The sequence below is a fragment of the Floridaenema fluviatile BLCC-F154 genome (genome assembly GCF_041929135.1).
Taxonomy (GTDB): Bacteria; Cyanobacteriota; Cyanobacteriia; order Cyanobacteriales; family Aerosakkonemataceae; genus Floridanema; species Floridanema fluviatile.
Window position 1 is genome coordinate 57,672 of record NZ_JBHFNS010000087.1, and the last position, 115,343, is coordinate 173,014.

Annotated in this window: 93 protein-coding genes, 1 tRNA gene and 1 pseudogene (1 of these 95 only partly in view); 58 read left to right on the forward strand and 37 right to left on the reverse strand. The window is 39.9% G+C overall.

Features of this window, described 5'->3' with window-relative positions; translation table 11 throughout:
- Nucleotides 1-62: 62 nt before the first annotated feature.
- Nucleotides 63-911 (reverse strand): photosystem I biogenesis protein BtpA, encoded by an 849-nt coding sequence (btpA, locus tag ACE1B6_RS23830; RefSeq protein ID WP_413259767.1) that lies wholly within the window; start codon nucleotides 909-911, stop codon nucleotides 63-65.
- Nucleotides 912-1,120: 209 nt separating this feature from the next.
- A complete protein-coding gene (locus ACE1B6_RS23835) occupies nucleotides 1,121-2,731 on the reverse strand; it encodes an NB-ARC domain-containing protein (RefSeq protein ID WP_413259768.1) in 1,611 nt (536 codons plus the stop codon).
- A gap of 428 nt (nucleotides 2,732-3,159) precedes the next feature.
- Here ACE1B6_RS23835 and ACE1B6_RS23840 point away from each other — a divergent pair, with 428 nt between their 5' ends.
- Nucleotides 3,160-3,714, forward strand: a complete 555-nt coding sequence (locus ACE1B6_RS23840; RefSeq protein WP_413259769.1) for a glycine-rich domain-containing protein — start codon at nucleotides 3,160-3,162, stop codon at nucleotides 3,712-3,714.
- Between the two features lie 38 nt (nucleotides 3,715-3,752).
- On the opposite strand, the gene ACE1B6_RS23845 is transcribed toward ACE1B6_RS23840, so the two are convergent.
- Complete coding sequence (locus ACE1B6_RS23845; RefSeq protein WP_413259770.1) at nucleotides 3,753-6,053, reverse strand: NB-ARC domain-containing protein; 2,301 nt, start codon at nucleotides 6,051-6,053, stop codon at nucleotides 3,753-3,755.
- Between the two features lie 38 nt (nucleotides 6,054-6,091).
- Here ACE1B6_RS23845 and ACE1B6_RS23850 point away from each other — a divergent pair, with 38 nt between their 5' ends.
- A complete protein-coding gene (locus ACE1B6_RS23850) occupies nucleotides 6,092-6,223 on the forward strand; it encodes a hypothetical protein (protein WP_413259771.1) in 132 nt (43 codons plus the stop codon).
- A gap of 235 nt (nucleotides 6,224-6,458) precedes the next feature.
- Nucleotides 6,459-6,806 carry an NfeD family protein gene (locus ACE1B6_RS23855; protein ID WP_413259772.1) on the forward strand — a complete coding sequence of 116 codons (348 nt, stop codon included), beginning with the start codon at nucleotides 6,459-6,461 and terminating at the stop codon, nucleotides 6,804-6,806.
- Between the two features lie 11 nt (nucleotides 6,807-6,817).
- On the opposite strand, the gene ACE1B6_RS23860 is transcribed toward ACE1B6_RS23855, so the two are convergent.
- A complete protein-coding gene (locus tag ACE1B6_RS23860; protein ID WP_413259773.1) occupies nucleotides 6,818-9,478 on the reverse strand; it encodes a protein kinase domain-containing protein in 2,661 nt (886 codons plus the stop codon).
- A gap of 5 nt (nucleotides 9,479-9,483) precedes the next feature.
- Nucleotides 9,484-10,335, reverse strand: coding sequence for a protein kinase domain-containing protein (locus tag ACE1B6_RS23865; RefSeq protein ID WP_413259774.1), 852 nt, complete (start codon nucleotides 10,333-10,335; stop codon nucleotides 9,484-9,486).
- 916 nt (nucleotides 10,336-11,251) lie between these two features.
- On the opposite strand from ACE1B6_RS23865, the gene rimO reads away from it, so the two are divergent.
- Nucleotides 11,252-12,589, forward strand: a complete 1,338-nt coding sequence (rimO, locus tag ACE1B6_RS23870) for a 30S ribosomal protein S12 methylthiotransferase RimO (protein WP_413259775.1) — start codon at nucleotides 11,252-11,254, stop codon at nucleotides 12,587-12,589.
- A 110-nt stretch (nucleotides 12,590-12,699) separates the two neighbouring features.
- Complete coding sequence (locus ACE1B6_RS23875; RefSeq protein WP_413259776.1) at nucleotides 12,700-14,145, forward strand: DEAD/DEAH box helicase; 1,446 nt, start codon at nucleotides 12,700-12,702, stop codon at nucleotides 14,143-14,145.
- A gap of 187 nt (nucleotides 14,146-14,332) precedes the next feature.
- Here ACE1B6_RS23875 and ACE1B6_RS23880 read toward each other — a convergent pair whose 3' ends face one another.
- A complete protein-coding gene (locus ACE1B6_RS23880; protein WP_413259777.1) occupies nucleotides 14,333-14,605 on the reverse strand; it encodes a hypothetical protein in 273 nt (90 codons plus the stop codon).
- 718 nt (nucleotides 14,606-15,323) lie between these two features.
- On the opposite strand from ACE1B6_RS23880, the gene ACE1B6_RS23885 reads away from it, so the two are divergent.
- The gene (locus tag ACE1B6_RS23885) at nucleotides 15,324-18,608 is read left to right on the forward strand and encodes an EAL domain-containing protein (protein WP_413259778.1); all 3,285 of its coding nucleotides are present in this window, start codon (nucleotides 15,324-15,326) and stop codon (nucleotides 18,606-18,608) included.
- A gap of 80 nt (nucleotides 18,609-18,688) precedes the next feature.
- Here ACE1B6_RS23885 and ACE1B6_RS23890 read toward each other — a convergent pair whose 3' ends face one another.
- From ACE1B6_RS23890 to ACE1B6_RS23910, 5 genes are all read right to left on the reverse strand, one after another.
- Nucleotides 18,689-21,376 carry a tyrosinase family protein gene (locus ACE1B6_RS23890; RefSeq protein WP_413259779.1) on the reverse strand — a complete coding sequence of 896 codons (2,688 nt, stop codon included), beginning with the start codon at nucleotides 21,374-21,376 and terminating at the stop codon, nucleotides 18,689-18,691.
- A gap of 361 nt (nucleotides 21,377-21,737) precedes the next feature.
- Entirely contained in the window at nucleotides 21,738-22,361 is a 624-nt protein-coding gene (locus ACE1B6_RS23895) for a cytochrome c oxidase subunit 3 (protein WP_413259780.1), read from the reverse strand.
- 182 nt (nucleotides 22,362-22,543) lie between these two features.
- Nucleotides 22,544-24,229 carry a cytochrome c oxidase subunit I gene (ctaD, locus tag ACE1B6_RS23900; RefSeq protein WP_413259781.1) on the reverse strand — a complete coding sequence of 562 codons (1,686 nt, stop codon included), beginning with the start codon at nucleotides 24,227-24,229 and terminating at the stop codon, nucleotides 22,544-22,546.
- A gap of 124 nt (nucleotides 24,230-24,353) precedes the next feature.
- Entirely contained in the window at nucleotides 24,354-25,340 is a 987-nt protein-coding gene (gene coxB / locus ACE1B6_RS23905) for a cytochrome c oxidase subunit II (protein WP_413259782.1), read from the reverse strand.
- 252 nt (nucleotides 25,341-25,592) lie between these two features.
- Entirely contained in the window at nucleotides 25,593-36,089 is a 10,497-nt protein-coding gene (locus tag ACE1B6_RS23910; protein WP_413259783.1) for a CHAT domain-containing protein, read from the reverse strand.
- Nucleotides 36,090-36,180: 91 nt separating this feature from the next.
- Between ACE1B6_RS23910 and ACE1B6_RS23915 the strand changes: the two genes are divergently transcribed.
- On the forward strand, nucleotides 36,181-37,002 hold the full coding sequence (locus ACE1B6_RS23915) for a sulfotransferase family protein (protein WP_413259784.1): 822 nt from the start codon (nucleotides 36,181-36,183) through the stop codon (nucleotides 37,000-37,002).
- Here the strand turns inward: ACE1B6_RS23915 and ACE1B6_RS23920 are convergent.
- The gene (locus ACE1B6_RS23920; RefSeq protein WP_413259785.1) at nucleotides 36,999-38,087 is read right to left on the reverse strand and encodes an AI-2E family transporter; all 1,089 of its coding nucleotides are present in this window, start codon (nucleotides 38,085-38,087) and stop codon (nucleotides 36,999-37,001) included. The two genes, ACE1B6_RS23915 and ACE1B6_RS23920, sit on opposite strands and share 4 nt — an antisense overlap.
- Nucleotides 38,088-38,329: 242 nt before the next feature.
- Between ACE1B6_RS23920 and rpsF the strand changes: the two genes are divergently transcribed.
- The 13 genes from rpsF to ACE1B6_RS23985 all read left to right on the forward strand — a co-directional run bounded on the left by rpsF (nucleotide 38,330) and on the right by ACE1B6_RS23985 (nucleotide 54,782).
- Nucleotides 38,330-38,677, forward strand: a complete 348-nt coding sequence (gene rpsF / locus ACE1B6_RS23925; protein WP_413259786.1) for a 30S ribosomal protein S6 — start codon at nucleotides 38,330-38,332, stop codon at nucleotides 38,675-38,677.
- Between the two features lie 186 nt (nucleotides 38,678-38,863).
- Nucleotides 38,864-39,418, forward strand: a complete 555-nt coding sequence (locus tag ACE1B6_RS23930) for an Npun_F5560 family protein (protein WP_459563093.1) — start codon at nucleotides 38,864-38,866, stop codon at nucleotides 39,416-39,418.
- Nucleotides 39,411-40,091 carry a hypothetical protein gene (locus tag ACE1B6_RS23935; RefSeq protein WP_413259787.1) on the forward strand — a complete coding sequence of 227 codons (681 nt, stop codon included), beginning with the start codon at nucleotides 39,411-39,413 and terminating at the stop codon, nucleotides 40,089-40,091. The genes ACE1B6_RS23930 and ACE1B6_RS23935 overlap by 8 nt, the downstream gene beginning before the upstream one ends.
- A gap of 123 nt (nucleotides 40,092-40,214) precedes the next feature.
- Nucleotides 40,215-40,835 carry a DedA family protein gene (locus ACE1B6_RS23940; RefSeq protein WP_413259788.1) on the forward strand — a complete coding sequence of 207 codons (621 nt, stop codon included), beginning with the start codon at nucleotides 40,215-40,217 and terminating at the stop codon, nucleotides 40,833-40,835.
- Between the two features lie 742 nt (nucleotides 40,836-41,577).
- Nucleotides 41,578-42,972: a CmpA/NrtA family ABC transporter substrate-binding protein gene (locus tag ACE1B6_RS23945; RefSeq protein WP_413259789.1), complete on the forward strand. Its 1,395-nt coding sequence runs from the start codon at nucleotides 41,578-41,580 to the stop codon at nucleotides 42,970-42,972.
- A 252-nt stretch (nucleotides 42,973-43,224) separates the two neighbouring features.
- Nucleotides 43,225-44,052, forward strand: a complete 828-nt coding sequence (ntrB, locus tag ACE1B6_RS23950) for a nitrate ABC transporter permease (RefSeq protein ID WP_413259790.1) — start codon at nucleotides 43,225-43,227, stop codon at nucleotides 44,050-44,052.
- Nucleotides 44,053-44,149: 97 nt separating this feature from the next.
- Nucleotides 44,150-46,156, forward strand: coding sequence for an ABC transporter ATP-binding/substrate-binding protein (locus tag ACE1B6_RS23955; protein ID WP_413259791.1), 2,007 nt, complete (start codon nucleotides 44,150-44,152; stop codon nucleotides 46,154-46,156).
- Between the two features lie 189 nt (nucleotides 46,157-46,345).
- Nucleotides 46,346-47,209 (forward strand): nitrate ABC transporter ATP-binding protein, encoded by an 864-nt coding sequence (locus tag ACE1B6_RS23960; RefSeq protein ID WP_459563094.1) that lies wholly within the window; start codon nucleotides 46,346-46,348, stop codon nucleotides 47,207-47,209.
- A gap of 383 nt (nucleotides 47,210-47,592) precedes the next feature.
- Complete coding sequence (locus ACE1B6_RS23965) at nucleotides 47,593-49,452, forward strand: NAD(P)H-quinone oxidoreductase subunit F (RefSeq protein ID WP_413259792.1); 1,860 nt, start codon at nucleotides 47,593-47,595, stop codon at nucleotides 49,450-49,452.
- A 146-nt stretch (nucleotides 49,453-49,598) separates the two neighbouring features.
- Entirely contained in the window at nucleotides 49,599-51,125 is a 1,527-nt protein-coding gene (locus ACE1B6_RS23970; protein WP_413259793.1) for an NADH-quinone oxidoreductase subunit M, read from the forward strand.
- Between the two features lie 97 nt (nucleotides 51,126-51,222).
- Entirely contained in the window at nucleotides 51,223-52,521 is a 1,299-nt protein-coding gene (locus ACE1B6_RS23975) for a CO2 hydration protein (RefSeq protein ID WP_413259794.1), read from the forward strand.
- A 162-nt stretch (nucleotides 52,522-52,683) separates the two neighbouring features.
- The gene (locus ACE1B6_RS23980; protein WP_413259795.1) at nucleotides 52,684-54,033 is read left to right on the forward strand and encodes a hypothetical protein; all 1,350 of its coding nucleotides are present in this window, start codon (nucleotides 52,684-52,686) and stop codon (nucleotides 54,031-54,033) included.
- Between the two features lie 59 nt (nucleotides 54,034-54,092).
- The gene (locus ACE1B6_RS23985) at nucleotides 54,093-54,782 is read left to right on the forward strand and encodes a Uma2 family endonuclease (RefSeq protein ID WP_413259796.1); all 690 of its coding nucleotides are present in this window, start codon (nucleotides 54,093-54,095) and stop codon (nucleotides 54,780-54,782) included.
- A gap of 35 nt (nucleotides 54,783-54,817) precedes the next feature.
- Here ACE1B6_RS23985 and ACE1B6_RS23990 read toward each other — a convergent pair whose 3' ends face one another.
- Together ACE1B6_RS23990 and ACE1B6_RS23995 are read right to left on the reverse strand one after the other, a co-directional pair.
- Nucleotides 54,818-56,947: a sensor histidine kinase gene (locus ACE1B6_RS23990; protein WP_413259797.1), complete on the reverse strand. Its 2,130-nt coding sequence runs from the start codon at nucleotides 56,945-56,947 to the stop codon at nucleotides 54,818-54,820.
- 30 nt (nucleotides 56,948-56,977) lie between these two features.
- The gene (locus ACE1B6_RS23995; protein ID WP_413259798.1) at nucleotides 56,978-57,631 is read right to left on the reverse strand and encodes an SET domain-containing protein; all 654 of its coding nucleotides are present in this window, start codon (nucleotides 57,629-57,631) and stop codon (nucleotides 56,978-56,980) included.
- A 157-nt stretch (nucleotides 57,632-57,788) separates the two neighbouring features.
- On the opposite strand from ACE1B6_RS23995, the gene ACE1B6_RS24000 reads away from it, so the two are divergent.
- The 9 genes from ACE1B6_RS24000 to ACE1B6_RS24040 all read left to right on the forward strand — a co-directional run bounded on the left by ACE1B6_RS24000 (nucleotide 57,789) and on the right by ACE1B6_RS24040 (nucleotide 67,003).
- Entirely contained in the window at nucleotides 57,789-58,706 is a 918-nt protein-coding gene (locus ACE1B6_RS24000) for a histone deacetylase family protein (RefSeq protein ID WP_413259799.1), read from the forward strand.
- Nucleotides 58,707-58,796: 90 nt separating this feature from the next.
- Nucleotides 58,797-59,936 carry a glutamate--cysteine ligase gene (gshA, locus tag ACE1B6_RS24005; protein ID WP_413259800.1) on the forward strand — a complete coding sequence of 380 codons (1,140 nt, stop codon included), beginning with the start codon at nucleotides 58,797-58,799 and terminating at the stop codon, nucleotides 59,934-59,936.
- A gap of 313 nt (nucleotides 59,937-60,249) precedes the next feature.
- Nucleotides 60,250-60,711 (forward strand): tRNA (cytidine(34)-2'-O)-methyltransferase, encoded by a 462-nt coding sequence (locus ACE1B6_RS24010; RefSeq protein WP_413259801.1) that lies wholly within the window; start codon nucleotides 60,250-60,252, stop codon nucleotides 60,709-60,711.
- Between the two features lie 883 nt (nucleotides 60,712-61,594).
- Entirely contained in the window at nucleotides 61,595-63,790 is a 2,196-nt protein-coding gene (locus ACE1B6_RS24015) for a peptidoglycan DD-metalloendopeptidase family protein (protein ID WP_413259802.1), read from the forward strand.
- A 133-nt stretch (nucleotides 63,791-63,923) separates the two neighbouring features.
- Nucleotides 63,924-63,997, forward strand: a tRNA-Met gene (locus ACE1B6_RS24020).
- Nucleotides 63,998-64,234: 237 nt separating this feature from the next.
- Nucleotides 64,235-64,420 (forward strand): hypothetical protein, encoded by a 186-nt coding sequence (locus ACE1B6_RS24025; protein WP_413259803.1) that lies wholly within the window; start codon nucleotides 64,235-64,237, stop codon nucleotides 64,418-64,420.
- Between the two features lie 24 nt (nucleotides 64,421-64,444).
- Nucleotides 64,445-64,828 carry a hypothetical protein gene (locus tag ACE1B6_RS24030; RefSeq protein WP_413259804.1) on the forward strand — a complete coding sequence of 128 codons (384 nt, stop codon included), beginning with the start codon at nucleotides 64,445-64,447 and terminating at the stop codon, nucleotides 64,826-64,828.
- A 47-nt stretch (nucleotides 64,829-64,875) separates the two neighbouring features.
- Nucleotides 64,876-65,694, forward strand: coding sequence for an HNH endonuclease signature motif containing protein (locus ACE1B6_RS24035; RefSeq protein ID WP_413259805.1), 819 nt, complete (start codon nucleotides 64,876-64,878; stop codon nucleotides 65,692-65,694).
- Nucleotides 65,695-66,382: 688 nt separating this feature from the next.
- Nucleotides 66,383-67,003: a hypothetical protein gene (locus tag ACE1B6_RS24040; RefSeq protein ID WP_413259806.1), complete on the forward strand. Its 621-nt coding sequence runs from the start codon at nucleotides 66,383-66,385 to the stop codon at nucleotides 67,001-67,003.
- Nucleotides 67,004-67,145: 142 nt separating this feature from the next.
- Here the strand turns inward: ACE1B6_RS24040 and ACE1B6_RS24045 are convergent, their stop codons facing one another.
- Entirely contained in the window at nucleotides 67,146-67,634 is a 489-nt protein-coding gene (locus ACE1B6_RS24045; protein WP_413259807.1) for an HMG-box domain-containing protein, read from the reverse strand.
- Nucleotides 67,635-67,985: 351 nt separating this feature from the next.
- Here ACE1B6_RS24045 and ACE1B6_RS24050 point away from each other — a divergent pair, with 351 nt between their 5' ends.
- A complete protein-coding gene (locus ACE1B6_RS24050) occupies nucleotides 67,986-69,002 on the forward strand; it encodes a phage major capsid protein (protein ID WP_413259808.1) in 1,017 nt (338 codons plus the stop codon).
- 945 nt (nucleotides 69,003-69,947) lie between these two features.
- Here ACE1B6_RS24050 and ACE1B6_RS24055 read toward each other — a convergent pair.
- The 3 genes from ACE1B6_RS24055 to ACE1B6_RS24065 are packed head-to-tail and all read right to left on the reverse strand — an operon-like array spanning nucleotide 69,948 to nucleotide 71,056.
- The gene (locus ACE1B6_RS24055; protein ID WP_413259809.1) at nucleotides 69,948-70,340 is read right to left on the reverse strand and encodes a hypothetical protein; all 393 of its coding nucleotides are present in this window, start codon (nucleotides 70,338-70,340) and stop codon (nucleotides 69,948-69,950) included.
- A gap of 3 nt (nucleotides 70,341-70,343) precedes the next feature.
- Entirely contained in the window at nucleotides 70,344-70,679 is a 336-nt protein-coding gene (locus ACE1B6_RS24060; protein ID WP_413259810.1) for a hypothetical protein, read from the reverse strand.
- A gap of 5 nt (nucleotides 70,680-70,684) precedes the next feature.
- Complete coding sequence (locus ACE1B6_RS24065; RefSeq protein WP_413259811.1) at nucleotides 70,685-71,056, reverse strand: hypothetical protein; 372 nt, start codon at nucleotides 71,054-71,056, stop codon at nucleotides 70,685-70,687.
- Between the two features lie 118 nt (nucleotides 71,057-71,174).
- Between ACE1B6_RS24065 and ACE1B6_RS24070 the strand changes: the two genes are divergently transcribed.
- From ACE1B6_RS24070 to ACE1B6_RS24125, 12 genes are all read left to right on the forward strand, one after another.
- A complete protein-coding gene (locus ACE1B6_RS24070; RefSeq protein WP_413259812.1) occupies nucleotides 71,175-71,381 on the forward strand; it encodes a hypothetical protein in 207 nt (68 codons plus the stop codon).
- 94 nt (nucleotides 71,382-71,475) lie between these two features.
- Nucleotides 71,476-72,045 (forward strand): hypothetical protein, encoded by a 570-nt coding sequence (locus tag ACE1B6_RS24075; RefSeq protein ID WP_413259813.1) that lies wholly within the window; start codon nucleotides 71,476-71,478, stop codon nucleotides 72,043-72,045.
- Between the two features lie 75 nt (nucleotides 72,046-72,120).
- Entirely contained in the window at nucleotides 72,121-72,690 is a 570-nt protein-coding gene (locus ACE1B6_RS24080) for a hypothetical protein (RefSeq protein WP_413259814.1), read from the forward strand.
- A 60-nt stretch (nucleotides 72,691-72,750) separates the two neighbouring features.
- Nucleotides 72,751-73,305 carry a hypothetical protein gene (locus ACE1B6_RS24085; protein ID WP_413259815.1) on the forward strand — a complete coding sequence of 185 codons (555 nt, stop codon included), beginning with the start codon at nucleotides 72,751-72,753 and terminating at the stop codon, nucleotides 73,303-73,305.
- Between the two features lie 109 nt (nucleotides 73,306-73,414).
- Complete coding sequence (locus tag ACE1B6_RS24090) at nucleotides 73,415-73,840, forward strand: hypothetical protein (protein ID WP_413259816.1); 426 nt, start codon at nucleotides 73,415-73,417, stop codon at nucleotides 73,838-73,840.
- Between the two features lie 334 nt (nucleotides 73,841-74,174).
- The gene (locus ACE1B6_RS24095) at nucleotides 74,175-75,218 is read left to right on the forward strand and encodes a PEP-CTERM sorting domain-containing protein (protein WP_413259817.1); all 1,044 of its coding nucleotides are present in this window, start codon (nucleotides 74,175-74,177) and stop codon (nucleotides 75,216-75,218) included.
- A 155-nt stretch (nucleotides 75,219-75,373) separates the two neighbouring features.
- Nucleotides 75,374-76,951, forward strand: a complete 1,578-nt coding sequence (locus tag ACE1B6_RS24100; protein WP_413259818.1) for a hypothetical protein — start codon at nucleotides 75,374-75,376, stop codon at nucleotides 76,949-76,951.
- 315 nt (nucleotides 76,952-77,266) lie between these two features.
- Nucleotides 77,267-79,738: a pentapeptide repeat-containing protein gene (locus ACE1B6_RS24105; RefSeq protein ID WP_413259819.1), complete on the forward strand. Its 2,472-nt coding sequence runs from the start codon at nucleotides 77,267-77,269 to the stop codon at nucleotides 79,736-79,738.
- 191 nt (nucleotides 79,739-79,929) lie between these two features.
- Nucleotides 79,930-80,352 carry a hypothetical protein gene (locus tag ACE1B6_RS24110; RefSeq protein WP_413259820.1) on the forward strand — a complete coding sequence of 141 codons (423 nt, stop codon included), beginning with the start codon at nucleotides 79,930-79,932 and terminating at the stop codon, nucleotides 80,350-80,352.
- Nucleotides 80,353-80,409: 57 nt separating this feature from the next.
- On the forward strand, nucleotides 80,410-81,261 hold the full coding sequence (locus ACE1B6_RS24115) for a hypothetical protein (RefSeq protein WP_413259821.1): 852 nt from the start codon (nucleotides 80,410-80,412) through the stop codon (nucleotides 81,259-81,261).
- On the forward strand, nucleotides 81,246-81,890 hold the full coding sequence (locus ACE1B6_RS24120; protein ID WP_413259822.1) for a pentapeptide repeat-containing protein: 645 nt from the start codon (nucleotides 81,246-81,248) through the stop codon (nucleotides 81,888-81,890). Before ACE1B6_RS24115 ends, ACE1B6_RS24120 begins: the two co-directional genes overlap by 16 nt.
- Before the next feature lie 118 nt (nucleotides 81,891-82,008).
- Nucleotides 82,009-82,569: a hypothetical protein gene (locus tag ACE1B6_RS24125; RefSeq protein ID WP_413259823.1), complete on the forward strand. Its 561-nt coding sequence runs from the start codon at nucleotides 82,009-82,011 to the stop codon at nucleotides 82,567-82,569.
- A gap of 97 nt (nucleotides 82,570-82,666) precedes the next feature.
- Here ACE1B6_RS24125 and ACE1B6_RS24130 read toward each other — a convergent pair whose 3' ends face one another.
- Nucleotides 82,667-83,062, reverse strand: coding sequence for a hypothetical protein (locus ACE1B6_RS24130; RefSeq protein WP_413259824.1), 396 nt, complete (start codon nucleotides 83,060-83,062; stop codon nucleotides 82,667-82,669).
- Between the two features lie 154 nt (nucleotides 83,063-83,216).
- Between ACE1B6_RS24130 and ACE1B6_RS24135 the strand changes: the two genes are divergently transcribed.
- From ACE1B6_RS24135 to ACE1B6_RS24160, 6 genes are all read left to right on the forward strand, one after another.
- Nucleotides 83,217-83,507 (forward strand): hypothetical protein, encoded by a 291-nt coding sequence (locus ACE1B6_RS24135; protein ID WP_413259825.1) that lies wholly within the window; start codon nucleotides 83,217-83,219, stop codon nucleotides 83,505-83,507.
- A gap of 297 nt (nucleotides 83,508-83,804) precedes the next feature.
- Nucleotides 83,805-84,047, forward strand: a complete 243-nt coding sequence (locus ACE1B6_RS24140; protein WP_413259826.1) for a hypothetical protein — start codon at nucleotides 83,805-83,807, stop codon at nucleotides 84,045-84,047.
- A 156-nt stretch (nucleotides 84,048-84,203) separates the two neighbouring features.
- Nucleotides 84,204-84,464, forward strand: coding sequence for a hypothetical protein (locus ACE1B6_RS24145; protein ID WP_413259827.1), 261 nt, complete (start codon nucleotides 84,204-84,206; stop codon nucleotides 84,462-84,464).
- Nucleotides 84,465-84,537: 73 nt separating this feature from the next.
- Entirely contained in the window at nucleotides 84,538-84,780 is a 243-nt protein-coding gene (locus tag ACE1B6_RS24150; RefSeq protein WP_413259828.1) for a hypothetical protein, read from the forward strand.
- Between the two features lie 75 nt (nucleotides 84,781-84,855).
- Complete coding sequence (locus ACE1B6_RS24155; RefSeq protein ID WP_413259829.1) at nucleotides 84,856-85,263, forward strand: hypothetical protein; 408 nt, start codon at nucleotides 84,856-84,858, stop codon at nucleotides 85,261-85,263.
- 289 nt (nucleotides 85,264-85,552) lie between these two features.
- Nucleotides 85,553-86,578: a hypothetical protein gene (locus tag ACE1B6_RS24160; protein WP_413259830.1), complete on the forward strand. Its 1,026-nt coding sequence runs from the start codon at nucleotides 85,553-85,555 to the stop codon at nucleotides 86,576-86,578.
- 109 nt (nucleotides 86,579-86,687) lie between these two features.
- Here the strand turns inward: ACE1B6_RS24160 and ACE1B6_RS24165 are convergent, their stop codons facing one another.
- From ACE1B6_RS24165 to ACE1B6_RS30185, 3 genes and pseudogenes are all read right to left on the reverse strand, one after another.
- A complete protein-coding gene (locus ACE1B6_RS24165; protein ID WP_413259831.1) occupies nucleotides 86,688-88,364 on the reverse strand; it encodes a peptidoglycan DD-metalloendopeptidase family protein in 1,677 nt (558 codons plus the stop codon).
- A gap of 179 nt (nucleotides 88,365-88,543) precedes the next feature.
- Nucleotides 88,544-89,137, reverse strand: a complete 594-nt coding sequence (locus tag ACE1B6_RS24170) for an HNH endonuclease signature motif containing protein (RefSeq protein ID WP_413259832.1) — start codon at nucleotides 89,135-89,137, stop codon at nucleotides 88,544-88,546.
- A 111-nt stretch (nucleotides 89,138-89,248) separates the two neighbouring features.
- Nucleotides 89,249-89,341: pseudogene (locus ACE1B6_RS30185) on the reverse strand (glycoside hydrolase family 19 protein); the annotation flags it as partial.
- 1,185 nt (nucleotides 89,342-90,526) lie between these two features.
- Between ACE1B6_RS30185 and ACE1B6_RS24180 the strand changes: the two are divergent.
- The 5 genes from ACE1B6_RS24180 to ACE1B6_RS24200 are packed head-to-tail and all read left to right on the forward strand — an operon-like array spanning nucleotide 90,527 to nucleotide 95,141.
- On the forward strand, nucleotides 90,527-91,135 hold the full coding sequence (locus ACE1B6_RS24180; protein ID WP_413259834.1) for a phage tail protein I: 609 nt from the start codon (nucleotides 90,527-90,529) through the stop codon (nucleotides 91,133-91,135).
- A gap of 43 nt (nucleotides 91,136-91,178) precedes the next feature.
- A complete protein-coding gene (locus ACE1B6_RS24185) occupies nucleotides 91,179-92,642 on the forward strand; it encodes a phage tail protein (RefSeq protein WP_413259835.1) in 1,464 nt (487 codons plus the stop codon).
- Between the two features lie 43 nt (nucleotides 92,643-92,685).
- Entirely contained in the window at nucleotides 92,686-94,080 is a 1,395-nt protein-coding gene (locus ACE1B6_RS24190) for a hypothetical protein (RefSeq protein ID WP_413259836.1), read from the forward strand.
- Nucleotides 94,081-94,086: 6 nt separating this feature from the next.
- The gene (locus ACE1B6_RS24195) at nucleotides 94,087-94,605 is read left to right on the forward strand and encodes a hypothetical protein (protein ID WP_413259837.1); all 519 of its coding nucleotides are present in this window, start codon (nucleotides 94,087-94,089) and stop codon (nucleotides 94,603-94,605) included.
- A gap of 26 nt (nucleotides 94,606-94,631) precedes the next feature.
- A complete protein-coding gene (locus tag ACE1B6_RS24200) occupies nucleotides 94,632-95,141 on the forward strand; it encodes a hypothetical protein (RefSeq protein ID WP_413259838.1) in 510 nt (169 codons plus the stop codon).
- 223 nt (nucleotides 95,142-95,364) lie between these two features.
- On the opposite strand, the gene ACE1B6_RS24205 is transcribed toward ACE1B6_RS24200, so the two are convergent.
- Both ACE1B6_RS24205 and ACE1B6_RS24210 read right to left on the reverse strand, forming a co-directional pair.
- Nucleotides 95,365-97,191, reverse strand: a complete 1,827-nt coding sequence (locus tag ACE1B6_RS24205) for an ATP-binding protein (RefSeq protein WP_413259839.1) — start codon at nucleotides 97,189-97,191, stop codon at nucleotides 95,365-95,367.
- 31 nt (nucleotides 97,192-97,222) lie between these two features.
- Nucleotides 97,223-98,419 (reverse strand): hypothetical protein, encoded by a 1,197-nt coding sequence (locus ACE1B6_RS24210; RefSeq protein WP_413259840.1) that lies wholly within the window; start codon nucleotides 98,417-98,419, stop codon nucleotides 97,223-97,225.
- A 210-nt stretch (nucleotides 98,420-98,629) separates the two neighbouring features.
- Here ACE1B6_RS24210 and ACE1B6_RS24215 point away from each other — a divergent pair, with 210 nt between their 5' ends.
- Nucleotides 98,630-100,003, forward strand: a complete 1,374-nt coding sequence (locus ACE1B6_RS24215; protein WP_413259841.1) for a DNA methyltransferase — start codon at nucleotides 98,630-98,632, stop codon at nucleotides 100,001-100,003.
- A 198-nt stretch (nucleotides 100,004-100,201) separates the two neighbouring features.
- Here ACE1B6_RS24215 and ACE1B6_RS24220 read toward each other — a convergent pair whose 3' ends face one another.
- Nucleotides 100,202-100,471, reverse strand: coding sequence for a hypothetical protein (locus tag ACE1B6_RS24220; RefSeq protein WP_413259842.1), 270 nt, complete (start codon nucleotides 100,469-100,471; stop codon nucleotides 100,202-100,204).
- 332 nt (nucleotides 100,472-100,803) lie between these two features.
- Between ACE1B6_RS24220 and ACE1B6_RS24225 the strand changes: the two genes are divergently transcribed.
- Nucleotides 100,804-101,292, forward strand: a complete 489-nt coding sequence (locus tag ACE1B6_RS24225) for a hypothetical protein (RefSeq protein ID WP_413259843.1) — start codon at nucleotides 100,804-100,806, stop codon at nucleotides 101,290-101,292.
- Nucleotides 101,293-101,376: 84 nt separating this feature from the next.
- On the opposite strand, the gene ACE1B6_RS24230 is transcribed toward ACE1B6_RS24225, so the two are convergent.
- The 3 genes from ACE1B6_RS24230 to ACE1B6_RS24240 are packed head-to-tail and all read right to left on the reverse strand — an operon-like array spanning nucleotide 101,377 to nucleotide 103,500.
- Nucleotides 101,377-102,540 carry a baseplate J/gp47 family protein gene (locus ACE1B6_RS24230; RefSeq protein WP_413259844.1) on the reverse strand — a complete coding sequence of 388 codons (1,164 nt, stop codon included), beginning with the start codon at nucleotides 102,538-102,540 and terminating at the stop codon, nucleotides 101,377-101,379.
- A complete protein-coding gene (locus ACE1B6_RS24235; RefSeq protein ID WP_413259845.1) occupies nucleotides 102,537-102,902 on the reverse strand; it encodes a hypothetical protein in 366 nt (121 codons plus the stop codon). The genes ACE1B6_RS24230 and ACE1B6_RS24235 overlap by 4 nt, the downstream gene beginning before the upstream one ends.
- A gap of 4 nt (nucleotides 102,903-102,906) precedes the next feature.
- Entirely contained in the window at nucleotides 102,907-103,500 is a 594-nt protein-coding gene (locus ACE1B6_RS24240) for a phage baseplate assembly protein V (protein WP_413259846.1), read from the reverse strand.
- Nucleotides 103,501-103,595: 95 nt separating this feature from the next.
- Between ACE1B6_RS24240 and ACE1B6_RS24245 the strand changes: the two genes are divergently transcribed.
- Entirely contained in the window at nucleotides 103,596-103,913 is a 318-nt protein-coding gene (locus ACE1B6_RS24245; protein ID WP_413259847.1) for a hypothetical protein, read from the forward strand.
- Here the strand turns inward: ACE1B6_RS24245 and ACE1B6_RS24250 are convergent.
- The 5 genes from ACE1B6_RS24250 to ACE1B6_RS24270 form a co-directional block, all read right to left on the reverse strand.
- Entirely contained in the window at nucleotides 103,908-104,618 is a 711-nt protein-coding gene (locus ACE1B6_RS24250) for a hypothetical protein (RefSeq protein WP_413259848.1), read from the reverse strand. The genes ACE1B6_RS24245 and ACE1B6_RS24250 overlap by 6 nt on opposite strands.
- Before the next feature lies 1 nt (nucleotide 104,619).
- On the reverse strand, nucleotides 104,620-106,911 hold the full coding sequence (locus ACE1B6_RS24255) for a phage tail family protein (protein ID WP_413259849.1): 2,292 nt from the start codon (nucleotides 106,909-106,911) through the stop codon (nucleotides 104,620-104,622).
- Between the two features lie 57 nt (nucleotides 106,912-106,968).
- Nucleotides 106,969-107,172: a hypothetical protein gene (locus ACE1B6_RS24260; protein WP_413259850.1), complete on the reverse strand. Its 204-nt coding sequence runs from the start codon at nucleotides 107,170-107,172 to the stop codon at nucleotides 106,969-106,971.
- A 66-nt stretch (nucleotides 107,173-107,238) separates the two neighbouring features.
- Complete coding sequence (locus ACE1B6_RS24265; protein WP_413259851.1) at nucleotides 107,239-108,522, reverse strand: hypothetical protein; 1,284 nt, start codon at nucleotides 108,520-108,522, stop codon at nucleotides 107,239-107,241.
- A 65-nt stretch (nucleotides 108,523-108,587) separates the two neighbouring features.
- A complete protein-coding gene (locus ACE1B6_RS24270; RefSeq protein WP_413259852.1) occupies nucleotides 108,588-110,219 on the reverse strand; it encodes a hypothetical protein in 1,632 nt (543 codons plus the stop codon).
- Nucleotides 110,220-110,428: 209 nt separating this feature from the next.
- Here ACE1B6_RS24270 and ACE1B6_RS24275 point away from each other — a divergent pair, with 209 nt between their 5' ends.
- A complete protein-coding gene (locus tag ACE1B6_RS24275) occupies nucleotides 110,429-110,665 on the forward strand; it encodes a DUF1816 domain-containing protein (RefSeq protein ID WP_413259853.1) in 237 nt (78 codons plus the stop codon).
- Nucleotides 110,666-110,696: 31 nt separating this feature from the next.
- Nucleotides 110,697-111,107, forward strand: coding sequence for a response regulator (locus ACE1B6_RS24280; protein WP_413259854.1), 411 nt, complete (start codon nucleotides 110,697-110,699; stop codon nucleotides 111,105-111,107).
- A gap of 760 nt (nucleotides 111,108-111,867) precedes the next feature.
- On the opposite strand, the gene ACE1B6_RS24285 is transcribed toward ACE1B6_RS24280, so the two are convergent.
- From ACE1B6_RS24285 to ACE1B6_RS24300, 4 genes are all read right to left on the reverse strand, one after another.
- Nucleotides 111,868-112,488 carry a methyltransferase domain-containing protein gene (locus ACE1B6_RS24285; protein WP_413259855.1) on the reverse strand — a complete coding sequence of 207 codons (621 nt, stop codon included), beginning with the start codon at nucleotides 112,486-112,488 and terminating at the stop codon, nucleotides 111,868-111,870.
- A gap of 75 nt (nucleotides 112,489-112,563) precedes the next feature.
- Entirely contained in the window at nucleotides 112,564-112,908 is a 345-nt protein-coding gene (locus ACE1B6_RS24290; RefSeq protein WP_413259856.1) for a hypothetical protein, read from the reverse strand.
- Complete coding sequence (locus ACE1B6_RS24295) at nucleotides 112,883-113,527, reverse strand: hypothetical protein (protein ID WP_413259857.1); 645 nt, start codon at nucleotides 113,525-113,527, stop codon at nucleotides 112,883-112,885. Before ACE1B6_RS24295 ends, ACE1B6_RS24290 begins: the two co-directional genes overlap by 26 nt.
- A gap of 131 nt (nucleotides 113,528-113,658) precedes the next feature.
- Nucleotides 113,659-115,343: the 3' portion of a DNA polymerase gene (locus tag ACE1B6_RS24300; protein ID WP_413259858.1), read on the reverse strand. It continues 901 nt past the right edge of the window; only the last 1,685 of its 2,586 coding nucleotides appear in the window; its start codon lies off the right edge, out of view — the gene reads right to left on this strand; the stop codon is at nucleotides 113,659-113,661.

Here is a 115,343-nt window from a genome sequence, read left to right on the forward strand (position 1 = left end):
GTCGATTAATTTCCATTGTGAACTATAGACCTTAATTCAACATTCTGAGCTTGGTTAGCTGGTTAAGAATGCAGTTTTACTGACGAGATTGGGTGTGGGTGAGGTTTCCCAGATACACTATGCCGCATGGCTTCCACAAATTGACTCACTCGAATTGGATCGACTGCTTGATCGCGTTTTCCTTGACGTTTTAAGGAACTAGAGACAATTACGCCATCTGCTGCTTGCATCAAGGTAGAAATATTTTCCCAATTAGCACCACTACCGATAAATACGGGGGTGTCGTTGGCGGCGGCTTTGGCTAACTCTAGGTCTTCTAAACTGGGGGGGCTACCGGTGGCCCAACCAGATAAAATTACTGCGTCAGCTAATCCCCGTTCGATCGTATCTTGTACTGCTGTGGTGAGATTAGGTGAACCTAACGGTCTGGCGTGTTTTACTAACACATCTGCCAAAATTTTGATATCGCTGCCTAATTCTCGGCGATATCTGAGTAATTGATGCGCTTGTCCTTCGATTAATCCTTGATCGGTAGCCATTACGCCTGTCAGAACGTTGACGCGGATAAACTGAGCTTTGACACAACTGGCGATCGCTAAAGCACTGTGGGCATCATTCCGCAAGACGTTGATTCCCACTGGCAATGTCACCAAGTTCATTACTCGATCCACTACTAATGTCATGGCGCTGACTACGGCTGGATCTACCTGAGAGTTAGTAAACGGCGCATCGAAGAAATTTTCCACCATAATCCCATCGACACCGCCAGATGCCAAGGCTGTGGCTTCTTGTTCGGCGCGATCGATCACTGCTTTTAGGTTGCCTCCCCAGCGGGGGGAAGTGGGTAGTGGTAATAGATGAACTACTCCAATAATCGGATTTGGTGTCCTAAAAATTTGCTTCAAGTCCACGTTATTTTTCGCTTTTTTTCGGACTCGTCAATGCGTCCTGGTAGTTGGTCACTAGTCACGAGTTTTATAGTGACTACTGACTGTTGATTTATTTAACCTATTTTATCAGGGTTCGGGTATCCCATCGCCAAAAGATAAGTGTCAGTCATTCAAGTTAGTAGTTGAGGTAGATCGGGGCGGGGTAACTGGGAGGCTGAGGCAAAATTTTTCTAGAGTTTTTTCGCTAAATAATTCAGATTTTCGGCTATGCGTTCTACTTCAGGATTAGATTCTGTTGCTAGGATCGACAGAATTCGCTGAAGTTGTTCTCGAAAATCATTTTCATTAATTCCGCTTTTACTAAGTCGCTTTTTCAATGCGGGAATCATCGCAGATGTAACTGTTTTTTCCGGCTGTGGTGAGTGATGATATTTTTCTAGTTTATGGATTTTGAGAATTTTAATCCCTTGTGTAGTTTTGTTCTGTTCTATTTGGCTGATTTCGTCGATAATTTCCGCAATCAAACGTTTATTAACGTATTCCATAACTACTCGCTGAGTGGTTAAGCCGTTGCTGGTAGTTTCAATTAACGATCGTCTTAATAAAGATTCGATCGCATTTTGGATTTGCTCTGGTGATTCTCTCCACCAAGTATGCTCTAATAGCCAGGGAATCGCGATCGGTTCATCGCCAATTGCCAGTTGATAGATTATCGCTGTTTCTAACTCCGATAATCGAGCGAATTGCTCTTCTAAAAACATTTCAAAATCAAGAGTTAATAGGGATAAACCTTGCTTAAAAAATGCTTCTACATCACCCTGAAGTAAATCTTTAATTCGCGTGGCAATCATTTTCAGAGCTAAAGGATTTCCCTGATAGTACTTGATTAGTTGATTCCAGTAATTTTCCCCAGTCAAGCCTTTTTCTCGTAAGATTTCTTTAGCGGCTTCTAGTTGTAATCCTTCTAGGGACAAATCTCTAACTGGGCTATTTTCACCAGAAAGTAAAGCGATTTCTCTGGATTTGTCGCGACTAGTAGTTAATAAGCAGCTTTGATGGGGTTCTGTGCCTAATCTTTGGAAAAATTTACCATAGTTTTGGTAGTTATCTTGATAAAATCCGGCAAATTCTTGATTTTTCAGGATGAATTCTAAACTATCTAAGATGATTAGACAACGGTGTTGTTTGAAAAATTGTATAAGTTGAGAAATTATTTCTTCTTCATCGTTAGCTACATCAGGTTTTGCTTGTCCTGATATAAATTGGATCAGTTCAGTAATCAGTTGTTTGAGCGATCGCGGTTTGTGTAATGATTGCCAAATTAAATACTCAAAATCATCTTGAATTTCTTGAGCTAACTTGGTAGCCAGTGCTGTTTTACCGATTCCTCCGATGCCTAAAATTGCTACCAAACGACACTGATTATCAACAATCCATTGTTTCAAGGTCGCTAGTTCTGCTTGGCGATCGTAGAATACTGACACATCTGGTGCATTTCCCCAATTTTGCTGAACTTGTGGGGTTTGTGAAATTGGTGGTTGTTTGCTGGCTAGGGCGAGTTTATCCCTGCTAGGGGCAATGTTTTGACTGACTAACTCTGGTTTGTGTGAGGCAAACAGCGCCATTAAATCTTCTCGACGGTTGCGTTTAATGCTGTCAATTTCACGGGGAATTTCAAAGCGATCGCATAACATTTGAATATGCTTGCGAATGGTTGGCAGCTTGGCATCTACGCTGTTCGCAATCTCTTCATCGCTTTTCCCTTCTAGCAGAAGCATCAGGACGCTTCGGGGTTTTGCCGTCAAACTCTGCCATTTTTCCGTGAATTCATCTGCACGCATATTTTTGTGAGTTCATGCCCAATGAAATTATTATACCCAAGAAAGATGGCGATTGAAATACGTGCTACAGAAACAAAGTCCGCCTACGCGGACTAAAGAGTATGTTTCTTCTTGTTCCCAGGTTCGACCTGGGAACGAAGTGAAGGAGGTTCTACCTTCATTGCTGCCAGATCTGAGTCAATACTTCTCGGTTAAGCATTTTTTGCCTTTGTAGGGGCGAAGCATTCGGACAGAAAATCTAGGGTTTGAGTCATAAATTGTCGCCCGAATGCTTCGCCCCTACTCTTAACCGAGCAGTATTGAGATCTGAGTTGCCTTCCTTTACTTAAAATTCACAAAATTCATGTTGACGATCTGGGAATTCTGCTTTATTGTGAATTTAATGAAACTTGTGAATTCATAATCTACCAAAACAGAGGAGCAAAACTGTGAAATCTTTATCAGGGGAACACGCTGAGTTTCGTCAAAAGCTGAAACAATTGGATTTGGGGCCAATTGCTTATAAATTAATGCACCGAGAAAAGGGTTTGGGGTGGACGAAGGCAAGAACTAAGCAAGCGATCGCTCGTTACTTAATGTTTCTCAGCTTGATTTATCTTTATCCCAATCAACCAATAGTTCCCACAGCAGAAATTGACCAAGTTTGGCATCACCATATTTTAGATACTGATAAGTATGCGGCTGATTGTCAAATGTTGTTTGGGGAATTTATTCATCATTTCCCTTATTATGGTTTGCGGGGGATTTGCGATCGGAAAAATTGGCAACAAGCTTTTGCTCAAACTCGATTACTTTTCCAAAAACATTTTGCTACTGATATTACACAATTCACAGATGAATTAAACAAAAAGATTGCTAGCGGACAAGCTTGTACTTTGCAAGGTCGCGGTAATTCAGAAAACCCTTCTGCTTGCGTTTTACGTCGAGGTAATTCTGGGCAAAACCGTCCTCATATTAACTTCTCTATTGATGAGATAGTTTAATGTTTCTAGATCCCCGACTTCTTGGAGAAGTCGGGGATCTAGATAATTGATTGCCAAAATTTCTGCATTTCTTCTACTTCTGGTTTCATGCCCAAATTGTCAAAACCATGTAATGCTAATTCTGCCCAATGACGAGATTCTTGTAAGTTTCCGCGCAGTTGTTCTAATTTAGCTAAAGAACGTTGATAGCAAGCGGTACAACGTTGATCTTTGTAGCGTTCTGATACGGGAAGTCCATCTTCTAATAATTTCTGGGCTGTGGTTAAGTTTCCCAGTGCAATTTCTACATCGGCTAACCAATGTTGGCTGTAAATAATCGATCGCAACCACCCAACTGATTCAGCTAAAGAAAGTGCCTGTTCATAAAGGGCTTTTGCCTCTAGATAATTCCCACTTTTGTAACAAATTTCAGCTTGATAATAGAAGATGTGAATCCTAAAGTAACGCTGCTTTTCCTCTGCTAATTCTGCTTGGGTTAAAAGGTTTTTTTGTTGTTCTAACCAGGTTTGGGATTCAGTAAATTTCTGTTGGCGAATTCGCAAGACAGCAAGACTAATTCCTAAATCAAATTTTAGGGAAAAGTTAGCCGCACTTTTTAAATTTCCTTCGGTTTGCTGACTCTTATTAATTAATTCCCAGGCTTTAGTTAACAATAGATCGGCTTCTTGTAACTGTTTGGGTTGACCCATTAAACTGAGAGTTTTACTGCGTTCTAACATGGCTTCAGCAAGAGCGAACCAATCACATCTTTGTTCGGCTTCTTGAATTAGCCAATTACTCCAAGTTAAGCGATCGTCCCAATAACCACGTACATGAATATAGCCTTTTATATGGGGCCAAATTTCCCGAAAATCAGAATATCTATTCTGAGCAATACACCATTCTAAAACCGCTTGGATATTTGACCATTCTCCTTCTAAATTACCATTTCCAATGTGCCATTCTTTCCAATTACAGCTAGATTCTTGGGTGAATTTTTGATACCAATTAATCCAGCGTTCTCTAGCTTCTGATTCAAATTCGGGATAAGCAGCTAATTGAGCGATCGCATATCTTCGAGTCAAGGGAATCATATCATAATACCCTTCTCGCTGAGCGACTAAAGATAATTGTTGCAATCTTGCTAAACCGTCAGATGTAGCAATAGGATCGGCATTAGGTAAAGCGACAAAAGCGATCGCTTCTCTAGTAGCAGCTTGAGAAAACATGGCTAATGCCATTAATATTAAATGAGCAGGTTTTCCAGTTAACGGAGTTACGGAAGATTGGAAACAAAAATGGGCAACGTCGCCTGTTGCTTGGGTGATTTTGGCGATAACATCTTTTAAAATATAACCAGCTGCTAATTGACCAATGGCATAAACGATCGCAGCTGGAATACCGCTAGTTATTTGGTAAAGTTCCTTAGCTTCTGCTGGGGAAAGAATCACTCCTTTTTCTAAACTTTGATTTTCAATTAGTTGTAAACTATCTGTTTCTGGTAAGGAGTTTAAGCGAATAGGGACAAATAAAGCACGATCGCGAGTCGTAATTACAACTTTAACCGTAGCTGGTAAGTCGTACAAAAATGACAATACATTGTCTTTATCTTCTATGCTTTCTAAGTTATCAACTATGAGTAAAGTGCGTTGTCGAGATAAAGATTCTCTAGTGCGCTCTAGTTGATCTTTGGGATCGGCGTGGGTGATATCTCGGCGATCTAAAGTATTAGCGATCGCTCGAAAAATATCCCGCAGTTGACTATCTCTTTTTAACCGTTGCAAAGGGCCAGCAGAAGTTAAATAATTCTGTTTAGCCGAAGTGAAAATTATTGCTTCAAAGGTTGAAATATTGGCAGAAATATCAACACTATTACTAGTACTTAAACATTGATAAGCTGCTTCTAAAACTAAAGTAGTTTTACCCACTCCGCCAATGCCATCCACACTAATTAAATGTGCTGAATGTTGGTAAGAAAGCAGTTCCATTAACCTGTTTAATTCTACTTGCCGACCAACAAAAGTGTTGTACTCTCTAGCGGGTAGATTTTGGTAAATGGTCTTTGCCGACAGCGATTTAGTGAGCAATAACTGAGTAGATTTTGCAACTCTGGGATTATCTGGTTTTTCCTCTATCTCCGATAAATCGGCAATTTCTTGCCAATCCATCCCCACTGCCTGACAAATAGCGATAAAGGTATCTCTTCTAATCAACATTCCCCGCCAAAACCGTTTTAAGCTGGCTGGCGCAGTCTGGGAGACTTGGCACCATTCTCCGTCAGCTTTGGCCCAGCCGCGTTTCCGTCTGGCGCGATCGACCATTTCTAACCCTTCTTTAGAAGCTTTAAGTGTGACTGCCATGCTCAATTTCTCATTAATTATTCAGTTTGTACTCAAAAATGTTGACATTCAAGCTTGATTTACCTTATCCTGTAATTGCTCAGTTTTCACCTGTGTTGTTACCTAACGTTTCTTTGTTTGGCAAAAACCGCACTAAAACCGAGCTAATGATACTTGTTCCCTTATTGTAATGCCTGACGAATATATCAGGTGAATCGAAGCATGAGTCAGTTATTTTGCAGTCTTGTCGTAATGAATATTGGGTAAGCAGTTAAAAGTTAGTCAAGAATAAAAGTTTCAACTGCTTTTTATGCCAACCAGTCTCCTTTGGGATAAACCAAATGAGATAGATGCTAATTTAGCTCTATTTTGTTTGGTTTTTTCTTTAGATATACATCTGCATTTTTTTAGGAGGAAATTTCACCAATGAATAAGTTATTTGGAAAAGCCGATCGCGGAAATAATTCTTTGGAACATGAACCAATTGTTTTTGATGTCAGTCGGTTGCGCGATGATGAACGTTTAGAATTTAAATATGACCATAATCACCAACTAATTGCTGTACAAAAAATTAAACTTTCTCTATTTAAAGAACCTATAGAAGGTTTAGCGGAAACTGATATTCCGGCTGGTGGTTCTGGAAGAATTTTTTATCAAGGAACTTCTTGGAAAGCGCGATCGGAAGCAGAAGTTCCAATTAGTGCTGGACAAATTGTTTTAGTAAAAGCGCGATATGAACTAACTTTGTTTGTCGTTCCCGCATATTCCCTTTAATCTCAAAATACTCAATTTTCATAATCATTTTTGCGTAAAGGGTTGGGAAACTTATTAAAGTATCTCAACCATTTTAGTGTATTTCGGTTTTCCAGACGCTCTAAAGCTTCTATTGCTAAAGTAAAATTTGGTTGAATTTGAACTGCTTTTTTATAAGCACGGATTGCGGTTTCATAATCTGCTAATTGTTCTAACATTTTGCCTCTACCATACCAAGCTTCATGGTGTCTATCTTTCATTTCTGTAGCTTTTTGGTAGGCTTTTAATGCTGCTTCGTAATTAGATAAAGCCTCCAACATTTGTGCTTTGCCGTACCAAGCTTCATGACAACACGCTTTTTTGATGGTAATGGCATCTTCATAAGCGGCTAAAGCTGCTTTGAACTGCTGTAATTTAGCTTTGATATCACCAATTCCACATTTAGCTTCATAATATTCTGGTTGAATATGTAAGGCTGCTTCGTAAGCTGCGATCGCCTTTTCCCAATCTTCTAAAGCCAACCAAGCTTTCCCTTTAGCATACCAAGCTTCGGCAAAATCCATCTTGATTTGTAAAGCTTTTTCATACTTATTAATCGCTGATTCATACTGATGCAATTCTATTAAAACATTGCCGATTTCATAGAAAGAGTTATAATACTTCGGATTAATTTTGATTGCTTCTTGAAAAGATTCGATCGCCTCTTGGTATTTCCCCCACTTCGCTAATGCTTTACCCTTTTGATGCCAAGCTCGATAAAACTCTGGCATTTTTTTGAGGATTTCGTTGTAGGAGGCGATCGCTTCGGCAAACTTTTTCTTAAAACATAAAGTATTTCCAATTCCTAACCAACTATCAGATAACTTTTTCCAAGCTCTCAATGCTTCCGTCGCTGATTGATAGCGTTCTTCCCAATTAGGAGAAATCATTTTATCTAAAATATCTGCCATTTCGGGAATAATTTCTGGAGATTTTTCTTGCCAAGCATTGCGCCAATTAAACTCTTTTTCTCCAGCATTTATACGTTGCTGGATCAATCTCGGAGGTAATCCTGTTAACCCTTGAATCCCCATCATACCTACAGCATAAAGATCGCTGTTTAACTTATGATTACCTTGTTTTTGTTCCGGTGCAACATAACCAGAAGCACTAATTTCCCAAATCGATGCAGCAGAATTAGTAACAGTATTAATTTGTTTAATCATCCCAAAATCAATTAAAACTAACTTCTCATCTGCTTCCCTTCTCAGTAAATGCTGACAGCTAAGATTGCCATGAATTATATTTTGTTTATGCAAAACTGCTAAAACTTCCAAGATTTCGCGCAATAATTCATAAACTCTTCCCATCGATAAAGCTTGTCCAGTTATTAGTTCTTTTGCTAAACTATTACCTGGAATAAATTCTAAAATTAAATAAAACTGTTGGTTAACTTCAAAGTGATTTAAAAGAGTTGGGAACTCAGGATTTTTTGCTAACTCATATAAAACTTTTACTTGGCTTTTAAATATCTCTCTCGCGGCTGGCAATGCCGAAGTTTCAAGATTTTTTAACTGAAATATTTTGACAACACATAATGGTTTATCCTTGGTATCTTCATCTCTCGCTAAATAAGTTTTACCAAACATTCCACTTCCCAAACTTTGAATAATTTCATATCTCCCCATTAACCGCGAATTAGGAGTAATGTTTTTAGTTTGGCGTTGCGGTTTTGCTGGTGGTGGATTGACAGGTTTTTCCCTCAATTCTGGCGGGTTTTCCGGCAAGGGTAGGGTAGCTTTTTTCCCCAATTCTGGCAGCTTTTCCGGTAATTTTGGCAGTTTTTTTGGTAAAAGTAGACGAGGATTTTTTACTAGTGATGGTAATTCTTCTGGTTTGGGAATTGGGACTTTATTTAAAGCTGTTAGTGCTTCTATTGCTGATTGGTAGCGATCGCGAAAATAAGAACGCACCATTTTTTCTAAAACAACTTCTAATGTTTTACTAATTTTTGCTCGATGCTTCCAAACAATTTCCGCTGTGTGAGGATCTTCTTCTAATTGATTAACAGATAGCCCAGTAAGTGCCTGAATTCCCATCATTCCAACAGCATAAATATCGCTGCATAATTTCGGACTACCGCCAGCTTGTTCGTTAGGCATATAACCCGGAGTACCAACTGTCATCGTACTTTTTATGTTTCGCGGGGATGCACCTAAATTATCTTTAACTGCGCCAAAGTCAATTAATACTAATTTGCCATCAGCTTTCCGTCTAATTAAATTTTTTGGATTGACATCTCGATGAATAATTCCTTCTTGATGAACAAATTCTAAAATTTTTAATACTTCTTTTAAAAACTGGATAACTCGATATTCACTCCAAGTCTCACCTTCTTTTATCTCTTTTTTTAAATCATCTCCATTAATATATTCTTGAACTAAATAAAACTCTTCTTCCCTCTCAAAATAAGTGTACAATTTGGGAATTTGAGGATGAATCCCTAACTTTTTCAATGCTTCCGCTTCCCGTTCAAATCGCATCCTTGCTTTCTCTAAAACATCTGGTTCATTGGAAGGAAGCATGATTTTTTTCACTACACAAGGCGAGTTTTGGGGTTCAAATTGATCTTTAGCAAGATAAGTTTCACCAAATCCTCCCCTACCTAATTGCTTATACAAAAAGTAGCGCCCCTGAATAAGTTCCCCTATCATGATTTCTATCCAGAAGTTGCTAAAATTTCAAGATCTTCTAAAGCTTGTATTGCCGAAGGATAGCGTTTACGCCAATCATTATGTACCATTTTGTCTAAAATGTTGGCTAACTCCGGTCTAATTTTGACTTGATTTCGCCAGATTATTTTCCTAGTATCTGGATCTTCTTGAAAATTAATTGGATGTACTCCTGTTAACATTTGAATTCCCATAATTCCCAATGCGTAAATATCACTAGAAAGTCTAGGCTTACCATTAGCTTGTTCGTCAGGTATATATCCCGGAGTACCTACAGCTACGGTTAGCTGAGTTTGTCCTTGAGCATCAACTTGACATACTTCTTTTACTGCTCCAAAATCAATTAAACAAAGATCCCCTTTGACATCCCCGACTTCTTCGAGAAGTTGAGGATCTAAAGTATGGCGACGTATTAAATTTTTAGGATTGATGTCACGATGGATTATTTGATTTTGATGTACAAATACTAAAATTTCGAGGATTTCTCGGAGTAAGGAAATTACTTGGAACTCTGAAAAATTTTTCCCTTCTTCAATTATTTTATTTAGCTCTAATCCATCAATGAATTCCTGCACTAAGTAAAAATATTGTTTTTCTTGGAAATAAGCAAATAGAAAAGGAATTTGGGGATGTTCTCCTAAACGGTAAAGTACTTTTGCTTCCCGTTCAAATAATTCTCTAGCTTTGTCGCAATAACGAAATATGAGTTTTTTGACAACGCATTTAGGATTGTCGGGAAGATGTTGATCTTCAGCTAAATAAGTTTCACCAAATCCGCCTTTACCTATTAGTTTTACGATTTGGTAACGTCCACCGATTATGTCTTCAGCTTCAACCATATAGTTACATAGCAAATCAGTTATCTTAGTTTTTCTTTCTTAATCTTATAAATTTATTGGGTTATTTAACTCAATGAGCGTTAAGTTATTTAGTTTTGCAGTTAAGAAACTTTTCCTCTGAGAGTCGGGAAAAATTAGTCTTTGACGATCGAGGTGGTGATTATTAAGCACATTTCAGACTCAGTTTATGTATGGTACGTAACCAAAGCTCACAAACTGAGTTACATTTGTTCCGGTGACGATCGCCCGAAATACATTGATATACATACCTATAAGAACAGTGTGGCACAGAATTTCTCACAATACCAGCCCCACTGGGGAAGCAGGGAAGCAGGGAAGCAGGGGAGCAGGGGAGCAGGGGAGGAGAAAAACCACAATGGCAAAATTCACCTAACTTAACTCTTTTTACCTGAGTTTGGCAGCTAGTAGTTACAAATTCTCTTGATTTACAAAAAAAGTCAAAATAAATTTACAAAACATTTTTGGGTTAAACAGAGGATTTTAGAGTAAAAATGATTCAAATAAGCAATTTTAAGTTTTGAGCTTTCTCAAAAAAAATATTTAACCGTATTGCTTTTCATAGCTTTAATTTATGAAGATTTACATGAATATTTAAGAAAATCGGCCAAAAATTTTTTGTTTAGATATGTTGAGAATGTTAATTTTGCGCTACGATTCAATTACTCACCTAGATGCGATCGCGCAGGATGCAGGCCACCCCAAAAGGATGCCGAGCGCCTGTGAGTTAAACCAGGTTACTCATTGCAGTAGACTGTGAAAAGGAACGACCTATCGCTCCGTTATCGATCGCATCCCCAGCCGAAAGACCAAGTTTGCCAAAACTAAAGTCTGACAGCTGGAAAGCGACTAACGAACGATTAGAACGAACCTTTTCAATTTGCGAATGCCGCACACAATGGGCCAACAGCCAACGATTGCAATTAATCATCTAGGATGTGAAAAAAACCGCATCGATAGCGAACACATACTGGGACTGCTAGTACAAGCAGGATACCAGGTTGACAGCAACGAAGACTTAGCAGATTACGTGATTGTAAATACGTGCAGCTTTATTCAAGCAGCACGGGAAGAATCCGTGCGTACCATTGCTGAATTGGTGGAGACTGGCAAAAAGGTAGTAATCACCGGGTGCATGGCGCAACACTTCCAAGATGAGCTACTCGAAGGTTTCCAAAAACAAGAAAACCAGACAGGAGAAGCAGTAGCCGTCGTCGGTACTGGTGATTATCACAAGATTGTCAATGTAATTCAGCAAGTACAGCAAGGAGAAAAAGTTACCGAGATTTCCCCAGCGCCGACTTTTATAGCTGACGAGAATATTCCCCGCTACCGGACCACACCAGAAGCAGTAGCTTATTTGCGGGTAGCCGAAGGGTGTGATTACCGCTGCGCGTTTTGTATTATTCCCCATTTGAGAGGAGATCAGCGATCGCGTACAATAGAATCGATCGTTGCCGAAGCCAAGCGACTGGTAACGGAAGGCGTAAAAGAAATTATCCTGATTTCCCAAATTACCACTAACTACGGAGTGGACATTTACGGCGAACCAAAGTTAGCAGAACTACTGCGAGCCTTGGGAGAAGTAGAAGTACCGTGGATTCGCGTACATTACGCCTATCCCACCGGATTAACTCCAAAGGTAATTCAAGCCTTTCAGGAAACAGCAAACCTGTTACCCTACTTAGATCTTCCCTTACAACATTCTCATCCCGAAATTTTGAGAGCCATGAATCGTCCTTGGCAAGGGCGAGTAAATGACTCAATCATTGATAGAATTAAAGAGGCGCTGCCACAGGCCATTTTACGGACAACCTTTATCGTTGGGTTTCCGGGAGAAACAGAGGAGCATTTCCAGCACCTAGTACAATTTGTTCAGCGCCACGAGTTCGATCATGTAGGTGTATTTACCTTCTCTCCAGAAGAAGGAACCCCAGCATACAGTTTGCCGAATCAATTATCCCAATCTGTGATGGATGAGCGTCGGGATATCCTGATGCGAGTTCAACAACCTATTTCCCAGAAAAAGAATCAACAATCAATTGGGAAAATAGTAGATGTCCTAATTGAGCAGGAAAACCCCAGTACTGGGGAATTAATCGGTCGCTCAGCCAGGTTTTCACCAGAAGTCGATGGACTAGTCTACGTCACGGGTAATGCCGCACTGGGTTCAATTGTCAGTGTAAAAATTACCGACGCAGACATATACGACCTCTACGGTCACACAACTAGCTAATAGCTATTTAGCGAATGGCTAAAAAACAAGACTAGTGGTAACTAGCCATTAGTTCTTAGCGAAAAAAAACACCTATCAACTAACAACTTATCAAACGTAAAAGCAAATTCATGACTATAACTTTCAAAAACTTAGGTCTTTCAGAAACTCGCGTTCAACAATTAGAAAAAATGGGTCTGACTACCCCGACTACAATTCAAGCTCAAGCGATTCCCCATTTATTAGCTGGGCGTGATGTAGTCGGACAATCTCAAACCGGAACTGGTAAAACAGCTGCTTTTTCTTTACCAATTCTGGACAGAATTGACCTGAATCAAAAAAGTGTACAAGCGTTAATTCTGACTCCTACCCGTGAATTAGCATTACAAGTAGGTAATGCAATTCGTGACTTCAGCGGTAATAACAAGGAGATGCCGACGAAAGAAGCACGGAATTTATGGGTATTGCCAGTATATGGTGGTCAAGCAATTGAACGCCAAATCCGGCGCTTGCAACAAGGCGTGCAAATCGTAGTCGGAACACCCGGACGGGTAATTGATTTGTTGGAACGCGGAGATTTGAAGCTCGACCAAGTTAGCTGGTTAGTATTGGATGAAGCTGACGAAATGTTGAGTATGGGCTTTATTGATGATGTGGAAAAAATCCTCAAGCAAGTACCTGCTGAACGGCAAACAGCTTTCTTCTCTGCTACCATGCCACCAATGATTCGGGAGTTGATTACTAAGTTTTTGCGATCGCCAATCACTGTTACAGTAGAACAACCAAAAGCGGCACCGAAGCAAATCAACCAAGTAGCTTACATGGTACCCCCAGGATGGACAAAGGCTAAAGCACTTCTGCCAATCTTGGAAATGGAAGATCCCGAATCTGCTTTAATCTTTGTTCGGACTCGGAAAGCGGCTGCCGATTTGACTAATCAGTTACAAGCGGCTGGTCACAGTGTAGATGAATATCACGGCGACCTCAACCAACAAGCAAGGGAACGGTTATTATTCCGCTTCCGTCAGCGTCAAGTTCGTTGGGTAGTAGCTACTGATATTGCTGCTAGAGGTTTAGATGTGGATCATCTAACTCATGTGATTAACTACGACTTACCTGATAGCGTGGAAAGCTACGTTCACCGCATTGGTCGGACAGGTCGTGCAGGTCGTGAAGGAACAGCAATTTCTTTGATTCAATCTTTGGATCGGCGCAAACTGCGGTTAATTGAACGGCACGTCAGACAAAGTTTGAAGATTACTTCCATTCCTACCCGTTCTCAAATTGAATCACGTTACTTGGAAAAATTGCAAGACCGAGTACGGGAAGCATTAGCGGGTGAACGGATGGCTTCTTTCTTACCGATTGTGGCGCAACTTGGCGAAGAATATGAGGTACATACGATCGCTGCTGCGGCGCTACAAATGACTTACGATCAAACTCGTCCCGCTTGGATGCGTTCAGAAAATTACACCGCTGAGGATGAAGCGGCAATTCATGGTAAACCTAAGCCGATTCTGAAGCGGAGCAAATCTTCTGCTGCACCAAAGAAAGTAGAAATCGAAAGCAAGAAATAATCAAGGTAACAGGTAACAGGGGAAAGTTTTGAGTTTTAAGTTTTCATGGCAACTCATAACTTAACTCTCAAAACTAAACTTGTTACCTTGTTTGAGGAAATTATCTTCCAGGCTGAGTTAAGTTTGGCAGAAAATCAGAACCTGTGAAAGCAGGTTCTTTTTGTTTATTCCTTTTGCCTTTTGCCTTTTATTCTCTGCCTTCTGCTTTCTGCTTTCTACTTTCGGCGATAAATTGTTTCATTGATTGGCGGCTATTAATCATAAATTTATGCCAAAAACCGGGGTATAAATCGTCCATTGTTTTAGTTATTGCCCAAATTTCCATGCCAATCAAGTTGTGTAAAGAGCGATCGCTTTTTTGTAATTCTTCCAGGTGTTGAGCAATATTTCCCAAAGTTTGAGTGTCAGGAACCACTTGGTTCTTTGGTTCAGGAGGTTGATGAAGTTTTAACTCTAGCATAGTCAGGAACTCTCAATCAGCGAATTTAGATAAATCTATGCCCAAAAGCCATTGCAGAACACCCCGCCTAAAATGAGCAACAAGCAAACCATCCGCGTCGATCTCTACTTGGGGCTAACATGGCAACACAGATCTACTACTTATCAGTTCTCAGTGCTGACCTTGTTAACCCAGGAAATTGATTCGCAAGGTTTACCTGGACTCTATTTAAACTAATTTTTAGCACTATTTTTACCTATTGCACCTAACGAGGAAAAAATTTTACCATAGCTTGATAAAAGCTCGAGAAAATTAAAATACTCTTGTGAAACAGCAAGATTTTTCGTTAACTGTTTTATATAATACAAATTAAAGTGGTCGGATCGTACTTTATAAAAATTTATAATTTTTGGTAAAAGTAGTTCTTAGCATACATTACTTATACTTAGGCAAGTTCATGCCTAAAATTAAATTTAACTGCTATAACCAGTATATTCAGATATTATTCAGCTAGGAACCATGAAAAACAAATGATAATAATTGTTAATAGGAGCCAGGTGGGTATATGAAGTAAATCTAGGAGGCTTAAAGGAATGAATATTAAAACTTGAGTGAAAAAAGCACCACCAATCATTAAGACTATAAGTAACATAGCTATAGGCATAATATCTACCATTTCAGTAAAGACAAATTCAATTATAGCAAAGCAACCATATTATTCTCTAACGCTGAAATACTTATGTTACTAGGAATTAATTTGAAAGCAAATCCCCGAAAAATTGGTAAATTAATCTTCATTTATTCATTCTTATCAAGCTTGTGGTTTTTATTGACTTCACAAGTGTTTACTTTCTTAGTCAGAAACAATCTGACTTGGAAATATTTACACATAGCTGTAGATTGGGCTTTCGTGCTTTTTACTGCTTGGTTATTGTATCATTCACTTGGTCAGTTACAGCGACAGTTACAACAAAGTAAAGAAGCATACTATAGCTTATTTAATTATACGGTTGAAGGAATTTATCAAGTTTCACCTTCCGGGATTTATATCAATGCTAATCTGGCTTTAGCACATATTTATGGTTATGAACAATCGGAAGATGTCATAGCTAATTGTACTTGGCAAACCTTAGATGTTGACTGCAAAAAACGGACAGATTTCATTAATAAATTGTCTATAAATGGTAGTGTTTCTGGAGAAGTTTTTGAAATTTACCGTCAGGACAAAAGTATTATTTGTGTGGTGGAAAATGCCTGTGCTGTCTACGATCATTTGGGTAAATTACTGTACTATCAAGGAACAGTTCAAGAAATAAGTAATAATTCAAATTCTTTAGAAGGCGAAGAAGAATTAACAGAAGATAGTAATACTATATTGATAGCTGTGATTGAAGGGATGAGTGATGCTGTATTTGTCAAAAACCATCAAGGCAGATATTTGATGATTAATGAACCTGGGGCGAGGTTCTTGGGAAAGTCTGTTAATCAAGTTTTAAATGCTTACGATTGGGAATTGTTTCCTCGGGAGGTAGCACAAAGAGTTAGGGAGAGCGATCGTCAAGTATTAGCCACAGGGGAAACCATCACCTATGAGCAAGATGCTATTATTTTGGACAAAAGTAATTTGCCTGTGTCTCGAAATTTTATAGTTAGTAAAAGTGTTTATCACAATTCTGAAAGTAAAACTTTAGGATTGATTTCTATTGCTAAAGATATTACTGATTATAAACAGGTAGAATCAGAAAAACATCAACTATTAGAGCAACTAAAAAAAGACATTCAGGATTTAGCAGCGTTAGCTGAAGCAACGACAAATGGATCTAATACTATAGACTTAGAAAAATTACTAGATACATTATTACAGCAAATTGTTGAAGTTTTAGAGGCAAATACAGCTGTAATTTTACTAGAAAATAATGGTTTGTTGCATTATAGAACTGGAGTGGGAGTCACGCCTGAAATTAGTAATTATTATGAAATGCCAGTAGGTGAAGGATTTGCAGGTAGTATTGCTAAATGTTTGGAACCACGTTATGTTAGAGATAGTATAAATGAGCCAACTATAGAAGTATTAAATGCAGTTTCTTTGACCTTTATTTTAGAGCAGAGAATTCATACAATGTTGGGTGTACCACTCAAACGCAACGGTAACTGTATTGGTGTAATTCATTTGGGTTGGTGCGAGATTCATCCGTATAATGAACGAGAAGTACATCTTTTAGAAATTACAGCTGAACGCTGTGCAATGGCGATCGTGAACACTGAACTTTACGAACAAACTCAAAGATTGCAGAAATTACGCCAACTACAAATTGAGCGAATGCCGATCGGATTTATTCTTACCGATCCCGACTTTCATTTTTTAGATTGGAATCCCGCTGCGGAAACTATTTTTGGTTTTACGAAAGAAGAAATTCTAGGAAAACATATATTTACCATTGTTCCCGAATCAGCAAAAACTAACTTTGGTATAGTTTTACTGCGGCTAAGTCAAGGAGATATGACGGCTCATAGTATTAATGAGAATATTACCAAATCAGAAAAGACCATTATTTGTGAATGGCGGAATACTCCACTTCAGGAAACCAATGGCACAATTTATGGTCATTTATTCATGGTACAAGATATCACTGAGTTGAAAAAAGCGCAAGAAGAAAGATTGCGTTACGCTTTTTACGATCCGTTGACGGGATTACCAAATCGAGCTTGGTTTTTAGAACATTTAGGTAAAATTTTACAACGAATAACTAAAGCTTCACAGGAAAATAATCAAGCAAATATTTCTCATTTTGCTGTCCTTTTTCTCAATTTAGACCGCTTTGAAATTGTCAAATCTAGCTTGGGACACTTAATTGCAGATCAATTGCTAATTGCGACGGCGCGACAGTTAGAAAATTGTTTGCGCCCCATGGATAAAGTTGCTTATTTAGGTAGAGATGAGTTTGCAATTTTATTAGAAGATATTCCCAATTCTCAGGTAGCGAGGGAAATAGCTAACCGAATTTATCAGCAATTAAGTTTGCCTTTTAATTTGGATGAGCATGAGATATTTTCCACTGCTAGTATTGGGATCGCTATTAGTACAGATTTGTGGAATTCACCTGATTATCAGCGTCCAGAAGACTTTTTGCGAGCAGCAGATACGGCGATGCACGGGGCGAAAGGTGGTAGAACTCCGGTGGTATTTGAGCCAAATATGTATACTCATGCTTTGTATCGTTTGCAGTTGGATCGGGATTTACGAAGGGCGATCGCACTGATAGCTAAATCTAATAATGAAGCCCAAGAATTTGAATTATATTATCAACCAATAATCTGCTTAAAAACTAGTGAAATCAGAGGTTTTGAAGCCTTAATTCGTTGGAATCATCCCACCAGAGGACTAGTTTCCCCAGCTGAGTTTATTCCGGTTGCGGAAGAAAGCAGATTAATTATTGCGATCGGACAATGGGTACTAAGAACAGCTTGCCAACAATTGCGAATTTGGCAACGACAATTTCAGCGCAGTTTAACTATGAGCGTGAATCTTTCCGGGATTCAATTAGAGCAAGCTAATCTGGTTGCCCAAATTGAGGGAGTTCTGGGAGAAATTTGGATCGCTCCTAACACTTTGAAACTGGAAATTACAGAAAGTACTATTATGAGAAATACTGAATCTGTACCAACTTTGCTAGATCAAATTAAACAAAATAAGGTGCTGTTGGCAATTGACGATTTTGGTACTGGTTATTCATCTTTGAGTTATTTACATCGGTTTCCGATCGATACTTTAAAGATCGATCGCTCTTTCGTCAGTCGCATGAGTTCCGATGGCGAAAATTTAGAAATTGTCCGCTTAATTGTTACTTTAGCTCATACTTTGGGCATGGATGTCACCGCCGAAGGAGTAGAAAACCCGGAGCAAATAACTTTATTAAAAAATTTAGGTTGCGAGTATGGACAAGGTTATTTTTTCGCTAAACCATTAGATAAAAAAGCCGCTACCGCATTGTTAGAAAAAAAATTTGGTAACTCAAAAATTTAAAAGTTTATCAGTAAAAAAATTACGTTGTGAGGCTTCAGCGCCTTTCTTTGGCGCTGAAGCCCCACAACATACCTTTGCTCTTAAAGGTAAGTGAAATAACTACTTTGCAGATTTAATTCAGTGACATTTTCGACGATCGCAATTAGCTCATTCACCCCCGGAGTTTTTTGATAAATCGCGATTCCCTTTGGCATTCCTTCGGGAGTAGCAGCTACTTCGTAACTATTAGCAGAACCGCGCAAGACGATCGCATCTTCCATGTAATTAAAGTCAGCAATTACAGCATAATCGTTCATTCCCGAATCAATATTGTTGCCATCATTGTAGTAAGAATTTATCGGATCTCCTAAGACAAAAGTATCAGCTTCCGAACCACCAACTAAAACATCAACTTCGCCAATTCCCGGATTATAAGTATCAGGATTAATCCCAATTAAGCGATCGCTACCCTTATCTCCATAGAGATTATCGCTGCCATTATTACCGTACAAAACATCGTGAGCTTTGCCACCATAAACAGTGTTACTTTCTCGATCGCCGTAAATAGTATCATTGCCTTGGTTGCCATAAGTAGCACTTTTACCCTTGGTGTAAATAATGTCATCACCTTTATTTCCACACAGCAAATCTTCGTTACTACCAGCGTAAATTACATCATTATCTTGACCGCCGTAGAGAGTATTAATTCCTTCACCACCGTAAAGAGTATCTTCTCCTTGATTACCATAAACTTCATCATCTCCGCGATCGCTATAAAACAAATCCTTACCAAAACCGCCGTAAAGATTATCGCTACCAGCACCACCGTATAGCACATCATCCCCTTCTTCACCGTAGAGAGAATCATTACCTGTGCCACCGGAAATGCTTTCATTTCCTGCGCCTCCCTTCTGTTCAATAATCGGATAATCAGGAGAACCACCACCACCATCATTATCAAGAATAATGCCTAAACCTTGTGCATCACCAATTACAGCACCTTCAGGATTATTGAGGAAAATCGGGACAGTTTCATCAAATTCGGGTCGAGTATCATCGATGAGATTTAAACTAATTAGTTGTTTAGTTTGACCTGGTTCAAATACTATTTCACCTGCGGTGATAATGCTAGTTACATCAGGTCTGCCACCACGAATTTGACCGCGAATTTCATCGTTGGGAGAACCTTTAGTTTGCACACTTATATATAAATTAGTGTCTTCTCCCGCTGTTGCTGTTTGCAGAGATTCGGCAAATTCACTCAGAGAAACTTCTGCATCATCGGTAGTTTCCCAAACTCCAGTAATAATTGTTGAACCGTCGGCGTTAACGATCGCTTCCCAATCATCGGCATCTCGATCGCCTTGGGAAATATCTAATACTAACTCGTCATCTCTAGACCATCCAGAAGATATTTCTCGGCGAAACTCGATCGCAATTACATCATCATCAGTGTTCGCCGTTTGGGGTGCTTGACCTAACAAAGAACCAAAATCTAAACCGGAAAATTTTGTAGCATAAACTAGTGCATCTCCGGTTCTATTTAATTGGAAAAAGCCGAAACCATCAGCTTGTCGATCGCCTGTAAATACTGTTTCAAAAGCAGTATTACCATCAGAATTGGCGAAAGAAAAAGCGTAGTCTACTGTCACTCTTTGGTTACTCGGTTGGGAAAGAGTAACTTCATACCTTAAGAAATTAGAACTCTCAGAAACGGTGACATCACTAACAGAAACAGTTGGTAAATTACTTGGTTGTTCACCTGCGCCACCTTGGTTAGTTTCTTCGTTGGTGTCGTATCTATAACCAAGTTGAGCAGCGGAAATTAATTGTTCTGTAGTTAGTCCGTTAAAACTGAATAATGGGTCGTTAATTCTGGCACCTGGAATTTGTGAAGAAAAGGGACGAAAATTTGGGTTGTCTTGATTGGTTTCAATCCATTCAGTCCACAGGCGATCGATATTAGCATGATGTAAAAAGAACAAAGGATCGTTGGGCGAAGTTGCTTGGGTCATTTCGCCACCAACCCAAACGTGAGTTATATTATGTGGGCCTCTTTCTAATTCCCCAGAAAATTGCTCGAAGCTGGGTAAGTTGAGAATGCGATCGATCTGAGTTCTAGTTGGTAAGGTGGCTCGACCAGGAAAAATCGAATTGGGATTATCAACAATGTTGCTGCTGCGTTGCAAAAATAGCTCTGGATCTACTTGTCCATCGTTATTCAAGTCTGATGGAGTGCGGTAAGTGACAGCCCAATAACCCTGTTGATTTAATTGTTCCGGGGATAAGTTTCGTAGTTGAAAAGGTGCAGCACGAAATGGCCCAGTTCTAATGAAATAATTGTCTAGCGCATTCACAGAACCTCCCATGAAGTCTTCGCTAAACACAGCGGCGTTGCTGGCAGAGTCGCTGGAATCCCAATAGGGTAAAGTGATTGTGGGATCTACCGATCGCAAATCCGCTTCAAACCTTCGCAATAATTCCCGATGCCAAGGTAAAAAGACTAAGGATTGGTAATTTCCCATACTATGAACTGGTGCCACAGTAGACATTCCATCATGCAAGTGAACCATTCCATCATGGGAATGTAATCCATCCATCGCCAATTGATGCAATCTTACATAGTAGTCATAAGCATTAGGAACAGTTTCGTTAGTGTTAGTTATCGGATTAAAAACCGTGTAGGTAGAGGGGCGATTTTTTAAAGCTTTAACTGCATTAACGAAGCGTTGTTTTTCTTCTGAAGTTAAATCTTTAACATTCTTCCGCACTAACAAATTATCGCTCATTTGATTTATCCTGCTAAACTCCCTGACAATGGACTATTCAAACCACGAATATTGCTGGCATTCGCCACTTTCGGCGAACAATGCTAGTTAAAAAATATACATTAAAGCCAACACAACTGTGATTCAAGTAAGTATATGTCTGAGCTTTTGGCACTTATGCAGGAGTTTGCCGTTTGGAAGTAAAATTTTTCTAGTTTTTTCTATCTTTATTTAAGTAGGGGCGGGTTTAGCTGGAATCCTTGCTGTGTGAAAGATATACCAATCAAAACCCGCCCCCAAATGTACCGCATCCAAACGAGAGACGCTATATAAATCACAAAAAACCCCCTTTAGGGGGCATTTTTGCCGAAATGCTGCTGGTTTAAAGAATATAGAGCAGTAAGAATAGCACGATCCAAACAATATCGACAAAGTGCCAATAGACTTCTGCTGCTTCTACACCGAAATGGTTTTTAGAACTGTAGTGTCCTTGTTTGAGCGATCGCCACAGCACGCCCAAAATTAACAGAATCCCGAAACAAACGTGCATTCCGTGAAAACCAGTCAAAACGTAAAAAGTGCTGGCATAAAGATTAGTTTTCAAGCCAAATTCTAAATGACTATATTCATAAACTTGACCTGCTAAGAAAACTGCTCCCATAATTGCAGTAATCAAAAACCAAGTTCGTAAACTTGCCACATTATTGTTTTTTACCGCAGTATCACCCTTGTGAATCACAAAACTGCTAGCGATCAGAATTGCCGTGTTAATTCCTGGTAGCAACAACTCTCTTTCTGGAGTACCTTCAGGAGGCCAAACTGGAGCAACAGCACGAAAGGTTAAATAAGCAGCAAATAAACCTAAAAAGATCATCCCTTCCGCAATTAGAAATACAATAATGCCAAAAATTCGATGATCGGGATGTTCTTCGTGATGACTTGCTGCCTCAGCCGCACCATGATAATTTAGCGCAGTTTTAGACTCGTCAATTGCTGGAATTTGCATAATTTCCTAATTTTGTCATTGGTTATTGGTGATTAGCCATTGGTGCTAGTGTTTAGCTTTAAGTTTTGAATTGAGCATAAAATCCAACTCAAAACTCAAAACTATGCACGGGCGGGTTTTGTTTTAATTCTTCTGTTGTGATGATAGAATCATCTGCTAAACCCGCCCCTACAAATTAACTATTACCCAACGTCTACTTTAACTTCAGCGAGTAATTCTTCCACTGATTTATCTTCTTCAACTTCTTCAAAATCGATGCCGTAATCATAAGGGCCAGACCATAAAACTGGTGCTTCATGGAAGTTTTCTACTGGAGGAGGAGAAGTAGTCATCCATTCCAAAGTTAGAGCTTTCCAAGGATTACCAGAAGCTTTTGGCCCATAAATCCAACTCCAAACAGCATTAATCACAAAAGGAATTGTAGAAACTGCCAAAATGTAGGCTCCAACAGTAGCCATTAAATTGAGTCCGGCAAATTTGGGATCGTATTCTGCCACCCGTCTGGGCATACCTTCTAAGCCGAGTTTGTGCATTGGTAAAAAGCACAAATTAAAGCCAATAAATGTGAGAACAAAATGTACTCTTCCCCAAGTTTCATTCATCATTCTGCCTGTCATTTTGGGGAACCAATGATACAGTCCGGCATAGAGTCCGAACACGCTACCACCGAATAAAACGTAGTGCAAGTGAGCGACTACAAAATAGGTATCGTGAACGTGAATGTCAACGGGTACAGAGGCTAACATGATCCCACTTAAGCCACCAACGACAAACATGGAGACAAAACCCATGCCAAATAACATGGCACTATTCATGTCTATTTTGCCGCCCCAAATTGTGGCTAACCAGCTAAAGATTTTGATGCCTGTGGGGATAGCAATAATCATTGTGGCGATCATGAAAAACATTCTTAACCAAGCGGGAGTACCGCTGGTAAACATATGGTGAGCCCAAACAATTAACCCCAAAAAGCTAATTGCTAAACTGGAGTATGCGATCGCCCGATAACCAAAAATCGGCTTGCGAGCATGAACTGGCAAAATATCAGAAATCATCCCAAACACAGGCAGAATCATAATATAAACTGCTGGGTGGGAATAGAACCAGAACATATGTTGATAGACGATCGGATCGCCACCACCAGTCGGGTTAAAAAATGCCGTTCCTGCTACCAAATCAAAACTCAGCAGAATTAAAGCACCTGCTAATACTGGAGTGGACAGCAAAACTAATGCCGAAGCTGCTAACATTGACCAACAAAATAACGGCATTTGATGCAATCCCATTCCCGGAGTTCGCATCTTCAAAATAGTAACGAGAAAATTTACCGCCCCTAAAATTGAAGAAGTTCCTAATAGCAGAACGCTAAGAATCCAAATCAACTCACCCGCTTGACCATTAATTAAACTCAATGGTGGGTAAGAAGTCCAACCAGATCCAGCAGCGCCAACAAAGAAACTACTTAAAAGTAAAATTCCTCCAGGGGGAATCATCCAAAAAGCCACAGCATTTAGTTTGGGAAATGCCATGTCTTTTGCCCCTACCATTAAGGGAATTAAATAGTTACCAAATCCCCCAGTACCCGCCGGAACAATCCACAAGAAAATCATAATTGTGGCGTGGATTGTAAACAAGCTATTGTACAGTTCTCGGCTGACAAAATCGGAATCTGGTGTAGCTAATTCGGTACGTACAGCAGAAGCTAATACTCCACCGATCATGTAGAAAATAAATGTTGTTACAAGGTATTGAATTCCTATTACCTTGTGATCTGTAGAAAAGCCAAAGTATTTCCGCCAATCACCGCCAGTTTTAGTTTCGGCAGAATTATCTAAATTGGCTGATTCTGTTGCCTGAATTTGTGTCATAACAATTGCTATTTGGTGTTTGGTAGTTCGTAGTTGGTAGTTATTTTTTCTGTTTTTGAATTTTGATGCCAGCAAAAACAAAATTCCCTTACCAATCACCCACTACCCACTACCGATTACTTAATTAATGAGTGTGTAATTGGTGTAGAGTATCTGAATTAATTCCCATTTCTTGAGCGTAGGGAGTCAGAAATTCAGAAGTGGACATATTTGCGGGATTTACTGCTACTGCTTGATTTAAATTTTCTTGGTTAGCAGCGATTTGTGATTGCATCCAAGTATCAAACTCTTCTGGTGTTTCTACGATTACTTGAGTTTTCATTGCACCATGATAAGAACCGCAAAGTTCTGCACAAAGTACGGGGTAGGTTCCTGGCATTTTGGGAGTGAATCGCAGTTGAGTTTGTCTACCTGGAATTGCGTCTTGTTTCAAGCGAAATTCCGGTACCCAAAAAGAGTGAATTACATCATTTGCGGAAATATTGAGTTTGACTTCACGACCTACAGGAACGTGCAATTCTCCTGCGGTGACATTAGTATCAGGGTAATTAAATAACCAGGCAAATTGCAATCCAGTGACGTTGATGTTTAAATCTGGATTTTGACCTTGTTCTTCTGGGGAAGCGCCCACACCTAATGCTAATTGTTTATTTGGGGTGTTTGTAGGTGAGTCTGTTTCTTCGGGGAGGGTGGCTGCGATCGCTGCTCCTGACATCTTGCTATGATGCGCCATAGTACCATGAGCCGCCATTGGATCTAAACCACCCATCGAGTTATAAACTTCAAAACTGTAGACTCCAACTATGAGAATAATAACTGCGGGAATTGCTGTCCAGAGAATTTCTAAAGGTACATTACCATGAATTGGCGGCCCATCTGTGGGATCGCCGGGACGTTTCCGAAATTTGATGATGCTGTAAATTAAAACACCTTGAACTATCAGAAATAAACCTGTAGCAATGGTCATCATCATATTAAATAATCCATCTACCAAAGGTGCTTCTTCAGATCCCGCTTCTGGTAGTAAGTTATGATTTTGACCGTACCAAAGACTGACAAGGGTCAGTACAATTCCGGCAATGAGTGTAGTAATGTTGCTTGGGATTTTCACGACTAGTTATAATTGCTTGCTCTACTGCTTAGTTTGTTTGATTTGCTAGGAACCAAATTTGATTTGAAGCCGATCAAACATTAAAACAGATCCGTCTTGATTGTAGACAAGCTACCACCTATTTCGCTATTTGGTCTTTTAACAAGGTAATGCAAGATGCGATCGATGTGCAGAATCAAAAGGCATATTTTTTGGCAATTCTTCCCTAAGACTGATACAAAAATTGTGCATTTACTGTATTGCCTATTCTCTTTACCAAGGGTTGCCAATCAAAGTAAAACCTGACCAATAATAAGGATGCGAAAAGTTAACTTTCCCTGATTGTCTCAGTTCTGGGGGTAAAGTAATTCCGGTTTCTCCTATACCTTCTAATTCGTCTTTATTTACTATTACTTCTCCTTTAATCATCGCTACTTGAGCACGTCTAAGTGCTTCAGCACGAATAGGAGCAGTTTTTAATTGCTCATAAAATTCGGTCATTAATGCTAATGTACCTTGGTCGGAGACGTACCACAAACTTGCTAAAGCTGATTGGACTCCGGCTTGAATTGCTATACCTGCAAAACCTAATTCTACTTGTCGATCGCCTAATGCTGTCCGACAAGCACTTAATACTAATAATTGTACAGGTGGTTCATTCCATTTAACGTTTCTTACTTGATCTAATCCTAATTTTTCATCCCAAAATTGAATGTAAGAATTGCTGGGAGTTCCCGGTCTAAATTCGGCGTGGGTGGCGAGGTGGACAATTTCAAAATTACCAGCATTACGTTGTGTGGTGAGATTATTTACTGTAAAAGCTTCGTTTAAGGAAATATTTCCCGACCACAGTTGACGAGCAATTGTTGATAATTCTACTGGTACTGCTGGTAAAGGAATTTGTTCTTTGAATATTGATGCTCCCATTGCTAATACTGTGGAGTTTTTCAAGTTATAAAAACGAGGATTAGTTAAGCTAAAACTCGGCATTAAGGAAACACTGTAGCGTTCTACAATAAATCCGTTTCCATCATGTAAAGCTGCTAATGGTAAAGATCTTAATCCAGCATCAGGAATAAATATTAAGTTTTTAATTCCCTGTTCTTGTAATTTTCCTTCAATAGGAGCAATCAATAATTTGTACAGTGCTTGTGCGGGTGGTAAGTAACTGGTAGTTTCTAATTTTGTGCCATCGGTTACTTCCATTTGCAATTGTCTAGCTAAGTTAAGTACTTCTGACTTGGTAACATTTTCAACGGGTAAACGTACAGGTTTTCCTTCTGGTGTGATTAGGAATAGTTCGACGCGATCGCTATCTTTTTCTTGACAGTTTTCCGCTTCTAAGCTACTGTTTTGGACTCGATTACCAGAATCAGGAGGACAGGTAACAAGTGTTTCCGATCCCTGTTCGCCTCCTCGTCGAAAAACTACATAGAGAACTGCCGATCTGACACCAGTTTCTTCTTCATTTCGCCGCAGTTGTGTACTAATATCTTCTAAAGATCTAATATTATTAGAAAAGTTGAAACCTAGATAAGCAGCAAATTCTTCGCTAAATGTTTCTTCGGCTACTGCTAATATTGTATCAATCGGAACTGGGGGAACTTGAGTAACCAAAATTCTCGGTATTTCCGAAATATTTTCCTGTTGTTGAATAACTTGTGCAATTTCATTGATAATGGGATTATTGGGATTCTTGGGATCGATGGGAAAATCTTTAGTAATGATTTGAATATTTCCTAAAGTAAAAGAACCTGGGAAAGATTGGGTAGGCGCAATAATATCTTTTCCGGTAGTTAAAGCTCCCGCAGTTCCATTTTTACTAGCATTTCCCACTACGAAAGGTGTCTTTAAAGAGCCTCCACCATGACGAATAATAATAGAACCATTTCCCGTTCCGCCAGCAGTGGAAATACTACTATTTACGCCTTTATTATCAACAAAACTTGCAGTTGAACGAAAGAAACTCTCGGTTGTAATATCAACTTTACCACCAATTCCTTGATTTCCTCCTTGAGCGTTAATAAACCCAACTTGCACATCATTTGGAGGATCGATAAATACTGTTCCACCATTACCAATGGTAGCACTAACATCGATGTTAGCTGTGGTAATGCGATCGCCAGATTTCACAATTACTGTACCGCCTTTTTCTACACCAGTTGCGGTTAAATTTCCAGTAGTTATCGCTTTTGGCGAAATCAAGGTAATAGTTCCCCCAATTCCGGTATTAGAAGCATCTAAATTACCAGTTTCAATAATTCCATTTTTACTATTAGCCGAAATATTTCCGCCTTTTGCAGTTATATTGCTGGTGCGAATATCACCAGTTGTATTTAATTCAACTCCGGCTCCACTGGTGGTAACATTGGCTTTTAAATTAACATTACCAGTTCCCGCATTCTGTTGTAATTGTTGCGCTTTAATTGGCGAATTTGCCGTTAAATCTTTGGCGTTATTAATTAAAATATTGCCAATTTCTTGACCTTTACTACCAACAGCACCATTAAAGGTAACGCTACCATTTACAGCAGACAAAGTTAAATTATTAGCTTCACCAAGTTCGCTATCTACTGTATTACCAAAAGTTATGCTTCCACTTCCAGCACTAAAAACAGCATTTTCTGTCAGAATTACTGGTGCATTAATAGTTAACTCATTAGTAGTGTTGATACCTTGGGAAACAAAAACCTTGCTGTTAGTACTAATATTCAGTTTGCTTAAAGGTAAGTTTTTACCAACAGCTGCATTAAAGCGAATGTTTCCGCCACCTGCGACTAAATTTAGCTGTTTAGTACCATCGACTGAACCATTAAAAGTAATATCACCTACTCCCAAACCTGTGCTAATTTTCACATCATTTCCTAATTGAATGATTCGACCTAAAGTAATATTTTGGTTGTCAGTTTTCAGGTTAGCATTGAGATTTAAGATTGCAGCATCTAAGGTGATTAAAGCATTATCTTTGCCGATAATTGCGCCATTTACGTTAATTGTGCCACTTCCCGATCGAATTGTAATCGGATCGTTAAAAGTTACTTCTTTAACTGATACTAATCCCGTCCCATCTATCCGTCCAATAGTGATAGAATTAAAGCCATTTTCTAAATTAGCTAAAGTGCTGGCAGAAAGATTAAATGCACCAGGAATAGTGTCAGCTATAGCCACTTTTTGATTAGGATCTGCTGGTTCTAAAGTTAAATCACCGCTACCAGTAACTTTGCCACCAAAAATAACTTCTCCGGCTCTTAAAATCAGGGAATTAGTACCAGCAAATAAACCGGAATTAAATGCGATCGTACCCGTACCAGGATTAAATTTAGTATTCCCTGTTAAAGTAATAAAACTATTAAATCTGATATCATCATTAGTAGTAGTAATACTTCCCAGAACTGAAACTTCTCCATTACCTATTTGATTAAATGCACTATCTAAATTAATATCACTTTTCAGGTTTAAAGCACCACTATTGTTAATAGTTAAACCACCATTATTAATAGTTGTAACCGTGCCATTTAAATTAAAAGCACTACCAATTAAGTTAATACCTTGAGAAGTATTAGTATTTAAATCTCCTAAATTGGTAACTCCATTTCCCGATTTTTGGGTAATACTAGCAGCGGTGATTGCATTAGCATTAACATCGGTTGCACTTTCAATAGTTAAATTACCCAATCGCGTATTACTACCAACCGCACCGCCAAAATTAACATTGCCAATTCCGGCATTTAAACTTAAATTTGATCCGCCATCTACAGAATTATTAAAAGTAATATCACCAATTCCTAAACCAGTATTTAAAAAAGTATCTCCAATCAGAGTGACGGCACTTTGGAAACTGATGTTATCGTTAGTAGTAGTTAGATTTCCTGATAAAGAAACTGCACCTTCGCCAATTTGTTTAAATGCGCCATCTAAATTAAAAACTTTTCCATCTATAGTTAAAGGACTAGCATTACTAATAGTAAAACTGCCATTATTTGTAGTTATGACTTTACCATTAAAGACAAAACTATTACCTGTAAGATTGATTCCAGTTTCGCTATCAGTGTTTAAATCTCCGAAAGTGCTTGTACCAGTTCCCGATTTTTGAGTGATGCTTGCGGCGGTGATTGCTTTAGCATTAACATCGGTTGCACTTTCAATAATTAAATTACCAAGTCGCGTATTATTACCAACTTCACCCACCAAATTAACATTACCTGTTCCGGCATTTAAACTTAAATTGACTGCGCCATTTACAGTATTATTAAAAGTAATATCACCAATACCTACGCCAGTATTTAAAGAAGTATCTCCAATCAGAGTGACGACACTTTGAAAACTGATGTCATCGTTAGTAGTAGTTAAATTTCCCGTTAAAGAAATTGCACCTTCGCCAGTTTGTTTAAATGCACCATCTAAATTAAAAATTCCTGCATCTATCGTTAAAGGATTAGCATTACTAATTGTAAAACCGCCATTATTCGTAGTTGTAACTTTACCATTGAAAATAAAACTGTTACCTGTAAGATTAATTCCAGTTTCACTATTAGTATTTAAATTTCCGAAAGTGCTTGTACCAGTTCCCAATTTTTGAGTGATGCTTGCTGCGGTGATTGCCTTAGCATTAACATCGGTTGCACTTTCAAAAATTAAATTACCAAGTCGCGTATTATTACCAACTTCACCCGCCAAATTAACATTGCCAATTCCGGCATTTAAACTTAAATTTCCTGCACCATCGACAGTATTGTTAAAAGTAATATCACCAATACCTGCACCAGTATTTAAAGAAGTATCTCCAATCAGAGTTACTGCACTTTGAAAACTAATATCATCGTTAGTAGTAGTGAGATTCCCTGATAAAGAAACTGCACCTTCGCCAATTTGTTTAAATGCGCCATCTAAATTAAAAATTGCCGCATCCAAAGTTAAAGGACTAGCATTATTAATCGTAAAACCGCCATTGTTCGTAGTTGTGACTTTACCATTGAAGACAAAAGTATTACCTGTGAGGTTTATTCCAGTGGCGCTATTAGTATTTAAATCTCCTAAAATTGTGACACCAGTTCCCGATTTTTGGGTGATGCTTGCGGCGGTGATTGATGTGGCAACAAAGTTATTAGCACTATTAATAGTCAAATCATTTAAAGCAATGGAACTTCCCACTGCATTGTTTAAATTAATATCTCCGGTACCTGTTGCTAAAGTGAGGTTTTGATTACCATCAATTGTGCCATCAACAAAAATATCACCACCAGCAGTTTCACCTGTGTTGAGAGTGACATCTTTGCCTAATAAAACGCTACCTATAAGATTAATATCTTGTTCGGCAGTGGTAATATCTGCGTTTAAATTAGTTGTTCCATTTAGGGTAATGGAAGCATTATCTGTTCCGGTAATTGCACCGTTAACGATAATTTTACCATCGGGGGATTGAATAATTACTGGGTCGCTGAATGCGATCGCATTTGGTATACTAACAACACCACTACCATTTTCAGCACCAATAGTAATCGAAGCAAAACCTTCCGCCAAAATATCAAAATTAACCGTAGAAATGTCTAAATTTTGGCTAGGTGTGAAAGGTTGAAGTAGTAAATTACCTTTACCTTGAATAGAATTTGCTTCTCCAGTAAAACTAATTTTGTCGCTAGTTAAACTAATATTTCCAGTTTCCGCTAAACCATTAGCATTAATTGCGCCAACTATAATACTTTCCGGTGAAATTAAGCTAACATCGCCAGCATTACCATTTGCAGAAGCAGAGTTTAAACTTCCCGCCGAACTATCAATTAACCCAGCACTACTACTCACAAAAATATCGCCACCTGAACCATTATTGCGAGAAGCAGAAATAATATTTGCCGTGACAATATCACCTTTAGCAGTAAAAATAACTGCACCTCCATTACCATTATCCGAGGAGGAATTTACATCACCAGCAGTAGTATTAATTCCGCCTTCAGTGCTGTTAAAATTAATAATTCCGCCGTCTCCCTCACCAGAATTTACTACATAAGAAAGCACTTCCTTAGTCAGGATATCACCTAAAGCATTAAAGCTAATTTCTCCGCCATTTCCGAAAGTAGTTCCAGCGTCAATTCTTCCTTCGCTAGTATCAATTTTTCCGGTTTCACTATTCAGGGAAATACTACCAGCATTACCAATACTTCCTTCACCTACCAAAGAGAAGATTGAACCAGTAATAATGTCACCTTTAGCATTAATTGTTACTGCACCACCATTACCTGTAGTACCAGCGGCAATAATTCCGGTTCTAGTATCAATTAAACCAGCACTAGTATCAACAGAACCACCTGTACTAGTAATACTAACTTTTCCACCATTACCACCATCAGAATTACCTTGCGCCGTCAGATTACTAGTAGTAATATTCCCGGCAGCTTTCAGAGTTATTTCCCCGGCATCACTATCAGAAATAGCTGAAGAATTTAAAGTTCCTGATGTGGTATTAATTGCTCCATTATTGCTAGTAATACTAATTCCTTTAGGTGCGGTAATATCACCCATAGTAATATTGAAATTTGCTAGCAAAGTTACACTAGCATCATCTTTTCCAGTCAGACTAAAACCCGTATTATCGATACTTCCTGCACCTACGGGAGATTGCCAAGTTACAGGATCGTTAAAGGTAACATCACCGATTAAACTAATAGTACCGCTACCATCTTCTCTGCCAATAACTATAGAACTAAAACCATTTTCTAAAGCACTAATATCAGTAGAAGTGAGAGTTAAAGCGGGTGAAATATCCTGTTCATTTTTACCACCGATAGTAATATTACTGCTGGGAGTTGCAGGTTGCAAAATTAATTTATTTGTCCCACTAACGGAAGCTGTTCCTCCCTTAAAATTGATTTCATCGGCGGTTAAAGTTAGTTGATTATCGCCAGCATCTAAGTTTTTATTAACATTAATTGTAGCTGTACCAGCATTTAAGCTTGATTCTCCTAATACCGTCACTGGAGCATTAAAAATAATGTCACTATCAGCAGTAGTAATGCTTCCAGCTAACTCAATATTTCCGGCACTAGTAATATCTAGTTTGCCTAATGGGGTTGTCTCTCCAACAACAGCATTAAAACTAATTGTACCTGTACCAGCTTCTAAGGTTAATTTTTGCGTACCATCAACTGTACCAGTAAAGTTAATATCACCAGAAATATCTGCACCTGTAGTAATATTTACGTCTTTATTTAAGGTAACTTTGCCATTAAAATTGACATCTCCTCCAGCAATATCTCCCTCGGTGGAAATATTTCCCAAAATGATATTAACAGGGGAATCAAGAAGTACTGAACCTCCAGTATTTCCAGTAGTACTAGTATCAATTATTCCCGCACTAGTGTTAATTGTGCCACCACTACTAGTTAAACTAATATCTCCAACTTTGTCGCCACCAAAACTAGTGGTAATTATATCGCCTGTAGTAATATCACCAGCAGCATCTAGGGAAATTGAACCTGTATCACCTTCATTTGAAGTGTCTAATGTGCCACCGCTACTATCAATATTGCCACCTGTACTAGTAATGTTAATTCCGGCATTGGCAATAACATCTTTAGTGGTAATATTGCCACCTGTATTTATGGTAAGTGTGCCGTCATTAAATACCACTATTTCACCATTGGCGGTAATGTTACCTGTGCCGGATTGAATTGTTACTGGAGAATTAAAAGTAACGCCTGCGGGATCGACAGTAATATCGCCACTTCCTTCAGTGCTACCAATAATTAATTCGTCAATATCAGCTAAATTATCTAAATCATTTGGCGAGATATCTAAAACGTTGAGATTATCTGTTTCATCACCAGCAATTCTAATTGCTTCTGTGTTTGGAGAAGGTTCTAAAGTAACTACACCACCTGCAACTGAGGAATTAAAATTAATTTCATTTCCGGTGAGGAGAATTTCTCCTTTACCTGCGTCGCCTGTAGTATCGATCGCACCCATATCAATCTTAGAAAAAGCTTTAAGACTGACATTTCCGCCAACACCACTCCCACCTTTAGCAATAATATTTCCATAACCAGCACCAGCACCAGCAGCTAGAATCGAACCATTAGTGCTAATAACACTAATGTTACCTCCGCCATTAGTACCACTAGAAACTAACTCACTGGGAAAATTTTTATTATTTAAAATTACATCTTTATTGGCTGTAATATTAATATTTCCGCCACCAGTAATTACTTGATTAACTTGTAATTCACCTTGCGCTTCTAAACTTATATCACCCGATTTATCGCCAGCTATTCCTGTGGTGTCGAAGCTACCGCCTGTGAGATTTCCGCCTAATGCTTGAACAGTAATTGCGCCGCCTTGAGTGCGAATTTTATCTCCGGTATCTTGAAATATAACTGCACCATTAGTAGAAGTAATTCGTAAACTACCTGTGTCTAAATTTAAGTCTACTAAATTATTTTGCGTTATACCAAATGTTCCACCTACGATATCCTCAATAGTAATATCTCCAGTAGCTTCTAAAACTACGTTTGCATCATTTGCTAAACTAGCAATTGCTTTCCAAGTAACAGTATTTTGTGGTTGATCTGGATCTCCAAATAATATTTGATTATCAGTAGTAAGGTTACTGTCTTGATCTCCTACTCCACCCCCAATAGTGGTTGCTCCCCCAAGAGTATCTGAAATAATTAAGAAAGAAGGATCTATCAGTAAAGTTCCTATTTTTCCATTAGGCGCAGAAGTATCTACATCACCTTGAAAAACTAAAACATCAGCACTGGAAACTTCTACAAATCCTCCGTCACCGGAATTATTACCACCCTTGGCGCTGACTTTGCCATGAAAAGCGGTTGCTTTATCGCTCCAAATAATCGCTTTTCCGCCATTACCAACAGTGGAACTATCGACGTTAATAATAGTGTCATTACTAATCAAAACACGGGAAGCATTGGGTAATTTTCCTTGTCCTTTATAATCGCCACCAATGCGTACATTGCCACCATCTTTAGTTCCAGAAGCGTTAATATTGCTATTAATTACCCCTACTTTATCTCCTAAAATATTGATGTTACCTCCTGTTTCTCCAGAAGCATCAATTTTGCCGGAAACTATTGCTGTATTTCCTTCACTAGGAATACGAATTCCCGATCCTATGAGTTCAACGCTACCATCTTGGTTAACAATAACTCCCGTGGCGTTGCTGCCATTTCCACCTGTTAACATTTGTGGTAAAGTGGCGATCGGCAAATCAAAAGAGTTAGGTTGAGTTACACTGTTTTCTATTTGTTGAACTTCTAAACTTAATAAAAATCCCGGTTGCGAAAGTCTCACTAAACTAGTACCAGGAACAGCGGTAACGGTAATATTTCCTTGGGGTGCGGTTAAAGTTCCGGTATTAATAATTGTTCCTGCTAATAAGTTTAAATCTTGACCTAATCCTACTGCTAAATCGCCGGAATTAATAATTGCTCCCGGTTGTTGCATGGTAAAGGCAAAGGCATTAGGATCGCCAACTAAGGTAGCATAATTATTGTTACCTGTGGCGTTAAACCAATTATTACCAAAACCAATGCCGTTGGCGGTAGTTGCGGTAAAAGCTGCCGGAACATTTAACCGCGCATTTGCGCCAAAGACAACGCCGGAAGGATTCATTAAAAATAAGTTAGAATTGCCTCCGGTTATTTGAATTAAACCGTTAATATAGGAGATTTCGCCGCCGTTAACTCTTGCCAGGATATTGCGAATATTTGGTTGGGATAAAAAGTTAGCAATCTGTTGATTATTGAGTCCAAATCTGGTAAAACTATGAAATAAATTTGCACCATCGCTCGATCGTTGTCCGCCTGTAATATCAAAGCGATTTCCTTGGGGGTTAACAATAGTATTTGTACCATCCTTGGCGGGAACAATTGGATCGGCAAAAGCTGGATTAATATTAAATAAGCTTAGGTAAGAAAGAAAAAAGGCACAGGCGAGAATTTTCTCTTTTTTCTTGGCTTGAGAAGATAGCTTTTCGGGATTTTCTTTGTTAATTAGATAAAATTTACTTTGAATTTGTCCGTTAATTTCTTGGAGTTGTACGTTTAGAGAATGGGTGCGGTTTAATCCTCGCCTTTCTAACGCCTGGTTAATAATTTTTTCGGAATACCGAATCACCTCTAACTGTTGTTGATGAGTGATACTTTTGCTATGATTGCGATAATAGTAAAGCGGTTTATTGATATGTCTAACTTGCGTAACTTCCGAAAGTTTCAAACATAAATCATAATCTGGCGCATATTTAACTGATTCATCAATCCCCCCGACTTGCTCAAAAACTGAACGGCGAAATAAGCGGAAATGAAAAGTTATAAAATCCAGCAATAAATTTTCTGGAGAATAAGGAATCTGGCAACGTTCTCCATAACCAATAATTTCGCCAGTTTCCGAAATATCTATATAATCTGTATAAACTAAACCTACTTCTGGATATAAATCCAGTAGTTTTGCCGTTTCTTCTAATGCTGTCGGCGCAATTAAATCGTCGCTATCTAACCATCCTAAGTACTCGCCTGTAGTTTGGGAAATTGCTGCTTTTCGGGATAAGGTTTCTCCTTGATGTTTCCCGGCTATTACCTTGACTCGCCGATCGTTTTTAGCGTAATTTTGGGCAATTTCTAAAGAGTTATCCGTAGAACCATCATCCCAAATTAATAACTCGAAGTCATGCTTAGTTTGTGCTAAAACACTTTCAACAGCAGCACTTAAATAATGTTCCCGGTTGTAGGTGATTATGACTAAAGAAATTGTGGCTGACATGGCAGTATTAATTAATCTGTAAGTTTGTAAAAATAAGTTACATTTAGTTTGCTCAAGAGTTCAGAATCTAGAAAGAGGAATTGAGATTATTATGACCTATTTTTTCGTAGGTGGTAGTCAACGTGCGGGAACAACTTTGTTACAAAGTATTTTATGCAGTGACGACACAACTAGTCCTTTGCTTCAAGAAGCAATGTATTTTCGCTCAATGATTTCCACTTACCAGCTTGGTAAAACGATTTTAACAACCAAACTGAAAGATTATTTTAGCAGTTTAGAGGAGTTAAGAAATTTTAACGCTAGTTGGGTGAAAGCATTTCTAGAGCATACTTTACACCGCTTTGCACCAATTAAACATTTAGTTTTAAAAGAACCACACTTGACAATGTTGTTCCCCGAAATTTATGAATTAATTTCGGGGGCAAAATTTTTGATTATTGTCCGAGATCCTCGTGATACCATTGCTTCGATGATTGAAGTTGGGGAAAGATTAGCTAGTCAAGGTTATCAGGATATTTTTACTACCATGTTTACCACTCGCGATCTGAAACAACTTTGTAATCATTACAAATCTTTTTATGCGCCATCGATTCATTACCAGATTCCTGATTTTCAGCAACAAGTTCTGTATATTAAATATGAACTGTTGGTGGAAAATCCTTTGGTTCAGATCGATCGCATAAAATCCTTCACTAATTTAACCTTAAACAAATTTAACCAAAACGCTACATGGCAACGTAGTAAAATAGACTTTTCTGCCACATCGCCAGATTACAATCCCTGGTATACAGAACTTTACGGCAAACCCATTTCTGCAAACCAAATTAATCGCTATCGTCAGGTACTTACAGAAAGCGAAATTTCGATTATAGAACAAGAATGTGCCGACGCATTCCAGATTTTTGGTTATTAAATTTTGTCTTTTTTAACAGCAAAACTCTCTAACGGCAAATGTTCTTGATCCTTATCAAAAGGGTTATTAAAAAACGATCCCGTTTGGGGAGGTAAATCAGGATCAAAAACAATTTCCGCGACGCTTTTAACCACACCAGTCAAGGGAATTGCCAGAATTACACCTAAGAAACCGCCAAATTTTGCTCCTAACAATAAAGCTAAAAACAGAATTACTGGCGAAAATCCTGTTAAACCTCCCATTAACCGGGGAGAAACTAAATTGTCTTTAATTTGTTGAAGTACAACTGAAGTTGCCAGTACTTCCAATGCTAACCACCAATTAATAAATGCTACAATGATGACTACAGTACCGATTCCTAAAGTTGCACCCACAAAAGGAATCACTTCCATTAAGCCAATGAAAACCGCAAATAACAGAAAGAACGGTACTTTTAGAAACCAAAAGGCAATGGTTAACATGATTGCCATAAATAGTCCTAAAAATAGTTGTCCTGAAATGAATTTTTGCAGATTTTTTTGCAGGGATTCTGTCAATACTTGGCGCACGATAGGCGATAAAATGCTGGTAATTCCTCCCCAAACTCTTTCGCCGTCAATTAGCATATAAAAGGAAATTACTAAAATGAATATTAAGTCGATAAACCAGTTAAAAGTTCCCAGTACTAAGCCAAAACCTTTACTGGCAATTACCTCGGCTTGTGCTTGAACTTTAGATAATAATTGAGAAGCTAAAATCCGCACATCAAACGGCAAATTATGCTCGGCACTCCAAATTTGAAAATTGTCTAATTGTTCTCGGGCAGATTGTACCAAAGAAGGTAAATTAGTGACTAATTGTACTCCTTGATTAAACACAGGTGGTACTACTGTAAGACCGATAAAAGTAATGGCGACAATTGCTGTTAAATAGACTAATGCGATCGCTAAAATCCTGGGTAAAAATCTTTGTACAACTTTCACAGGATAGTTGAATAAAAATGCCAGTAGTGCAGCTGAAAGGAAAACGCTGACTAATTCGCCGACATAGCCAATTGTTACTAAAGTTGCCCAACTAGCTGCTAATACTAGCAACCAAGTTATCATAAACTTCTGGATAGGGGAGAAAATTGAATATTCTTTGTTCATGAGGTTGATGATTTAAATGATGAATTTTACCATCAAGTTTATGACAGTTTATTAATATGTGTGCGGAAAAGTTGTCGGAGACTGGCTCAGTTATTTTAGACTATTTTTCCGTTCCCTGGTCAGTTTAATGGTAGAATGAAAGATCCTTGCTGCTGGAGGCGGTTGCCAAAAGCGGCCTTGTTGTCCAAAAGGGGAAAACTATGAATAGCTACGAAACAATGTATATTTTGCGTCCTGATTTATTAGATGAGCAAGTGAATCAGACGATCGAAAAGTATCAGAGTATGCTGCGCGATCAAGGTGCTCAAGATCTGAGCGTTCAACTTCGTGGTAAACACCGTTTAGCCTACGAAATTAATAGACAACGTGATGGAATCTATGTACAAATGAATTACCAAGCTAATGGTAGTGTGGTGGCTCCGATGGAAAGAGCAATGCGCTTGAGCGAAGAAGTAATTCGTTACCTGACAATTAGGCTGGAAGATGTTTCCCCGAAAGCAGCAGCATCCGCAGAAGCCGAAGCTGAAACCGCAGATGCAACTGCTTAGATTTTAATTTGGATTTCCATTTGTAGAGATATCGATCAAATGTCTCTACTTTTTGGCGTTCAAAGTATAGCAAATCTTCAAGAATTCTATACTATAGGCTGCTCATCCTATAATAAGCATGATAGAATGTCGCTTGCACAGACCAAAAACGGCAAGTTGGCGAAATCTTCGAGGAGTTGAGCCATTGTGAGCCAAATCGACACCCCCTTTCAATCCCTGCAATCAGAAGTTTCTCATCTGCGTGAGGAATTGCAACTGCGAGATCAACTGGTTCAACAGTTGTCTCAAGAATTGTTCCGGTTAGTCAAGGGAAATACAACTTTCCTACCCGCGCCGGAATTATCCCAACAGCATCAAGCTCAAATGCAAGCTATGCAAGAGCAACTGCAAGGGGTAGAACAACAAGTGAAGTTCTACCAAGAGCAGATTTCCGATCGCGATGCTGAAATTTACCACCTGCGCCAGTCTGTTCAAGAGTTAACCGATCGCAGTCGAATGCTCGAACAAGTGGTACAGGAATTACCGCAAATTTATCGTCAGAAATTTACCGAACGCCTTGCACCAATTAAAGAAAAGGTGGCAATGCTACAACGGGAAAATCGTCAGCTTCATGCAGAATTGCAAAGTCTAACTTATCGTTTAGCAATTAAAAGTCGCAGTTCTAACGCCAGACTTGATTTGCCAAGCTTCCCCAAAATGGGAGGTGCTAGAGTTAGTCTTCCTGGTTTTAGTAATGCTTGAAGTCTGGATCGTAGTTGATGCGGAGGTGAATGCTACTGGTGAATTAGTGGCAACATCTCCCGCAACTGCAATCATGATAGAGGCTTTGCGAAAAGCTATTGCAGAATCCTGCACAACAATCAAAGTTTTCGGAAAAAATAATATAAATTCCCTAAAGTTACCAAAGGACGTGGTATTTTGTCCTTTAACTTTGCAGCTTCCTAATAATTTTGATTTCCCGGAAAAAACTATATTTAAAGCTTGCGAAAAGGTAGAATTTTTCCGTTATTTAATATCAGAAAAGTTTGGCTATGTGACTAGATCGGGTAACTTTTGGTTGCCTGTGGTTTTAACTGAAAAAGGGCCAGTTTATGCAGAAGCGATCGGTCTAAGAAACGAAATTTCACCAGGTTTAGCAGTTGAGTTAAATTACTCTCAGCCAGTGCATTTCTCTGATGCGATGCGTCAGCAACTTTATCAGATGGCGTACAATATCCTTAAGTTTTTAAATGCTTCGCCAGCTACTTATTTAATTCAATTTGGGTTTATCGACCAAGAAATTTGGTTCGATCGAGTTTGGCCCTTTCCCGCTGCACCTGCGATCGCCAGTATTGACACCCAAACCCCCGATTTATTTACCTGCCATTGGTACTGTTTAACCAATCAACCAATTATTGATTTAACAATTGGCTAGCTATCGGCAAGCAAGATGCCTGCCCTACAAGTCGATCGAGCCAAAATCTAAAATTGATTGACACTGTTGGAGAAACTAAGCCAAGATTAGGATGAGTGTTAACCTTTGTTAAGGCTGTAGCAGATGTCATTAGAAGTGATTTCCCTGGAGAATATCCAGGAACTCGCAGGTCAATATGGCTACTGGGCGGTATTTATCGGAATTTTATTAGAAAATCTGGGAATTCCACTGCCTGGTGAAACTATTACTATTGCGGGAGGATTTTTAGCTGGTAGCGGCGAATTGAATTACTGGTTGGTTTTAGGTAGTGCGATCGCAGGCGCAGTTTTAGGCGGTAACTTTGGTTATTTAATCGGTAGATATGGCGGTTGGGCGTTGCTTTTATCTATAGGAAAAATTCTCCGCATTCAGGAAGAAAAACTGGTAGAACTCAAGCAGCAATTTAGCGAAAACGCCGGAAAAACCGTATTTATTGGTAGATTCATTGCTTTATTGCGGATTTTCGCCAGTCCCTTAGCGGGAATAGTCGAAATGCCATACCTCAAATTTATGGCTTACAACATCGCTGGCGCAACAGCTTGGGGCGCAGTCATGGTCAGTTTGTCGTTTTTCGCTGGAAAAGTTGTACCTTTAGAACAATTAGTAGCTTGGGCCGCCCAATTTGCAGTCTTAGCATTATTAATAGTAGCTGCTTGGATTTTCGTTCCCTTCTTGTGGGAATTGCGCCAAACCAAAGAATCATAAATCAATAACTTGAAAAAAATGCAGAGAGAGGAAAATATACTTGCTCCTCTCTCTATTTTTTTTGCACCGTTCGTAACAAGGAACATCGCTGTGCATAGACAAAAATCAATGGTTATCCTTAAAAAAATGATTTGTATCTATCTTATGAACATGGCACAATATGTTCAGGGTTGAGAAAAACCTCTACTTTCAATAATTTCATAAAAATTGGTTCAGTAAAACCAGCAAGACTTTATTACTTGCTAGGCTTTATTTGTGGGATTGCCGCTTATGCACAAAGGCTAATTGGCAATCCTCAATAATGCTATTTTGAGGAATTACCGAACTATTAATAAGTGAATGTAGCATCGTTTCTTAATAGGGAAACGGTGATTTTTTTGCTGCTAATTAACAGTAAAACAGCGTTTAAATAAGCAATTTATATAAGCAAAATAAACCAATTTTGTATCAATAAAACTATAGGTATTCAATCGAAAACTCTAATTTTAGATTTATTTAAGGTCGTGTTATACTGACTTCAACACAAATTAAACAACCCAAATAAAGGGGTTAACCGTAAAAATAAATAACGAATTAAGTTGCAGAAAACGTCTAAAAACTTTTTCGTACTTTTGATATTAACGGAACCTCTTATTCAAGAATCAAACGGATTCTTTTACTAAAAGGAAACATCATGTTTTCTGCTAGATTCTGATGGATTTAAACAAGTTTGATTGATAAAGCTTTGCTGTTGGAGGATGTTATGGAACAGTTTTCTAGTCCGGTTTCTAGACGTAAATTCTTATTAACTGCTGGGTTGACTGCTGCTAGTTCTGTATTATTAAAAGGTTGTTTGGGAAATCCCCCAGAACCGGGCAATCAAGCCAGTAATGCTGCACCAGCAAATAACACTGCAACTACTGCAAATACAGCAGTTCCGGTTGCCAATGTGAGTGGTGCAGCGCCAGAAACAAACACTGCCAAGATTGGATATATTCCGATCGTAGAAGCAGCAGCCCTAATTATTGCCAAAGAAAAAGGCTTCTTTGCAAGGCATGGGATGAACAATGTCGAAATTTCCAAACAAGCCAGTTGGGGTGCTGCTAGAGATAACGTAGAAATTGGTTCTGCGGGTGGTGGAATTGATGGCGGACAGTGGCAAATGCCGATGCCCTATCTAATTTCTGAAGGGAATATTACCAAAGGCAATCAAAAAATTCCCATGTACGTTTTGTGTCAATTAAACACACAAGGAAATGGGATTGCGATCGCCAATCAGCACAAAGGAAAAGGAATTGACCTGAAACTTACCCAAGGCAAATCTTTAGTAGGGCAATTAAAATCTCAAAACAAATCTTTTACTGCTGCACATACATTCCCCGGAGTTAATCAAGACTTTTGGATTCGCTACTGGCTAGCAGCTGGAGGCATCGATCCCGACTCAGAAATTAAACTACTAACTGTTCCCGCAGCCCAAACAGTTGCCAACATGAAAACAGGAACAATGGATGCTTTTAGCACAGGCGATCCTTGGCCTTATAGAATTGTGGCAGATAAGATTGGCTATTTAGCAGCTTTAACAGCAGACATTTGGAAACATCACCCAGAAGAATATTTAGCAATGCGAGCAGATTGGGTGGACAAAAATCCTAATGCTACCAAAGCGATTTTAAAAGCAGTAATGGAAGCGCAAATGTGGTGCGATGACTTTAATAATCGACCAGAATTAGCGCGGATTCTGTCAAGTCGGGAATACTTTAACGTTCCAGAAAATGTGCTTTTAGATCCATTCATGGGCAAATATGACATGGGTGATGGTAGGATGGTTGACGATCGATCGATGGCATCTTTGTACTGGAAAGATGACAAAGGTAGCGTGTCTTATCCCTACAAGAGTCACGACCTTTGGTTCTTAACAGAAAGCGTGCGTTGGGGTTATTTACCTCCTGAAACTTTAACTAATGCCAAAGCGATGATTGACAAAATCAATCGGGAAGATATTTGGCGCGAAGCAGCTAAAGAATTGAATGTTGCTGCTGCTGATATTCCCACCAGCACTTCTCGTGGTGTGGAAACATTTTTTGATGGCGTTCAGTTTGACCCAGAAAATCCCAAAGCTTATCTACAAAGTTTGAAGGTGAAGAAGGTCAACATTTAAGTTTTTGTTAATGGGTAGTTAAGCTGTTACGCATTTAAAAGTTATATTGTAGGGTGCGTCAGATTTAGATATTTTCCTTTCTATATCAGGCTTTACCGTCTGACGCACCCTACTCGTTAATAAGTGATTTAAATGCGTAACAGCTTAGTAATCGGTAAGCCAAAGAAATATTTGGGATTACCTACCCATTTCAAGTTGTCCCACAAGTAAAAGCTGGAAGTTTTTCCACACAGTATAAGGAACCCTAAGACCATGACTACACTGCAAAGAAGATCCGTTAGAACGGCACAAAATCCCTGGATTGCTAAAATTCAAAAGACATTGCCGGATATTATTCCTCCAGCGATCGCGATCGCGATCATGTTAATACTTTGGCAAATCTTTTCTTTCTTTCCAGGTGTTACACTTCCCGGTCCAATACAAGTTGTTCAAGACACTTGGATTTTAATTTGGTGGCCTTTCTACAGAAAAAGTGACATAGACGTTGGGTTATTTTGGCAGATTTTTGCTAGTTTACAACGGGTAGCGATCGGTTACTTTTTTGCCGCAGTAGTTGGGATTGCTTTAGGCATTTTGGTTGGTACGAATAAAATGATGTCTAAAGCCTTAGACCCAATTTTTCAACTATTGCGAACCGTTCCGCCTTTGGCTTGGGTGCCGATCGCTTTAGCAGCTTTACAGAAGAACGAACCCGCCGCTTTGTTCGTAATTTTCATCACTGCGATTTGGCCGATTTTGATTAACACCGCAGTGGGAGTTCAACAAATTCCCCAGGACTATAACAACGTTGCCAAAGTATTGCAACTCAACAAGAAGAAGTACTTTTTCAAGATTTTGATTCCTTCCGCTTTGCCTTACATTTTCACTGGTTTGAGAATTGCGATCGGTCTAGCTTGGTTAGCAATTATCGCTGCGGAAATCGTGATGTCCGGTGTAGCTGGAATTGGCTTCTTCATCTGGGACGCATACCAAACAAACAACATTAGCGAAGTGATTTTGGCACTGTTTTACATCGGAATTGTTGGTTTATTACTCGACAAATTCATGGCTTGGTTACAAACCAGAATTCTGCCCGAATAAGACTTAGTTGAATGGTGCGTTACGCTATCGCTAACGCACCCTACGGATCGCTACAAATTACTTCACCAACTAGCAAAAAATTACCCAAGTAACCACTATGTCTGTTTTCGTTGCAGTTGATAATATCGACAAAGTTTTTGACCTATCCAACGGCGGTCAATATGTCGCCCTCAAAGGTATAGACCTAGAAATTAGAAAAGGCGAATTCGTTTCATTAATTGGTCACTCTGGTTGCGGTAAATCTACCTTATTAAATATGATTGCGGGTTTAGATTTACCCACTGAAGGAGTAGTAAGTTTAGAAAGTAAAAGAATCACTAAACCTGGGCCTGACCGGATGGTGGTATTTCAAAATTACTCGTTACTGCCTTGGTTAAATGTGCGGGAAAACATCGAATTGGCAGTAGATGAAGTAATGGGAGATCTGCCAAAAGGTGAGAGAAAATCAATTGTCGAAAAGCACATTGATATGGTAGGTTTGCGACCCCATGCAGACAAACAACCTGCGATGCTTTCCGGGGGACAAAAACAGCGAGTTGCGATCGCCCGTGCCCTAGCCATCCGTCCGAAATTATTATTATTAGATGAACCCTTTGGCGCATTAGACGCATTAACCAGAGGGAACTTGCAAGAAAGATTGATGGAAATTTGCGACGAGTACAAAGTAACATCAGTGATGGTAACTCACGATGTTGACGAAGCGGTACTTTTGTCCGATCGCATTGTCATGTTAACCAATGGCCCAGGTTCCAAAATCGGGCAAATCTTAGATGTAGATATTCCCCGTCCCCGCAAACGGATGGAAGTAGTAAATCATCCGAATTATTACAGTTTGCGGAGTGAAATGATTTACTTCTTGAACCGTCAAAAACAAATTAAAAAGCGTCAAGCCAACAAAACTCAAGTTGCTATTTCGCGCAACAATTTAGAAAAAGTGAACTTGGAAATTGGTTTTGTACCATTAACAGCTTGTGCGCCTTTAGCAGTAGCCAAAGAAAGAGGTTTCTTTGCTAAATACGGTTTAGAAGATGTTAAGTTAGTTCGGGAACCTAGCTGGCGTGGCATTGTTGATGATATGGTAGCCGGACAATTGGATGCTGCCCAAATGCCTGCGGGGATGCCTTTGTGGTTAACTTTAGGTGGTAATAGTGGGCAACCAGTTCCGGTGGTTACTTCCTTAACAATGGCGCGGAATGGAAATGCAATTACCTTAGCCAAACGTTTTTATGAACAAGGAGTTTACACCTTATCAGATCTGAAGAATTACCTGCAAAAATCCAAAGATCAACAGCACGTTTTTGGCATGGTACATCCTTCTTCAATGCACAATTTGCTGTTGCGTTATTGGTTAGCAGCAGGAGGAATAGATCCCGATCGAGATGTGAGTTTAGCGGTAATTCCTCCCGCCCAAATGGTATCCAATTTACAATCAGGAAACATTGACGGATATTGTGTAGGGGAACCTTGGAATATTCGGGCAGCAGTAGAAGGAAGTGGATTTTCGATCGCCACCGACTTAGAAATTTGGTTAGGACATCCCGGAAAAGTTTTAGGTGTACGGGAAGACTGGGCGATGGCATATCCGAGAACTCACGTAGCATTAGTAACTGCACTTTTAGAAGCAGCACAATTCTGTTCTCAAGAACGCCACTATGAAGAAGTCCGGCAAATTTTAGCCAGACCAGAATACGTAGGAACCGATATTGAATATATTCAAATTGGCGATCCTAACGTCGCAGTTTGTAGCTTAGAACATCACCGAGAATACGCCCATCACCTATTTTTTGGAGAAGGCGTTAACCGTCCAAGCCGTACCGAACATTTGTGGATTTTGACCCAAATGGCACGTTGGGATAAAGTTCCATTTCCCCGCAACTGGTTAGAAATCATGGAACGTTTATGTCGCGTCGATGTCTTTAGTATGGCAGCCAGGGAAATCGGCTTATTCAATTTTAGTTACACCCGTGGAAAAATCGAAATGTTTGATGGATCGATCTTCAATTCCGAAGACCCATTAAGTTATCTCGCCAACCAAAAAATCAAACGTGAATTCCGCATAGAAGAAGTGGTATTGCCCGTTCCCGGCAGATTGAAAGTCGCTTAATTTGGGGGACTGAGGATTGGGGATGACAGGCAAGATGCCTGTCCTAAAGTACTTCTCCATCTCTTCTCTCTGTGTCCTCAGCCTCTCTGTGGTTCAAAAAAACTCTTTCTTTTCTTCTCTTCCTTTGCGTCCTTCGCGTCTTTGCGGTTCAAAAAAAAACCCCTCGTACACCTCAAATAACTCAGGAAAATGCCAACCTTGAAAAACCCGACCACTAACCCAACTCAAACAATCAAAACTCCTTTAGCTGTAAAATCAGCCAGAAAAGAACCATTTTTAATCTTTGAAAGTGTCTCCAAAGCCTTCCCCACACCGAAAGGCCCTTATGTAGTTTTAGAAGATGTTAATCTGAAAATTCACGAAGGGGAATTTATCTGCGTCATTGGGCACTCAGGTTGTGGAAAATCCACATTATTAAATATGGTTTCGGGTTTTTCCCGTCCTACAACTGGGGAAGTAAGATTGCGTACCCACCCGATCGTCAAACCAGGGCCAGACCGCATGGTAGTATTTCAAAACTATGCTTTGTTACCTTGGTTAACTGCGTTTGAAAATATTTATTTGGCAGTAGATTCAGTTCACCCAGAAAAATCGGAAGCGGAAAAAAGAGAGATTGTTCAACACAATTTAGGGATGGTAGGATTGTTAGAAGCTGCTAATAAAAAGCCGCAGCAACTTTCCGGGGGGATGAAACAGCGGATTTCGATCGCCCGTGCCCTCTCAATTCGTCCCGAAGTGTTAATCTTAGATGAACCTTTTGGGGCGTTAGATGCAATTACCAAGGAAGAATTGCAAGAAGAATTGCTAAGTATTTGGAACGAATACCGAATGACAGTATTAATGATTACTCACGACATTGATGAAGCGTTGTTTTTAGCCGATCGCTTAGTGATGATGACCAATGGCCCAAGAGCCAACATCGGGGAAATTCTCAACATTCCTTTTCCTCGTCCGCGCGATCGGACTAGAATCATGGAAGATCCAGAGTACTACAACCTCCGCAACTACGCCCTCGATTACCTCTTCCGCCGCTTCGCTCATGATGATGAGTAATATCAGATTTCCTTATACCTGTGTGGTTTAAAACCTCCAGTGTATACCAGAGGTGAGCCTTCTCACCTCTTTCTTGTGCAATATTACTTTAAATGCTATACAGATTTGTCATTGTTTAGTCGATATATAGATTTTAATCTATAGTAACGATTGACACTATCAATCAAATAAAATTAAAAAAGTCTTAAATTCATAAGAAAATTTGATACATTGTTACTTAACAACTAGCCTGTTGCTCAACTGGCTAGAAATTGTTGGCACATTAATGGCTTCGTAAATACGCAAATATTAATCTGCCTGAAGGTGAAAACAATGGATTGAGATGATTCAAATCCATACCTTCGTTTACCCATAATATTGCTGAAATTTGAGGGGTAATCCTGATGTCTCAGTTCTTGCTCCAAACAATTTGGATGGTACCTTTATATCCCTTAGTCGGGATGATTTTAACAATACCCTGGTCGCCCGGAGTCATTCGCCGCACAGGGCCAAGACCATCCGGTTATGTTAACCTTGTCACAACATTTTTGGCTTTTCTGCACGGGTTATTTGCTCTCCCAGCAATTTGGCACCAAGCACCCTATCAACTTTTCATTCCTTGGCTGCAAGTAGCTAACTTAGACCTAACTTTGCCCTTGGAAATCTCCACCGTGACAGTAGGAGCTACAGTTGTAATCACGGGGTTAAACCTATTAGCGCAAATTTTCGCCATCGGTTATTTGGAGATGGACTGGGGTTGGGCGAGATTCTTTGCTTTAGTCGCATTTTTCGAGGCAGGAATGTGTGGTTTAGTACTGTGCAATTCCCTATTTTTTAGCTACGCCATCCTCGAACTTTTAACGCTGGGTACCTATTTACTCGTCGGATTTTGGTTTAACCAATCATTAGTAATCACAGGCGCAAGAGATGCCTTTTTAACCAAACGAGTAGGAGACTTATTTCTACTCATGGGAGTTTTAGGACTTTATCCGATTACCCAAACCTGGAACTTCACCGACTTAGCAGAATGGGCATCAACTGCCCAAATTGACCCAAAACTCGCTGCATTATTGGGCTTAGCTTTAATTGCAGGGCCATTGGGTAAATGCGCTCAATTTCCCTTACATTTGTGGCTAGATGAAGCAATGGAAGGCCCCCTTCCGGCTACGATTTTACGGAATGCTGTAGTTGTCGCTACTGGCGCTTGGGTATTAGTGAAAATTCAACCAGTTTTAGCTCTCTCTCCAGTCACCGAGTCAGCAATGTTTATTGTGGGTGGCGCGACTGCTGTTGGTGCTTCTTTAATCTCTATAGCCCAAATTGATATTAAACGTGCTTTGTCTTACCTCGTCAGCGCCTACATGGGTATCGTTTTTATTGCTGTAGCTGCTGAACAAACCCAAACAGCATTGTTATTAACCTTCACTTATGCACTCAGCATGGCGCTTTTGGTGATGGGTGTTGGGGGAGTAGTTTGGAATAACATCACCCAAGATTTAACAAAATACGGTGGTTTGTGGTCGCGCCGACCAGTATCAGGATTTGCCTTTATTATTGGTGCAATGGGGTTAATTGCCTTACCACCATTGGGCGGTTTTTGGTCAATGCTAAAACTAGTCGAAAATCTGTGGGTGTCTTATCCATTTATAGCTGGATTAGTGTTAGTAGTTAACGCGATCGTTGCCTTGAGTTTGACTCGCACTTTCGGCTTAGTCTTTGCTGGTCAAGTCAAACAAATGACTTACCGTTCGCCTGAAATTCATTGGCCTATGGCTTTGCCAATGGTTATTTTAAGCGGCTTTAATGTTCATGTTCCATTGTTACTTTTGAAATGGAAAATGCTACCCAATTTAGAAAATGTTAATCTAACGGTGGCGTTAATTTTAGTAGTTTCTAGTTTAGCTGGTTTCGCTTTAGGTGGCTTGATTTATCTGAACAACAATTGGCAAAAACCAGTGCAGTTAAGTTGGAAACCTTTGCAAGATTTTTTCGCTTACGACCTTTACACTGCCAAACTTTATAAATTGACGATCGTGTTTGTCGTTGGTTTGGTTTCTCGTGTGATGTATGCGATCGATCGCTACTTAGTTGATGGCATAGTCAATCTCACCGGAATTGCCACAGTTTTCAGCGGACAAACTCTCAAATACAACGTCTCTGGCAAAGGTCAATTTTATCTCCTAAGCATTCTCTTGGGCGTTTCCTTACTAGTAATTTTGGTTAGCTGGCCCTTTTTATCCCAACTATTAATTGTCAGCAAATGAGTAAGGGCGGGAAATAAGCAAGGGCGGGTTTTGTTGCCAGGTGATCTCTGAGAAGGAAAAGTTATTTTCTAAACCCGCCCCTACATTCAAAACTATCTTCCTGACTCAAAACTCAACACGCAAAACTCAAAACTTGACTAATCACCATGCTGAGTACTTTAATTTGGTTGCCTGTCATTGGTGCTGCTATTATTGGAGTCTTACCCCAGGAAAAAGCAGCCCGCAACGCTCGAAATTTAGCTTTAATTGTAGCTAGCGTCATCTTTTTTTGGACTATTTTCATCCTGTCCAAATTCAGTATTAACAATCCCGGTTTTCAATTTACCGAATATCTACCTTGGATTGAAACTTTGGGTTTATCCTATCATTTGGGTATCGATGGGATATCTTTACCGTTAGTAGTTTTAAACGGTTTGCTGATTTGGATAGTCATTTTCAGTAGTGGGGAAAATATTGCCCGTCCCAAACTTTATTACTCGTTAATTCTGTTAGTTAGTGCTGGTTTGGCGGGTTCTTTTTTAGCCCAAAATTTGCTACTTTTTATCCTGTTTTACGAAATAGAACTTATCCCCCTTTATTTATTAATTGCGATTTGGGGTGGTTTAAAACGGGAATATGCAGCAATTAAATTTTTGCTCTATACAGCAGTTTCAGGGATTTTGATCTTAGCTGCTTTCTTAGCTTTGGGTTGGTTAGCAGGAAGTACCGTTCCAGGTGCTACTCTCAATTTTGATTATGAAACAATTAAATCAACAATTTTGCCTTTTAGTTGGCAAATTCCTTTGTTAATTACTTTATTAATCGGTTTTGGAATCAAAACTCCTTTAGTTCCTTTCCACACTTGGTTGCCTGATGCTTATGTAGAAGCTTCTCCACCAATAGCAATTCTTTTGGGAGGCATTTTAGCGAAGTTGGGAACTTACGGTTTAGTGCGTTTTTGTTTGGGTTTATTTCCTGATGCTTGGGGAACTGTAGCGCCTAGTTTGGCAGTTTGGGCAACAGTGAGTGTAGTTTATGGGGCATTAACTGCGATCGCCCAAAAAGATATCAAAAGAATGGTCGCTTATAGCTCGATCGGACACATGGGTTATGTGCTCTTAGGACTCGCCCCCGCAACACCTTTAGGAACTGTCGGCGCAGTCGCCCAAATGTTCAGTCACGGTGTTATTTTAGCGGCACTTTTCTATTTAGTTGGTGTAGTCGAAGAAAAAGTTGGTACACGCGAATTAGATGTGCTCAATGGTTTAATGAATCCGATTCGCGGTTTACCTTTTATTAGCGCCTTTCTCGTAGCAGCAGGAATGGCAAGTGCCGGAATTCCAGGTTTAGTAGGTTTCATTGCTGAATTTGTAGTTTTTCAAGGCGCTTATGCAACATTTCCGATCCCAACTTTAATCTGTGTCGTAGGCACAATGTTGACCGGAGTTTACTTTGTAATTCTGTTAAATCGCACCTGTTTTGGCAAGTTGGATAATGCTACAGCTTATTATCCCAAAGTTTTATGGAGTGAACGAATTCCCGCTTTAATCTTAGTAGGTTTAACTTTCTTTTTAGGTGTACAACCTACTTGGTTAATGCGTTGGAGCGAACAAAGTAGTACTGCTTTAGTCGCATCCGTACAAATTCATCCCCAACAACAAATAGCTAAAGTCATCGAACCTCTGAAAAAGTAAAGTTCGTTGTCAGCACTTCAGTGCTTCAACGCTGAAGCGTTTACAACGAACTTAGTTTATTAGAAGTAATTTACTCATACAATTGTAAGGAAGTAAGATGGTACAAACTCCGGTTAAATCTTCAGGCAAATTGCCTCCTTCTAGGCATAAGTATGCTGATGTTGTGCATCGTTTGGAAGCTGGCGGCGCAATGTTACCTGACACGCCAGAAAATTTGATGCAAATTATCGGTCTTTATAAGGCTTATGCCGTACCGATGGATTTTTATTGGCGGGATTTGCTTTATATTGGGGAAAAAGTTTTTGTCGATCCTTTGCCTTTCTTTAAGTACTTTTTGCCTAAAGAGTATTTAGATTTACATAATCATTATCAAGGCGATGATGCAGATTATCGGGTGTGGAGAAAGGGAGAAGCTACCGCACATCCTGAACTTTTAGAGTTTATGGATAAGGGAGAATTAAAGAAGAATTTTCCTCGGATTTTTCATCACCTTTGGCACGATCGCATTAACATGGAATTTGCCGAGGAATGTATGCGTTCCATGCTTTGGCATCGCCTTAGTGGTGGGATGGATCTTTATTTGGATACCCCGGAATATAAGAAGGCAGCTGATGAGGCGATTAAGTCTTATTTTAAGGGTAATCCGGCAATGTTAACCCTGTATAAGTTGTTCCCAGATTTATTTTTGGAACAATGTCGCCAAGCTTCTTATTATGCTAACTTGGGTTTATTCTGGGAAGTAATGGCTCCGGTGTTTTTTGAGATTAGCGATCGCTACGACTCAGGAGAAATTACCACCGTTCCACAAGCAATGGATTTCCTGGTAAATTGCATTTTTATTGCTGCTGGAAGACCAATTTATCACCATGTAAAAATCCGAGATGAAGTGCATAAAATCATTCCCAAAGATTTAGGATTAATGTGGTTATATGATGCAGCTTTGCCTTATGTAGAAGCGGTTTTTTACCGCACTTCACCTTTCCGAGGTACGAAATCTTACAACGCCCAAGCTAAAGAAATTCCCGAAAAACAAGAAGATTTCCACTATGGAATTCTCTACGCTGATGTGTTTCCTGTAGGTACAGCGGGTATTCCACCAACACAATTAATGCAGGATATGTTCCATTTCTTACCCCCATATCTGACGGATTATTATCACAAATATTGTCGCAATGAAGATGATATGTTAATCCAATTGGGGATTAGTTTCCAACGTTCCATGTATGTGGTAACATCAGCAGTTTTTCAAGCTTTAAGAACTGCTTTGTTATATCCTTTAGACGATCCAAATCCAAAACATTTAATGGCAAATCGCCAATTCTTTGAATCTCAACTCGATCGTTTCTTGCGCCCAGAAGCAAGAATCGGTAGCATTCAAAATCAAGAGTACAGGTAAATCAAGGTTCGTTGTAAACGCTTCAGCGTTAGCGCACTGAAGTGCTGACAACGAACCTTCTTTTCAGTTTGTTGTAAACGCTTCAGCGTTAGCGCACTGAAGTGCTCACAACGAACAGTACAATAGCTGTGAAAGTTGCCTTTATGCACAGCAAACAGACTAATGAATAAAATAATATATCCAACTCTTGATTTATTTCTTTACCACCAAAGAGAAGCTTTCACAGAAAATGAAGCAGATATTGAAACAAATCATGCTAATTTTTGGTCTAATTTACCCAAAAATTTAAAGGTTGAACTTGCAGAAGAGGCGAAAGCAGAAAATACAGAATATATACGATTGCTCGAATTTTCCGATGCTGCAAACAGACAAAAACAATTTTTTTTCACTGCATCTTTGGGCGGATATCCTATAGAAGCTTCTTACTATCCCATTCGTTTAAATGATACTTATGCTCTGTTATTTGATTGTTATATTAATGATAAAGTACAACCTCAACCTATTAGTTGCTTACGATATTTAAAAACTTTAGCTGATTATAAAAATGCTAATTTAGGTACAACTTGGATAATTTCCGGTTACTTATCTACCGCTTCAAATCCACAAGCGATCGCTCGAGAATTATACAAAGAGTTTACTGGGAAAGAGTGGCAAAATCCCCAAGAAGGTAAGTTTTTAGGTGCAACTGTTTTTGAGGTTTGGCAACCTCCCCAAAAGTGGGAAGATGTGGAAAAAGAAAATAATCATGTTTTAATTTTTCTCTATCCCAAGTTGCAGACAATGGAGAAAACAGCTAGTTTTTATAAACTGTGGTTACAGCTTTTTTGTTATCGTAATAAGATTATTGTGGCTTATTCGCAAAGTCAAAAATGTAACCAGGAATTGCATAAGTTGGTTACTGTAGTTAGTAATGCAACTCAAACGATAGACAATATATCTGCTGAAAAAGGTTCGGAAAAATTCAGTAAATTACAGAATTTACTCCAATCTCAGCCAAAAATATCTTTTAATTATATGACTAAACTTATTCAACTGGAAATCTGGCAACAAACTATCACTAATAACTTGGCGAATTACCAATTTATCATCAAACAGATTAAAGAACAAACTCAAGTTTTAGCGGAAAAAGATGTCTTAATTGGTGAGACTGATTTAAAATTATTCGAGGATTTTAGTAGATTGGTAGAGCAAAAATATCAGTTTGAAATAGCGAGAAATTACACTAATTATAGTTTAAAAGCTAAGGTTTTAGAGAGTCAGGTTAACATAATTCAAGGGATGATAGATTTAGAGAGAAAAGTGAGCGATCGCACTCTCACCAACACAATCATCATCGCCAGCAGCGGCTTAGCTGCAAGTACCATTACCGCTTCAATTATTGCTACTAAATTGCCATCCCCAACAGCAAAAAGTAAGTCAATTTCTGTTGAACAAGCTTTTGGTTTAAGCATTGGAACTGGATTATTTGTGGTGGCGATCGCTTATGTAATTCTCCGCCTATTCCGCAAGTAATAACGATAACTTAAGAATTTTGCTAAAGTAAGAAAAAGCCAAAATTAAAACTAGTAGTTATGGTAACATCAGACAAAGCTTTAATTGAACAGCCTGTTCCCACAAACTCTAACGAAAACAGAATCGTAATGAGAGGTGTTAGCTGGCAAACTTACAAACAATTAATGAAAGAAGTAGGAGACGATCGCGCTTGGAGAATCGCTTACGATCAAGGAGTCTTAGAAACTAGAATGCCATTGTTAGAACACGAAGTTCCCAAAGGATTATTAGAAAGTTTTATCGAAGTAGTTGCAGATGAATTGGAAATAGAAGTATTAAAAGCTGGATCTCTGACATTGGAACGGGAAGATTTGAGAAATGCGATCGAACCAGACTCTTGCTTTTATATTCAAAATGAAGCACAAGTCAGAGGAAGAAAGGAAATTATTCTTCCTGGCGATCCACCACCGGATTTAGCGATCGAATCAGACTATACCAGTTCTTCTGTTAACAAAGAAGCACTTTATTCCGCTTTAGGAGTTCCCGAACTCTGGCGATATACGAGGAAAACATTGTTGATTTATCGACGCATTGAAGGCGGATATGAACAGTGCGAACAAAGTTTAGCATTTCCCTTTTTGCCAATAGGAGAAATTCCCAGTTTTATTGAACAAAGTCGCACAATTGGACAAAGAAGTGCCGTAAAGTTATTTAGGCAGAAAATACGCGAAATTATTAATACTCAATCAACAAGTGATAGTTCGGATTGAATAATTTGAAAGTGATTTACTAAATTTCCCAAAGTTTAATATATCTTACTAACTGGTTTAGTTTGATAAACCGGAATTTCAATAATAAACTCCGTTCCTTTGCCAACTTCTGAAACGCAGCGCAAATCACCTTTATGCTTTTCAACAACAATCTGATAACAAATAGACAAACCTAAACCCGTACCTTTACCCACAGGTTTGGTAGTGAAAAAAGGATCGAATAACTTACTTTTATGTTCCTCAGAAATTCCACAACCATTATCTTTAATTTTGACTACAGCACGGGAATTATCTGGTGATAATTCGGTATGAATTATAATAGTTGGAACCAAATTATGAGTCTCGGCTTCTTCTTTACTGCGGAATTTGTCTAAAGCATCGATCGCATTACTCAAAATATTCATAAACACCTGATTTAATTGTCCAGCATAACACTCCAATAGAGGCAAATTCCCATACTCTTTAACTATTGTAATTCCCAAATTAGTAGAAGTTTCTTTCAACCGATTTTGCAAAATCAATAAAGTACTATCAATTCCCTCATGAATATTCACATCTTTCATTTCCGCTTCATCAAAACGCGAGAAATTACGTAAAGACAATACAATTTCCCGAATTCTATTTGCCCCCATACTCATCGATGATTGAATTTTTCGTAAATCAGTTATGAGAAATTCTAAATCAATCTCTTCCTCGAAATCCTGAATTTCCGGTTCAGGATTAGGATACTTTTGCTGATATAATTCAATTAATCTTAAAAGCTCTTGGGTGTAGTTGGTAGCATGGGGTAAATTGCCATAAATAAAATTGATTGGATTGTTAATTTCGTGCGCTACACCTGCTACTAATTGCCCCAAACTAGACATTTTTTCCGTTTGAATTAACTTAGCTTGTGCTTCCTGCAAAGCTTGATAAGCTTGCGCTGATTTTTCCATTTCTTTTCGCAAGCGTTTTTCATTCACAGTTACTTGTCCTAACAAGTTATAAAAAGAGATAGTTAACCTACCAATTTCATCTTCTCTATTCATCAATTCTTCACTTTTAGCACTAGCTTCTGCCAATAAATTACACTCATCCATAATCGGTTGTAACCGCCGATTTAAACGCCTGACAAACAGAAAAACTACTATAGCTAAAACAGCAGAAGCACCCATCGCTGCTAACACCGTTCCTACCACTGAAAAGCGCAACAATGGCCCAATTACTACCCATTTGGGTACGGAAGCTAACAAGATCCAATTATTATTAGAAATTTTTCGATAAGCCCAAAATTCCTGCTTACCTTCTTTGTCTTGCCAAGATATAATTCCTGTATTTTCAGAACTAGATTTAAGTTTTAAGTTGATTTTTTGCCAAAGTTGAGCATAGTTATTGATTTCAGGAAACGGCTTTAAATCAAGAGCTAGTTGCGGACTTGGTGGATAAGCAATTAAATTTCCCTGCGGACTCACTAGCACAAAATAACCAGAATCTCTCATCACAGGTTTAGAAAGTTTTTCGCTAATAAATCCCAATTCTAAATCTAACGCCATTACTCCCAAAAGCTCTTTTTTATTATTATAAAATGGTAGGGTGTAACTAGTGCTGACAAATATTCTTGGAGGATCGACCGTTGTTTCGTTATAGCGAACAGGTTCGATCCAAATTGGTTTACCAGCCTTAATTGGATCTCTAAAATAACTCTCTTGAAAATCTCCGGGATCGGTATCTCCACCTTTAGCAATTACTTTACCACTTTTTTCCCGAATGGCGAAAGGATAGGCATACTTTCTTTCAGGAATAATCAAACGTTTTTCTGGAGGTTGCCCAAAACCTAATCCAGTTCCTAACCGCGAAGTTTGCAAAGAACGGCGAATTAAATCAACATAAACAAATTCTCTTCTTTCTCCAGCTTGATAAAGTGTTGTTGCCGCATCAGCAACTAGTTTTGCTGTATTTTCAAAGGTTCTAAAACTTCCTTCTAAACTTTCGGCTTGAACTTCTAAACTGGAAATTAATTCAGCTTTTGATTGTTTGACTAGTTCCCGGTAAAACAGGTACGATCCACAAAGCAAACCCACCAAAGTTCCACCTAAGACAGAGAGAAATAATTTCCAACCAACCGATTTTAATAAGGAAAGTTTTTGGGGACGATTGGGAGTAAACTCTAATAACTTTGTTCGCATAACATCACCAATGGATGAGTAAATTTGATATTAACAAAGGGGTTGTAACTCGTTAGCGATCGCACCAACACCTAACTGACTAGACTCAAGTTTGTTTGCTCGATCGTAGTAACAGTTAAGAATTGAATCTATCTTAGCTTTTCCTTGAGCGATCGCATTTACCCTATCAATATATCGGCAGTTAATTAATCGCTTTAAAGGTTGTTTCACTCGATTAAAAGATGCCATAGCTATGGCAAGTTTCCGATCCCATTCCGGGTAAAATTGCAACAGATCGTCAGGCATTACTTTAGTGCGCGAACAACCCTTTTCCGGCAAACAGTAAAAAGGTTCATCTAAATTCAAATAACCATAATCATCAGTTAACTCTTCTCCAGGGTAAATATCCCGCACCGCAATTTCAAACTTGTAAGGCGTACTAATACAATTAGAATTGAAACTATGATTGACAAACTTAGCAATATCCCAACATAATATGTATTTACCATCGCGATCGCGGTAACAATACTTAAGCAACTTCTGCCGGAACATCGTATCCAGAGAATTTACATACACTTCATCAAACTTCTGATCTAAATCATCTAACACCCAAGTAATCGTACCTTGAGGAATAAACTTAGTCGCAAAAACCCCGTATCCGACATATTTATTTATATAGAGAAGTTCTGTATTTGGATGAATCATACTTTTGGCACCTGGTAATATAAAAGTTGCCTGAAGAGCAACTAGCGATCGACAACAAGAACATACTATTCCTAGTAGCCCTAGAAAGATTTTAAACTTTAAATTTTAGATTAGATTTTAATAGAAAGATAATGGCGAAAAAACTTAAAAATTTGTAATGGACTTACCACTCATATATCATCCAGACTACATTGCACCACTTCCAGAGGGACATCGTTTTCCCATGCCCAAATTTCGCCAACTCTACGAATTACTGTTAACAGATGGTACCGCCAAACCCCAACAATTTCATACCCCCAAACACCCTACCTTAGAATGGATTGAACTAGTTCACACACCAGAATATGTGAAAGCTTACTGCCAAGGCACGCTAGACAGCAAAGCCCAAAGAAAAATAGGATTACCTTGGAGTCCAGCCTTAGCTAATCGTACCCGGATTGCCGTAGGTGGTACCATTTTGACAGCCCAATTAGCATTAACTCATGGTTTAGCCTGCAACACTGCCGGAGGAACACATCACGCCTTTCCCAATTATGGATCTGGTTTTTGTATTTTTAACGATTTAGCCATAGCCGCCCGTGTTCTACAACACATCGGGCTGATTAAAAAAGTTTTAATTGTGGACTTAGATGTACATCAAGGAGACGGTACAGCCTTAATTTTTCAGGAAGATAACAGCGTATTCACATTTTCCATGCACTGTGAAATCAACTTTCCCGGTACAAAGCAAAAAAGCGACCTTGATATACCCTTGCCCCAAGGAATGGAAGATGACGCATATTTACAAACTTTAGCGAACTACTTGCCAGATTTACTCAGCCAAGTAAAGCCAGATTTAGTATTATATGATGCAGGAGTTGATACTCATTTAGCCGATCGCTTAGGTAAATTAGCCCTCACAGACACCGGAATTTATCGTCGGGAAATGCAAGTTTTAAGCACCTGTATCGCCAAAGGTTATCCCGTCGCTTGTGTCATCGGTGGCGGATATGCTGACGACCTCAAAGGTTTAGTTTATCGTCATTCCCTAATTCATCGCGCCGCCAGCGAGATCTATCATCAGTATCATCTTTAATGCCAGACTATTGACAGAGGAGCCATTCAGCTTCCTTATCGATACACTTACGTTTAGATCAGGTAAATTGTCGCCTGTAAAGGATAAACCGTGCTGCTATCCAAAGGTTTTGAAGTTGAAATGTACACCGGGACTCCACAAGGAGACATTGTGGGTCTTTCCGATCGCATTGTGGCAGACTTAGACGGATTTGTAAAAGAACCGGACAGCCGCAATGTCGAATATACCACCGCGCCTTTGTGTTGCTACGATCGCTTACTCTGCGCCTTAGTGCGTCCCAGACAGCGGCTCCGTAAATACCTAGAGCGTTTAGGGAATTATACCCTAATTCCCGGCAGTACCCTATCATTGGGCGGAAGCGATCGCTTTTGCCGTTCCGACCCCCAAAACCCCTACCATACCTACATCGAAAACACCTACGGCACCAAAGTCGTCACCGCCAGCATTCACATCAACATCGGCATCTCTCAACCAGAATTACTCATGCGGGCAATTCGCCTCATCCGCATGGAAGCGCCACTCTTTCTCGCCCTCAGCGCCTCATCCCCATTCCTCGAAGGTCAACCCACTGGATACCATTCCACCCGTTGGGGACTTTTCCCCAAAACCCCCGCCCACGTTCCCATCTTTGAAAGTCACAACCACTATATTCGTTGGACAGAAGAACAATTAGCCAAAGGAACCATGCAAAACGTCCGTCACCTTTGGTCATCCGTCCGCCCCAATGGTAACAGCCGTCCTTACGACTTGAATCGCTTAGAATTACGAATCTGTGATTTAGTAGTAGATCCCATTTCTCTTTTAGCCATCACTGCCCTAATAGAAGCCAGAATTTGGCAATTAATCAGCGATCCTACCCTAGATCCTTTAGAAAAAAGCCAACTTTCCCCCGAAGACTTAGTAATTCTCACCGATGCCAACGAAACCGCCGCCGCTAAGTTAAGTTTAGAAGCCCAACTCCAACATTGGTCAGACGGCAAACCAATATTAGCAAGAGATTGGATCGAACAAATTTACCAAGAAGTTTGGCCCGTCGCCAAACAGCGAGGCTTTAGCTGTTTCCTCTCCCCCTTGAAAAAAATTCTCCGCGAAGGCAACACCGCCCAAAAATGGCTGACCCAAATTGACCAAGGTTTAGAACCCCGCCAAGTCATCTCCCAAGCCATCCAAACCACCCTAATTCAAGAACATGAATTAGAAGACAAACTCTGTCAACTTTTAGTCGCCTAGTCCGGTAGGGGGCAGGGGGGCAGGGGGGCAGGGGGGCAGAGGGGCAGGGGGGCAGGGGGGCAGGGGGGCAGGGGGAGAGTTGTTGATGCAAATCTAACGAACTTCTCCCCACCTCCCAGTCCCCAGTCCCCAGTCCCCAGTCCCCAGTCCCCAGTCCCCAGTCCCCAGTCCCCCCAAAAGCCATCAGAATATTTAATCAATCGATCGCCATTCCCTTTGATTAATAAAAACTATTAAATCAGGGTAATTTGTCAGTAAAATTTGAAAAAGTAATGTTTAGAAATTAGTGCGATCGCACAAGCATCAAGTACTCATGGCGAAAGTGGTTTTGGTAAACCCTCAAATTCCTCCAAATACAGGCAATATAGCCCGAAGTTGCGCCGCCACAGGCACAGAACTCCATTTAGTCGGGCCTTTGGGGTTTGAAATCAGCGATCGTTACCTCAAAAGAGCAGGTTTAGACTATTGGCCCTACGTCAAACTACACAATCACCCATCCTGGTCAGAATTTCTCGCCCTACACAAACAAATTGGTGGGCGATTAATCGGATTCACCACTTCAGGAAAAAACAGTTATCTCAAAATCCAATTCCAACCCGATGACTGGTTATTATTCGGTAGCGAAACCACAGGACTACCACCAGATATACTCGCAATCTGTACAGAAACAGTTTACATTCCTATGTCCGAACCTGGTGTTCGCAGCTTAAACCTATCAGTAAGCGTAGCAGCTGGTTTATTTGAAGCTAGGCGACAACTGGGTTATTTAGACTAACTAAAACCACTCTCTGTTAACCACCTAGCGCCCCATTCTCTTCTCACATCTCAGCTTACTACAGCCTAGTAAATATATACCTCAAAAAACCCTTTGTCAACCAACTCTAAATCGACAGCGATCGATCCAAATATCCCAGTCGATCTCCTCAAAATATCTAGCAAGCTGAACACTACCAAAAGTCTCAACCTGCACGCCGCTTATGGTTCAGGATCATAAAAAAATTTTCTGCTAATAACGTAAATTTGCTCAGTTAGCATAAGAAATTTCTATTGATTCCGGCATTGCCAGAGACAGATCGGGTAATACGGATTATTCATTTTTGGTAAAGAGTTGTTCGCAGAGGCAAAAGTTGTAGTAAATTTCTAGCTTAACTGTTTTGCTTTCCGGCAGCGATTTTTATGATGGCTGATTCACCCAGCCATTGATTCTCAAACTAGCCAAATGCAGTTTAGGGAACGAACTAGACCGCAATTCTGGAAAGATGAGAATTAAGTACAAATATTTGTTCTACTTTTGTTCCAAGGGTGCTATAAATCTATGAAGTAAACAAAAAGCATCTACAACTTATCCTAAGCTTCGTGCTTTACTTAAAATTTGCCAAAGCGCGATTTAGCCCTAAGATAATTCCTGGCACTCAAATTAAGTGCAATCTGTTAAATCAATATCAATGATTAACCATTCAGGGGTTATAATCAGCTAGCGCAAATTTATTAAGTCTTGTAAACTTGTCTAAATTGAAAAATCAAGGTACTCTTGCCTAAGCATCTTTACTGTCAGTGATCTGGATCAAAAACAAATGTGATACCAATCACAGGTTGGTAAAGTTTAACAAGGCATCCATCAGGACAGTTAAACGCTAGTGAAAGTAGGAGGTCGTTTTTTGAAACGAGCATTGACGCAGAAGATTAATCCCATCCCTGCCTGTGCAGCAGAAGATTGCTCAATGGTGGGATCTTTAAAGCCAATTCCCCCAGAGGTAAACCGAAGAGCCCGCACCTCTGCGGCAATGATTGGCTTAGCTATTTCAATGGGAGCGTCTAGTAGCGTCCTACTACCACGTCAGGGAGATAGTGCGGTAGCCGCTGAACCAGCTAATGGGGCAGTATCAAATGTTACCACAGCCACGGCCGAAACCACGGGTTCTCAAGAGGTTAAATCGGTTAACCGGGAAGCACTAGAGCCAAAACCCTTGGCACATCAAATTCAAGAATTACCAGCTAGTAATAGCTCAACAGTAGGCAACTCGGTAAATCAAATTTCATCCCTCAATCACAAAATTGAAGGAAGCGAAAACCAAAGTGTCACCTTTGAGCAACCAGAGGTAGTTTCGCAAACACCTGACGTTGAAACCGCTACCAAAAGTAGTGTCGATCGACTTTTACAAGTTAAACAAGCGGTAGCACTCGATCGTCTGAAAGAGTCATCGAACCGCTTGAGAAGTAGTCTGGCGGAGTGGAAGTCTGAGGAGTCTTCTGTTAAATTATCGGTGTCCGTAAGTGAAACTGCGGCACCAGCTGTAGTTTCTAGACAGTTACAGCCGATTGTCGAATCATCCCAGGTTGTAGAACCAGTTTCTCCCAACTGGCAAGCGCAGGTAGCAACAGCCAAGCCAGTAGAGTTAGTACAACCAGAAATCAAGCCAGAGGTAGGGCAACAACTACCAGTAGAAGAACCCACCGTTTCAGTAGTTTATCAAGTAAAACCAGGAGATACTATTGAAGCGATCGCACGGAAATATGCCGTTTCCGTAGCCACCCTAGCAAAAGCAAACCAACTAGGAAACCCCAATCGCATTCAAGTTGCCCAACAACTGAAAGTTCCCCAAAACACTGTTAGTTCCCTACCAATTAGCACTCAACATTTAGGGACAAACTACTCAGAATTCCAGTCAACTTCAACAAATTTAGCTCCCGAAACGCAATTAACAAATAACTCGGCAGCAAACTTGCCAGTAGTCACAGCTTTACTACCACCACAAACCAGTGAAAATGCACCAGCAGACGTAAAAGCAGCTGCATTTCCACTCTCTCAGCTAGGAACAGACGATCTCCCAGGTTGGGATCTCTCTGTAAATGAGCCAGTAGTAGAAACTACTTCGGTTCCCACAGCCGGAAACAAATTCCTGTCTCCTAGCAAACCAACAATCCCAACCGAGTCAGAGAATTTATCGACTCAAACTCAAAACCATCAATTTGTTCTAGCACAAAACACTACTAACCAAGAAGAACCATCAAATAGAACAAAACAGTATTCTAATCCTTACGTAGAGCGACTACGGGCGGAAATTCTCCAACTAAGGCAGCAAGCAAAGCAGCCAACAGGTGCTAATTCGCCAAGCCCAGCTTTGAATAGCACAACGGCAACACCAGCAGCTGCAAACACTAATAATGCCGCGGCTCAATTACGTGGTACAAACAGCTACCCAGTCAATCCTGATTTCCGGCCTAACCAATATAACCAAGCTCTACAAGCAGAAATCCAAAGACGTGCTGAAGAAGCGCCAGCTAGCTTACCTCGCACTTCTTACCAGATTCCAGCAACCCAACCCTCAAGGCGGCAAGTAGTTGCTACAGCACCACTAGGCGTAGACCCCTATCAGCCTTACAACCAAAATGTACCCGGACGGACAGTAACCCCCGATTTACCACCAATCCAGAGTCCTTATAACTATCCAGGTTATAACCAAGAGATGAATGGGTATGTCTGGCCTGCTAGAGGAGTACTCACTTCTGGTTATGGTTGGCGCTGGGGCAGAATGCACCGAGGAATTGATATTGCTAATGCCACTGGCACACCAATTTTCGCCTCGGCTCCCGGAGTTGTAACTTATGCTCGCTGGAATTCGGGTGGCTACGGTAATTTAGTCCAAATTAGACATCCCGATGGCAGTACCACTTACTATGCTCACAACAGCCGGATTTTTGTCCAAGAAGGGCAAGTAATTGAACAAGGTCAACATATTGCTGCTATGGGTAGCACCGGACGTAGCACTGGCCCTCACTTGCACTTTGAAATCCGTCCAGATGGAAAAAAAGCTGTGAACCCAATAGCTTACTTACCTCGTTCTCGCAGCTAAATAGTTCTCGCAAGCTTCAGGTAGTTTGGGACATCAGGCAAGCTACTCGATTACCAACTACCTGAATTAAATAAAAAAATGCTTGCAATTTCTGAAAAGACTATGTTATATTAACAAAGGTCACGAAAAACAAGGCTCAGTAGCTCAGTTGGTTAGAGCACGGGACTCATAAGCCTGGGGTCGTTGGTTCAAATCCGACCTGAGCCATTTAAAAAGCTAGATATAACAAAGGTTTTCGGAAACCACCTCTTCCCAATAAGACTATTAAAGCATGAGAAGTTACCCGGATTTACCCGGAAATTTACCCGGAATATTAGACCTCCTGTGAGACTACCAAGACGGTTTTTATTGTAGTTTTTGTACTGAACGTTCGGTCAAGGAAAGATGTTAACAAGGGTTCCAAAGTGTCTTGCAGGCTATCACTATTTAGGCTGAGGCTGCCAGATGAGAATGGTTATATTATTTTTAGAAATGGTATGTCCCTATTTAACTGGTCATGCAAACTGGTTGACTAGGGTTTTACCCTGTTTCTTAGGTAACTTTATGAAAGCTGATTTATCTCAACAATGGAAAAACACAGATGGACTTTTCCCAGACCCCACAGAACACAAAAATAGAATAATGGAATAATAATAGTAATACAAGGTGCTAACAATGACTAAAGACTCTGACCAGATACCTACTAGCGATACAGATGACTTAGAGGACTTTGAGCCTTATGTTGCCTACCATGAGCCTGGTAGTACATTTTATGTATCTCCAGAAGATGCAGACCTATTGAGTAACTATTCTTGGGGATATGACGGTAGTTGCGTAATGGCTCAAATAGATGGAAAAGATGTTTATTTAGAAGAAATGATAATGGAAAGGATCGCAGGTAGTCCTATTCCTGAAGATCATCGAATATACCATATAAACCAACGTTTTGCAGACTGTAGAAGAAGTAACTTACTATTAGTTAAAATGACTCCTCATTACTCTTCAAAGCTATTTATTCCACTGAACTATGACAACCGATATGAACTAAGCAAGTCTTAGACTGTCAGCTTAAATGAAGAATATATGCTGCCAAAAGATAAAGCACTATGGAATACGAAGAATATTATACAGTTCAGGCTAAAAACGGTGAGTTTTACATATCTCCTGAAGACAAACCAGTAGAAGATATGTGTCGTTGGTCTATCAGAGGTGATGGGTACGTTTTAGGTAGCATTAACGGTAAGACGAAACTACTGCACAGGCTGATAATGGAAAGAACGCTAGGCAGAATGATAAAGTCTGGTTATGTAGTAGACCACATTAACGGAGTGCGATCGGACAACCGTAGAGAGAACTTAAGAGAAGTCACAGCATCAGAGAACGGAAAAAATAAACCTGGATGCTATGTATATATTCCTTGTAGCGAGTCAGAGACAATGTTTAGGACTCAGAAACTCACCCTAAAAACACGCAAAACTTCTAGCCAAAAACTGATTGATATAAAGAAAGAAATAAGAGCCGAAAATGTAGGTAACAAAACAAAAATAGGTATCGAAAATATAAAACCCAACCCAGCGAGTAGGACTTGTACCGCACAAGTGATAAAGCTAAAGTCTGAAAAACCATTCAGCTATTATCAGCTTGCCTCTGATACAGGAAAAGATGTCAGGCGCTTTATAAGTCTTGATGAAATATCAGAAGAAATAGAAAATGTAATACTCCTACTGAATGCTTTTTTTAAGACTTATACAGATACCGCATTTATCCTAAAAACTTCTGAAGGTGTTTTGCTAGATAGTGAAACCGTAGAAAACTTTTTAGGCTACGTTTATGATCATACCCAGAATGGTACGTCTACTCTTTGCACTTCTCTTTTGTTATTAAATATGGCACTGGATGAGTTAGCCTCTACCATTAGTGGTTGACACATCTGGGTTAGATAGTAGACTAGTCAACCAGCAAGGCTAGGGTAACAACCTTCTCTTTATTATATCTTCTTGTTGTACCGAACGTTTGGTTATATTTATTGCTGAGATATCGCTGCTTAAACCATTTATTTACTCTGGCAAAAGCACATTTTTACTAGCGACTTGTGGGCTAACCTAAGTTAACTAGGTTTTTTCAATACTTACCACCAGAAAATAACCAAGCTAGTATAACTCAGCAATGGAAAGTCAGACTAGGAGGCTATTTCGCTAGTTTATCAGACTCATCATTAGGCGTTGAACGATGTTTCATACGTACAACCTAAAGTTTTCGCAAAAAACCTAGTTCACTAGTAGTTATTCCTAGTAGAGTATGCCTGATAAACTAGCTGAAATACTTGTCAGATAAAGACTTGAGCTAGTATACGAATAACGATGAATCTGATAAACTAGCTACTTATTTACCTAAAAAGGTAAACCGACAGAACAAGCTGACGCAACTTTATCTAAGGATATTAGTTGAAAGTATCTTTGCTCAAACCTAGTCTAGGCGATAGCTACGAGCGTTTTTAATCCAAAATGTATCGGTGCTGAAACCTACATTTTTCGTCATTATTTTTATTATTTTGGCAAGTTATAAACTAGCTTGTTATATTAGAAGAGTAACAGGTACACCAAGTAGGTAAACATGGTATACAAGCAAGTACCATTTAAGTTTGCTGGTATTGAGTTAGAGGGTTTCCTAACAGAAGACGGTAAAGCATGGACTACTATCAACGCTTTTGCTCAAGCGATCGGTGCTACTCGAAAAAATGCTATTGAGTGGTTAGCCAAACAAGAAAAAGAAGTTAAAACTTTACCTGTGACAGTCGGTAGGTTTAACAAAGCTGCTACTGCTTACACAGTAGAAACTATATCAGACTACCTCGACTATAGAGTACAACTGGGAGATAAACGGGCGCTTAACCTCTACTCAGCAACTTTTAAAGCAGACTTGGAACGCTCTATTAAGGAAGCTAACGGGGAAACTGTCACCGCAGAACAGCATGAGGAAAACAGGCGAGTTACATTGGAACGTCTGAACTACTTAACAGACCTGTACGATCGCGGTCAAAAACCTGAGTTTTGGGAAGAGGTCAAGAGTAAACCCGATGAGGAAAGAGCAGCAATAGCCAAGCTATCTTTAAAAAACCTCAGACGTGATATGCAGATGAACAGCAAATATTACAAACCAGAAACACTGAAGAGTAAGCAAGATGCGATCGCCTTTTATGAGCAAGAAATAGTAGAGTTATGTGCTGTTCACTAGTTAACTAGGAAAAACTCAATAACTATGAAAATAACCCCTGGTAATAGTTACCAAGGGCTTTTCATTATCTGTTCTTAAATAGTTGGTTTTAAACGTTTTGGTAGATGCTTTAGTAGATGCTTATAAATAACTGGCTATTGTCTTAAGGCTTTTCGACTGGGTAAAGGTGAATGTAGCTGAGGACGTTTATTAAAACTCGTTTGGCGCTGTCAAGGTTTATATGACTTATGTCAATACCGCCCGGAATACTAACACCTACCTCGAAATAAGTTTTTAGCCATGCTCTTACCTGTTCCAAGTGCATATTTGCCACCTCATCAATAGATGTAAGGGCGTTATGCAATAAAGACTTAAGTTGTCTTAGGTAGTAGTATTTACCTACTTGTTCCAAACGTTCTAATACAGGTAAAAGACAATCGTTTAGGTCAGAGTAACCGTAAAAATACAGATAACCCTGTTCTGAATAATGCAGTTCCCACCAGGGGATATGTAACCCAATACTATCGGCTAACTCTTCTTTATCCTCTGCGTTTAAGTATTCCCATCTCTGGTAGAGCCAGTCTGCTAAAATCGCGTTTCTTACACCAGGATTGCTGTTTTTTATCTGGTTTACCTCATTTTCAAGGCTCATACTCACTATCACTAGTTTGGCGGAAACTGTTATTTACACTACTAAACTAGCACTAGTGTACTAGTGATGGCACTATTTCTATCTTAAGTAGTATCGCCTAACTTGTTTTATTTACTGTCTCGATCGCAAAGTACTTTTTAATACCTACCTTCATTAAAACTTAAAGCTACGCGCTTAAAGTTCATAAGCACTTTATAAATAGTTCATCGCTTGTTGTTAAAATAAGTATCTATTTACTAGCTGACAAGGCTGGTTAACCTATGCTAGTTTAGATTATAGCCAAAGAGATGACATTACAAAAATGGCTTTACGTATTAGTGATGACAAAACTAATACAAAAAGTTATTACAAATGAGTTCATTAACTCCTTTAGAAGCTCTTAATAGGGTTGTAGAAGATACAGTAGTCGATCTAAGGTTAGTTGGAGCTAGAACACTCGCCAACCTTTACGAAAATGGATCGATCAAGACAGCTACCAAGACTACTTTAGACTGGGATGCTTTAGCGGGTGGTGGTGGTGTAGCTTGGGAAAGTACAGACCAAGACGGCGCTAATACTGCAACAGATGTCACTGTACCAGCCAAGCTTTTTATCGGTTCCCATCGCATCAAGCATCAGTTTAGTGTTTCCCGCGTGGCACTAAGAGAAGCTGCTACCTTAGCCCCCGACGATCTCAAAGACTTGTTTGGCGCTCATATCCGCTCTGGCTTGACTCATATCCTACGTGAGATCAACCGTGTTATCTGGGTAGGCGATGGTACGCCTGCAACTGGTAATGTAGTAGGTCTTAATAAGGTGATGGATGCTACTTTCGCTTATGCTGGTGTCGATCCGGCTGCTTATCCTGAATGGCAAGCTGTAGCACTAACTAACGCCACTCCCAGAGCCTTAACCCGCGATCTGTTACTGGACTATGAAGAAGCGATCGTCAACCGAGAAACCTACTACAACTCAGTAGTTACTTCTCCTAGTGCAGCTAAAAACTATACTAAGCTCTTTGACACGATCGCTGGAGGCTCATCTGTTACCAAGATGGTAGATGATAAGAAACAGCCTGCTGTAGACTTGGGACACGGCGCTCGTTACTACAATGGTCTACCGATCGTAGAAGACCCGATGTGTCCGGCTGGTCAGTTCGCCACGCTTAACTTAGATGAGATCTTCCTCTATAGCTTTGATGTCAGCACTAAGGTAGATGACCCCGATGATGATAGCCGGATCATCTCGTCTAAAACAATGGGCTTAAATGTCCATCTATCCAAGTTGCCATCAAATAATAGTGCTGTACACCGTTTCGAGTTATTCGTTATCCCACAGTTGCAGGTCAAGAACAGAAAAGCTGTACAAGCCATCCGCAACTTAAGCTAGTAAGTTTTTGACTAAAGACTTGTTAACTAACCCTTTGGAAGTATCCAAGGGGTTTTAACTTATAGCACGCTCAGAGTTAGCCAGACTTAGGCATTATAGGATTGTAAAACGCATTGTAAAAGCGATGCGCTTTTATATCAAAAGACTTTACAAGTCTGCTCTTACCGATGTAAGCTAAGAGCAAATGGATTTGCTCCTAATTCAGTTAAATAAGAGCAAAGCTATAAGCCTGTATAGATCAAAGATGTACACAGGAGAGGAGTAAATAAGGAGAACAAAATAAGCTTAGATGCCATTAGGTGTTGATGGGATAACAAAGGAAAGAAAAGCAGCCAGCTTGTTAAGCTAACTGCCTTGTCTTTAACTAACTATTCCTTTACAAACATAGGAACGTAGTTAAAGCCTTTTCTAAGATACCGTTGTCTTTCACTACATCGTATACACAAACCTTTTTTACTTTTAAAGGTTTATCTACTCGGTCGTGTTTATACAACGATGCAACTTCCCTACCTAAAGCTCGTAACTTGCTAACAGGTAGAGTTATCCCCTTAGTAGCTAACCAGTCCTTAACACTGATCAGCACTAGCTGTCCGTTCATATTTTATTTGCCTTTTTGTCTACAAGTAAGACACTAAAGAATAAACCTTTAGCAACGCTACACTGTGAGCTTAGACAACCCCCATTGTCTAAACTTTAGGTAGTATTTGTTACTAAATAGGCGGTTATAGAAAAACCGCTTATTTATTCCTCAGTATCAGGACATTTTTACTATAAGGCAAGTTTGAACATTTTAGATCATTTTCGATATCCAGAAAGGTGAAACCCTTGATAGAACTAGCTTATAGACCTGTCAAGGAATAAATCAGGGGTGTAAAGTTCCTTATTAACTTACATATTAAAAACGATATCAACTAACATATTTTTACCTGTTATGTAAATATACAGCTACTTAGTCCCCTGCTTTCTGACTAAAGCTTTATAGTCCAGCGTTCCAGACTTGTCCAGATAGATCAGAGTATGCCTGACACCTACCCAACGATCGCTACTGTCAAGGGTAGGGTTTACCATGTATGCCCCGCGTTGCAGCAAGTTCTCATCGTGTAGTCTGGGGATATTTGTTATTTGTAGGTCGTCTGGGGATGTTTCGACTTGAGCCGATAAGTAGCGGCGGGTGTCATCTAGATCGATGCTGAGAACTGGTAAACGTCCAAGGTCTACCTGTGTATTACCAAGCTGAACTACTACATGATGGAAGTTAGGCACTCCTAAGCGATCGGGTATACTCATCAACCGCGCTTTAACCTTTGCCATCCTACCTACAACTGTGTTATTGTCCACTGCTTAACCTCCCAACTCTGCTTTTAGTTCATCTGCGATCGCCTTTTGATATCGATCGACCATTTCAGGGACGGACTTGGTTAGCATCTCTCTGCCTTTAAACCGCTTAGTTCCGTATTCTACGAAGGGAGCATATTTAGTAAGGTTAGTTACGCTCAGACTATTACCAGACAACTGAGACAACCATTGACTAGCCAGATGCCCCGATCGCTTCGGTGTCTTGGACTGTACCAGGGAAACTAAAGGGCGTTGTACCTTTTGACCTGCACGGGCGATCGCCTGATCAACGTTGGCAATAAATAGTTTTCCTGAGAAAGTTACTGTTATTTGTACGTCCATACTATTTACCAATAAGACTGGATAACCAAAGACTGACCATATACTGACCCGTTCCCACCATTGCCCCCGGTATTCCCCGTGCTAAGTTGGAACTTGTCAAAGGCGATCGGTAGACCCGTTAGCTTAGAAAGTTGAATAAGTAGCATAGTCCCCTGGTTTTTCAGTTGCGAGATGTGGGTAGCATAGTCCACTTTGAGATCTCCCACTTGTAAAGCCATAGAGTCTAAGACTGCTGAGTTTAAAGCATTTTCTACAGCATTAATATTTTCCATAATGCTAAGTACCAATGGTTGTCTAGATGTTGAGGTTGTTGGCTCTAAGTTATCGTCTGGATAGCCAAGGTGATATGAAATAGTTTTTCCGGCGCTGTCCTGCATAGTCTTTAAAAATAGTTCCTAACAATAAGCTGTTATACTTAGGATTTACTAGTTGACAATGCAGGTTAACTAGCTAAAATAAAAGTATACCAAGACATTAACCAAAAAGGTTTTAACCATGACTACCGCTACAGCTAACCAACAAAGCAAAACTGCTATTAAACACCGCTACGTATTGGTAAACAATAAAATGGGCGCTTATCAAGTCTTTGAAGAAGGACAGATCCGGTTTGATAGTTTGGACTTGGACAGAATGCACCAATACGGGTACTTTAAATGGGCAGATGAACATACTTACTGGTGTTTAGCCTGCGTTATTAACTAGTTAACTAGCAAGTATAACATAACCTGTTTAGCTGTGGGGTAAAACTCACGGCTTTTTACCATTTAGGGATATACCGAAAAGAAATATTTTAAAGATGAAGTTATCGGACTGGCGAAAAGGGTTTTTACGATGGCTGCAAAATAAAACTGGTGCTTCTGCTGTGGTTCCCAGTGCTGACGGCTGGTATTTAGAAGCGCCGGATATGCCCGGAATGACTCAGGCGTTTTTACCTCCACTAACTGACGTAAACTATACGACAGACGACACGGGCGTTTTAGTTGGTTCTGGTACTCAGCAGTTTTATATGGTGTTTCGTTATCCAAACGGGCTTTACCAACAGTTACCAATTGACCAGCTAGAAGGCATACACAGCACTTTATCTATCTGGATAGCTACAGAATGGGGTGATATTGCCGATCTTATTGACCTTAGACTGGTAAGAGTCGATCGCCCTGTATCGGTGAATGAGGCAACGGACTCGACAGAAGACTGGGTAATACAGCTTTCTTGGCAGTTCCAGTTGAGTTGGGTTGCTGAGGCTGAAGAAGTTATTATACCGATCGACTTTAAGAAGTTGCGAGTAGCCTTGTTTAGATGGGATCTAGATGGGGACAGAGTACACAAACATTTAGACTACATCTTCTACAAAACTAAACCAGAATAACTTATAAACTAGTTGACAATACTGGTTAACTAGTGTTAGTATTAGGGTATGGTTCAGAAACCGAGACATTAACCGATGCTAACCGAGAAACAGCTAGACCTCATTGATAAAGCTTTAGGCGCTGGGATGTACAGAGACTTAGCCGAAGCATCACAGAGATGCAGCCGGATACTACCAACCGAGATGATGTTCTCCGATCTCAAGTCCAAGAAAGTTCTCACAGATGACCTTACTGCCTTGAAAACTGCTTATGATATGGTATCCGGCGCTAAGAATGCTTTAGAAGAAGTACCAGAGACAACCGTAGAAAAAGCCAACTACCTCAAGCGTTATGAGGCTGTATATCGCATTCTCGAATACTGGCGATATTTACTGATAGATAACAACTTTTTGAGGTGTATAGATGTAAATACGTTTCAACAGGCGATATTGAAAGCTGCGATCGCACAGGTGATCGGCTGGTGGACTGAGTTAGGGATGTCGATCGACTGGTCTTATGTCTACTGGGATGAGAATGACTCTCAATATAAACCTTGGGATGTCTGGGAAGAAGAAGTAAACCCCGATCGGCATCATTCAGAACGGCTTGAGTCTCAAGGCAAGTTTTATTACTTAAAGCAAACTCGCCAGCGTCAGAAAGCTTAGTAAACCTTTTGTTAGACTAGTTAACTAGCCATAATAACCAGTTAAGTATTAAGGAAAACCATGTTAAGCCGAAACACTACAGCAGCCATCAGTAAAGCATTACTCGACAGATACCCGGAAAGCATACAGGAAGCGGCGGCGGCGCTTAAGAAAGAGTTAAGGCTATTACCAGACGGTTTAGGCTATGACACGCCAGATCGAGACAAGCTGATAAAAGTTTTTGAGGCGATCGAGGTTGCCTACGATCATTTTCTGGATATGGCAGAGAGGTCATTTCCTGAGAAAAACGTAGATAAGGCTAACTATTTGGTCAATAGTTGGGAAACTGTACGTATTCTGGAGTTTTGGAACTATTTAATCGATAAAGGATACGAAAAAGCTTCTTACACAGCCATCGGCAATATTGAGGAGGCGATCGCTTTCTACGATGAAATAGGCTTATCTATCAACTGGGTTGATCTGGTTTGGACTGATAAAGGTTACTACAGCTTAAGCGAGTATTCAGCAACTAACCTCGATATTTCAATGCTGGAGAAACTAGAGGCGATCGGGCAATATTACTACTTGTCGCAAGTTCAGCCCATGAAACAGCCAGTAAAGCCTGTTGTTTTGTAGTTTTGTTAAATAAAACACTAGTTAACATACTTATTAATACAAAGAGGTCAACTAGCGTTATCATCAAAGTATCGAACGAAAACAACCAAGACATTAAGGACTCAACCAAATGCAGACCACTTACTTAGTTAATAAGGAAGCTTCTAAACAGCCTCACTTATCCATTATTTTTGAAAACAACAGTCATACATCAGTAGCAGCCCCTAGTACAGGATGGTATTTAACTCAGGAAATGCGAGAAGTTTTTCAGAATGGTTACACTCGATCGGGCGGTGACGTTCTAGCACTTTCCTTGCCTGTAGACTTCAAAGTAAGTAAGCTTTTTGATGGCGAGTTTGTTTCTTTATTTAACATCTCCCACTATCTAAGAATGTCAATGGCTGAAGCTCATAACTTGTTGTTGTCTGCTGAGTTTTTTAACTGGTATGGTTCCCCAGTTTCTATTATTGACTATTGCGGCCTTGTACCTGTGGTGAATGTCTATAAAGTTCCCTATGCCTTAGCGTTCTTACAGTATCAAGGTTTTGGGCTATAACCTAGTTAACTTAATAACAACCAAATATGAAAGTAAAACCCTGGTAAAAACAGGGTTTTCTTATTAGTAAAAAAAAACGTTGAACTAGGTATCACTGAATAACTTAGTTTAGTACTAGTGAAAAACTCTAATATTAGGTTGCTTGGGAGGGGGAGTGGTTACAGCAGAACGAGAGCAATCCTTAACTGTACATCTTTGTGAGATGTTACCGCTTCTTAAGTAAATTTACTTAAAGTTAAATATTATTTAGACTTAGTAAAATATTCACCATTTATCCAGGAAATTACGTAGATTAGATGATAAATTTACTACGCAATTTTTGTGATTCATTTTTATGTTTACTAAAGCAATCCGGTTTGTCAGGTCTATTTCCGAGTCAGCTAAGAACTTTTCCTATGCAGCACACAAAACTACTATATTCAATGGTTTAGCTCTAATGGTAACTTGCGGCATTGGTGCTGCACTACCCACCCCTGCTCAAGCTGCATCTTTTACTGGCTTTGGATGTATTGATGATCCTGCTTGCCAATCCTATCTTGCGTTTTGGAACGCACATATTTCAGGTTCCTCTTTTTCTCCAGAGTTTGTTCACTCTGTACCAGATACACGCATATCTGCTTCCGTTAGTGGCCTAGAAATAGCAGATTCTTTCTTAAGGAGCGAATCATACGGGAGTGCTAGTGGGTCTGCGTCTATTGAGACAGTGTTAGGATTGGGAACCTTAAAGGGTAAAGCTGAAGCTTCAGCTTTAGCAATTGCTACTGACGATGGAGGATTAGATGCTAGGGGTAACGCTATGGTGTATTTAGGATGGGGTGACACGATCACAGTAACATCAAATAGTCACTTACCAGGAGCAAAAATTCCTTTTGAGGTCAGGTTGTATCTTGATCGCTTTGTTAGCGCGAGTGGACGTTACGAAGGTAATACACAAGCCTCTGTTTATGCGAATTTGTCTGTACATGAGAGAGATTTGTCACATTCATCCATTTCTGATCTTCATATTTTTGATACCAACTTCTTTCCCTCCAACATCACGGAAGTAACAACAATAGCCTATCTACCAGTGGGTGAGCTTTCTATAATCCAAGGGCAATTGTGGCTTGGTGCTTCTGCTGAGGCTTATGCTTCCTTTCCAAATAAGCCTTATGAATTTGATCGATCAATTGCAGATGCTTCCCACACTGCTAACTATTACTTAACTCCGTTATTGGATGGGGTCAGCTACACCTCAGCTAGTGGTAAAACCTATTTTTACTCACCACCTGTAAATAAAGTACCAGAGCCTACTTCTCCATTGAGTTTTGTGGGCTTGGTTGGATTAGGTTTTGCTTTTTTATCGAAGCGAAGAAACTGCACAGAAAGGAACGAGCTATAACTTAATCACCAAAACCAACGCCTTAGAAATTGCCAAAGTCTATCTAGGGCGTGTTTCTGTTGTAAACAGTTTGCAGCCAGAGAAGAGAGCGATCGCACTCACTAAACCAGAAGCACTTAACAACTTAGTGCTAGTGAAACATAGATAAATAAAATATGGCGCTAATAAACAGTATTTTAGATAGGTCAGTACCAGGCGTTTACGTCACAGAAGATACTTTTGGGGCGTTTCCGGCTGGTATTGCTACCCATAGCACAGTTTATATGCTTGGGTTTAGCTCTAAAGTAGATGCCCCGGTAGGTGTCCCGGCGCTTGTCCAGTCTACAGATGACTTTTATAACCAGTTTGGTACTTCAGCCTCTACTAATAGTGTGGCGTTATTCTTTGCTCAACGCTCTGGTTTAGGTTTCTACTTTGTAAACGTTGCGACTAAAGCAACTCGTACCTTTACCGTAGCTACAGCAACACCTGATGAATACTACACTATCACCGTAGACACCCCCGGCTATGATGTCACCTACAGAGCAGTTACAGGCGATACCCCAGATAGTATCGTGAGAAACCTGGTAGACCTAGTTAATAAAAATGCTAGTCACGTTATGACTGCTAGACGGACTGGGGACGCTACAGGCGAGTTACGTTTTGCCAGTGGTTTAGCGTCAGTGGCATCAGCAAATATCGCGCTAGGTACTATTCAGGCTAAACCGAGTTATCCGGTAGTTTGGGACGTGGTAGACACCATTAACTCAGCTTTTGAGCCGGAAATGAAACAAGGCTTTATCATTGCTCCTGAGTTTTTCCAAAACTTTACCAGTATGGCAGATCGAAACGTACTGGCTAATACAATGGAGTCTTTAGCATCCGACCCTAGCTATTATTGGGTTGCGATCGCAGACTGTGGGCAAGATGTAGCCACCCAGACAACCTCAGCAGGTGCAGTTAACTTAGCCATTCAGGAAAGAAACGGGTTACAGTCTCCTAGAGGTCACTTAGCTTTTTACTTCCCTTATTGGGTAGATGCCAGAGATAACTTAGTCCCGATGAGTGCGTCTGTTGTTGGGGTAGCTTTACGGCGCTATCGTGACCAAGGTTTTAGAGAACCCCCGGCTGGTACAGCTTTTCCGGTTTATGGTGTAAAAGACATCAGTTACAAGGTAACAGACAAGATCCAAAGCTCGTTAAACCCTGTGGGCGTTAACTGCGGTAGACATCTCTCAGCAGGACGGGGAAGGGTTATCTACGGCGCTAGAACTGTCAGCAATAACCCCTATTACCGCTTTGTCAGCACTAGAGTTATCATGAACGTTTTAGCCGGATCGTTACGTGGTGCTTTTGACTCGATCATCTTTAGCTCAGTAGATGGTTTAGGCGTGCTTTTCGGTCGCATCAAGCAAACTGCTGTACAGTTCTGTGAAAGGTTGCGCTTGGCTGGTGCGTTATTTGGTGCTACTCCTGACGATGCCTACCTTTGCATCTGTGACCTGACCAACAACCCCGCTATTGACTTAGAAAACGGTCAAGTTAACTTAGATGTTTTAGCCAAACCATCACCAGTAATGGAGGTACTAAACATCAGACTATCAAGGGTTTCGCTTGGTACTGTACTTGCTGAGGTTGCTTCATCGGGCGATCGTTCTCCAGTCAACAACCCCGAAGTTAACCCTCAGTCTGCTAAGTCTTCCCAACCAGCAACAGCTAACCCTAACGGTGGTGGTGCAACAATAAGCCGATAACTTTTTATGACGCTGGTTGCCAACATTTATACCCATAAAGTACCCAAAAACTTTCGGAACTTTTGGTTTGTTGCAGCCGAGTTATAGCATTGTCCATACACCGACACAGCTTTGGTTAAGTAATCCAATGGCTGAAGCTAAACTGTATAAAAGTTGAAAACTGATTAATAATGCTTTAACCAGTACGCATAGACATAGCATTGATGAGTGCATAATATAGCAGAAATGGAACCTATCTGATTAACAGAGGGGTTCGGATAGTAACTCCTCTTCTAGCTCCTACCTTCTGCCCTTGCCCAACGAGAAGTATAGTTTATGCTCACCAATAACCGGATGACAGCTAAAAAGGTTCTTGAGCGATATGCAGCAGGTGAAAGAGATTTCCGCCGTCTGAACCTTCGAGGTCAGTCATTCAAGGAGAAAAACTTGAGCGGTGCAGACTTCAGCGAAGCGGATATTCGAGGCACAGACTTTACCAAAGCTATTCTGAAAGATTCCAAATTTAAAGGTGCGAAGGCTGGATTGCAACGCCGTTGGGCTGTTGGGTTATTGATCGGTACATGGTTGTTAGCAGCAGTATCGGGTGTTTTTTTAGCGTTTCTTAGCTGTTTGGTAGCATCAATCCCCCCTAAAAACGACTCTCAGAACCTTGTTACTGGAGTAGTTTCGTTGATTACACTGTTGCTGTTGATCTTCTTGATTATCAGTATCCGCAATGAAATCCTAGCAGGCTTTGGAGCCTTCGCCAAAGACGGAGACGGAGCCGGAGCCGTCGCCAAAGGAGACAAAGCCTTCACCTTTGCCTTAGCTGGAGCCGTCACCTTTGCCTTTGCCTTAGTTGGAGCCGTCGCCAGAGCCTTTGCCGGAACCGAAGTCGGAGCCTTAGCCGGAGCCTTAGCTGGAGCCTTTGCTGGAGTCTTTGCCTTTGTCTTTGCCGTCGCCTTTGCCTTTGCCGTTGCCTTCGCCGTCGCCGAAGGCAGAGCCAGAGCCGTCGCCTTAGCCTTAGCTGGAGCCGTCGCCAGAGCCTTTACCTTTGCCGTCGTCTTAGCCGTCGTCTTAACAATATTTAGTGCTTACATTGGCTGGCGTGCTTTAACTGGAGACAAAAGAGATGCTTGGATTCGCACTGCTGCCATTGCCTTTGCTGCTACAGGTGGTACAAGCTTCCGTAGTGCAGACTTAACTGATGCAGACTTAACTGCTGCCACGCTCAAAAATACCGACTTCCGAAAGGCTATTCTGTTTCGCACTCGTTGGCGCGAAACCAAAAAGCTTGACCTCGTTCTTCCGGGAACAAGTTATTTGGAAAAAGCAGAAGTACGACAACTACTGATCACAGGACAAGTGATCACAGGACAAGAAAAAAACTTCGACCGTCTGGACTTGCGAGGAGTCAACTTACAAGCTGCCAATCTCGCCGATGCCAGCTTTCAAGGTGCGGATTTAAGCCAAGCTAATTTGCAAGATGCCGATTTATCTAGAGCAAAACTAGTACAAACGCAGTTAGATAAAACTGATTTAACTGGCGCTACTCTCACTGGCGCATATATTGAAGATTGGGGAATTACGAGGGGAACAAAGTTCGACGGTGTAAGGTGCAAATATGTTTATATGCGACTGCCCACAACACATAACCCCGATCCATTTCGTAAACCAGATAACCATAAAGAAATTTTTGCTGATGGTGAGTTTGGTAATTTTATTAAACCAATTGTTGATACTCTTGACCTCTACCACAACCAAAATGTTGACCCCCGTGCCATAGCAATTGCATTTAAACAGTTAGCAGAAAATCACCCAGATGCAGAGTTAGAAATTGTAGCAATTGAAAAACGTGGCGCTGGTAATGTCCTACTCCGTTTAGCAACTTCTCCCACTGCAAATCGTTCTGAGTTGAGCAGTGAATATTTTGATAAATACAACGAAATTAGAGCATTAAATCAAGAATTAAAAGCTAGATTAGCCGAAAAAGATAATCGAATTATCAGTTTAGAAAATATGCTAAAAACTGCTTTACAGAAACCTAGCTTTTATGCAGAAAACTATCACAATCAAGGAGGTACTATGTCAGATAATAGAGGCGATATTTACAATCAAAGTGGTAACTTTGGCATCGGTCAAATGAGCGGTGGCATCATTGGAGGAAATGCAAAAATTGCTGGTGCGATTAATGAAGGTGCAGTTAATGAAGATGTGGTTCACAAAGACGAGAGCAAGCGAAAGATTTTGATTTTAGCAGCCAATCCCAAAGGTATGGCACAACTACGCTTGAATGAGGAAGTGCGTGAAATCGATGAAGGGCTAAAACGAGCTAATAACCGCGATCAGTTTGTCTTAGAGCAGAGTTGGGCGGTGCGACCTGGGGACATTCAGAGGGCAATGCTGGATCACAATCCCCAAATCGTTCATTTCTGTGGGCATGGTACGGGTGATGACGGTTTGATATTTGAAGATGAAACTGGGCAAGCAAAGTTAGTTGATGGACAAGCCTTATCGAGATTGTTTAAACTGTTTACAGATCAAGTGGAGTGTATTGTTCTTAACGGTTGTTACACTGAAGTACAGGCAAAGGAGATCGCCAAACACATTAGCTATGTTGTAGGTATGAATCGGGCAATTGATGATAAAGCAGCGATTAAATTTGCAGTGGGGTTTTACGATGCTCTAGGTGCAGGGCGATCCTTTGAAGATGCGTACCAGTCTGGCTGCGTTGCCATCGGATTAGCAGGTATTTCAGAGGAATTAACACCTGTCTTAGTAAAGAAGTCAGACTTGGAAGCAATATAAAAAGTAAGTATCAAGTTTATAGCTTGTCAGAAGAATTTGAACACAACTTGGTGCATACTGTAATCAAAAGTGAGTGTAAATTCTCTTATGCTTGCTACGTTAATTTCACTCAAAACCACACAAAAGGTGGCAACAAGTTAAAAAAAATTAGGCTATAAATAATTTAATTCCTTCATAAAGTAAAGACAGCCATGACGCACAATAAGGAGACTGACCCAGGCAAGACTGACTTAGGCAAAGCTAGTTCCTACGTACAGAGCGGAAATTTCGGCATCGGTCACATGAGTGGTGGCACAATCAAAGGAAATGCAAAAGTTGCTGGTGTCATTAATGAAGCCGAACAACGAAACTTAGCTGAAGCTGCTAAGGAAATTCAGCAGTTATTGGAACAGCTAGACAAGTCTTACTCGACTGATACTACTGCTAGTAAAATGGCGATCGCAACTGAAGCCATGAAGCAAATAGAAAGTAACCCTACCATGTTGGCACGGATAATGAGTGCTTTAAAAGCAGGTGGTGTTTCTGCTTTAGAGTCAGCACTTGACCATCCTGCTGCTAGTTTTGTGATAGCTGCTTTGCAAGATTTACAAGAAACGGGGAAGGCTGAACGTTGATGTACTTCAGTATACGATCGCTTTTTCAGGATTTAACAACTTTATCAGGAATGGATAATGGATGATACACAAAAATTCCCACAGGGTCTTAAGAAAACTGAAACTAATAAAATTGATAAAACTAATAATGAGATCGATGCGACTCAAAACAATTATTACAAGCAAAACGGAAATTTTGGTGTAGGTGATTTGAGTAATTCTCGCATAGAAAATGCAAATTTTGTTGGAAATCTAAGCATAAGCTATAATCGGAATGATGACTTTAGTAGTAATCAAAAAAGTCTACAAGAATTTACGAAAAAGTTGGAAGTGATCTCTGTTTTTTCTGAAGAACACAAATATAACGGAGAATTGGTATTTTTTGAATTACTTCATTTTTGTAAGGAAGAGGAAAAGATTAATTATAAAAATGTGCTTGTTAAACTAACAATCACTTTTAATGAAGCTAGAGAATCTTTTTCTTTCCCTGTAACTCCCTGGAGAAATTCAAAAAATGTAACTGTTAGATTCGGAATAAAACGTGGAGAGCTATACTTGAATCTTGACAGAACTAGTATACCTTTGGAAAATCGTAAAACACTACTATCAGATTATTGGAATGCTGAGCCAGTTGGGACTAATAAATTGCCTAAATGGGTATTTAAACCTCTGGCAGGAAAGGACATATTAGAAGGAAAGCTTGAAGGTGGACATTTAGTAACCAATGTTGATTTACAGAATAATGATTTTATCGAAGCAATTTTTAAAGTTGATATTAACAGACAAGATATTGTTGTAAATTTTCTAGATACGGTAGATGAAAATAAAAAAAGAAAGGAAACTAAGATAGCTGCATTTTTAAAATATATAGAACCAAAATTGAAAGATTATGTGGGTAAGGTTAAATTAAAATTATGTCCCAGCCATTAACTCCTGAAAAATTTGTAGCACTTCTAGAAGCGATTGATAACGAGCCTACAGGTAAACTTTCAAAGCTTGCAAAGATTGCGGGGTTGAGTTTGGCTGAGGATTATATCGGAGCAGATCTTAGTGGAGAGGATCTCAGCAACGATGATTTGAGTGGTGCAAATCTGAGCGGTGCTAATCTAAGTAATTCCAACCTTAGCGGTACTAATTTAAGTAATACTAATCTAAGTAATTCAGATCTCAGTGGTGCCAATCTGAGTGGTGCCAACATCGTAGGTGCCAACCTGTTTCATGCTAATCTGAGTGATGCTAACCTGAGTGATGTTGACCTGAGTGGTATTGTAAAAAGTCTCTCTAAGATTCATCAACAAAGCATAAATAATACGGAGTTACAAATGAAAACAATTCGCGCTTTAACTCCTCTATGTTTAGCAATTATTGGTGGAGTAATTGGACTTGCTGTTCTGCTTAATCCGAAACTTGAAAGTAATCAGCAGATAGCTGGACTCGGATTGGCAGGAACGGCGCTTGCTGGAGCGGCTGGTCTTAGTTTTGCACAGTTAATTAAAAGCGAATCTTGGTTAGAGGAAGACGAGTTAGAGGAATATAAGCGATATCACAGAGATTTTTAACATTTCCAGCCATCTTATTTGAAAAAGTAATAGAGAAAGTTTTAGCTGGTATACATAACTAGTAAACCTGCGTTAAAATAAAGAGACAAGGCAAGGGATAAGACAAAAGACATTAACTATGGAAACCGAAGTTATTAACCAACAGGCAGAAGCGATCGATCGGACTGAGGTAGAAGAAGATCGACACGCTGAGGCGATCGCTGCTTTAGTATTTCCCAATGAAATAGAACCACAGCTTAAACTGCAAAAATACAAATGCCCCGTATGCCGTCAGGCTATCCAGCAAGGTCAACGGCTAGAAACAGACACAACAGAAGAAGGGCATATCTTAGGCGTGTTACATGAAGGCTGCAAAGAAGCGGTTGACGTTTATCGGACGCTGGACAATAAAGCAGGTATCGCTAACTATCTGAAAAAAGCAGAACCTACTGATAACTACCCCCCGGCTCAACTGGTAACTCTCAACGAATGGTTAGAGTCTGAAGGTTTAAACTTGGACAAGTCCGAAAAGCATCGGTTAGCGGCGGCGGTGTCCAAAAAGTATCAGGAAGAGACAGGTTTAAAACCTAGAACTGTTATTCGTACCATTGCATCTGGAAAGTTTGCTAACAAGGCAAAAGGCTATAGACCCGAACATTTAGACATCTTGAAAAAAGCTTATGCTGAAATAACCAGTTAACTAGTTTTTTGACAATAACTTATTAAAAAACCCTTGGATAGTTCCAGGGGTTTTATGTTGGGTATTTCTAGTTTGTAAACCAGTAGACTAGTTTCTATTATTGGTAAGTCCAAGTATTAAAAACGATCTCAAACTCAAGCATTGACATATTATTACCCATGCGATCGGTTTCGGGAAAGTTAGCCCCCGCAAACTGGCACTCGTTCAGAATAAAAGTACCTGCTCCATCGATCGGTTTACCTTGTAAGTCAACTGTTACAGGTTGAATACTAACGTTAAAAGTTTCTCCCCCTTCTGCTACTTGCTTTCTATAAAACTCAATAAGAGCCTTATCTTTTGCCGGATCGAAAGGTTTAGATAAGGTCACATTTTCACGACTAGTAAAGCCTAAATGTTTGTAAGTAGTACCAGTAACCCCATCGTTATAGTCCACAGAGTCCCTACGTTCTCTGGGAGAGGTGCATCTAGTAAAATAACCCTCTTGACCAGCCATTGTTACCAAATACTGCTTCTGATAGGTCGGTTTTAAGTTGCTAGGCATTAATGTATAAAGTTCTTTCTTTACGTCATCACTATGCTGTAGGTTTACTAATAGTTTTACAGAGTAGTTTTAGGAAAGTTTTTTAAACTAGTGATACTTTACAGTAATGGATAAACCCAAATATTTAGCAGATGAAAAAGGGAATATTAATATAGTTTTGCCAGTATCCGGCGCTAACGTTAGCCTCAGACCGCCAAAAGGTAAAGACCTTGCTGCGATCGAAAAAGCATCAAAGACAGAAGACATTACCAATGTCGAGATCATGGCTTCTACCATTGCTCTTTTAGCCTTACCCAAGATGTCTAAAGATGAAGCTTTAGAGTTGGATGGAGAAGACTTAATAGAACTAGGGCAAGCGTTGAGCTTTTTTCGAGTTCTCGGTAGAAATAGCCAGTAAAACTAACGAAGTCTACTACACCTTAGAAGGTCGTAGGTTTACTCTATATGAACTTAAAAAAGCCTTGATAGCGTCCTGTGGCGGTAAACTCACATCAGCCTACCTCAACATCTGGAAGCAACATCTATGGCAGATCGTAGAAGTTATTGAGATAATAAACGAACTTCATGAGGAAGCTAACTCAACTGAGGAAAATATAGAAGACTGGATAAAGTGACTTTTAAAGCCTAGTACACTGGTTTACATAGTTTGTTTACCTGCTTTAGGCTAAAGAAAGTCTCAGCAGGATGTAAAGCAATGGCTACAGCAACAGCGATCGACATCAATGGTTTGGATATCAAAGACATTTGCGTTTATGGGCAAGACATCGACATAGATCGTATTTCCGATATCTACTGGGATGGAAAATATGAGGGTGTGAGCTATTGGGACGCGCTTGAAATGTTCATTTACCTGATGGATGGTACAGAGATCGCCGTCCATTCTTTCGACTTAGATCCTGATGCTGAGAAAGCTTTAGCCGCTTGGGTAGGTGTGTAGTTTTTAGAATATCCTTGGTTTTGCAAAATGCCCCGGTTTTACTGGGGTTTTTCTTTTGTTAGACTATTGACTTTATTGTTTTATATGTTGACCTACTATGTTAACTAGTATTATAATAAGGGCATAACCAAGGACACCAAGACATTAACTAAAGCTATGGCGATAGATAACTTACTGTTGCATCAGTACCTTAACCTGCACAGTATCAAAGCTATTAACTGGCAAGGTAAACCAAAAACACCTTTTAACTTTATCTGTGGCTTTTTCTACCCACTTTGGAAAGATGAAGAAATACCCGATGATACCAACACAGAAGAGTTTTACCTTACTGAGGATGAATGGGAAGAAGTTGATATGTTGTTAGGCGATGAAGAAGATGATCTAGAGGATATCGATCCCGATCTAGATATCTGGTAAAAGCTTCCAGTTACACTGGTTAACATAGCAAGTTAACTAATAAAACTCAAGTCATAACTAAAAGCTTAAACCCATGACCGCAACAACAACCCACAAACATAACCCAGACTGGACAGTAGTAGAAATGGAAGACGGGACGGTATTACAGCTAGACCAAATAACCGAAGTATCCTGGTTATTTCAAAGCAAAGGTTTACCGTTTCATAAAGCCCCTGGTATTTCTATCGATATGGAAAGCGGGGAAGAGTACTGGCTACCTATTTTCGATGTTTCCAGCGACTTAGAAGAAGCTCTAGGGGACTGGCTAGTAGTTTAACTTAACTAGTTGACATAGTTAGTTAACAAAAAATGTCAGCACATAACCAAGACATTAACCAAAGGACTTAAAGCAATGACAACCGTAACCAGTAATGAGCATTACAACCTTACCGAACACCCGATCGCAGAAAGCGACATTAAAGATATTGACTGGGAGGATAGCGATCGGTTTTGGGTTGATGTAGAAGTTTTTCAAGTGACCTTAAACGATGGAACTAAGTTAACTATCGATACCAAAGAAGTATCAGACGCAGTACAAAAGGCTATCTGTGACTGGCTTTTTAATAACTTTGAACCTGTACCGGATACTTTAGACCCTTGCGAGTGGGAACTAGAAAATGAGTTACCTTTTGAGGATGAAGAAGAAGGTGATACGGGTAATGTTGATGAATGGTCTGAGTTACTAGCCTATGCAGAGATGCGATCGGAACAGGCTAAAGATCTATATGAACAATACATCGACACTTTAACCGCTTACTGACCAAATATTGACCATTTACTAACCAGATAACAACCTATGAAGACCCGATGAGTACTTATACTTACCGGGTTTTTCTTTTTCACTTGTAGACAAAGTAGGTTAACCTGTGTAATGATAATGACATAACAGGATGTTTAACGGTAGACAGATGAGTAAAACTTGTACCAAGTGTAAAACAGTCTATGAGGATGTTAGTAATAACTTTAGTATTAGGGTGGACAGACCCAAGAAGACTGATGGATCTGCTAACTACCAAAGTCATTGTAAAAGCTGCATCATAAAGTATAGCGTGGCTCACAGAAGAGGTGATATTAAGAGAACAAGACCGATATTACAAGACGGTGAATGTAGCAAATGTCATCTTATTTTTGAAAAGTTATCCGATCAGTTTTTAGTATCACACTATAAACAAGATGGTAGCCCTACATATAATCACATCTGTAAAGAATGCCGTAAGGAAAGACGTAAGAAAGCCTATCAAAAGAACCGAGATAAAGAACTAGCAACTATGCGAGAATGGCATAAAAACAACCGTAAAGCTGTCAATAAAAGACATCGGGAATACAGAGTTAAGAACCCTCATATATTTAATGCTAAAACTGGTCGTAGGCGGTTGTCAGTTACCGCAGCTACTAACATCTATGAGTTAAACTCTATTAAAGCGTTCTACAGTCACGCTCAAGATATGACAAAGGTTACAGGGGTTAAGTATGTCGTTGATCATATTGATCCGGTTAACCATCATTTAGTTTGTGGACTTAACTACCCAGCTAACTTAAGAGTTATTCCTGAAGAAGAAAATGGGTTAAAGTCTAATAAGTTTAAACCCTATGGTTTCAGTCGTGAGTTAGGTTACTATGCGATCGCTGTGGATGACCAGGAGCTATCAGTAATGTTAGATAACTGGTTAAAGTATGAGGAAACACAAACTGATCTACAGAATAAGAAACTAGCACAAGCTAAGACTGTTAAAAAGTTGAAAAATGAGATAAAGAGAACTAACAGAGAACCTAAAAAGAAAGCTCGTAAAGCTGATGCAAAAAATAAGTATAAAGGTGTTAATGAGTACTCTAAAGGTGGTTATAAGGCTAGAATGCAAGTTAAAAATAAAGAAGTTTGCTTCGGTTATTTCCAAGATGAACTAACAGCAGCTAAGGCTTATAATATTGGTTCTCGTCTACTATTAGGTGATGGGGTTTACCAGAATGACTTACCCGATGAAAACTTACCACTTGATACACTAGAGAAAATAGCAAATAAAGTTAATAAAGCTAAGGTGAAACTAGGACTTATTGACCACAGCTTAACAGCATAAAAACATCGTAGCAAAACAATAAAGCCTATAATCGACAAGGTTATAGGCTATTTATATTAATACAAAGAAATGCAGTTTGTTGACTAAGCTATGTTAACTCCTGGTGTCGCTATGGACTAACTTTTTGACCTTTAGTTACTGGTAGACCTACCTGAGAAGGATCTAAGCTGTTACCGTTGGCATCTCTCCATTCTATGTGTAAGTGGCTACCAAAAGACCGTCCTGTGTTGCCTACTTTTCCTATTTGTTCACCGCGTCGGACTTGCTGACCAACTCTTACGCCTAACTGTGATAAGTGTCCATACCTGGTAGTCATTCCGTTTTGATGCTTGATGTAAATAACATTGCCATAACCGGACTGAACACCTGAAATGGTTACTACACCATCATTAGATGCTACTACTGGTGTTCCTGTAGGCGCTCCAATGTCGATGCCATGATGGAAGCGAGTTGCTGACCTTGCTCGTCTGAGATCTGTAATAGTTCCAGTAGTACCATGAATGAAGGAACCAGACGGACTGGAAGGCGCTAAAGCCTCCTGTGAGCCTTGAGAACTAGAACTGCCTGTTAGTCCTGAGACATCAGAAACAGCACCAATAACTTCAATAGGACTGTAACAGTTAATATCTGTGGTTCCATCGCCTAAGTTATGGGTTACAGAGTCCACTAACCAGATGCGAGATAAAACCCCTGGTAGTCCGGTAGTTCTGACAGCATCCAACGGCTGAAGACCTAGAACAGCTTGATCGGAAACGACAGTAAACCGACTGGGTAAACCTTGGACGCGCTTAACTCTGCCTTTCTGCTGACTGGCGATCGCATCTTGCCCCGGCGCTAAAGTACCTGTTGCCTCTTCCTGTTTCTTCCCTGTACTAGCCTTGTCTTTTGCCGGATCGACTTCTGGCTTAACCTGCTTAAACTGTCCTGTTAGTATATCAAGCTCTACCTTAGCGTCCTGTTGTACTAACGATGAGCTTTGGTCATCCTTCAGCTTGTCTAGTGCTAAGTCCTGAATAACATAGCCGATCAGGTTACTACCAGGGCTGATAACTATCTGCTTATCCTGAATGTTTCTCAAGCTTTTGATAGTTATTACTAAGTTTTGCTCAGAAACAAATAAGCCGTTTTGTTCAGCCTCTCTTTTTAGTAGGGCATAGTCAGAGATACCAGTCTGATCGATGAAGGTGTACTGAGGATCGAAGTCTGCTAACCATTCCAGTTTTGCCCCGTGTGCTTTGGCTATTTTCTCAGCCAGTAGTTTAAGCGATAGGCTTTTCTCGGTTTTGTTGCGATCGCGTCGAGATAGCACCCATCTAATACCTTGCCCGTTGATCTTGGTCATTCCTTGATCGTCGGTTTCAGTTCCTTGGTGGTAAAACTCCCAGTTGTACCCTTCGGCTGAGACTGTTAGCTTAGAACCTTTGTAAACCTCAGAAGTAGCTAAAGGATCTTGAGTAGTATTTGCAGGTTGACTAGTTTGCTTATTCTCAGTTTTCTTAGGCTCGATAGTAGTTTTGTTGATGGGAGCAGGGTTTAAAGGTGTTTGCTTGGCTGTACTCATGAGGCGATCGATCTGGCTGTAGTATTCATTAGCCCATGCTTGGTACTTGCCAACCTGATCGGCTCTAATGCCGTTTACTGTCCGTCTTGCGTTGTAAAAGTCTCGTTTTTCCCCGTTTACGTAAGTTCCCAACTTAGCACCCGTTATAGTACCGTTTTTCATGCCGTAGACCATCGTAAATAAGGCAATATCCGGGCGTGTGGCTTGATCGGGATCGGCTACCAAGTCAGTACCAGTAAGCTTAGAAAACCTCTGATAGTTCCCCTTACCTGTGATCTGTACTAAACCTCTCAAATGTGTTACGGGTTAGCCGCTTCCGCTAACCCTCTGTAAGTTGCCCTACAGTTCAGACTATATCTTCAACCAGTGTGCTAGTTGCTCCCCGTTTCGAGGGTGCTTACCCCCTACTCTCTTGATGTACGAGCTTTTCTATGATCGTACTGAGATAGTCGTTGCACTTTACGGATAGAATGGCAGCGTTTTACTACTGGATAACTACAACCACAAGCTTGAGCTATTTCTTCTTTAGTCATCATCGTAGTTTCTAAGAGATGTTGTATTTTATCGTAGAGAACTTTAGTTGTTTTATTTTCACTACCCTTTCTATTCCTACCCCCATAACTAGGCTTTCTACCTAACTGCTCAATAGCGTGTATGGAGTTTTCTTGGTTAGTGACCCATTCTAAGTTTTCTACTCGGTTATCATCTCTGACACCATTTAGATGGTTTACTTGTGGTTTCTGATCTGGGTTAGGTATGAACGTTTGAGCAACTAAACGATGTATTGCCGTAGCTTTACCGTCTATTTCGACTCTCACGTAACCTTTAGAACAAGGGTAAGGTTTTAGTTGTACCCAGTAACTATCGAGATAAAATATTTTATTATCCTGTCTCTGACGCGCTCTAGGTTTATGTTTCAACTTCTTAAACACTTTCCCATCAGCAGATACTAAATAGCTATTTGTACCTTCTACCCGTCTTAGCTCAGTATTGTCCATTTTGGTTGTTATTTTACTGGTTAACCAAACTGGTTAACCTAGTTAAATTATAACTAACAAAAATGATGGATGTCCACTGACTTAGAGGAGTTTTACAAGAGCCAAAGTTTAACCCTTATATTTCTGTCCGTCCCCCGGTGAAGTATTCCCCAGATCTCGCCTACCCTCGTATGCACTACCGGAAGCGTTCTCTACCATGTCCCTACCCATGCTAGACTCGCCTTTTGCAGTTGCGAGAATATAGGCGATCTGACCTTTATCTGTTACCCCTTGCCTCAGACATTCCCTGACGATCGACTGTTCCCACTCAGCATCCGACTTTGGGGCATTACTCCAGATCACTTCACCATTACTACTAGTCCCCTGCTTTTGGTAGTTACCAGGCTGTACTGTAACCAGTTGAGTCCCATCGGCTGTAGCACCAGCAACCCCTGATGTAGAGCCAGAACTACCAGGCAGAGCAGCTATACCCCCGGCTGCTAGAGTATGCTTGATCATTGCGGCTGCAATACTGCCTGTAGGATCGGCAATAGTTACCTGACAACTACTAGACTTTTCTTGCTGTCCAAGGGTGACAGAAGCATCTAATATTTCTCTGCCTGTCTCCCAGACTTGCGGGAAACCTTCTAAAGTGACTGTTATCTTAAATGCCATTAAAAATAAACCTGACTAGCAACCAAAACTAAGCTGTTAAAGTTGAGTACAAATACTTGCTCATATAGGTTGACAAAGCAGGTTAACAAGGGTTATCTTTAAAGAGTCAGAGGTAATAACATTGCTTTAACGACAGACCAACCGCTAAGGCAGTAAACAAGACCTTTGAAGGCTGTTTAGTTTATGTGAGTAAAAACCATCCGACTGCTAGGTTTTACTTAGTACGGGATGAAGGGAAGAAGGGCGTAAGCAACGGCTATTTTCGGATAGCTCCCTAGAACAGAGGGCAAGTACCAACAGCTAAGACTGAAAGGATAGACTTTCTGGGAGTAGGTAAACCCAACTCGTAAGAGTTAGAGCAGGGATGCCATAAGCCTACCGTAGCGGCACGTTAGACCGAAGACGGACTGATCTGTAGTGAAGTAGTAAACACCTCAAAGTATAAGAAGCCTAGAGTAGTCCTACCACTTACAGGATCTTCTACGATCCCCGTTCTGACTGCTAGTTGAACAGCACTAGATGAACTTCCGAGATAAACGATCGGGCATGGTTAACTGAGGTTATCCAGACTAAAAACCCTTTTGGTTGTATAAGGTAGCACTGACTCAGTAGGTGATATAAACTGAGTGTACATCAAGGATGTGTTGCTAACAGGTGAGTGCTATTCACGCCACAAGGTAGGTATAGAAAGCTTGACGTTAACGGCTATACCTAACTTATTTAAGGGTTTAATAAATGAATGATGGGCAAAAAGCATGGTCTGAAGGAAGACCAGTATTTTATCGTTTGCCTGAGAAAAACTACCAGGATAACGAAGTAGCTGACGCTCTAACTAGTTGGACTGATAGGAAGCTGGTTGAGAAAAAGGAACAGTTAGAGAACTTTTATAAATATTTAGACCCCGATACTTGTCCAGATCATTTGCTGGACTATTTAGCGTTTCTGGTGGGGATGTCTGGTAACTATTGGGACGTAAGATGGTCTGCTAAAGTTAAACGGGACTTTATTAGATATGCTCATGTTTTCCTTTGGCGTACCAAGGGGACTTTAGCTTGTATCAAAAAAGTTTTAGACATTCACCAGTTAGAATATGATATCTGGTCAAAAGCTAGACTTTATCTGACTTTTAAGATGGGTGCTAGTGCCAAAATGTACGAGTCGGAAAGGTTGCGGCTGGTGGTCAGAGTGCCTTTTAAGTACCCCAGACAAAGGGAACACTGGAAAGAAGTCGAAAGAAGTTTAAGGAACTATGCCCCGGCTGTTGTAGAGACTAAAGTTAGTTATCCTTATTTCAATATGGGTACTAGTCGTATAGGCGATCTAATGTTTGAAAAGCCTGTTTAACAAGTTTACTTGGTAGTTCTAGAAGTTAAAAAGAACTACTTAAATGACTCAAGTATTATGCGATCTTTATGACTCTAGTGGTCAGCCTTTAAATGGTGCTATTAGGGTAACTTTAGACTATTCTGTAGGCAACCAAGGAACGGGCAAAATGTTCGTTTCTGTTCCTGTTGAAGTTCCTTTAGTTAATGGACAAGCAACATTAAACTTAGAACAGACAGAAGGTTCTAAAGTTAGTTACTTATTTGAAATATTACAGAATACCGAAGTAACTGAGACTGCTGAGGATGGCACTATTACAACTAAAACTGTTTTGGTTGCTGTAGGAGAGCCTTTTCATGCTGTTGTACCAGACTCAGGTACACCGATCCGCTTAACTGACTTGATGCCTACTGGGATAACTAGGGATGCTTTAGCGGCTGCGATCGTTACCATCACTCGACGGCTCTACAATGAGACTATGTTCTGGTCTGCACTGCAAGAGCAAATATTTAGGTCTAAAGGCGAGTATCAGGCGGATCGTCAGTATCGTTTAGGTGATGTAGTCAGCTATGCAGGATCGAGTTATTTTTGCCGTTCTGCGATCGCTGTTTCTGGGGTAACGCCTGCTAGTCCCTCTACAGTTTGGCAGTTGCTTGCTTATAAAGGTGATACAGGAGCAGGCACAACTGGGGTAGATCTTCCCTATGACGCTACTTTGTGGGATGGGCGGATCGATGCCCCTAGCATGAACGCACTCAGGGATATTATCGAAACTTTAGCCAGAAAAACTGATATCCCAAGCGATCGCGCTCCCATCAATAGCCCTAGTTTCTCTGGACTTCCTACCGTACCTTCTCCCCCGGCTGGTAATAACTCTGGACTCATCGCTAACACGGGATGGGTACAAGGGGAACTAGCACCTTTAAAAAATGCCCCGGCTCCTGTAACTATCCCGATCGGTACTATCATTGCTTTTGCTGGTACTTCGATCCCGGCTAAATGGCTAAGGTGTGACGGAAGTATGATCGATAAGACCAAGTACGCTCAACTTTATAGTGCGATCGGTAATACTTACGGCGCTGTTGATAGCGACTACGCTCAATATTTCAGACTACCAGACCTGAGAGGTAAAACTCTGATAGGGCGGTATTACAGTGAAACCAACCAAGGTACACCATCTTACGGTAGTTACATTTCAGACTCTTGGGCTACAACTTTAGGAGGTGTAGGCGGTGCGGCAACTGTGACCTTAACTACTAACGAAATGCCTGCACATAACCACATAGTAGAAAAATGTATGCAGTATCAAGGATCTTACGGCTCTAACCCTTACCCTACCAAAGCAGCCTCAAGTACTACTTTTTACGAGTACTATGATACTTTGTATTATTCGGATAGTTCTTACGGATACTGGCAACAGTTCATTAATACCCTGCATTACCGTACTGTAAATAATGGTGGCGGTGCAGCACATAATAACGTTCAGCCAAGCATAGCCATAAACTACATTATTTATGCTGGCGTTTAGACATTTTAGTAGTAGTTAAAAGTTTAAAAAGTTACTACTAAAAATGGCTTTATATCCTGATACCCCATTTTCTGAGGGTGATGCTTGGACACCTGACCTTGCTTATTTAGCTTTTCATCAGATCTTTGACGATCAACCGCAATATCTAGGACATCATCGCAGAATAATAGATGATGAGCTATCTAACGATCCGAGTGCTATTAAACCTCGTTTCAATGCGATCGAAAAAGCTCTACAAGTATCGAAAGTTGCTGGTCTGACGCTGGCTTATAATGCAGGCTCGGTTATTCTGCCTGATGGTACTTCTTTTGCGGTTGCGGCTGGTCAGTTAGTAGCGCCAGATAATAAAACTAGTTATGTATATGTTGACACTGATGGCACTGTAAAGATCTCAGATAACCCACCAGTTTTATTGATGCGACTTGCCAAGGTGATCACGTCAGGCGGTGCTATTTCTCAGGTCGTTGACTTACGCTCTTTGGCGGTCAAGTATATTATGCCAAGAGTCTCATCTATTAAGGTTTTTGGTGGTTCTAACGTTACAGATAAAGAGTGTACCAATGGGGAAACTTTCGATCAAGGTTTGTACTATTACCGAAACTTTACTGTTCCGGCTGGTGTAACCATCACTATTGATAAGTGGGCGAAAATATACTGTTCTGGTTACGTGCGTATTGATGGGACTGTCAACGTTACACCTTTTGCCCCCGGCGCTTCTTCCTATGGTACTCCTGTTAATGGTTATGGTGCTTTTGGTGGTGTAGCTGGTCACGGTGCGGGTTCTGCAAGTGCTACAGGAGCAGGATCGAATAACTGGACGTTTACTTATGGTTATGGTGGGCAAGCTTACGGATCGGGCGGTACTGGTGGTTATGTTATTGGTTCCCCGGTTGGCTCTACTTCTAATACTGGCTTGATGGTTACTGCTCCTGGTGGTGAAGGTGGTGGTGGTTTTTGGGTTGAGGCTGCTTTAGATATCGTGGTGAACGGTGGTATTTTTGCCAATGGTAATAAGGGCGGTTCACCTAAAGTAGTTAGCGGCTATGGTAACGGATCGGGCGGTGGTGGTGGATCGGGTGGTTTAGTCCTACTGAGTAGCCTATCTAAGGTCGTTGTTTCCCCGTCTGCAACTGTTTCTGTCAAAGGTGGCGCTGGTGGCGATGGGTACGCTCAGTTAGCTTCTGGGGACTATAACAGTGGGGCTGGTGGTGGTGGTGGCGGTGGTGGCTATGTAGTTCTTATTAGTCCTGATAACAACGTTTCTGGCGCTAATATTCTGCTTTCTGGTGGTGTTACAGGTCAGGCTGCTGGAAGCTACACGAAAAACTTAGGCGGTGGTTTTGGCGCTGGTTTTGGCGGTGCGGGTAGTCGTGTTGATGGTACTCCAGGGCAGAACGGAAAACTTATTTTAAGACCTTTTATTCCTATTGGGAGTTAATAGAAAATGCTGGTTTTAGTTGTTGGTAATGATATCGCAGGGGAAACTGATAGTAAAGATAACTTACCTGAAGGTTTCAGGGTTTTTGAGTTTGACAGAATGCCCTTAAATAACCTTTATTTTGATGGGGAAAAGATCCAAGTTATTCCTGAGAAACCTTCAGACAATGCTTACTGGACTGGTAAAGGTTGGGCTGAAGATATCCCCGATAAACCAAAAATAGAAAAAGCTAGTGAAGACCCTGTTTTTGCTGCTATTTATGGGGAAATATCCGGTATTTCTCCTGTTATTGCAGATACTTTAGCCTATTTTATAGCTAGGTATGAAAACAATGTGGAAACCCAACGGTTATATAGAGAAAAGCTTAGAGAACACGCTAAGAATAAAATAGAGAGAGAAAAGCAACAACAGAAACAAAGAGAGGAAGAGTTAGCAACTAAACCACCTACAGAACCTAATGAAACTTCTCAACCTCAACCTAATGAAACAGTTAAGGCTGATGGTAATAAAAACATTACTAAATAGCTTTATGAAGTGTTCAAGGTTAGGTGATGGCTAACATTAATATAGTGCCTGCTAAAGGTCAAGATCAACAGCAAGAAAGCTCTAATCAAAAGGTTATTATCGTTCAACAACCTACCCCCGAACCATCATCGGTTACAACTTGGGAGTATGTAGCAAAGATCGTTAATAGCGGTGCTTTTGCTGTTTTAGTTTCTTGGTGTGTAGTTGGTTTTCTTATTTGGAGAGGCGTTAAAGATGCGATCGCCAAACATTTAAGGTTAATGGAAACCTTAACTTTAACTACTAGAACGAACTCGCAAGTATTAGAAACTAATGCAGCATCGCTAAGAAGGCTTAGTCTTTCTAATGCCCGTGTTGCACGTATTTTAGAAAGGTCTAACTATTCTGATAATGACGCTCAAAGAGTAGCTGAAGAGTTAAAAAATACTTTAAGAGTTTTGGATATTTCAGCAGGTATGTTACAAGAATGTCAGAGTGGTTCGCATGAGGGAAAACCCAAAGAATCAGAAGATATTGAGGACTATCCAGAAGAGTAGAAAAACATGAGTATGATCCTTTTGTTAGGGTTGGGGAGCAAAATGTAACAACAAGATGAATCTAGAGACAGTAAAGACTATAAGAAATGTTTTCTAGGCATTCAAAGGTCAATTCTGTATTTCTCAGCAGTAGTTCGACTTAATTATAGACCGAAAGAAGCCAGAAACTACTATTGTGCTTGAAAGAAATTGCTCATATTTATTCACTTACATTAGTCAAATTTTATAATTTTTGCTTAATCACTTCCCACATTGAGCGAGTAACTCCTGACTTGGTTAAACCCTCTCCTCCGTCTTCAATTGGGGCTGTAAAATCTCTCACTTCAAATACTAGTGGAAAGTTCTTGGTTGCGCCATTACTCGCACTTAGGAACAAATTATGATACTTAGGTAGATCTTTTGCAAATCCCTGTATTGTCTTTTTATCAGCTAAACCACAAATGACTACCTTATCAATATCCTTTTGGTTAACCATCCGAGTCATTATTACATTATCCACAAGGCGAAAAACGGAGTCTGGCAAAGCTCCTGGTGTATTAGTTACAAAAAATAAATTCATACCTAAGTGTCTAATCAAAGGGATTAATTCATCGATATATCCCTCATCCATATACATATGTGCTTCTTCAAAAAATACTGAGGGATAGATAGGAATTTCTATTTTTCCGTTCTCAAAATATTCATACTGTTTACGACATATTTCTTTCATTTGGTCAATTACAAGGGTAACTACGACTCTTTGTATAATTGGAGAAAGACCGCCGATATCAAATACGATGACCCCTGCATTGTTTCTAAGCTCCTTTAAAGTTTGAGATTTACTGCCTTCTGAACCCTGGCTATCAATATCATGAGCCATTCTATAGAGGACTGTCCTAAGTGATACAACTCCGGTTTTCGTATCACGTTTTCCTTTACGAGCAGCTTCCTCTTCATTTGCTTCATCTTTTGTACAGAAAAGGTTATAGCTTATCAAATTGTTAATCCCACGCCTATAAGCACCAAGCATTTGCTCCTGAGTTCCTACAACATCATTCTCTTGCTCAAGTATAAAGTCTAGATCTGGCAGTCCACCAGCCGATTTCCTAGATTCAATAACTTCTGGTAAATTAGCTCTTACAGCATTATCTGTAGCAGTTGTATTAAACAAAGAAAGTTTTTCAAAAACTTTAAATATACTTGGTATAGGTAGTTGATCTAATCGAAACTTTAGATCTACAGTAGGACGAAATTTATTTGCTTTTGGAAGCTCACCATATTCACCATTAATATCAAATATAATAGAAGGCATACCTAAATTTGTTTGTAAGTGAATAATTCCTTTGGTAATATGCGATTTTCCTCCTCCTTTCATACCAGTAATTAAATTAACTTTTTCAAATCCTCCTGCATAAACATTAACATGGTGCTTTTTGTAAGAGCCTAAACATAGATTCAACCCATCTTCCTTTTTGAGAATATTATCTATTAGAAAAACTGGATCTATAGGAAATATATCAACATTTCGTGTTACAACCTTACCTTCTGGTTCTCTCCATTTCCCATTTTGTATAGAGTTACGAACAATAAACTCACCTATCAAAAATTCATCTATAATTTCCCTTGGTTCATTGCGGGAACGTTGATGAATTTCTTTATATTGAGCATTTGTTAGCAATCGAAATAACGCTTTACTATCGGCTTGCGGATAACTAGCAACTCCTTTAGAAACTATCTGGACAATTATCCCATTTTCACTTTCTTTTGATTCGTAATTTGCATCAGATTGCTTCCTTTCCCTCAAATACAGAACATCTCCTACCTCAAAATCTCTAGCTTTAGGATAAAAAATTATACTTCCTTCACTACCAGTTAATTCCATAAGTTGTGCTGAATCAACAGCATTTTCACTTGAAAGTTTAGATTTAACTGGTACTTCTGCTTCCAATTGAGTATCAATATCGACTTCAGGAGAATGAAAACCTGATGGTTTAAGTTCACTTGAATCTGGAGTTTTACCACTATTCCCTTGAGATTTTTTCTGTTGCTCTGTAGTCTTTTCGTTAGTCATACATCAATTCCAAACTTGATTACAAATTAAACTATTTTCCAAAAGAGCCAAAAGGTTGAAATAAAACCTCCATACTAGGCTCTTCTTGGGGTTTAACCCCTAACCTGACTGTAGCCTGAGCTAAAATATTCTGAAAATCTTGAAATAAAAAACAACTATGATGATGTGCTTCTATTAATGGTTTAGGATATCCTCCATATATACGGCAATAGTTGTAGACATCGTTAATGACTTCTTCTGCTGTTTTACCAAGACAATTATGTAAATCTACCCTAAAAGTCATACTCGATAACCCAAATCCAAATCGAGCTGCATACATTCTTTTTGCTACAGTCACCCTAGTTCTCACACTTTCTCCAGCTTGTTTAGCTTTTTTACGTTCTTGCTGTAAAGCATCCTTAATTGAAACATATCCTACAAAGTCAACACCATACTTTTCTGTAAGAAGGTTTTGTATAGGAATACCATCAACAGTAATCCTCGTTTTTTTACTAATAGCTACAACATCTATATTATTTCTATCACATTCATATAACATTCCCTTCCGTCGGCTCTGATTGAGAATATAGTCTTGGGGAGTATCAAAAGTTCTAGCTGGTAAAGCACCGTCTATTAAAAGGATTCCTCCTCCATATTTTTTCAGTATTCCCACTGCTTCTTCTTGAATCATTCTTTCAGTAAAATTGCGAAATCGATCTTGTATTTGATTAGAAGTAGCTGAAATACCTGATTTGTCTATTAAATAAGGCTCCTCTTCTATCTTCTTCACAAAAAATCCTGGATCTCCTAGACGTATACCCATCTCATGCAATACTTTGACTTTATTACTACTATCAATAGCTATTGCACCTGTGTTATACCGAAGTATGATAATGTTCCCTTCCGATGTATATAAGCAAGCAGCTCCTCTGACTGCAAAAACTGTTCCCCCTCTAGCTAAGTTTCCCAAATTCACTACACCAGCATCTACAGCAATAATTGGAGGAGGATGAAGCCTTCTGGGTCGGCTCATGCGAGTAACATTACCTAGTTCAGTTAGGTTTATAGTGGGAAGCTCTTCATCTGGACGGCATTCATTAGCTAGTTTATCTGATTCATTGAGCAACTTTTCTGGTTCTACATCGCGCTGGGGAATCAGTAGAATATCTCCTTGATGGTTAGCTAAATTACTCCAAGCTATTGCAACTAGGTGTTTTATTGATTGGTTTTCACGATCAGTAAATCTCATATTTTTTATTATACAGAATCGGGATTAAATCGTATATTGATATTGATGACTAATCTAGAAGCCCCAACTACAACATTCTTAGTAAAATTACTTAATTAATTTATGTAGATTTACTTAGAGACATTTAAAAGTTAAAATTAAAGAGTATAAACAACCTGCTTTTTTAGCAAATTCCCGATCAGAAAAACCTTTATTAAATCATTAACAATAGTGACTAACAAACTACTTGATTGTCAATACTCCCATACTCAAGAATCGGCTGAAATTTCAAAACTTTCTCCTATTGCAGAAGATATGCAGCTCATTTTTTCTAAAATTGAATCTGACTTACCTTTTGTTAAGGATAATTCTCTTCAGGATTTAATGAGTTATACGAAAAATATGGAATATCCTATACATCGTTGGTATCAGTTTAAGGAAGGATATTCACATAAATTAGTAACAACTATTTTAAAGGATTATGCACCACCTAAGAACTTTCCTGCTATTCTTGATCCGTTTTGTGGATCTGGCACTACTTTATTAGTAGCGCAAGCTAATCAATTACCTGCTGTTGGAGTAGAAATTAACCCTTTTATTGCTTTTCTAAGCCGTGTAAAGACAGGATGGTTCAAGATTAATCCTGAAGAGTTGGAAAGGGTTCTCAAACGAGTACTTAAAGATAATAAATCAGCTCGTTTTCCTCTGCCTGAACTAACTACATTTCATAATGAAGAATACTTCCCTAATAAAAATGCTTATGAATTGGTTAGGCTTAGGGATGCTATACATAGACGTAAAACTACACCAGAGGTGAAAGATGCTCTAATATTGGCGCTTGTTGCTTCTCTTGAAGATGTATCCTGCCTCCGTAAAGATGGGCGTTTGCTTCGCTATATTCAACGTGATGTAATAACTCCTAAAGAAGCTTTATTCAAACGCACAATGGTTATACTAGAAGATTTAATAGCTATGGAAAATTGCTTAAGTCAGGACACTAAAGTTTTGCAGGGGGATGCACGACAACTGGACTCACTCTTGTCTCAAAATATAGTTCATAATAAATTTGGTTTGATATTATACTCTCCTCCTTATCTAAATAATTTTGATTACAGTGAAGTATATAAGTGTGAGCTATGGCTAACAGGCTTTATAAACTCTTACTCAGATTGGAAAGAACTGAGAAAGAAAACTTTTCGCTCTCATCCAGAAAGTCGAATTCCCAGTACAAGTTATCTGAAAGACACACCGAGTCAACGAGAAATACACCTTTTAGTAGAGAAAGCAGCAAGATGCCAAGATATTGGAAGCTATGCTCAAACACGAGCGCCTAGAGTCATACGAGGTTACTTTGATGATGTTTTTTTAATGCTTAAGGAGCAGATGGTTAGGCTTGTACCTGGCGGATATATTGTTTGTGTAGTTGGCAACTCGAAGCATGGAAATCTATACATTCCTGTTGATACCCTCATAGCAAAAATTGGTCAGGCACTTGGTTTGGAGCTTGTAGCAATTCGCATTGGCAAATACCGTTTTAGTCGTAACCAAAAGAATCAAAGATTACGTGAAAGTCTGGTAGTTTTCAGAAAACCTGAACTATTATAAAAGTTGTTGGAAAATACCTCTTGTTGTCAAATTTTGATTACGGTTTACATAGTGCTTATACCTCTATTGATTCACAGCACTCCAATTACAAATCTAAAAAGATAGAAAGTGTACTAAGCTTTAAATAGAACATTCAAATAAAAAAGCCCTTAGCAGATTACTAAAGGCTTACTCTACAAACTATAAATAACTGACTAGCTAACGACTTACACGGTCATAAATCCAGTCCCAAGCTTCTTCAGGCAACCAACCTCGGCTGTTATGCGGATTAACTTCGATAACCAATAAACTATCGTTATCGTCGATCTCCTGTTTGAGCCGATTTGCCACCTGTTCTGTAGTCAAGCGAGTTTTCAGCAACCAAGTAGAATCTAAGTAGTGCCACCAGTCGCCCAGAGACTTGATTGCCTCAGTGAGCTTTTGGTAGTTTTGCCCTCGTTTGTTCAGGTCATAAGTAACCAAAATCATAGCTCTTTCCTTTTCTGGAAGCCTTGACTTTGTAAGAATGCGTAGGGTAGGCTTCCAGAAGAAGATTAAATCCCCCAAGCATTCATGTTTTGGGTAAGAAAGCGCTTAGAGCGGCTACTCTGAGCGCTTTTATTGTAGCTATATTGTTTCGGTTCTGACAACAATCGAAACAAAGTGACGGTATATCTCTTGATCAAGACAGTAATAATGCTACCCAAATAATAGATATGATGGTCACAAATACAGAAAAAGCGAAAATTTAACCCGATGGTAGAAAACTGTATCACTCCATTGAGACGCTTAGGTTAGAGCCGCAAGGCAGGTGGCAAGATATGGAAAACGTATTTACAAGACAACAAGCTTTATACTTAACGGGACTCAGTTCAGGACAGTTAAGCCGTCTGGATAATTCTGGTATTGTTAAACCCACCAAGCTTGGTGGTGAAAATCATCGCCCAACCGTACTGTATAGCTTGAGCCAAATTTGGGAACTCAGAACCATTGCCACTCTAAGGCAGAAACTATCTATGCAAGAGATCAAGAAGGTTGTCGAGTATCTCCGAATGAACAAGTTTGAGCCAACCCTTTTAGGTAAATACTTAATTTTCTGTAACAAAAAGCTTTACTGGATTACGGCAGACGAATTGAATGAAATAGTGATCGAACTGAGTGGTAAGAACAAAGGACAGGTTGTTTTAAAGGCAGTTGACCCGATTGGCGAGTCAATTTTGAACGTGCAGCGTGAAGCTGAGTCCCGCCAATCATGGGAATCTGAACAATCTACTAGAAAAACACCTGTTGCATCTACTTCAACGAACTAATTAACATGATCGTCAAATACAGCTAGGAGTTTCACTACAGCGATAGAAAAATAAACCCCCGGCTGATGCTAGGGGTAGTTTTTATTAGTCAGTATCTCCAGTTCCATTACCCAAATAATAAGTGTAGTTAACACTATCTGGCTGAACCAACGACACTGCCAAAGTGTCTATAAGTGGCGTACTATAAAGGTTTGGCATAGCCCTATTTAAAGGTTGACCATCGATCAAAACTGACTCAACCCTAGTAATACCTGCTACAGTTCTAAAAATATATTCAAGTTCATTGATGAACAAACTACCGCCTAATGGATAAGTACCAGATGGGTTAACATATTCTTTCAAAGCTTCATAGCATCTATTTGCTAAATCAAAACTTATCTGCTCAGTCGTTGCTGTCACCTCTACATAAACAGGCTCTAACTTTACAGGAGATACCCAAAGCGAACTAGCAGCAAAAGACCTTTCTTGTAAAGCATTTTTGATAGTATTGCAAGTAGCTAAACTAGGTGGTTCCCCTCTACCATCTACTAGAAATAAGTGGACTTGCCCCGGCGCTTTAGTCTCTTTATTCGACATCAACAAAGGAACACAAGTAACTCTAGAACCTGCACCTAATAAGTCTTGTGCTGCCTGTTCAAAGTCCTCTTTAGAAACTAAAACCTCTCTAGAACGTAAAACAAACTGCGCTCTTTTTACCAGAGTGTCTAGGGATTCTAAGTCGCTACCGCCTACAATATTCTCTAAGTTATAAATGCTTTGTACATAAGCTAAACCAGGGTTAGGAACGACTAAGCCGTAAGCTGCAACATTAAAAGATGATCCTTCTGTTGCCGCTTCTATTGCCACATCTCCAGAAATAGCCCCGGCTGGAATAACTAGCTGTTCAGTTGTCACAAAATAACTATCTTTGTAAGGTATTTGATAACCTGCTGAAATGATAAAAGCATCTCGTAAAGGTGCATTTAAAAGAACAGTAACAGCCCCGGTTGCCTTAGTTCCTAAAGATCTTTGAATACCAGCTAACCTAAATACTTCAATAGCCAAAGCTTCTGGTAACTGGTTTAAATACCAGAATAACTCAGCCATTGCAAAAACTTGCCCTTCTAATAATGCAGCTACAGGACTTCCTAAAGTAAAGTCTGTTATCCGGTTATTACTAGCAGCTTTTACCCTTAAAAATGCTTGTTGTAATAATGCCTCATCATCATCAGGATCTAGCTGTATTTTCTGGATATCCTCATATTTCATAAATACAAACCTAAGCTTTTTTCTTCCTCTTCTGCTACCTGGTAAAGTACCTCTACATAAACCTCACCGCCTTCTAAGATCGCACCTCTGAGAAGATAACTAACATCTGGAAAACTTGCTAAAGCCATATCCAAGCATTCTCTGATAATGCGTAGCTGTTGCGGCAATGGGTAAGCTGCTCTAAACTCGCGATCGTTCAGTCCGTATTCTGGAAACCATACCCTTTCCTCAAGTCTGGTTAATAGTGCTGACAACATAGCCTGCTTAACCCTTTCTGGGCAGTCTGAAACTAACAGAATGGAGCCATAAGAATCGAAGCTCAAAGGGTAGTTAAAACCAGTTTCCTTTTTAGTAGTTGCCATAGTTTTACCAGCCTCTTGTTATGCTGTAATCTCCGTCATCATCCTTGGAACCAATAGTTAAAACTTGTTTACCGTTTATCCTAAAGTTTTTAATATTAGTAAAGTTTACATCCCCATTTTTATCTATTTTTAGGGTAGTATCCCCCGCTTTTAAAGTTACGCTGTCATTTTCAGCATCTTGGTAGATCAAAGTATTACCTACCTGATAGCTCAAATACGTTTCAGTTACTACTAAAAAGACTTTATCGCCTAAATAATAACGCCATCTTTTCTCTTTATCAGCAGGGTTAGCGTCATTGGTAACGATACCTAGTAAAACGCCTTTATGGGGATCTCCATCCAAAAAGCCAACCATAGCAACATCCCCCGGCAATGGATCGGGAACGCTCAAACCATGCCAAGGCATCAGTCGATATATCCAGTCAGACTCCGATCGTGCAGCCTTAGAGGGCAGTAAAACCTGTATCCTACCGTATCCGTCAGGATCGTCAGTTCTGAGGACTACGGCGCTTTGTATTCCTTGCGATCGCCCGATAAGCTCTTGTACATCGTGAAAAGCTTTACCCGCTTGTGATAAAGCCTGATAAATATCATCCATCTTATGTAGACATAACAGGTCAACCTGTGTTATCGTTAAACAAGAAAGGTTAAAGAAACCTCAGAACTAAGGTGTAGCAATAGAAGGTTTAAGTAATGGTTAATGATGCACAAGAAGCGATCGAAACAGCAGTTTTACGGATAAGGTATGGGATAGACCTAGACCTAGTTTATAATGGCTATTTTGCTGATGCTTCTAAAGCTGAAAGAACTCAGGAGATGCTAAAGCTTATCTCAGAGTATAAACATACCGAGATGAGCCGAAAAGACGCTCAGAGTCTAATAAAAAACCTCAGACAAAACTACCGAATGGAAATAGCTGTAAACCAGTCTACAAGCATTTTAAAAGGCTTTATTAACACTTTAGAACTAGAACTCAGTAGACGTTTGGCAAAATACCAAGAAAAGTTATAGTCCTTTTAAACCAGGTCTTAAACTACTACCTAAAATATCGCTAAGGCTACCAATATTAACTCTACTCCCATTGATACCACTAACAGAAACTTGACCACTAGAGTTAACGTTAAAGGTATCACTGGGTTTTACATTTAGCTGAGTCGCTAAGGTTTTATTGTTGGTCACAGCATCTTTAACTTTTTGAGCGTTGCTTGCTTGTTCTCTTTCGGTTAACTGAGTGGTGCTATTGCTTTCTATAACTGCTTTTGGTATCTCAGGCGCTAAGATAAACTCAAGGCTACCTGATGCCATTACGCATTTACCCGATCGCCATTGTTGCTCAGTTATTTTTACCCCTTTCAAGTAGGATCTAGCGATCTTTACCTCTCCTAGTTCTACTTTTAAAAGCTCTGGACTATCACCATTTTTCACAGGTTTTACTAAGTCAACTAAGGCTTTTAATAAAGGGTCTAAGTCCCTATTATTATCCTTGGTAACAAACAAAACTCTGGGAAAAGCTACGACACTCTCAGAATATTTATACTTAACTAATGGTTGCTCAGTGTTTAAAACTGGTAGCTTGCTATATTCCCCAGAATGATCCCAGTCTATAGACTCAGGGTTTACTAAAAAGTCCCAAGTCGTCTTAGTTCCTGTTAGTTTACCCCAGACCTGAGAAGCTTCTGTTTTAGCTAGTTTGTTTACTACATTTTCCTGGTACATATTACGCTATTTGCTGCCTTAAAAAGCTGCGATATCCTACCGTTATCCTGTCCATAACTGCCTGTGCTACAGCATCCGGGTTAGCGTCTGTACCTGTCATCTCAACATTAACTTGAGGGTTAAAATGGTTAACTTGTTGAGTCCTAGTTGTATTGTTTTGAACTTGAGGCTGTCTGATGGGTAAAGCAGCCACAGGGTTAACTAGGCTCTGGTTAACTCTATTCTGAGCAGTTGGGTTAGTTCTACCAGTAGTCAAAGGAGTTATAGAAGAAATACCAGTTAACTGTCTAGGTAGACTAGCCAATACATTAGGCAAGTTAACCTGTATTTTTGGGTTATTGTTTATCGAAACTGGTCTTACTTGCGGAACAGGGTTAACAACTGACCTATTTTGGTTAACAGTATTACTGACGCGACGCTGATCGACTGTTGTTGTAGTTCGGTTGTTATTGGTTGTGTTCCTGGTATTGCTTACAGTATTTTGGTTAACCGTGCGAGTATTATTAGTTACGCTACGCTGGTTAACTGTATTGGTAGACTGGTTAACTGTTGGTCTAACCTGGTTGTTATTTGGTCTATTTTGGTCAGTTGTTGGCTTATTCTGCTGACCTGTGACGCGGTTTAGTAGTCCTTGCCCTAAGTTCCCTAACCCTTTGATAGGCGCTGTTACAGCATCTATGACAGCTTGACCTATACCGCTTACCCCTTGCGTAGCACTGCTAACCGCCTGCTGTACAGGTTGCGGTATTACAGCAGCGCCTAAGTTACTAAGCACGTTCTGAGGTTTTAACTGGTTTACTATATCTGTTAACCAGCTAGTTACCTTATCGTATAGACCTTTAAAAAACCTGATGATACCTTGCCAAGTTTGGTTAACTACGTTCTCAATGTCCTGTAGTGGTCTGATAGCAGCCTCATAGAGGTTAGTTCTTACGGCGCTTAATAAGCCGTTTAAAGCTCCTAAAATAACACCACCTAATAGTTTTAACACTGCCATAACCACTGCGAAAAACTGCTGACCAATATCTGACCAGTCCCTACTTACCAGATATGCCCCAAAAGTAACGATCGCTTTACCGATGAAGTCCCCAACTGCAAAACCTAAAGCAGACCAGTCAGTATTATTCAGAACTGAGTTAAACAGGTCATTAACTTGGTTGACCACTTGAGCGAAAAAGTAGCCAACAGCAACCGGATCGACTTTGGGCAGAGATGCGATCGCATCAGTGAAGTTGTTAGAAAAGTTTTTTACCCAGTCCTCAACGTTATCACTCAGGTTCTTAAAAACTTTCTGAGGGCTATCTGCGATTAGCAGGTGGGCAGTATTGCCGATGTCAGCTAAAAAGTCTATTACTCCGATCAATGGTTCCAATGGATCGAAGTTAAACCCCAGACGCGATGCTAACTTACCCATTGACTCAGAAAAACCTAACCAAGCTTGTAAAAAGCCTTGTACAGCATCGATCACCGTCCGACCTTCAGCACTGGGGACTTTTCGCAGAAAGCCAAACACCCCGATCATGGGATCGAACAGGTTGGACTTAATAGACTCGATCGTGCTGTCTACAGTCCCGTTAAAAGCATCGATCAAAGTGTCTGGAGTCGCTACAGTTAAAGCTTTTCGGACAATACCTAACCTGACATCGTTACTTAACTGTTTCCATTGCTTTTGGTCAATACCAAGCGCGGTCATTTGATCTATTAGCGCCTGCTTAAACACAGCATTTTTCTGCAAAATGTCATTTTGTGCCAGTTCTGCGAAACCTGATGAACCATTGATCAACCTTTCGATAACAGCCCCAGACTGACCAGGGTCAACATTACGAATAGAAGCGAGTACCCCTACGCGCTTTGTAATGTCCATCGCCACTTGAGAAAACTGCTCTGTATCGCCTCTAAACTGTTTAGCCAAAGTACCAGCCAAACTATTAAAAACGGCGTTGTATCCGGCTGTAGTACCAGGCAGAGCAGCCGCCATTTTAGCGATCTCCTCATTAGTCTGAGCAACTACATTTTTAGCTTTATCAAAACCGACCCCTAAGTTAGTCCCAACATCTGAGGCGGTCGCTAACATCGTAGTTTGCAGCTTACTAGTCTCTACAATGGTGCTACCTAGTTCTCTAACTTTGTTAATAGCAAGGTTTAAGCCAACCATCGAAAGGTTAGCCATAAAGTTAGCGGCAAAACTGTTAGCTGTACCGCTTAAACTTCCAATAGAGTTTTTAATATTTTGAATAGCACCTGTAACAAAGTTATTAGCAACTAAGTTAACTGTGACCGTATTTTGAGCCATAGCTTTTTGAATATCTAACTATGGCTACCACGTCATTTAGTCCATCAGTATTTATGCTTACATAGTTTCTATCCAATCCATTAGTAAAGTATTAGTACTTTCATCTTCAGCAGATAAAGTTACTTCAATAACTAGACCATCATGAAACTCTACGTAATAAAGATCGGACTCATAATACTCTAGTCCGTCTTCTTCTCCCTCCCATATAATCTCGCTAATATCATCTGTATCGTAGTCTTTACCATTAGCCTTGAATAACATTTTATTTAACCCTTTCTCTTTACATCACTATTTTATACAGGTTAACCAAGTATGTCAACAAAGTTGTTAGTTTTCTTTTGCCGCTTGTCTGTCCTCTCTTAGTTTTTCGATGGCATCATAAGCCCGTTGAGCCTTAGATCTAGCTTGGTTTAATAGAGTTTTAGCTTGCTCTGAAGTCAGATCCCCCGCTTTTATCCTACGGTTGACCTCATCCTTAATGGCAATCGCTTCTTTCCTGTAGTACTGTTCCCAGAAACCAGATCTAAAAGTATTATGGCTATCCCTAGAGCCATCTGATCCGGTTTTAGGTATGCCAAACCGTTGTAGTTTCCCTGTCTCTGGATGATACAAACTAGGATGGTTAGCTGCATAAAGAGGCGAGTTTATGTCATGGATACCACTAGCCAAAACCACATAAGCACGATCTTTTTGAGACTTAATTTTTATCTCATAAAATGCTTCTGTCTCTCCAGTTTTACCGTTTATTCTTTCAGTTCTCGTTAATAGTTTACTAGCTTCTTTCTTGGCTTCTTCTAATGTTATTTCGCCTAACTCGTGCCTTCTTACAACTTCTGCAAAGTCCCTCCTAGCAAACTGTTGTATATGGTGTAACTGCATCTCTCCATAGTTCCCCTCACCACGTTTAGAACGTACCAAAGATTTATCAACAGGTGAGCCGTGTATTGTTGGTTTCCACTCAGGAGCAGGGGGAGATACTGATCTATTTTTTGCATTTTCTACGTGAGAAGTGTAAGCAATAAGGTTGTCAAAAAGCTTCTCATTTGTAGCCTTATCAATATCTTGAGAAAGTTTAGGAACTCCATAAACTCTCTCACCTTGATAGTGAATAATACCCCTATTTTCATTAAGTTTTAGCTTTTTTCCTTCATACTCGACCTCATAGGTAAACCTTCTTTCTCGGTACTTAAAACTATCATCAAATTTTTCTAAATCTGGGTTATTTTTCCATAGTTCTAACCCGTTTCTGGATACGATAAAACTATCCTCTGATGCTACAGGTCTTAAAGTTGGCAAGCGTTTAGAAACTTTTCTAGTATTAGTTTTTGCAACTTCCGAATCTTGGACACTCTCATTTTGAGACTCATTCTCATTCTTTCTAGCTTTAATACTAAGCACATTAAAAAGTTTTGCTCTTTTCTCTCTACCGATATCTGCTAATATCTCTAAGTGTGCTTGTTCTATTTGTCTTCTTTCTCTTAGCTTTAAAATACTAGCTAACCTAGTACTACTAGGAACTTCTTTAACAGCTTTAGTCGTAAAGCGTCCTCTTATTCCTCTAGGGTGTTTTACAGGGTCAAAAGCTTTTCCCTTAGTTTTACTTTTAGCCATTAAAATAACCTCTTAGCTTATATCTCTAAGAGGTCTTTAATAGTTATTACCTAGTTAACTATGGTTTAACTTAAAACTTCTTGCGCTTCATCTTCTGTTAGGTCGTAATACGCCATCATCATTATTATTTGAGCCTCTTTTTCCGATATTCCTTGTGTTTCCATTAAGTATTCTTTGGTGAGAGTTGGTTTCTCATCCACTGACCGATCATCGTTTATTTCTTCTTGTGTATCTAATAGATCTTGAGTTAATAAACTATCTAACTCTTCTTCTATCTTCACCGAAACATCAGGGGAAACAGTACCAACTAGCAGGTTAACTAGTTTCCCGTACCAGATGCGTTTTACTGTAGGTGGTAAAAGCGGTAAACTTTCCAGCTTTTCTGCCTGAGTTAGCATGGTTTCAAGGTTGTCTACAGAGTAAGTACTCAGACCATGTACTCTGATGTCTTCTGATGAGTTCGATAGTTTGGCGACAAGCTGTAGAATGTCCTCATAAAACTGCCTAACCTTTGCCCCGTAAGCTTTCATCGCATCAGCCATCATCGCCATATCGAAACCTTTAGACGTTCCAGACTGCATAACAGCCCCTTTGGTGACACTGGCAAAACTCATAGAAGCTAAGTATTTCAACTGTCCTTCTATTATTTCCAGTTGAGAGGATAAGTTACCGATCGCACTCCCAGAGCTTTCTTTAAACTCAAAGTTAGACCCGATCAGAATGTGGGCGTTATCGGCTTTACTCAGTTGGTTGTAGTCAGGTTGAGGCTGATAAACAACTCTAGGATCGGTCTGTGCAACGGGCGGTGTAGGCGTGTACAACCTCTGAATAATACCCGCCATTGTTCCTGTATCCGTCCATGCTGACTCTATTTGTAAGTGTTGCACCTGTTTTCTATAAACTGCTTTACCGATCCAAGCTTCTGAGGGTAACTCAAGGCATAAAATAGGACATCTGCCTAAGCCGTGTAACCATTGGCTATCTTGGTAAACTACGGCGTTAGGGTGGTCTATTGGTAGCCATTTGGTATCAGATAGGATCTCAACAGGTCTACCTGCTGAGTTAACCTTGACTTCGGCTGAATATCTGCTAACTTCTTCCTTTGTCCTCACCAGCCATCTACAGAGCATCTTAGGCTCGTCTAGAGCGTCCCCTGTGGTTTCTACTTGCCTTGTGATATACCAACTATCGTCAAACCAGTTAAGAACGTCTAAAGGCTCATAGAGCAAGACATAAGGCATGGTTTGATCGTCCTGTGCTTCCCAGTGCGATCGGTATTTTTTGACCTCACTCGGTAAGTCTAAGGCGATGTAACAGCGACCGAAATATAGTAAGCAACTGAAAATATTAGATAAAAAGCCAAGCTCATCTAAACCTTTGGCATCCACTGACGATCGCCATTTTGCCCAATAACTCTCATTTTCAACCCCAGATAAATAGACGGGCGCTGATATCAACTTAGAGACATATTGGAAGATGTGATAACTCATCAATGGAGTGTAAGACAGTTTACTAAGCCTTATCTGGTAAATGTCTTCAGCTTCCCCCGGTCGTCTAGGGCAGTATTTAGTAGCATTTTTAAGAATAGCTGGCGATCCTTCTCTTAGTTGTGCGATCGTTTCCCAAGCTTCCTTGTAGTAGTCATAGTCAGTATGTTTTTGTTCTAGTCTTTTAGCTAATACTTTCTCAGGCAACATAGGTTTTAAACTTTTAACTAAACCTACGTTGTTATAGATAACTAGAAGTGATTTAGAGGTTTACTCCTCTTGCAATAAAAGCTCTTAGTTTGCTTTCATACAATTAAACTTAACATTTAATACTACTAAAGAATGTTTTTATTATCACTTGTTTTGTAGAACACTTAAGAACAAACGATATCAGGTGTTGCAAACAATATAAAACAGTAATGAAAGTAGCAGTTCAATTAGAGTTATCCAATGAGGATATGCCTTGGTGGGTAGAAATTACTACCGCTAAACCTTTCTGCGTTTACTATTTTGGCTCTTTCCAACATTTTGTTGAAGCCAAGAAAGCTAGTTTAGGTTATGTTGAGGATTTAGAAAGTGAAAATTCTCAAGTTCTTGAAGTGTTAATCAAACGCTGTCAGCCTGATGTTTTGACCATTTGTGAACAAGCATTATAGATTATACTCAAAATTCATAAAAAAGGAAAAAATGGCTAATGACAATATACCGAAACAAATTTTAAAAGGTTTTCGAGTTTTGATAGTAGAAGATGATCCAGACACAAGAGACTTATATAATATTATCTTTGAAGAAGTAGGAGCAGAGATAATAACAGTAACTTTTGCAAGTGAAGCTTTAGATATAATAGAAAGCTATGAAGTAGATATTGTAATCAGCAATATTACCTTACCAGATGGAGATGGATGTTTGTTGGTTCGTGAGATAAAAGCCCGTCTAGCACAAAGAGGTAAAAATATTTCTGCGATCGCTGTGACGGGGGCTACTGGGGATGACGCTCGTATTCGCTCACTTGCCGCAGGTTTTCAGAAACATCTATCTAAACCTGTTGATATTGATGATTTAGTAAAAGTTGTTGCTAACCTTACTGAACCACGATAAAACTGTTTGATATTAATTATTGTGAGTCATAAGTTAATAATTTAAGTAACCTATAATTGACGAATTAAAACCCTACCAAGTTGATCGTTAGGGTCTATAAAATAGCACTTTGGATAATTGTTATGTTTTCCTTTAAACAGATCTTAACTAGTTAGCCAAGCCTGTTCATCATGCTATAGTTATATATTTTTTAGTAAATTTTCATAGAGCTAACTTGGTTTAGCTACAAATAAAAACCCTACTCTGTAAAAGTAGGGTTCTTCACCAAACGAATAGCTTTAGTAATTTTATTTAAGTTTATGCTCTTTAATCCAGCTTATTTATCAGTCTTAGGTTTTGTGTTTTTGCTAACAAAAATAGTGTAAATATCAACAGCAACCGTTATAAAATTTTGCTAATAAAAACCCCGCTTTACGACCAAGCGGGGCTATGAAATACTCGCCGTCAGGAGCATAGTTTTGATGAATTCTGTATTTGCATCTTAATAAGTTAACCAAGAATATTTATCATGCTATAGTTGTGTGTTTTTCCTAACGAACTTTGAAAATAATAATAAACTTTGCGACTCCGATCGCATATATTTTCGGAAAGGTTGTTAGGCTTCAAAAACACGCGGGGAAGAAAATAACCCTGCTAGGTTGAAAGCAGGGCTTTGAGTCTCTATTTTTAAGAGCATTATTGTTTTGAGGACTACGCTGTATCCGTTAAAGACATATTAACTAGTTAACGAAGGATGTTTATCAGCCTACAGTTCTGTGTTTTACATTACTAAATGGCTGTTTACAGGTTTCCAACACTTGCCTAACTTGCCATGAAATGCCCGAAAAAACCGATCGGTAGCGTCAAAAGTGCCAGGAACGTAAATGATAGAACTGCTGTGAGGTGGTGACTTAGCAATACTTCCGCCTGGTTGAACATAAGCCACTCTGTCTTTGAACATACAGCCCGGAAAGTCTAACATAGCCTTGTCAGTTTTCTTTTGTGTGGACTGTAACGCCTCGACAGAAAACGCCAAAAATAGCGCGTGTCGGATATTTCCTTTTTCTACTTGCTCGATCAACTTATTCCAGAAAAGCTTTATCTGAGACTTATTCGCTACCTTACCGCCTGGTGGGTTACAGAACACATTAGCAGGCTTAACAACTAGTTGACCAGCCTCGTTAACTTCTCTACTATCCCAGTCAAGACCTAACGCACCGACCCCGCAAGAGTCAGCATCATAAAACATCTGAGCGTTTACCCGCTTGTTTGCTTCTTCACAACTAGCAGGATCTAAGTCAATACTGCCTAAAACCTCTCTGACACCATCTAATAGCCAGTCTGGGGTAAAATGCTCGTTGCTGTTGCTCAGATGTCTTGGGTTAGCTGTGGCTACTGTCATAAGTTAAATGTCTTGGTGTTTGCTTTGTCTCTTTACTATAACACTGGTAAACAATACAGGTCAACCAGTAAAAGTTTAACAAGCTGTGGCTAGATGCTGTTTAGGCTGAGAAAAAATGGAGAAATGTAACTCGCTATCCTCTCCAATGGTGTAGCAGTACAAAGCTTTTTCTGGGGACTCTTCAGCCTGAAACTCAAAAGTATCGAGGTCTATCATCAACTGTTGATGTAGTTCCGAGTTATCAGGGAACCTAACGATATTTTTGTCTCTCACTTGTTGAGTATATCTGTTATAACGATCGTCCCAGTTTACAATACCTACAGCTAATACTTTGCTATAGGATAATAACTCAAGTCTTTTCTTAGTAAAGGCATCTAAGTAGATACCATACTCGTTAGCCAAGTTGACCAATGAACACACTGCTTTTAGTCTCCTGTAATAAGGGTTTTAAACGGACATTTATTAACATTTTCGTAGCTTGTTTGAGGTCGTTTAACGTTCCGTTGTTATTAACAATATGGGCAGTTTTAGCAACCTTTAACAAAGTTTGGTAGTTGGTTTTAAGGAACTTATCAGACTTAAAACCTTTGCAGCCCCTTCGTTCTACTCTTATGATGTGTAGAGGATAATAAATAGCCAAGTTAGCGATCGCCTCAGCTTCTAATGGGTTACGTAAGTCATTTGAGATAACTATTTTCCCTTTATTTTTTACGTCTGACTGAATAGCTCGAAAAACTTTTCTGATCATCATTAAAGGGTCTATTTTTGGGAAAAACTCAAAGCATCTTACCATCAGGTCTAAATAAGTTACCCCCGGCATATCTGGCACTTCTTGCGATCGGATCTCTCTGTCCTCTAAGCTACCAGTAGGCAAGTCATAAGCATACTCAAGCATTCTCTTCATTGGTGCAGACCATTTATGCACAACACAGTTACTAACTTCGGCTTTTAACACCTCTGTAACTGTGTCTTTGCCTGCTCCTGAGTTGCCCAGAATGACTATAATAGAGGCAATATTATCGCTGTAGCTGTAGCTCATACTTACGTTGACCTATGGCTAGTGTTGATAAGTTAATGTCTTGGTTTATCCAGGGGGAATGGTTAGCCCCCTGGTATTTGTAAGCTGTTCCCTTATTCTAATACAGGTCAACCTGTATTGTGTACAAGGTTTTAGAATAAAGTTTCTGGGTTGTTTTGCAGGTACTCAAGCAACTGCTTAGGCGATATCGCTTGACCTTTGGCGATCGGCTCTGTCTGACTTGGTGTAAGTTGAGGATCGGACGGATCTTTTCTCAGGCAGTAAGGATCGATGTCAACTGCTGAAAACCAAGCAACGTTAGCAGGTATGCAGTCTAAGCCTAAACCATCGATAAATGAAGCTCTAACGGCTAAATGTGCCAGTTGTAGCGCGTAAGCTGCCTTATAGCTGTCTTCTTCTCCTACCACAGTCCTGATCTCATCGTGAATAGTCATCAACAGACGACCATCGATCCCTAGTAGGTCATAAAAAAGACGTTGCAGACAGACCAACATATCACGAAAGTCAACTCCTGACGCTTGTATGATCCGGTTTATCTTGGTTGTCTGATAGTCCTTAGTACCGTCGAGACTCTTAGTAACTCTGCATTTTAAAACTGGTGTCGGTTGACCTGGTTTCTTTACTGCCTGCTCTAAAACGTTGAAACAGTCAGACGCTAAACCGTTCATGTAATGCCCTGTATGGTCTGACTTAACCCCTTTGAAGACATCAAGGAACTGTTGAGCCATTTGCTTACATTCCCCGTCTGACTTATGAGGTAGAGCTTTTAAGAGGTAGTCGGTACATCCTTTAAGCCCTAAGCCGTAAACCATGCCATACACCATGTTTTTAGCCAGATCTCGTTTAATACCCGCTTTAGTTGCCTGTAAACTATGAACATCCGATCCTTGTTCTTTTAACCCGATAGTTACCGCCAAACCTAACGCAGTGGAACCGCAAAAGCCAGAAATACTATCACCCAACAACGACGCGATCCATAGCTCTTGGCTGTCAACGTCAGCACCGACAAAGGTGTAACCCTTCATCGGGGAAACCATCGACTTTAACTCTGTCCCTATCCGGGCTTTTTTGGGGTTGGCTGCTACTTGCCAAAGGTTGTCCGCACATCTGCCCGTTATTGTGCCTGTGACCACTAGCTGAGGTAAAACTACTGGGTAGCCTTCTACTTGCTCAGTGTGGATGGCTGCAACTCTCTTTCTTAAAGATACCCAGTTGATCGTAGACATCACTGACCTTAATAACTCTTGCAGTCCCCCTGGCGCTGTCAAAACGTCTTCTTCTACAGCATGAATAAAGCCTTTAGCAAAAATGTCTGTAACTTTTTGCCCCCGCTTTTCCGGGTGAGGTAGACAACCAAAGCTTTCCGTATGCCAGCCTAGATCGTTACTCCATAAAACATCCTCACCACGCCATTTAAGCTCTAAAAGTATCGGAGTCAGTCTGGACTTTAAGGTTAAGTCTTCTAGCTTAGTAGTCCTAAACCATTTGGGTAGTCCCTTAGTTTTGCCGGATAGTCCGGGTGTCCAGTCCAGCGATCGCCACTGTAGCGGCACTTGGTTTAAATAAGTTGCCAACACCTGATCTGGGTTAGCTTTGAAAGCTTTGATGCTATCGTCTGACCATTTGTAGTAGGTTTGCACCCATTCGGAAACTTCTGCCCATCTTTCAGCGATACGGGCATCTACTACCGACATCACCGCATCAAAAGCAGCTTCAGCTTTAGGGTAATACTCAGGAAAGCGATCGCCATCCAAAGGCAACCAACAAGACCCCAAGAGTAACTGTGCTGTCTGAGATATTAAAGAAGGTCTATGGC

Coding starts and splice junctions, on each gene's coding strand:
- ACE1B6_RS24275 (WP_413259853.1), top strand. CDS start 110,429: ATGAAAGTAGCAGTTCAATTAGAGTTATCCAATGAGGATATGCCTTGG.
- ACE1B6_RS23845 (WP_413259770.1), bottom strand. CDS start 6,053: ATGGCAGTCACACTTAAAGCTTCTAAAGAAGGGTTAGAAATGGTCGAT.
- ACE1B6_RS24085 (WP_413259815.1), top strand. CDS start 72,751: ATGTTAAGCCGAAACACTACAGCAGCCATCAGTAAAGCATTACTCGAC.
- ACE1B6_RS24265 (WP_413259851.1), bottom strand. CDS start 108,522: ATGGCTAAAAGTAAAACTAAGGGAAAAGCTTTTGACCCTGTAAAACAC.
- ACE1B6_RS24060 (WP_413259810.1), bottom strand. CDS start 70,679: ATGGACGTACAAATAACAGTAACTTTCTCAGGAAAACTATTTATTGCC.
- ACE1B6_RS23850 (WP_413259771.1), top strand. CDS start 6,092: ATGTTGACATTCAAGCTTGATTTACCTTATCCTGTAATTGCTCAGTTT.
- ACE1B6_RS24100 (WP_413259818.1), top strand. CDS start 75,374: ATGGCGCTAATAAACAGTATTTTAGATAGGTCAGTACCAGGCGTTTAC.
- ACE1B6_RS24205 (WP_413259839.1), bottom strand. CDS start 97,191: ATGACTAACGAAAAGACTACAGAGCAACAGAAAAAATCTCAAGGGAAT.
- ACE1B6_RS23980 (WP_413259795.1), top strand. CDS start 52,684: ATGAATAAAATAATATATCCAACTCTTGATTTATTTCTTTACCACCAA.
- ACE1B6_RS23990 (WP_413259797.1), bottom strand. CDS start 56,947: ATGCGAACAAAGTTATTAGAGTTTACTCCCAATCGTCCCCAAAAACTT.
- ACE1B6_RS23935 (WP_413259787.1), top strand. CDS start 39,411: ATGCTTGAAGTCTGGATCGTAGTTGATGCGGAGGTGAATGCTACTGGT.
- ACE1B6_RS24105 (WP_413259819.1), top strand. CDS start 77,267: ATGCTCACCAATAACCGGATGACAGCTAAAAAGGTTCTTGAGCGATAT.
- ACE1B6_RS23995 (WP_413259798.1), bottom strand. CDS start 57,631: ATGATTCATCCAAATACAGAACTTCTCTATATAAATAAATATGTCGGA.
- ACE1B6_RS24035 (WP_413259805.1), top strand. CDS start 64,876: ATGGAATACGAAGAATATTATACAGTTCAGGCTAAAAACGGTGAGTTT.
- ACE1B6_RS24295 (WP_413259857.1), bottom strand. CDS start 113,527: ATGAGCTACAGCTACAGCGATAATATTGCCTCTATTATAGTCATTCTG.
- ACE1B6_RS23975 (WP_413259794.1), top strand. CDS start 51,223: ATGGTACAAACTCCGGTTAAATCTTCAGGCAAATTGCCTCCTTCTAGG.
- ACE1B6_RS24070 (WP_413259812.1), top strand. CDS start 71,175: ATGACTACCGCTACAGCTAACCAACAAAGCAAAACTGCTATTAAACAC.
- ACE1B6_RS23960 (WP_459563094.1), top strand. CDS start 46,346: ATGCCAACCTTGAAAAACCCGACCACTAACCCAACTCAAACAATCAAA.
- ACE1B6_RS23860 (WP_413259773.1), bottom strand. CDS start 9,478: ATGATAGGGGAACTTATTCAGGGGCGCTACTTTTTGTATAAGCAATTA.
- ACE1B6_RS23880 (WP_413259777.1), bottom strand. CDS start 14,605: ATGCTAGAGTTAAAACTTCATCAACCTCCTGAACCAAAGAACCAAGTG.
- ctaD (WP_413259781.1), bottom strand. CDS start 24,229: ATGACACAAATTCAGGCAACAGAATCAGCCAATTTAGATAATTCTGCC.
- ACE1B6_RS24230 (WP_413259844.1), bottom strand. CDS start 102,540: ATGAAATATGAGGATATCCAGAAAATACAGCTAGATCCTGATGATGAT.
- ACE1B6_RS24245 (WP_413259847.1), top strand. CDS start 103,596: ATGGTTAATGATGCACAAGAAGCGATCGAAACAGCAGTTTTACGGATA.
- ACE1B6_RS23920 (WP_413259785.1), bottom strand. CDS start 38,087: ATGATAACTTGGTTGCTAGTATTAGCAGCTAGTTGGGCAACTTTAGTA.
- ACE1B6_RS24130 (WP_413259824.1), bottom strand. CDS start 83,062: ATGGCTGGTCAAGAGGGTTATTTTACTAGATGCACCTCTCCCAGAGAA.
- rpsF (WP_413259786.1), top strand. CDS start 38,330: ATGAATAGCTACGAAACAATGTATATTTTGCGTCCTGATTTATTAGAT.
- ACE1B6_RS24225 (WP_413259843.1), top strand. CDS start 100,804: ATGGAAAACGTATTTACAAGACAACAAGCTTTATACTTAACGGGACTC.
- ACE1B6_RS23835 (WP_413259768.1), bottom strand. CDS start 2,731: ATGCGTGCAGATGAATTCACGGAAAAATGGCAGAGTTTGACGGCAAAA.
- ACE1B6_RS24040 (WP_413259806.1), top strand. CDS start 66,383: ATGGTATACAAGCAAGTACCATTTAAGTTTGCTGGTATTGAGTTAGAG.
- ACE1B6_RS24270 (WP_413259852.1), bottom strand. CDS start 110,219: ATGTTGCCTGAGAAAGTATTAGCTAAAAGACTAGAACAAAAACATACT.
- ACE1B6_RS24080 (WP_413259814.1), top strand. CDS start 72,121: ATGCTAACCGAGAAACAGCTAGACCTCATTGATAAAGCTTTAGGCGCT.
- ACE1B6_RS23910 (WP_413259783.1), bottom strand. CDS start 36,089: ATGTCAGCCACAATTTCTTTAGTCATAATCACCTACAACCGGGAACAT.
- ACE1B6_RS24120 (WP_413259822.1), top strand. CDS start 81,246: ATGTCCCAGCCATTAACTCCTGAAAAATTTGTAGCACTTCTAGAAGCG.
- ACE1B6_RS24110 (WP_413259820.1), top strand. CDS start 79,930: ATGACGCACAATAAGGAGACTGACCCAGGCAAGACTGACTTAGGCAAA.
- ACE1B6_RS24155 (WP_413259829.1), top strand. CDS start 84,856: ATGACAACCGTAACCAGTAATGAGCATTACAACCTTACCGAACACCCG.
- ACE1B6_RS23865 (WP_413259774.1), bottom strand. CDS start 10,335: ATGGTTGAAGCTGAAGACATAATCGGTGGACGTTACCAAATCGTAAAA.
- ACE1B6_RS24135 (WP_413259825.1), top strand. CDS start 83,217: ATGGATAAACCCAAATATTTAGCAGATGAAAAAGGGAATATTAATATA.
- ACE1B6_RS24235 (WP_413259845.1), bottom strand. CDS start 102,902: ATGGCAACTACTAAAAAGGAAACTGGTTTTAACTACCCTTTGAGCTTC.
- ACE1B6_RS23940 (WP_413259788.1), top strand. CDS start 40,215: ATGTCATTAGAAGTGATTTCCCTGGAGAATATCCAGGAACTCGCAGGT.
- ACE1B6_RS24095 (WP_413259817.1), top strand. CDS start 74,175: ATGTTTACTAAAGCAATCCGGTTTGTCAGGTCTATTTCCGAGTCAGCT.
- ACE1B6_RS23885 (WP_413259778.1), top strand. CDS start 15,324: ATGTTACTAGGAATTAATTTGAAAGCAAATCCCCGAAAAATTGGTAAA.
- ACE1B6_RS24255 (WP_413259849.1), bottom strand. CDS start 106,911: ATGGCTCAAAATACGGTCACAGTTAACTTAGTTGCTAATAACTTTGTT.
- ACE1B6_RS24145 (WP_413259827.1), top strand. CDS start 84,204: ATGGCGATAGATAACTTACTGTTGCATCAGTACCTTAACCTGCACAGT.
- ACE1B6_RS24050 (WP_413259808.1), top strand. CDS start 67,986: ATGAGTTCATTAACTCCTTTAGAAGCTCTTAATAGGGTTGTAGAAGAT.
- ACE1B6_RS23945 (WP_413259789.1), top strand. CDS start 41,578: ATGGAACAGTTTTCTAGTCCGGTTTCTAGACGTAAATTCTTATTAACT.
- ACE1B6_RS24190 (WP_413259836.1), top strand. CDS start 92,686: ATGGCTTTATATCCTGATACCCCATTTTCTGAGGGTGATGCTTGGACA.
- ACE1B6_RS23895 (WP_413259780.1), bottom strand. CDS start 22,361: ATGCAAATTCCAGCAATTGACGAGTCTAAAACTGCGCTAAATTATCAT.
- ACE1B6_RS23965 (WP_413259792.1), top strand. CDS start 47,593: ATGTCTCAGTTCTTGCTCCAAACAATTTGGATGGTACCTTTATATCCC.
- ACE1B6_RS24010 (WP_413259801.1), top strand. CDS start 60,250: ATGGCGAAAGTGGTTTTGGTAAACCCTCAAATTCCTCCAAATACAGGC.
- ACE1B6_RS24000 (WP_413259799.1), top strand. CDS start 57,789: ATGGACTTACCACTCATATATCATCCAGACTACATTGCACCACTTCCA.
- ACE1B6_RS24140 (WP_413259826.1), top strand. CDS start 83,805: ATGGCTACAGCAACAGCGATCGACATCAATGGTTTGGATATCAAAGAC.
- ACE1B6_RS24045 (WP_413259807.1), bottom strand. CDS start 67,634: ATGAGCCTTGAAAATGAGGTAAACCAGATAAAAAACAGCAATCCTGGT.
- ACE1B6_RS24125 (WP_413259823.1), top strand. CDS start 82,009: ATGGAAACCGAAGTTATTAACCAACAGGCAGAAGCGATCGATCGGACT.
- ACE1B6_RS24065 (WP_413259811.1), bottom strand. CDS start 71,056: ATGCAGGACAGCGCCGGAAAAACTATTTCATATCACCTTGGCTATCCA.
- ACE1B6_RS24240 (WP_413259846.1), bottom strand. CDS start 103,500: ATGGATGATATTTATCAGGCTTTATCACAAGCGGGTAAAGCTTTTCAC.
- ACE1B6_RS24195 (WP_413259837.1), top strand. CDS start 94,087: ATGCTGGTTTTAGTTGTTGGTAATGATATCGCAGGGGAAACTGATAGT.
- ACE1B6_RS24115 (WP_413259821.1), top strand. CDS start 80,410: ATGGATGATACACAAAAATTCCCACAGGGTCTTAAGAAAACTGAAACT.
- ACE1B6_RS24090 (WP_413259816.1), top strand. CDS start 73,415: ATGCAGACCACTTACTTAGTTAATAAGGAAGCTTCTAAACAGCCTCAC.
- ACE1B6_RS24210 (WP_413259840.1), bottom strand. CDS start 98,419: ATGAGATTTACTGATCGTGAAAACCAATCAATAAAACACCTAGTTGCA.
- ACE1B6_RS24260 (WP_413259850.1), bottom strand. CDS start 107,172: ATGTTATTCAAGGCTAATGGTAAAGACTACGATACAGATGATATTAGC.
- ACE1B6_RS23955 (WP_413259791.1), top strand. CDS start 44,150: ATGTCTGTTTTCGTTGCAGTTGATAATATCGACAAAGTTTTTGACCTA.
- ACE1B6_RS23985 (WP_413259796.1), top strand. CDS start 54,093: ATGGTAACATCAGACAAAGCTTTAATTGAACAGCCTGTTCCCACAAAC.
- ACE1B6_RS24280 (WP_413259854.1), top strand. CDS start 110,697: ATGGCTAATGACAATATACCGAAACAAATTTTAAAAGGTTTTCGAGTT.
- ACE1B6_RS23855 (WP_413259772.1), top strand. CDS start 6,459: ATGAATAAGTTATTTGGAAAAGCCGATCGCGGAAATAATTCTTTGGAA.
- ACE1B6_RS24150 (WP_413259828.1), top strand. CDS start 84,538: ATGACCGCAACAACAACCCACAAACATAACCCAGACTGGACAGTAGTA.
- ACE1B6_RS24220 (WP_413259842.1), bottom strand. CDS start 100,471: ATGATTTTGGTTACTTATGACCTGAACAAACGAGGGCAAAACTACCAA.
- rimO (WP_413259775.1), top strand. CDS start 11,252: ATGGGCCAACAGCCAACGATTGCAATTAATCATCTAGGATGTGAAAAA.
- ntrB (WP_413259790.1), top strand. CDS start 43,225: ATGACTACACTGCAAAGAAGATCCGTTAGAACGGCACAAAATCCCTGG.
- ACE1B6_RS24185 (WP_413259835.1), top strand. CDS start 91,179: ATGACTCAAGTATTATGCGATCTTTATGACTCTAGTGGTCAGCCTTTA.
- ACE1B6_RS24075 (WP_413259813.1), top strand. CDS start 71,476: ATGAAGTTATCGGACTGGCGAAAAGGGTTTTTACGATGGCTGCAAAAT.
- ACE1B6_RS23970 (WP_413259793.1), top strand. CDS start 49,599: ATGCTGAGTACTTTAATTTGGTTGCCTGTCATTGGTGCTGCTATTATT.
- ACE1B6_RS23890 (WP_413259779.1), bottom strand. CDS start 21,376: ATGAGCGATAATTTGTTAGTGCGGAAGAATGTTAAAGATTTAACTTCA.
- ACE1B6_RS24200 (WP_413259838.1), top strand. CDS start 94,632: ATGGCTAACATTAATATAGTGCCTGCTAAAGGTCAAGATCAACAGCAA.
- ACE1B6_RS24285 (WP_413259855.1), bottom strand. CDS start 112,488: ATGACAGTAGCCACAGCTAACCCAAGACATCTGAGCAACAGCAACGAG.
- ACE1B6_RS24250 (WP_413259848.1), bottom strand. CDS start 104,618: ATGTACCAGGAAAATGTAGTAAACAAACTAGCTAAAACAGAAGCTTCT.
- ACE1B6_RS24025 (WP_413259803.1), top strand. CDS start 64,235: ATGAGAATGGTTATATTATTTTTAGAAATGGTATGTCCCTATTTAACT.
- ACE1B6_RS24180 (WP_413259834.1), top strand. CDS start 90,527: ATGAATGATGGGCAAAAAGCATGGTCTGAAGGAAGACCAGTATTTTAT.
- ACE1B6_RS23875 (WP_413259776.1), top strand. CDS start 12,700: ATGACTATAACTTTCAAAAACTTAGGTCTTTCAGAAACTCGCGTTCAA.
- ACE1B6_RS24170 (WP_413259832.1), bottom strand. CDS start 89,137: ATGGACAATACTGAGCTAAGACGGGTAGAAGGTACAAATAGCTATTTA.
- ACE1B6_RS24030 (WP_413259804.1), top strand. CDS start 64,445: ATGACTAAAGACTCTGACCAGATACCTACTAGCGATACAGATGACTTA.
- ACE1B6_RS23915 (WP_413259784.1), top strand. CDS start 36,181: ATGACCTATTTTTTCGTAGGTGGTAGTCAACGTGCGGGAACAACTTTG.